Raw genomic sequence first — 113186 nt, 5'->3', positions numbered from 1 at the left:
GGAATACCGCTACAATTTTTGTCTTCTACGTTTTTCATATCCGTCTGCACTCAATGCCAAGGCAGTTGGTCCAACGCTCCTGACGCTCCACTTGATTAAATGTGGGATCAAGCGAATCGCCAAATTCAGCCCGTCTAATGTGCTCGAATCCCACTTGGCCGAGTTCTTTTTCAAGTGAAGGGTAATCCCACATCCAGCGGTGCCTCGAATTACCCAACAGTTCTTGCACAAATCCCTTGACTCCACGCGCGCGGGACAACTCACCCAGACCGGTATTCCGCATGAACTCGAGCGCAGCATCGGGCGAGGTGTTTGCGAAATATTGACTAATGTAGAAAGCAAGATCGGGCAGCACCAAACGAAAGATACCGCCTGGCTTCAAAAGTCTTCTTGTATTGATTAGCGCTTTGCGGAAATCATCCAAAGCAAGATGCTCCAGAACGTGAGAGCAATAGACCCCGCTACACGCTTCATCGCCCAAGGGCAAGCCTTTCACGATGTCTCCATACCGGACATTATCGGGAAACGGTGCTGGGTTCCTTTTAACCATGGCCGAAAGGTACTTTCCAAATACGGGAAGCCGCTCGATGCGAAGCGTTGGGGACGCATCGAAACTGACCCAGCCTTCCGGCGCATCCCAGCCGCACCCATACTGAATCCTGAATCCGTGCCTGTTTTCTCAAAAAACGCCGTAATGCCTTGATATAATTGAATAATTATCCGCTTTCCGTCTTCACCCAAGCGACCATGGCACGTTTTGACCTCAAACAATCGACGAAGCTGCAACTGACCTCGTATGCTGGTCTGGCCTTGATCGGACAATGCTGCCAAGCGGCGCAGGTGGAGACGGTGATCGACCCGAAGCTGCCGGTGTCGCAGGGCATGCGCACCTCGGACGTGGTCAAAGCCATGGTGGGCCTGTTGACGCTGGGGAAGAGCGACTTTGAGGCCATCGAGCCATTTCGGCGAGACTCGTTCTTCAAGGAAGCGCTGGGGCTGTCCAAGGTGCCGGGCAGCGTCTGGACACGGCAACGCCTCGACGCCAAGGCGGCCCAGCTCCGGGAATGGACCGATGAACTGTCGCTGCGCCTGCTCAGCCGCACCGATGCGCCCATCACCCCGCACGAGGGGTTCGTCTGCCTGGACCTCGACACTTTCGTCATGAACAACGACGGTAGCAAGAAGGAAGCGGTGGGCCGCACCTACCAGGGCGTCGACGGTTATACCCCGATTGCCGCCTACCTGGGCAACGAGGGCTGGAACATCGGGCTGGAGTTGCGCCCCGGCGTGCAACACTCGGCGCTGGAGACCGAGTACTTTCTGGAACGCATCTTCCCCCGCGCCGAGCGCTTGGTGGCCCCGGATCAGGCGGTGCGGGTGCGCGACGACAGTGGCTTCGACAGCGCCCGCCTGCTGTTCGCCAAGGCGGAGGAGAAGGCACGTTGGGCTGCCTTGGGACGATCGTTCGACTTTATCACCAAGTGGAATCCCCGCAAGCAGGACAAGGAGGCCTGGGTGGCTCGCGCCGAAGCGCACGATGCCTTTACCGAAACCCGCCCCGGCAAGCGGGTGGCGCTGCTGTCGGTGGCGGTGGAGCGGGCCTGGGGCAAGGCCCAGCGCGGCTTCCGGCTGATCGTCAGGGTCACCGAGCGCACCATCGACAAGCGCGGCCAGCACCTGTGGGTCCCGGACATCGAACTGGAAGGCTGGTGGACGAGCCTGGACCGGCCGGCCGACGAGGTGATCGGGTTGTATAAGCACCACGGCACCCACGAACAGTTCCACTCCGAGATCAAGAGCGATCTGGACCTGGAGCGCCTGCCCTCCGGCAAGTTCGACACCAACGATTGTCTGCTCCATCTGGCGGCCTTCGCCTACAACTGCCTGCGCCTTCTGGGGCAACTGGGGCTGACCGGCGAGATTGCACCGATCCGCCATCCGGCCAAACGCCGCCGGATCAAGACGGTGCTGCAGGAAATCATGTACCGGGCGGCGAAGTTCGTAGCCCATGCCCGAAAACTCGTGCTGGACTTCGGGCGTGGCGTGGCGGCGCATGTCGATGTCTTCATGCAACTTCAAACCCGGCTGCAAGCCGTCCTGTCCGGATGAAGACCTTCCGGCCGGAACCCCTCCTGAGCGCGCATTCCGGTAAGCCGGAAGGGCTGCTCCTGCACGGAGCTTGGAAAATGCCCTGAGTTCGGACACACACGGCGCCGATTTGGCCCAAACCCCACCCGAATGCTCCCTGGAACAGGAGGGGCGAGGGAAAAACCGAAAGGTCGATGAATCGAAAATCATGCCATCAGGCTATCGGAAATGGTGTGAGAAAATGGGAACACGGATTCAGGTGAATGTAAAGCCCGTTACCCATCTCTTTTCTCATCATAACTGTTCGACGATCCGCTCAAAATGACAAGATTATTACTGGAAGACCCATTTCCTCAAGCAATAAGCTGCACCTGGCATGGGCATCTTTCGCGCTGCGCCTGTAGTGAGATACATCTATATTTATGCCTAGTGAACGCTGTTTATCGCTTGCCAATAAACTGCCTTTTCAGGATGCTTATGGATGCGTTGTTCTATCTTGTTATGATTATTTGGCCAGTAAAACAAACACAGGTAAAAAATGGCAGATGCCAAGTTCATGTTAAGCATTCTCGGGTAAGTCATCACATATACAATGTAGCCTAGTATTATGCTCGCCACCATATAATTTCGCTTTTTTAAGGATTGATAAAAAGTGATGCCTATCATAAACAGAATGACCAGCAACAGCAGCATTCCGCCCTCCCCGGCAAGCCTCAGAAATCCGTTGTGAACCTCATTTAGTGTATCAATGCCCTGCCCGAATATCGGGTTTTCGGCAAAAATGCTTAATGCACGACTCCAACCATCCACCCTACCGGATAGGCCTGATTCTACACCACGATACGAATTATCCAACAGCAGCACATTACCTTTTATAAAAGCCCATGCCTGCAATACCGCATCTTGCTGTGTTGCCAGAGCTGCCCCGGTGCCAATGATAGCGGCGATTATGCGCAATAGGGTTGTTTTTTTCATTATCATATGTTTTATTGAAAAGAAAATATAAACCCCGATACAAACACAGGTGGCGAGCAGCGCACCACGGGATTGCACCAGAAAAAACAAGACCATCGCCACGCCAATCAGCAAAACCTTTGCTTTATTACTATGTAGCGCCAAAGTGCACGCAGTGAAGGCAAAACCCAATTCCCCCCACCAATTCGGGTGTATATCAAAAGGAGCCGCACGGCTGGTCCAACCACCTTCTTGCAGTGCCACCCCTATCGCCAGCACAATCAAGGGAACCAAAAAGATAGCCAAATAGCGCATCAATGTTTCAGGAGATAAATTGGTCACCGCCCATTGAATTGCAAACAGCATTCCGACGATACCAACAATATGAGCCAAAACAAAATCCAAACCGATTGATCCACCGGCATAATTATCTATATTAACAATCAGACTTAACAACAAGCCAATTGATAACACCACTAAAAAAGTTATATTTCTCCTGTCGACGCGTTTATATCCTTTCGTAAATAAACTTAATCCAGGCAGGAGCAACACTATCGCCTGCACAACCAGCAAAGCAATTGGATTATCCCCGCCACCCATGATCGCGAAGACGTAAGCAGTGGACGCCAAGCCAGCGGAAAAAGCAATATTATACAGTGGAAATAGTTTCATGTCCGACACTTACTTTGCACACATGATTCAATGTTGTGTTTTCTTTTCCGAAATGAGAAAGGGCCGATCGCGGTAGCCGCCAGTCCAATCCGGCGATGTACCTGGATGACGAGAACGACATTCCAAAGAACCAGGCTCACGCTAGTAGCTAAGGCAGCACCGGCAATATCCCACATAGAAATGAAGAGAAAATTCAGCACGACGTTTGCCACAATGCCTACGATCATGCCTATCATTGTGTCTCGCTCATGCCCCGTCATGTTGAGTAGGTCACTTACCGAACCTGTCGCTGCATTGATGACCTGCGCACCCGAAAGAATGGCCAGCGCAATAGCACCGCGACCGAATGTTGCGCCAAAAACTGACGTCATGATAGATTCACCCCAAAAAATCATGACCAATGCCAAGGGGAATGCCACGGCTACTGCCGCGCGTGCGCCTAGCGTAGCGATGCGCTGTAAACGGATCATCTCGCCCGAGGCAAAAAGGCGTGCGATGCTGGGCTGGATCGCCATATTCACGATCACCAGCGAGAAGGCAACCAGCTCAGCCGCGCGGGCGGCTACCTGATAGATTCCGGCCGATTCGCTGCTATGCAGTGCGGCCAGCATCAACACATCCGTTTGCATCATGACGATGTTGATGCAGGCGACGAGCAGCAGCGGCAGTGTGGATTGCATCCAGCGACGTGGTTCATATTGCGGCGCTGCATGCCGCAGGGGGGCTGGGATGCGCCGCATCAATAGCAGAGCGCCGGCGAGAAATGCTACTCCGGTAGCAATGACTCGCGATGAGATGGCCACTTCCGGCGACAGCACGCCATCTCCGTTCACCAAACACCATCCCCCGACCAGCCCCAGGAATAACCCGGGCATGATCACACTTTCGGGCAATTGGCCCAAGATGACGTGATGCAGGCCGCGCAGGGCGGCCGATCGCATCGCGCCCAAGGCGGTCAGGGGAACAAGAATCAGTGCCAGACTGAAGCTTGCGAGCTTGTCTGGGCTGAGATTAGTTGAAAGTAGCCAGATCATCCCCTCTGCAAGCGCTACCGTCAACAGCGACGCCCACAACACCACTTGGTTACCGCGAGTCAGCAAGCCACGCATCAGGCCCCATTGTTCATGAACCCGGTAACTTGCCAGCAGCCGGATTATTAGTACGGGCAACCCCAGGCCGGTTGGCACCGCAAGCAGAAGAACCAGCGCCATGGCGGTGACATAAACCCCGTAGTTTTCCGCGCCCATCCAACGTGCCAGCAGCACGCTGGTGAGCAACATGAGCAGCTTTGACGACAAAGCCAACGCCAAGCTGCCAACGGCGGTAGTCATTAATTGGCGGCGCAAAGAGACTCGGGCACCTAGAAAAGAATGTAGATGCGCTGTCAGCATCTTGAACTGGTCCCTTCCAAATATGTGGCCGTGAACTTCCGCAGGCTTTCGTATGGAAAGCCGTGTGCTTATTAGACACGTAGCAACCCGAAGGTCCGCCTCTAAACAATTGCCCTAGCAGGTAGGTTTTCAACTGCTTGCTCTGCCCGCCGCCACAGTGACACACACGGAATCTTGCTGCGATCGCAGCGGTGCGCATACTTGCGCGCGATTTCGGTGACTTCCTCCATCAAGCCATCATTTAGCGTGATGGGATTCAAGCCAAGGCTCAGGAAGCGATCGTTCTGGACGTGCAGATCGTTTTCATCCGCCTCGTTGCGCGGGTTAGGGAGGTAGTTGATTTTGACGCCGGTGCGATCCGCAATCATCTTGGCCAACTCACGCACGCGATGGGTCTCGGTCATCTGGTTGAAAATCTGCACGCGCTCGCCGGACCTGGGCGGATTCTCCAGTGCGATCTGGATACAGCGCACAGTGTCCTGGATGTGAATGAAGGCGCGGGTTTGTCCCCCAGTGCCATGCACGGTGAGCGGATAGTCGACGGCAGCTTGCATGAGAAAGCGGTTCAGCACGGTACCGTAGTCGCCATCATAGTCAAATCGGTTGATGAGCCGTTCGTCAAGCTTAGTCTGCTCGGTCTGCGTGCCCCAGACGATACCCTGATGTAGATCAGTAATGCGCACATGATCGTTCTTATTGTAGAAGAAGAACAGGAGCTGGTCCTGGGTTTTGGTCATGTGGTAGACGCTGCCTGGATTGGCCGGGTAGAGGATTTCGTTCTCAACATGATCCCCATTGTCGGTTTCCACCTTGACCCGCAGATAACCTTCAGGAATCTTCATTCCCGCCGTGCCATAACCGTAGACACCCATGGTCCCGAGATGGGCGATGTGAATGTCCAGCCCGCTTTCGACCACAGCAGCCAGCAAGTTGTTGGTGGCGTTGAGGTTGTTGCTGACCGTGTAGCGCTTGTGCCAGCTCGACTTCATCGAATACGGCGCAGCTCGCTGCTCGGCAAAGTGTACGATGGCCTGGGGCCGCCATTCCTTGAGCAAGTCCAGCAAGCGCTGGTAGTTAACCGCCACGTCGAAATTGTGAAATGCGATGGTTTTTCCGGAGACATCTTTCCAAACCTGCAAGCGCTCGCCCATGGGGCGTATCGGGGTCAGGGAATCGCATTCCAGCTCAATGTCGATTTTGCGGCGCGAAAGGTTATCTACGATAGCTACCTCGTGACCGAGAGCAGACAGGTGCAGACTGGTAGGCCAGCCGCAGAAACCGTCGCCGCCAAGTACTAAAACTTTCATGGTTGCCTCCTTGAATTGTCAAATCAAAACGGATTGGCATGGGAATGATATCGGAAACACCTAGTCCAAACTATGGCGCAGGTATCGATATTACGACGAATCATATACCGGAATCCGTGTTCCGCCTAGCTTGAGCGGGTTTATCGCGCCACCGGGCGCTTTTTTTGAACCGCGCTGCGCTGATTGGCGCGTTAGCCCTCGTCCGGGACGTAACAGACAGACATACAGCCAGTCGTCCTCGAGCCTCACCCGCCAGATGATGTCGTCTTCCCGTTCGCGCAGGTCGTCGGTGACATAGCTGCCACTCACCTTCTCCAGGCTGCCGTAGTCGATCTGCGACACCCAGTCTTCATGCACAAAGCCGCGCAGCAGGTCTTCCACGATTGGTGCGTGGGAAAAGATGTGCTTGTACGATCCGTCATGCATGGTCATGCCGGCGGGTCCGGTTCGGCAATGGGACGAGGCAGTTCACCGATGACGGCCCGCTTTTCAGGTCTCGAATACCGCGGGGAGGCTTTCCGCGTCCAGCAGATGTTCGGCCCAGGCTTCCAGTTGTTCGGGCGGCGCCTGCCGGATGCGCTGTTCGACCCACTCCGGCAAAGGCCCGAAGCGGCGGGTCAATTGCCGGCGCAACAGCGTGATTTCGCCTTGGGCTATTCCCTGCTGAAACCCTTGCTGCAGTCCCTGCTGAAGTCCTTCCCGCTTCCACTTTTCGGTTCATTCGACAACGCGTTCGGCGAGCATGGTATCGATCTCCTGTGATCGGAATTGGCTCTCGTCCCAGGTCTTCGCCCGGCGAGGAACTTCGCGGGGGAGCCGCTCCCACAGTCAACCCCCCGGAGCGGGAACGGCCATGCCGCGATTTGCTTCCGAAAATTCCGGAGATTTTGACCTCCGGTCGATTCATTCGGGCGAACCTTGCAGGGCTTTGCCCAGACCCAGCGTTTCGGCCTGTCGTTCTATCCTGGCGACCACATCCATCAGCATTCGGGTCTTGCCATCAGCCGCCCTTAGCGCTTCAAGGAATAGCTCAGCATCCACCATGCATTCATGTACCAGCAGGTTCCTGAGTTTTCTCGCGCCAATGAATGCTTCGGCACTGTCCAGCCAGCCGATTTTCTCTGCATAAGCCAGTACATCGAGTAAAGATTTTGGCGATTCACCCAGCAATGCTGCGAAACGGGGAATGAGTTTTTCCCCTATGTGGTCCTGCAGCCGGCCAAATCTGCTGACGAAGGCATCGATCTTTTCCGCCAAATCTTCGCGCTCGGTAAGCGATTGCACCCATTGCAGATCGATCGCTTGGGCAAACAAGGTGCGATGGGTGTAGGCAAGGTGCGCTGCTTCCCTTTTTGCCAGTTCCAAGGCAAGCCGGGCTTTTTCCACGTGCTCCGGCAGGAATTTCAAACTCACAGAATGACCCCGGTGCGTCGCGCAATCTCGAAAATGGGAGCTTCCTCCGTGCGGGCGTCTTTCAATACGATATCCAGCTTACGGTCGCCCAAGGCCATGATCAAGGCGCCGTGCAGGCGGCAGAGCGCCTCGGCTCGGTTGGGAAGCACCGCGTCAGTTTCTATCAGCAGGTCGATATCGCCTCCCCGCTGGCTGTCATCGGCGCGCGAACCGAACAGCCATATTCGGTTCGGCACGCCAAGCACGCGATTTACCGTCGTTTTGGTGGTTTGGATTTGTACGGGGGTTAGTCGCATGTGATGTATTCACTCGACCGAGGAACCCAGTACGTCTTCCAAACTGCCGGCTTCCAGCAGCCGGTCCGCCCAGGCTTCGCACTGGTCGGTGCTGGCCTGGGCCAGCCGGGCCTCCGCCCACGCCGGCAGGGGGCCGAAGCGGCGGGTCAGTTGCCGGCGCAATAGCGCGATTTCGCCTTGGGTTCGGCCTTCCTGAATTCCTTCCTGACGTCCTTCCTGACGTCCTTGCTGAAGTCCTTCCCGCTTCCACTTTTCGGTCCATTCGACAACGCGTTCGGCGAGCATGGTATCGATCTCCTGTAATTCGGTTGCTTCGGGAATGCTTTCAGCCGGCACGAGCCGTTTGAGGACCACTCGGTTGATCCAGACGACTAACGCCCGCCGCAGGCTATCATAACGGGGCTCCCTCAGCCGTTGGGTCAGCCGGCCGATGATTTGGCGCATGGCTTCGGGTTCCGGGCTGGCTTCCAGCCGGATGATCTCGGCCAGCGTGTTGTCCGCTTCCGCCAATTCGGGTTCGCTCACCCGCCCTTCGTCCAGCAGGAAGTAGCGCTGACTGGGGCGCCAGGCGCTGAGGCCCGCCGGCTCGATCAGTTCCGCCACTTCGCAGGCGGCCCGCCAGGGGCTTTCGCCGTTGTATATCACGACGGGAAAGGTCGGGGGCAGTCTGTTCGGCGCCACGATCTGGCCGCTTTTGACCAGGTCTTGATACAGTAGGCCGGTATACACCAGGATGCGTAGCGCCATCCAGGGGTCACTGCGGCTTTGGAATTCGATGAGCAGGTAGATATACAGCCAGTCGTCCTCGAGCCTCACCCGCCAGATGATGTCGTCTTCCCGTTCGCGCAGGTCGTCGGTGACATAGCTGCCACTCACCTTCTCCAGGCTGCCGTAGTCGATCTGCGACACCCAGTCTTCATGCACGAAGCCGCGCAGCAGGTCTTCCACGATTGGTGCGTGGGAAAAGATGTGCTTGTACGATCCGTCATGCATGGTCATGCCGGCGGGTCCGATTCGGCAATGGGACGGGGCAGTTCACCGATGACGGCCCGCTTTTCAGGTCTCGAATACTGCGGGGAGGCTTTCCGCGTCCAGCAGATGTTCGGCCCAGGCTTCCAGTTGTTCGGGCGGCGCCTGCCGGATGCGCTGTTCGACCCACTCCGGCAAAGGCCCGAAGCGGCGGATGAGTAACCTGCGCAATACCAGCGCTTCCCCCATTTGGCGCCCTTCCTGACGTCCTTCCTGACGTCCTTCGGCGAGAACTTCCTGGTAAAAGCGGGTTTGCTTGAGATCGATGTCGGTAATGCCCAGCATGGCTTGTATCTCCTCGCGGCTGCTGCGCGGTAGTTTGTAGATCAGTACGGTTTCGATGAAGTTGAGCAGTTCCAGGTCCTGGATTGGCCGCTGGATCATGCCGGCGGCACGGGCCAGTGCGACGTCGGTGTCGTCGATGATCAGCCGCAACAAATCCCAACCCGGGGTTTCGCTATCTTGCCCACTGAGGACGCTGAGGTCTACTCGCTGCACTTCCGGCAAACTCAGTAGATTGGCGTAACCGCGTGGAATGCGCTCGGTGCCGGCGCTGGGATACAAGACCAGAGCACGCCATTCGCGGGGATGCGCCAGCCGTTGCAGGTAGAGGAAGATTTCGGCAAACAGGCGGCGATACAGCGTGTCGTCGGGCTGAAACTGGGCTTCGATGAAAACATAAGGGTCGTCGTTGTCTTCGATCGGCGCCAGCACACCATCAAGCCGGAAAGCGGCCTGCTTGAGCTCTTCGGACCGGAAGCGGTAATGCTCCGCCCGGCCAGGGTCGAGGCCGGCCAAGTCAAGGGCCAGAGCCGGCCATTGACGAAAGAGTTCATGAAACAGGGTATCGGTCTTCACAACCGTTCGTCGACCCGATGTGCCGGAAACAGGTGTTTGACATCGTACAGCACGGCGATGGGACGGCTGTGGCGCGGATGGCGGCGGCGACCTGCTGGCGGAACTCGTCATGGGCGACGGTCAGGACGATGGCATCGTACTGTCCGGCTCGGGATTGTTCAAGGATGTCGATACCGGCCTGCTTGAGGTCGAAACCAATGATGGAGAAATGCTTGCCGAATTGCACGGCGACCGGCAAACCGACGTAGCCTAGACCGATGATAGCAATGCGGATGTTGTGAGGATTCATTGGACGGCTCAGACGCACGCGAAACGGATGGGAAGTTCTTGGATGGGATGGTGATTCCGCAATCTTCCAGAGGAGGCCGGTGCTTCGTTCACGACTCAGTGGGCTGGCTCAGCGGGAGAAGCAGCCGCTGACAGAGTTGGAAGTCTGTTGGCTGGAATAGTCGACAGCATTGGCGCCTCGCATCATGTTCAACACTTGAACGGTAAGCATAGCTGGCCGAAATGGGATGGCAAGGGTGCTTCGGAAACATTTCTCGGGTGGTTGAGTTGCCGGGGAAATGTGAGTTTCGCGGCTGAGCCGCTTCTACGAGGTTTGCGGCAATGGGAGGCTTTGGGCTTGCCGGGAATACGGCATGGTTTGGAGGGGTACGCCGGTCTTTCTGGCAATCGGTGAGGGCTCTTGGGTGACCGCGAGCAGGTCATCCAGCGGTAACAAGCGGGTCTTTGCGCGGGTCTACCAGGATCGCCTCCCACCCCGACGTCAGCGTCGTTTGCAGGCGCGGGTCGAGTGCGACCGGTCGTTGAACTTGCTGAGCGTGAAGATGAGGCGTCGTCACCGCATCGCGAAGCCCCGTGCGCGGGCATCGTTGCCCGCATAGCGGCCGAAATGGGCCGGATTGCCGGTCACATACAGGTCGATATCTCCAGTGCGCCGGCTTTCGTCGGTACGCGCGCAGGAGAGATCAAGCCGCGCACGGCTATGCATTTTCCGACTTACGATTCTCTCGCCTGGCTCCGGCGGGCGGCAAGGTTGCGCTCGATCAAATCAGGTGGGCGATTTTCAGGAGCACGCCGATGATCAGGCTCGACTGCAGCAGTCCCACGCCCACCACCCAACGCACCAAGTCAGAACGGGTCTTTTCGATCTTGACCTCGATCTGCCGGATATCCTTCTGCAACCGGCTTTCGACTTCGCGGATTTCCAACCGGACCTGCTCGATCTCTTTCCGCAGTTTGCCTTCGACTTCACGGATTTCCAACCGGACTTGCTCGATCTCTTTCCGCAGTTTGCCTTCCACTTCGTGGATTTCCAACCGGACTTGCTCGATCTCTTTCCGCAGTTTGCCTTCGACTTCGTGGATAGCAAGCCGCGCCTGCTCCGTCTCTTTCTGCAATCGCAGTTCGGTTTCCTTGACCTCCAGCCGGATTTTTTCGATCTCCTTCTGCAGGCGCAGCTCAGTTTCCTGCAGCTGGGGCGCAGTGGCCACATCTTTGATTTGAGGGTAGCGATCTTCGAGCTGCTCCAGTGCCTCCGCAATGGCTCGCGCCCGCGATTTTTCATCGGGCGCTTCCGTGAGCTGCTCGTATAACCTTAACGCGACACTCATGACGTCAGTCCGGAAATTCCTGGGAAAACCCTATCTTGACCTAAGATATCGGATTCAACGGTCATCAGCCACGTGACGAAGTAGCCATTGTCGAAGACTGACCGGTCTCGGCCAGGAACGCCTTGTAGGTTTGTTCGAGCCCTTCGCGCAAGGGAATTTGGGCCTGCCATCCGCAGGCGGCCAGCCGTTGGACATTCAGCAGTTTGCGCGGCGTGCCGTCGGGCTTGGTGGTGTCGAACATGATGTCTCCCGAAAAACCAGTGATTTCACCGATGAGTTCGGCCAGTTCCCGGATGGTGATGTCTTCACCGGTACCGACGTTGAGATGGCTTTGCATGGGTTCCGTACAACCGTCATAGACCGCCTTGTCGAGACCCATGATATGAAGACAGGCCTCGGCCAGGTCATCCACATGGAGGAACTCCCGCCGGGGGGTGCCGCTGCCCCAGATCACGACGTTAGGTGCACCGCTGACTTTGGCTTCGTGAAAACGCCGCAGGAGTGCCGGGATCACATGGCTGTTTTCCGGGTGGTAATTGTCGCCGGGGCCGTAGAGGTTGGTCGGCATGGCACTGCGATAGTCGGTGCCGTACTGGCGGTTGTAGGACTCGCAGAGCTTGATGCCGGCAATCTTGGCGATGGCGTAGGGCTCGTTGGTAGGCTCCAGCGTGCCGGTGAGCAATGCATCCTCACCCATCGGTTGCGGCGCAAACTTGGGGTAAATGCAACTGGAACCCAGAAACAGCAGCTTTTGCACGCCCGCGCGCCAAGCCTCGTGAATGAGGTTGGCCTCGATCATCAGGTTCTGGTAGAGGAACTCAGCGGGATAGGTGTTGTTGGCATGAATGCCGCCGACTTTGGCGGCGGCGACATACACCTGGTCCGGCTTTTCAGCCTGGAAAAAAGCGCGGACGGCGGCCTGGTCTGTGAGATCCAACTCGGAGCGGGTGCGGGTCAGGATGTCGGTGTGGCCACGCCGCTGCAACAAACGGACGATGGCGCTGCCGACCATACCGCGGTGGCCGGCGACGTAGATGCGGGCTTTGGCTTCCATGACAGTGCACTTACTCGTGGTAGTCGTAGGCGGTGAAACCGGCCATTTTCACCAGCGCATCGCGCTTCGCCGCTGTGTAATCGCTCTGCACCATTTCCTTGACCAGCTCCCGCAGGCTGGTCTTGGGTGTCCAGCCGAGTTTCTCGCGCGCCTTGCTGGCATCACCGAGCAGAGTCTCAACTTCGGTCGGGCGGAAATAGCGGGGATCGACCCGGACGATGACGTCGCCGGTTTTCACCTTGGCGTCCTTGTTGGATACGGCCACGACTCTGCCTGTTTCGTGTTCGCCCTCCCCTTCCCAAGTCAGGCTGAGTCCCAGTTCTTCCGCTGCAAGTTCGACGAACTGGCGGACGCTGTATTGGACACCGGTCGCGATAACGAAGTCGTCCGGTCGCTCCTGCTGGAGCATCAGCCACTGCATTTCGACGTAGTCGCGGGCGTGGCCCCAGTCGCGCAATGCCGACAGATTGCCGAGATAGAGGCAGTCTTGCAGTCCCAGAGCGATGCGAGCCATGGCGCGGGTGATCTTGCGGGTGACGAAAGTTTCGCCGCGCACGGGGCTCTCATGGTTGAAGAGGATGCCGTTGCAGGCATAGATGCCATACGCCTCCCGGTAATTGACCGTGATCCAATAGGCGTAAAGCTTGGCGACCGCGTAGGGGCTGCGTGGATAGAACGGCGTGGTTTCCTTCTGTGGAATTTCCTGCACGAGGCCGTAGAGTTCCGACGTGGATGCCTGGTAGTAGCGGGTTTTCTTTTCCATCCCCAGAATCCGGATGGCCTCCAGGATACGCAGAGCACCGATGCCGTCCGCATTCGCCGTGTATTCCGGCTCCTCGAAACTGACCGCGACGTGGGATTGAGCGGCCAGGTTATAGATTTCGTCCGGCTGAACCTTCTGGATGATGCGGACCAGGCTGGTTGAATCGGTCAGGTCGCCGTGATGCAGGATGAAGCGGCGATCCTTCACGTGCGGATCCTGGTAGAGATGATCGATGCGATCGGTGTTGAAGAGCGACGTCCGGCGCTTGATGCCGTGGACTTCGTAGCCTTTGTCGAGAAGGAATTCGGAAAGGTAGGCGCCGTCCTGGCCGGTGACGCCGGTGATGAGAGCGATTTTTCGTGTCATGGACCGATTATCCGGGTTTAGAAGGAGTTGTTATGGCGTGGTTGCGATTGAATCTTCGGAAGTCGACAGTTCGCTGTGCAGTGCTGCAATCTCGGCGCGCAGCGCTTCGTATTCCGCTTCCTTGCGGGCCAGATAGGCGCGGGTGAGGCGCAGTTTCTGCTCGATGCCTTGCGGGGTCAGCAGGTAAAGATAGCCCAGCTTGTTGTTGCTGCGGCGGAAGTTATCGGCCTTGATAAAGCCTTTTTCCAGCAGCGCCTTGAGGAGATAGTTGGTTTTTCCCAGGCTGATGCCGAGCCGCTCGGCGAGCGCCCGTTGGCTGATGCCCGGAGCATCCTCCAGACTCTTGAGTATCCGTAGTTGGGCTTGTTCATGAGGGGTCATGGGTCCGGCGTCAGCTCCGTTCAGACATTGAACGGAGCTTAGCAGCGAAATCGATGACGTCAATGTCGGAACTTGACGGCCACGGCCGGCGACCGGTTTTGACGAGGCTGACGGCGCCGCTCGGCGGGTAGCCGGAATTTCCGGCTCTCAAGGGTACATCCCGCGCCATACGGCCGGATTCATCGTCCAGTCCAGCCTGATTTCCGAGGCTTCAATCTGCCAGTCTGCCTGCGTCTTTTCCGCCGCGAGCCGGCGCAGCCGGTCCTGGGCTGCTTGATCGCCGACATAGACGCAATCGCATCGCTCGTTGTCGGCATAGAGATAGGTCACGGTGTCTTTGACCCGGTGGGAGACCAATTGGCGCTGGGGAATCGCATCCAGATTGGCCTGTTCCCGAGGCGATTGGGCGTAAAAAATCTTGAACCCGGCGGCCGCGAGCAGCTCTTCCACCGTGTCGACTTTTTCACTCGATGCCGCACATCCGAGCAAGGCTGCCAGCAGCGGCGACAGTGACAGCCACCCTAAGTCTGGGATACGCATATCAGGTCCACAACTCTGCAAGCGAAAAAGTCATGGCATCGAAAGGCGCCAGACAGATCGGGTCGTCGTCCTTATACGCGCCGAGCAGCAGCCATGAGCCGTCGCGCAGTGCGAATCCTTCGAGGGTACGCACCTGCGGATCGACCAGCCAGGCATGGGCCACGCCGCGGCGGGCGTACAGCGGCAGCTCGATGGCCCGGTCTTTTTTGACCGTATGGGGCGAGAGGATTCCGCAGTCCCAGTCCGGCACGACTTCGAAACGGTGATCCTCGGGCACCGCGGGTATGCGTTCACGGCGCCAGCCGGCAAGGTCGGGCACGACGACCTCGACGTCGCGGACGAAGTGCAGTTCGGGTTCCGGCAAAATCCACCAGCCGCCGGGGACACCCCGGCCTTTGCCGAACGCCCCTCCCAGTTCAAGGGAAAGACCGATTTCGGCGAGAGCATACGGCCCGGCCGGCCGCGGCCGGGTATATAGGGTTCGCCGTCGACGATCTCGCCGACCAGATTGTCGGGCAGCGCCATCAGACGCTCATAAGGCGTCGGTACGGCAACGGCTTGTGCTGGTCCCATGGCTGTCGTTCCCCCGATCGAAGGCAGCGCACAGTGTGCCGGCTTCGCCCCGGCGACGCAATGCGACCGGGTTCAAAAGGGCTAGTGCTGGAACGCATTGCCCGTTTCTTCCCGCGCCCCCCCGCGACCCCGGTATCTTCAACTGGCCGGCCCTGGAGAAACCGGTCGTGGGCGACATCGTTCCGGATTCCCTCTGTGCACCAAGCCGGTCGACGGCTCGTGTGCCGGCCATGACCTGTAATAGCCGCCGCCAGCCACAAGCCATTGCGCAGGATCGCCGGCCCAGGCAGCGTCACCGAAACCTTCCAGCCGCTGACCGACCCCGAACTGGAGATCGCCGCCCTGGGGAATCCCTGCTACGACGTCGATCGCTCCTTGGCGTCGACTTCGTCGCCTCGCCCCGCCATGCCGATGTGCTGAGGTGACAGGGCCGGTTTCCCGCCACATGCAGGCGGCAGTGCTGGCGACCGGGGAAGCGCCGCCGGAACCGACATGGGTTCTCGCGATGGGAAGCTGCGCCGCCGATGGGAGCAAATTCGGTGGGAACTATGCGACTTGTGGCGCGGTGGGCGATGTGCTGCGAGTGGACGCCGTGATTCCCGGCTGCTCGCCGACACCGACCGATCCGGTCCGCAGCCTCCCGGGACCGCTCTGGCGATAGTCAGGGAGGGTCAACGCCGCGTTTGCGAGGACTCGGCGCATGCGTAATCGGTCGCTGTCGAAGCCAAGCACCAGGCCCGATCCCGCCGTTGCTGCAGCAGGCTGAGTTGACGGTTGAGGAGAGGCCGGACGGTCTCATTGTAATGCGTCGGTACCAGCCAGATGTCCGGCGCCTCGCGCTCCGCGAAGCTGAACAACTCGTCGGTGAATGCCGCACCCACGCTCTCCACTCCGGAAAAATCGAGTTCGATCCAGTTGCCGGCCTTGTGCCGCAGACTGGCGATCACCGACTGCGCTTGACGGACCGAATCGAGCGCATGGGTCCTGGGACCGGCATAAGCCAAGAGATGGATCGTGGCTGTTTGGTTGCAGGAGGGTTCGGTCGCGTTCATGGCATCGGTGAAGGACGGTCGGTGGTTCCGGATGAGCAGGAAACACGGTTCGTGCCAGTTCAGTACCAAGCGAAGCCATTGATTGACAGGAAGACGGTTAGAATGTCTCCGCGTGGATGGGGGAAATCCACCCACGCCACCGGGGGATTGCGGCCAAATACCGGAATACCCCCGCCTCGGGCTCTTGTCTGTAAAGCCGCCATCAAGGAACATTCCGGTCGGATCTTCCTGCCCATTGCCCAAGAAGGAGAAGCATGGTCGAGAACGACCGAACCATTCGTGGCCTGCTGTTCGACCTGGACGGCGTGCTTTATGTGGACTCGCAACCCATCCCCGGCGCCGTGGAGGCCGTCGCGAAGATCAAGGCCGGCGGCTGGATCTGCCGCTTCGTCACCAACACCAGTACGTTATCCTTGGCGACCCTGGAACGGAAGATCAGGGCGCTGGGTTTTCCGGTGGAACGCAGCGAGATCATCAGCGCCCCTCAGGCCGTCTTGCGCCATCTGCGGGCTACGGGCCTTAACGCCCACCTGCTGCTGGAGGATGACGTGAAAGCCGATTTCGCCGGGATCCCCCAGGCATCGATGGAGGATGCCGAGGCCCTGGTGCTGGGCGACACCGCCGCGGTCTGGACCCATGACTGCCTCGATCGGATGTTCAACGCCATCATGCGGGGAGCCCAGCTCATCGCCGTGCACAAGAACCGCTTCTGGCAAACCGGACAGGGCCTGCGCATGGACATCGGCGGGCTGGTGGCCGCGCTCGAATACTGCGCAGGTGTCCGGGCCTGGGTCATGGGCAAACCCTCGGCGGATTTTTTCGCCGTCGCCCTCCGGGACATGGGGCTGCCGCCCGAACAGGCCGCCATCGTCGGAGACGACCTCGAGGCGGACATCGGCGGAGGACAAGCCGCCGGACTTCGTGGCATCCTGGTCCGAACCGGCAAATTCCGGCCTTCCCAACTGGAAACCGGCTCCGTGCAGCCCGACCGGATCATCGAATCCATTGCCGACCTGCCAGGCCTTCTCATCGATACTCCATTTCCATGAGCCGACGAAGGCAGACAAAATCGACACATGACCTCGGGCCGAGCTATCACGGCCATGTCATGGTTCATCGTCGCGACCTGGCTGGCAGGGCAACCGAATAAATCTCAAAGAATCCGTTCTACCGGCGACCATTCTCGGCTTGGCCGCCTATAAGATCCAGCCGCCTCTTGCGCAAGAAGGCCTTGGCTTTCCTCGGTGATTCCGGCAGACGGCTATCGCGAACAGCGGCTCCGGCACTATTGACTGGCGCCGCCCGGCGGTGCGGGTCTCGAGCTGGCGGGGGATCGGCTCCGGCGAACACTTCGTGCCCGAGGTCGCGCGGGTGATGGAATAGACGCGGCCTTACGCGATGTGCTCGAAAAGAGCTTGGACGTCTGGCTCAACGCCGCGTATAGCGGTGCTTCACCCCGGCGGGAAAATACTCCGGATCGCCGAAAGGCCGCAGCACCACAAGGGGAGTCTGCCGCGCGTGCGGCGTGTAATGGGCGAATTCGCTGTTGAGGCGCAGCAGTTCCGTCCGCACCGAGTCGGCGATTTTCGCCGCCTTGGCCTCGTCTGCCTCCACGCCCGGCAAAAGCTCCACCGTCAGCCGCAGCTCGCGGTCGCCCCCCGCCCCTTCCGGCGCTTCCAACACGAACTTGCCGCTGACCCAGTTGACGATGCCGGGCTGCTCTAGCCCCACCGTCACGTTCTCCGGATAGATGTTGGCGCCGTAGTAGGAAACGGTGAAATCGGCCCGCCCGAACAGGTAGAGGAAAGGCAAGGGCCGTTCGCCCCAGGCCGGATCGAATCCGTATTCGGCGAGATCGTGCGCATCCCAGTCGCGGAGGAAGTCCCGCATCTCGGCATAGCCGACCAGCCCGCCCCGGTCGGCGATGTGATAGCGGATCAGGGGCACGCCGTTGTCGCCGGTCACCACCAGCGTACCGTCGTGCAGTTCGAAATAACGGCTCAAGGGATCGTACTGCACCAGCGTCGGCAACCTGGATTCGCCGAACAGTTCGCGGGCCGCCTGGGGATGGGCGGCGAAAAAACGGCGGATGGCGATGCTCAAGGGCGTTTCGTTGCCCAGGACGCCGCCGTCGGCCGTGCCGTAAAGCGAGGCGGTGTCGTAACAGGGGGATTCGGACCCGATCCGGGCGCAGACCAGCGAACGCCATTCCTCGCTGAACACCTCGCCGGCGAACACCAGCTTCACTGCATGGCGATCCCAGAGAATCCCCGCGGCCGCGCCGCTATCGATCACGTCTTTCACGAACGGCGGGTAACCCAACAGCACCATCTGCTCGAAATACGGCGCCAGCTCTCCGATCACCCGGAAGATTTCATCGGGGCGGTTGCCGGGCGTCGCCACCGTAATCGGATACCCTTTACGGGCGAGATGCCACAGGCAAGAGGTGGTGTAAATGCCGCCGACCCAGTTCCCCAGGGCGAAACACACGACCGCCAGAGTACTGCGGGCGTGGGCCTGGAAGGCATCACGGAACACCTGTTCGAAGCGCAAGGCGATGTCGAGCTCATGGTGTAAAGCCCTCGGCCAGAAGGTCGGCTTGCCGGTGGAACCGGAAGACACCGCGATCCTGTCGCAGGCCGCCAGGCGGCCGCCCCAGCAGCGCTCGGGCAGAGGATAGGCCTGCATGTAGGAGGGCTTGTCGGTGAGCGGCAGGTGGACGAAATCGACGAGGGTCCGCACACTGTCCGGACGAATCCCGTGCGCAGCCAGAAAAGTACGGTAGGCAGGCACTTCCGCCGCCGCCCGCTGGAACAGCGAGAGAGCGGCGGCACCGGGGTCGCAGGCTAGGCGCTCGGCCAGCAGATCCTCCAGCGAGCGATCCAGAAACCGCGTCGGCTGATCGGCGAAAAGGGGAGAGGTCATGGGCGGGTATCCGGGTGGAAATTGCTGATGATAGAGCCATTGCGAAATGGGCGATAATCCGAGGTTACGACACGGCTTGCAAGGTATCCCATGGCAATCACCCGCTCCGCTCTCGAACGGTTTCTGGCGGCGCTGCTCAATCCCGGCGCATTCGCCGATTACGGCCCGAATGGCCTACAGATCGAAGGACGCGAGGAAATCCGGCGGATCGCCTTCGCGGTGTCCGCGACGGCCCATTCCGCCGCTGTAGCCGCCGAATGGCAGGCCGATGCGCTGATCGTGCACCACGGCCTGTTCTGGAAATTCCACGGCGCCCGGCCGCTGGTGGGACCGTTCGCGCGGCGGGTGTTTCCGCTGGTGCGCCAAGCCATCAATCTGTTCGCATATCACTTGCCGCTCGATGCCCACCCGGAAATCGGCAATGCGGCGGTGCTGGGACAGAGGATCGGCCTAAGCGCACAGGCGCCGTTCGGGGACTATCAGGGCTGCCCCACCGGGGTCCGGGGCAGGCTGCAGGTGAGCCTGCCGGCTTCCGCCTTGCGCGAGCGGCTGGCGGAAATCCTGGAACATCCGGTGCTGCTGGCCACACCGGATGCGACGGCGCCGGTTTGCACGATCGGGATCATCACCGGCGGCGCCAACGGCGGCTGGGCCGAGGCGGCCAAGGCGGGCCTGGACGCTTACATCACCGGGGAAATGAGCGAACACGACTGGCACGAGGCGCAGGAAGCGGGGATACACATGTACGCCGGTGGCCACAATGCCACCGAACGGTTCGGCATTCAGGCCTTGATGGAACGGATCGGACGCGATCTGGAAGTCGAGTGCCGTTTCATCCCGAGTCCGAACCCGGCCTGAGTCCGTCATCCCAAACCGATCGTTTCCCGGTATTCGGGCACGCGGCAGTCCCAGCCCAGTTCGTGCTCGATCCGGAAACGGAGCGCATCGGCCGCCTCGGGCTCGCCATGGGTGACGAATGTCCTGATCGGCGGCTTGGGACACTGTCGAAGCCAGTCGAGCACTTCACCGTAGTCGGCATGGGCCGACAAGTTTTCGACCAGCCCCACTTCGGCCCGGATCGGAATGTATTCGCCATGGATCTTGACCGCCTCGACTCCGTCCAGAATCGCCGCGCCGCGCGTTCCCGGCGCCTGGAAGCCTGTGAACAGCACCGTATTGCGGTGATCCGGAGCGAAGGCCTTGAGATGGTGCAACACACGTCCGCCGGTCGCCATGCCGCTCGCCGAGATCAGGATCATCGGGGTCCGCCGGGCGCTCAGCGCCTTGGATTCCTCGGCGGTATTGACGTAATGCGCAATCCGGCACACCGCCTCGGCCTCCACGGACGAAAGGCGGTGTTCGGAGCGGTAGCGGCGAAACAGCTCGGTGGCGTCGACAGCCATCGGGCTGTCGAGGTAGACGGGAACCTCCGGCATCTTCCCGGTAGCCTTCAAACGGTGAATGCAGTACAACACGGTCTGGGCGCGGCCGACGGCGAACGCGGGGATCAGCACGACACCGCCGCGGCGAAAGGTCCGTCCGATGTAGTCGCCGAACGTTTCCACCGGGTCTTCCGTGGCGTGGCGGCGATTGCCGTAGGTGGATTCGACCACGAGGAAATCGGCCGCCGGGCAAGGCGCCGGGCTGCGCATGGTCGGATCATTCGGCCGCCCCAGGTCGCCCGAGAAAGCGAGGGTCGAGCGCCGGCCCCGGAGCACCACCGAAGCCGCCCCGAGGATATGGCCCGCCGGCTGGAAGCGGAACCGCAATTCGCCGCCCACCTGCACTTCGCGGCCGTAATCGACCGGCTCGAACAGATCGAGGCAACGTTCGGCATCTTCCCGCGTGTACAGCGGCAAGGCCGGATGATGGCGCGAAAAACCGCGCCGGTTGGCATACTCGGCTTCCTCCTCCTGCAGGTGGCCGCTGTCGGGCAGCAGGATCCGGCAGAGATCGAGGGTTGCGGGCGTACAATGGATGCGGCCGGCGAAACCGTTGCGCGCCAGCAGCGGGATATAGCCGCTGTGGTCGATGTGGGCATGGGTCAGGACCAGCGCATCGAGACTGTCCGGCGCCACCGGGAAAGGTTCACGATTGCGCAACCGGAGCTGCTTGAACCCCTGGAACAACCCGCAATCCACCAGGATGCGGCATTGTCCCTCGGTCACCAGATATCTGGAACCTGTGACCGTCCCGGTGGCGCCGAAGAACCCCAGCTCCATGGGAGATCAGGGTTTGGCCGCAGCTCCCTGGCTTCCGCCATGGTTCATGCCGCCTTGATGCTGCATCTGCATCATCATCTGATGGTGCGACTTCATGTGCTGCTTGATCATGTCGCGCTGCTGCTGCTTGAGCTTCTCCTTTTCGGCCGGGTCGGTCGCCGCCTGGATCTTGTCCATGATCTCGTGCATCTGCAGCATGTGATCCTGCATCATCTTGATGCGCTGATCCATCTGCTCCTCGCTCATCATGCCGCCGCCTCCCATCATACCGGGCCCCATGCCGCCCATTCCACCGGAGGCGTGGGGATTCGGGCTTGCACTCGGCTCCTCCGCGCAGACCGGGCCGGCGAATCCTGCAACCGCGACCCAGACCAGGATCAGTCTTTCAATCGGTTTACGCATCTTGCGACTCCTCAACATTGTTCTGGTGCGCTGGGGAATTCCAGCACGGCGGACGGTATCACCGAACCAGCCGCCTGACCAGCCCCCAGATAAGAGCCTTGAAGCCTTATCCCACCCACTGTTCGAATGCCGCCGAAAGGACCAGGCCGGAAGATTCCGGATGGCCGTCGGGGCACCATGGCAGCAGGGCCAGGCGCGGCTCCGGGAGAGATTCCTCCAGGGTGTCGAGATATTCGTCCAGATAAGCGAACCCCGGGTCGATCACATTGCCGATCCATCCGGCCGGACGTACACAGGAGCGGCCGATCGCCGCGGCGCTGAGCAGCGCCTGGTTGAGGCAGCCCAAACGCAGATCCACGACCAGCACCACCGGCCAGCGCAAGGCTTCGGCCAGATCGGATACCCGCGTGTCGGCATTCAACGGCACTTCCCATCCGCCGACACCTTCCACGATCACCCAGTCGGCCCGGGCCCCCAGTGCCTCGTTCCGGGCGATTATCACCTCGATGTCGACCGGCCGGTTCTCCCTCCGAGCCGCGATATGGGGCGACGTCGGGGCCTCGTAGGCGAAAGCGTTGACCTCGTCGTAGGAGAGCTCTACGTTCGCCGCCGCCAGCAAGAGTTCGGCGTCCTCTTGGCGCAGACCGCCATCCCTCCGCACGGCGCCGGTTGCCACCGGCTTCATGGCGGCGACCCGGAATCCCCGTCGGCGCAGTTCGCGTATCAGCGCCAGCGAAACCCGGGTCTTGCCGACCCCTGTGCCCGTCCCCGTGATGAAAAAACCTTGTGCCACGATGCACCCTCATTTTTCGACCAACGCGGTCAATACTTCGAAGCTGGCGGTCACGCCCGAAGCCATGCCCGGCAAACGCCCGTAGGCTTCACTCACCCGTTCCAGCGTGTGCCGGCCCAGCAGATGACGCGGCCGGTTCCGGGTCAGGTTGCGCGCTCCCAGCGCCTTCAGCTCTTTCATCAGCGCCAGAACCGAAGGATAGCCGCGCCGGAGAGTCATGGCGTCGAGCCGGATTTTCGCGAATCCCTGCGCCCGCAGACCTTGTTCCACCGAGCGGCGCGTCGCGAAAGCATTGACGTGGCTGTAGCCGTCGACGGCACGCCATGCCGTCCGCAATTCGCCCAGTGTGGGCTCGCCGAAGGTACTGAACACCAGCCTGCCGCCGGGACGAAGCACCCTGAAGCATTCGGAAAAGGCGAGGTCCAGCCGTTCGCACCATTGAAAAGCCATGTTGGAAAAAATCAGGTCGACCGATTCGTCTGCGAGTGGGAGGGCTTCCGCATCGCCCACGACGAGGCCCATGCCATCGGCGCCGGGCCGATGGGAACGCAGGAACCGGAGCATGCCTTCGGCGATGTCCAAGGCCAGACATTGGGCAGCGGGAAAAGCTGCGACCAGCAAGCCGGAGAAATGGCCAGTACCCGCGCCGAGATCGAGCATGCGGCCCGGTGGCGGCCCGAGATGGCAAATGCCGGCCAGCAGCGACTCGCCCACCTCTCGCTGCAATGCCGCGACGCCGTCGTAGCCGGTGGCCGCCGCACCGAACGAGACGCCGACCCAACGCTTTTCGGGCGTATCGGCAAACGGCCCGCTATCAGGGCGAGGCAATGAATTCATCGATCAGGCGGGCTGTGCATTCGCCGTGCGTCAGGAATGGAACATGGGGTGCATTGTCGAGGCGATGACTGACCAGGCCGGGCTTCAGCTTGACCAGTGCATCCCCCAGCTCGACCGGCACCAGCCGGTCGCGCCGGCCCAGCAGCGCCTGCACCGGCTGGGAAAGCCCACGCAATACCCCGCGCAGATCGGCGTGGCGTAATACTTCCAGCCCGGCCAGGAGCGCCGTCCGCTCCGGCGGCGGTCGGCCGGCCAAGTGGCTGTGGACGCTGCGCAACAGTTCCCGCTCGTTCGGCATACCCCACGCCTGCAGAGCCAGAAAGCGCCGGCAGGCATCCTCGTAGTCGGACAGAAAGCCATCGGCGAAGCGCGTCAGTGTGGCGGCTTCCATTCCCGGCCAGCCGGGCTCGGCGACGAAGCGAGGCGTGCCGCACAGCAAGGTGAGCGAGGCCACGGCCTCCGGCGCCGTGCGGGCGGCCTCCAGCGCCACCATGGCGCCGAGCGACCAACCGACCCAGTGCGCCGGCTGGGGCACGACCTCCAGAACGGCCGCCGCTACGGTTTCGAGCGACCAGTCGGCCAACATCGGGCTGTTGCCGTGTCCCGGCAGATCGATCCGCGTGACCCGATAACGGTCGGTCAGCCACGGCACGAAACCGGACCAGATGCCGCCATGCATGCCCCAGCCGTGGATCAGGACCACCTCTAGCCCGCGCCCCGAAGTCTCGACGAACAACCCCATTCAAGCCTCCTGAGGAGCGGCTTCGGCCAGGGCTTCGAGCAGGCCGTCGATCTGCTCGTCGGAGTGCGCCGCGGACAGAGTGATTCGCAGCCGGGCGGTGCCTGCCGGCACCGTCGGCGGACGGATGGCGCTCACCAGAAAGCCCCGCTCGCCCAGCCGACGGCTGGCTTCGAGGGCATCGGCATTGGCACCGATCACGAGGGGCTGGATCGGACCGGGCAGGTCGCCGAGTTCGAACCCCAGGCTCGCGGCACCGGCACGAAAACGCCGTACATTGCAATGCAGCCGCGCGCGCCGCTCAGGCTCCTCACGCACGACACGCAAACTGACCCGGGTCGCCTCGGCGACCGCAGGCGGCAGCGCTGTGGTGTAGACATAGGTACGAGCACGCTGGATCAGATAGTCGATCAGGGCCTCCGAACCCGCCACGAAGGCTCCGAACGTGCCCAGCGCCTTGCCCAGGGTGCCGACCAGAACAGGGACCTCGGTCGCGTCCAGGCCGAAATGCTCCGGGGTTCCGCGCCCTTCGGCGCCCAGGACAGCCAGGCCGTGGGCATCGTCGACCATCAGCCACGCCCCGCCGTCCCGGGCAACACGCGCCAACTCTGGCAAGGGCGCCAGATCCCCATCCATGCTGAATACACCATCGGTGACGACCAGCCGGGTTTCGGCACGGGACTCGACCAGAGCGGCTTCGAGAGCGCGGGCATCGGCATGGCGGTAGCGCTGGAAGCGGGCGCCGGACAAAAGGCCGCCGTCCAGCAGCGAGGCATGGTTCAGCCGGTCCTCGAACACCGTATCGCCGCGCCCGACCAAGGCGGAAACGACACCGAGATTGGCCATGTAGCCGGTGGAGAACAGCAAAGCCCGCGGACGTCCGGTAAATTCGGCCAGTTCCTCTTCCAGTGCATGGTGCGCCGCCGTGTGGCCGCAGACCAGATGGGAAGCGCCGGATCCGACGCCCCAGCGGTCGACGCCGCGCCGGAAGGCCTCCCGTACTGCGGGGTGGCTCGCCAGCCCCAGATAATCGTTGCTGCAGAAATTGACCCTGGGGCGGCCGTCGATGACGACCCGGACGTCCTGGGGACTTTCGACGATACACCGCCGCCGGTAGGCATCGCGCGCCTTGATCACCTGCAAGGCCGAGGCCGGATCGAACGCCATGGAACTCAGCAGCCTGGGCCCGCCATGCGCAGCCCCAATCGCGCGAACAACTGCCGATCGCGCCGAGCCTGGGGATTCTCCGTCGTCAGCAGCTTGTCGCCGTAAAAAATCGAATTGGCCCCGGCCAGAAAACACAGGGCCTGCATCTCGTCGCTCATATCCGAACGGCCGGCCGACAGCCGCACCCGCGACGCCGGCATCATGATCCGAGCCACGGCGACGGTGCGGACGAAGTCGAACGGATCGAGTGCCGCCGTATCGGCCAGCGGCGTGCCCTCCACCTTCACCAGCAGATTGATCGGCACGCTTTCCGGGTGCCGTGGCAGATTGGCGAGCCCCATCAGCAGGCCGGCACGGTCGGCGGCGGATTCACCCATGCCGACGATGCCGCCGCAGCACACATGCATGCCGGCGTCGCGCACCCGCTGCAAGGTATCCAGCCGGTCCTGGTAGGTCCGGGTGGTGATGATCTCGCCGTAATAGCTTTCCGAGGTGTCCAGGTTGTGGTTGTAGTAATCCAGCCCCGCTTCCTTGAGCCGCCGGGTCTGTTCATCGGTCAACATCCCCGCGGTGACACAGGTTTCCATTCCCAGCGCCTTGACGCCTTCGACCATCGCCGCGATGGCTTCCACATCGCCATCGCGCGGACTGCGCCAAGCAGCGCCCATGCAGAACCGTGTGGCGCCTTCTTCCTTGGCCCGGCGCGCGGCGTCCAGCACCTCTGCCAGCGGCATCAGCGATTCGCGCTTGACGCCGGTCTCGTAATGCGCGCTCTGGGGGCAATAGGCACAGTCTTCCGAACAGGCGCCGGTCTTGATGCTGAGCAGGCTGCTGACCTGGATTTCGTTGGGATCGAAATGGCGGCGATGCACGGTCTGTGCCCGGTACAAAAGCTCGTTGAACGGCAGCGCGAACAAGGCTTCGATCTCGCCGTGGGTCCAATCGTGGCGCAGCACAGGCTCGCCCTCCCGCTCCTGGTTCATCATTACCGCAACTTCCGCATGCATTACACTCGATCTCCAATGGATGACCCGGATACCAGCTCGTTGCGACGGTTGGCGCCCTCACCTGCGCATCTCCCGGAGGGAGAGGGGATTCCGCCCCCTTCTCCCTCTGGGAAGAAGGGACGGCGATGAGGGAAAGCCCAACCAAAATTCGGGTACGGCCGGGTTAGAAAGTCATAACACGAACACGCCGACAGCCTCTGTCAACGCGCAAACATGAAAACTGTAAACGGCTGGCTGAATATTATACAGAACTGGATCTATCCGCCCACTTGCCTGTTGTGCGGAGCTTCCGGAGAACGGGGACTGGATCTGTGCGGGGCATGCGAACGCGACCTTCCACGGACCGGCACCGCGTGCCTGCGCTGCGGCGAAACCCTGCCGGACGGCGCCCCCAGCCCCTGCGGCCGCTGCCTGCAACAGCCGCCGCCGTTCGACAGTTGCCGCGCGGCGTTCCGCTACGAAGAGCCCATCCGGCATCTGATACACGGACTCAAGTTCGGCCGTCGCCACGCCTGCGCCCGCACGCTGGGAGAACTGGCCGCCGCCCACTTCCGGACACATGCCGAACTGCCCGAACTCATCGTTCCGGTTCCGCTGCACCCTTCCCGCTACCGCGAGCGCGGCTTCAACCAGTCGCTGGAAATCGCCCGGCACGTGAGCCGGAACTTGAACATCCCGCTAGAACTGCATGTCTGCACCCGCAGCCGCAATACCCGGCAGCAATCCGCTCTGTCTGCGAAAGATCGGGCGAAAAATATCCGTGGTGCATTCAAGCTGGAACATAGAATCGGCACACGCCATATCGCCATTTTCGACGACGTAGTCACCACAGGAGCAACTGTCGGGGAACTATCTCGGACATTACAGCAGGATGGGGTAAAACAAGTAAGCATTTGGACCATAGCGAGAGCGTAATAATACCCTCGCCACAGTCAACATTAAGGAACCTCTGCAAAACCGCAGGATCAGGTTCAAATCGATTTATAAGTGATTGATCGCATTGATTCTGAACTTGTTAAGCTATGGGCAGAATCCGGTTTTGCAGAGGTTCCTTAAGTAAATAAACACTACTTTTGTAGCACCATTAGATTGCCACCAGCCCAGACGAACTTCCAGCCATTGGCGCCCCATGATGTCAATAAATTCTGAACTTCAGACTGACTACCATTACTAAGTTTAAGAACGGTGTATTGGTATGTCGGGCTGACGGCATTGGATGTTGGCGCCATCAAAAAAAATAAGCTCAGCGCAAAAAGCACAAGCGACGCCTGAATTGAGATTTTCTTGAATGAATTGCGATTCACAATTTCCTCCATTATTAATTAGGAAAGGTTTTCCAGCCCCCCAACTCATCAGCAGATTGAGCAACAGCATCTGTCAGTAACGAAAGTTATTCGAGATCCTAGAGGGATAAAACGAAATAAGCATCTGAGAAAGATGCAAAATTAGAGTAGTCATATTGAATCTCCGCGTCAAGGCCCGAACTACAACGTAAGCTAGAGGCGCGCCATAATTTCCCTATTTATGGTGGACTGCTGGGGTCCACCGCCGCCGGCTGGGCATCCGGCTCGCCTTTGTAGAGATTCGTCAGCTTGCGACGGAATTCGTTGCTGATTGAAGTAATGTCACCTTTCTTCTCCACGACCCGCGGAGTGATCAAGACCACCAACTCTGTCCGCTCAGGCGTGATCTCAGTAGACCCAAACATCCAACCTATCATCGGGAGTTGGTTTAGGTATGGCAAACCAGTCTGGGTCTCCGTGCGCTTATCGGAGATCAGGCCACCTAAAGCCAGCGTCTCGCCGTTAGGCACGGCTACCATGCTCTGGATTTCCCGATTGGCGAACTGAAATGTCGTCTGCGTAGGCGACACATTAATCGGCGACGGCGTCGATATCGCCTGAAATATTTCCAGCGAGACCAGCCCGCCGGAGTTGACTCTCGGCCGGATTTGCAAGGTGACGCCCGACTGCTGCTGCTGGTACTGGCTGAACTGCTGAAGACCAACCGTAGCACTGGCCGTCGTACCCGTTAGCACCGGTACCTGATCTCCGACATTGATCTTCGCCTGTTGATTATTCAGAACCATAAGCGAAGGTGAGGAAATTACGTTAACCAGATGTTCCTTCGCCAACAGGTTAAGCAGGACCTTGACATTACCGCCGTTGGCGATTAATGCATAGCTAAATCCCCCGCTAGCGGATGCGGCCCCATTGATGAAATCCTTCACCAGGCTGGCAAGCGGGCTGCCCAGTGCCTCCGTGCTGGTGCCACTACTGATCAACCACTTCAATCCGTACTGGAGATCGTTTTTCAGGCTGACCTCGACGATGGTCGCGTCTATGAGCACTTGGAGCGGCAAGACATCCAAGGCCTTGATCACCGCTTCGATTTCCTTCCAGTCCTGAGGCTTGGCAATGACGATCAACGCATTATTCGAAGGATCGGCAACGACGCGCGCATTGTTGCCGAGCTGGGTCATGGTGGATCCCTGACCGCCCGCGCCTCCTCGTGCGCCACCGAAGCTGCCTCCGGCGGTACCCAAGCCGCCACCGCCCCCACCCAAACCACCGCTGCCGAAGCGGCCGAGTCCGCCGCTGGTGCCGGAGGACCCCAAGCCGCCGCTGCTTCCGGCCACACTGGAACCGCTGCCCAGACTGCTGCCCGTGCCGCCGAGCGAGCCTCCCGCGCCAGCAAGCGAACTGCCCGTCCCTCCGTAGCCGGACGAGGAGCCGCCAAAACCACCTGCAGTTGTAGAAGCCGAGCCGAAGGCACTCGATATGCCACTGCCGACGTCCATGCCGGTCAGCCCAGGCGCCAGCGACGGCCCCTGCCTTCCCGCGCCGCCTCCGAAGATCCCGCCCAGCGTACGGGCGAGTTCGCCTGCGTCCACATGCTGGCAGCGATAGACATGAACATTCCCGGTGCGCGTGGTGTTGTAGCGGTCGAGCCGCTCGATCCAGTCCTGCACTTCCTGCAGCAGATGCATCTCCGGTGCGACCGCGAGGATGGCGTTGAGGCGTTCGATCGGCAGGATACGCAACACATTGCCCATGGCGCCCTTGCCGCCGAGCCCCAGGACCTTGGTCAGTTCGTCGGCGATGGTCGGCACGTCGGCGTTCTTGACCGGGTATATCGCCACGGACATGCCCCGCATGTAGTCGACGTCGAAAATCTGCACCGCCTCCATGACGCCGCCCAGCTCTTCCGCCGTACCGGCGACCATGACCAGGTTGCGGGTTTCGTCCATCCGCAGGACGGACTTGGGCGGCATGATGGGCTCCAGCACTTTCTGCATTTCCGCTGCGCTGATGTAACGCAATGGGATGATCCGCAACTGGTAACCCGGTTCCATCATTCCCAGACCGACACCGGGGCCGGAAGCACTGATCGCAGCCTGGGCGTCGGGTTCGATCTTGTACATCCCGCCGTCGCGGATCAACGCCGCCCCGTTCATGCGCAGCAACGCTTCCAGCGTCGGGATCATCTCGTCCTCGGTCAGGGGGCGGGTGGTCTGCAGACTCACCTTGCCGGTGACCTTGGGGCTCAGCACGTAGTTCACTTTGAGCGTATCGCCGAGGATGACTTTGGTGACCTCCGACAGGTCGGCGTCGTCGAAGTTGAGGGTGTATTTGCCCTCCTTCCGGGGTGAAGTCCGGCCCGCCCGCTTCCCAGCAGCAGTACCGCCGGCGGGCATGCCGGAACCGGAGTAACCGCCCGCCGGGGACGGCGGATTGACCACCGAACCCTTCCGCGGGTAGTACTCCGGCTTCTTGAGCATATCGGTCTGCGCTTCCGCCAGCGGCGAAGGCGCAGGCTCGGAAGACACCTTCTCGATCTTCAGGCTGTCCGGCGAAACGGGTTTCTTGTAATAGTCTGGCAGCAGCGACTCGCAGCCGCTCAGACCGAGGGCAGCCGATGTGGAGACGACGACGATTCTTTGAATGAACTTAGGCATGCACTGTCGACTGCAATTCGTTGAACGGCTTACTCATCGCTTTGATCCTCTGTATCCTCGGCACCGTCGCTTTCGGTATCTTCATCGGGCTCGCCCACTTCGCCTTCTTCTTCATCCAATGTCTCGGCATCCGACGATTGGGCGCCGGCCGGCGGCTTCTTTCCGGGCTTGGCTTCCTGGGGCGGCTGCGGCGCCCCGCCCGCCGCGGTTTTCGGCTTGGCCTTCAGGAGCAACAGCTCCTTGATCTCCCCATCCTGCTGCAGGATGACGCGATCGGTCTTCAGCTCCTTGAGAACCCAGCCACTGACGATGCCGCCCTCCTTGACACGCTTGTACTTGCCCTTGGGATCGACCAGCAGGGCGGTTTTGCCGGCCGGCGAAAAAATCAGCCCCATCAGCTTGAGGTCCAGCGGCGTGTGGGCGACCGGCGGTGGCGGTTCTTCCACGACTTCCGGCGGCGGCCGGCGCCCTTCCACGAACAGAGGGCGCTCCACCAGCTCTTCGAACTCGCCAAGATCCGGAAATTCGAATGGCGCGAGCTCCGGTTCGTCCGCCCCGGCTTTGTCCGCGACCTTCGGCACCTCCGGAATGCGGTATATGCGATCCATGCTGTACCACTCCACCACCAAAAGCAGCCCCAGCCCCGCGCAGACCGATGCGAGCAGCAGCGACAGCCTGAGCTCGGAGCTGAGCTTGCCGATATCCCATTTCATGTTCAGGGCGCTTTCTGCGACATGTACCCGACCGCATCGAAATCGATGCTCAGCTTGTCCTGCGCGGCCGTCTGCTTCTGGCCGGGCCGGGGCGGAACGCGGATCGGGCGGAGGTTGAGGTTTTCCACGAACAGCACCGGCTGCTCCGACTCGATCTCGTACAGCACCTGCCGCAGCACTTCGGTGCTGCCGTTCAGACGGACTTTCACTGCGATGCGGGTGAACTGGTCTTCCTTGCGCTCTGGGATCACCTGGGTGCTGATCAGCTCGCCTCCCGCCGAGGTGACGGTATCTTTGATGCGCGACTGCAGATCCGCGGCGGCCAGAGCGGGCGTGGCCTGGGAAAACAGGTTCTTCGCCTGTTCGCCCTCGTTGCGGATTTCCTGCAGGCGGCCTTCCCAGTACAATTTTTGCGCCGCCACCGTCTGAAAGCGCTTCATCCGGAACAGCAGACTCTCGATCGACTCGTCGTAGCCGGAGGACAAGGCCCGCAGCGGCGCCATGATCAAGCCGTACAGAACCAGGACAGCCAGTGCCAGCAAACCCAGGGCCGCGGCCCTGGACTTACTGACCTGGATTTTCAGATTGAGCAGGCGCTTCAGAAGACCTCCCATTGACCGCATCCGACGCAATCTGGAACCGCTCCAGACCATTCGAGACATCCTTGGTGACCGGCGACACGAAACTGGTGTTTTTGAACTCCTCCGAGGCTTCCATCCGGGCGATCAGGCTGGACGCCGACGGCGACTGCCCCTGGACGACGAGATGCCCCTCCTTGTACTGGAGACCGTTGAGCCAGGTGTCGTCCGGCATGACTTTGCTCAGTTCGTTGAGCACGTCCAGTACGATCGGGTCCTTGCGCTTCTTCTGGGCCAAATATCCCATCTCGTGGGCCAGCTGCTCGACCTCCTGCCGCAGCGCCTCCACTTCCTTGGCCGCCTTGCCCGCTTTGCGCACCTCGGTCTCGAGCTGCTGGACCCACTGACTCTTTTTCCAGACCGGCACGATCAGAAGCGCCAGAATCAATGCCACCGCCAGCCCGGCCAAACCGAAGTTGAGCCAGCGGTTCCACCGGCTTTTTTTCCCGGTGAACCGTTCCGGCAACAACTGGTGCGAGCGCTTGAAGGGGTCGTCGCTCACGTCCACGTAGTCCGGCCGCCAGCCGGCTGCGATCATGGATTCGAGCATCAGATCCAGACGTTCCCTCGGCACCACAGCGAGACTCACCCGTATCTGTCCCGTCGCCTTGAGCCGTTCGATCACCCGTGCGCAGAAATAGACCTGGTCGGGCTTGAACGGCGTGAGACGGTCGAGTTCGAAAGCGATGACCTGCGACAGGTTTTCTTCCGTCGCCAGCGGCAGTTTGACCACGCGCGTCATGCATTGATCGGGCAGAAGCCGGAAAACCGTCCGAATTTCGGCCAATTCGGGCTCTGCTTCCAACAGCCGGCGCCAGGCTTCGCGGCCGGCGTCGTCCAGCGTGAAGGAGCCGAGCGGACGCGCCCCGTTGGCGGTGCGGTGAACCGCTTCGAGCATTTCACCCCGCCAGGTCAGGAAGATCCAGGAGGTCCGCCCTCCCAACAGGCGCCGAATGCGGTCCGGCACCAGAAAAGCCAGTTCACCGGCCCACCATCGCAGGAAAGCCTGAACATCCAGATCGATTGGTTTGCTGAAATCTACCATCGTGTTGAAAAGTCGGTGTCCCTACCCATCGCTACGGTCACGTCATCAATATCCGGCCCTGGGAGGGAAACCCCCGGAAGGTTCATGTAAACGGGGAATTTTCCAATTTAATATGGAAAACGGCAAATTCTGGGCATTCTGCTGGCGTTTCAGCACTGCCTCCACGGCAGCTCTTTCGCCGTCGGGAAGCACTGCTTCGACCGACACGCCGTAGGCGGTATCACCGCCGGTCGTCAGCCTGATCGGACTGTTGGCGCGGTTGGCAGGGATCGGCGGCGGGGCATTGCCGATGGCGACGGAACGCTGCGCGAGGTATTCGGCTACTGCGGCTTCATCGCCTTTGAACACGATGCGTAACATCTCAGGTCCGGCCTTGGCCGGATTGATGCCGTCGCGCCCCGTGTATACCGTGATCAGCGGCTCGATGCGTTGATAAACCGAAGGCGTCAGGCCGAGCACTTCCATCAGTTCTTCGGTCACCTGGAATGGCCTGTTGCGCGGCCCCGTTTTCCCTATCGCTTCATAGTCGCCGCGCTCGGCGCCGCTGGGTCGTTTGAGATCGTCGGGATCACGCCAGTCCACGATGGCGTCCGACAGGCGCTGAGCCAGATCCTCGTCTCCCGTGACCTGCAGGAACAGTTCCCGCAGCGCGGCGTCCGACGCGGAGTTCATGTCCAGTTTGCCCTCCTCGTCCAGGATACGGATCAGCAGGCGGCCGGTACCCAACGAAACCGGATAAGGGGTTCCGTCGGTTTTCCAGCGCTTGGCGGGGTCTCTTTCGACCAGCATCGGCATGGCGTAATAGATGCCGCCTTCGGCCAGGGCGCGCGCCTGGGCAGTCCCACGGACACTGCTGACCAATTCTGATTCGCGGCGCAAGGTGAGGGAGAAACTTCCAGCCATGATCGTCATGAGCGTCAGCATCCATAGAACCAGCACGAGCGCCATGCCTTTCTGGCCGCAGACCTGGGCTGTCACCGTCCCCGGCCCCGTTTTCGAAACCGGCAAAAAAGCGGAGTGGCCGGCGGCAAGGGGGTGCATAAGGGGGGGAGCCGGCCACTCCGTCAAGGGAGAGAGATGAAGACGCATGAACAAGCTACCTTCATGTGGCTGGGAACCTTCAGCCACGGACAAGAGTTAACCATGGTTTTGTATCTGGAGTGTGTTTGTGTGGTAGCGGATTGGTAGCCCGGCCGTGTTCACCGCGCCACGTCGAGGCGCGGAGCCACCATCAGCGGCGGCCAGGGGTCCTCGCCTTCCGGCTGGATCACCAGGCGGACCATCCGCGGCATCACCAGTTCCTGCCATTCCTCGACCCAGACCAGCTCGCCGTTCAGTTCGTTCTGTCTCAGATAGGACAGGCGGAACTGCGCCACTCCTTCCAGGACGAGGACGTCGTCGATGGGCGCGACCGGGTCCTGGGGATTGTTGGTCAAAGGCATTACGGAAACCCGGAGGTCCGTGCCTTCCTCACTCTGCGCCAGATACAGCCGGAACCGATGGAGACCGCCCCGTACGTAGGCCGGCAAGGTGGACACGAAACTCAGGGTCTGCGGACCGCCGCGAAACGCCAGAACCATCCGGTTCGCTTCGCCGGGTTCGCGGATCGGCAACGCCATGGCCAGACGGGCGCGAAGAAACTCCTGAACCACCAGCGCGCGGCTGGCCCGCTCCACCGACACCTCGCCCTTTTCCCATGACGCGGCCGCCAGCCGCAGACTCGCCGTGAGGATCAGTGACATCACTGCCAGCAGGCTGGTCGCGATCAGCACTTCGATGAGGGTAAAACCGCGGGAATCCATGGTTACAGGCGCGGTCCGAAAAGACCGCCCGGCCGGCGGCCGGGACCGCCGGCGTTCTCGTTGAACAGCCGGAGGGTGCTCAAAGTGATCTCCCTGGGCTCCTCGCCCTCTCCCCACACGACGCTGGCATCCACGGCGAACAGCTTGAGGCCGGCCAACGGCGAGCCGGTGGGCGGCGCATTGTCGGGTCCCATCGGCGGCTCGAGTACCGGCAGAGGCAGGGGCGCGATCCGCAGAATCCAGCGGAACTCCTCGCCGAAACGGCCTTCGGTCACGCCGGGCGCCAGCGGCGTTTCCACGCCGACGTCATCGAGCACCGACTCCGCGGCGATCACGGCGCGGGAATATTCCTCGGCAATCCGGGCCGAACGGGTCGCACCGCCGAAAACCCGCATCAGCACGCCCAGCGCGATGGCCATGATGGAAAACGCCACCAGCATCTCGAGCAGCGAAAAGCCGGTCTGCGTCCGGACTTGAACGCAAGACAAGGCGAAGCGCCTCTTCGTCCCCCTCTCCCGCGAGCGGGGACGATCATGGCCGGCAGCTATGCTCATGCGGTACTTCCCGGTACCGCACTCTTCGGGCTTAAAGCGCGCAAATCGGTTTTTCTGCCAATTCGTCATCCGTCAGGACAGGCGGTCGCCATGATCGTTAGGATTCGTCCGATTCTTCCTCACTGGACGAAATCCTGCCGGTGAGCCAATTGACATCGATCAGCCGTTTCCGGCCGGCGGCAAACAGGGTCACCCGCCCACCCGTCGAAGATCCGTCCGGGAAAAAGACGATGCTGCCGACCCCTTCGCCCTCGACTTCGCCGGATGCGGTGAACAGCTTCAGGCCCACCCCGGAGGGCAGGCCGAATACCTTGGGGCGAGTGCTGACACGGTAGCGGTGTCCCGGCACGTCGAGCGTGAACCGCACCTCCTGGCGCCGGCTCAGGGCCTGGCCGCGGGCGAACCTCAGCCCCGATGCCACGTCGCGGGCGGCTGCGCCGAGCTGTGCGGCCTCGATGGCAGGCATGACATTGGGAACCGCGACCGCCATGAGGATTGCGCCGATGCCCAGCACCAGCAGCATCTCCAGCAAGGTGAAACCACGACCGCGCATCCCCGGCCACACCCTACTCCCAACCAAGGATATCGGCATCCTCGCCTTCGCCGCCCTCGGCATTGTCCTGACCGAGCGACCACAGGTCATACTTGCCATGCTGTCCCGGCGAGACGTAATGGAACGGGTTGTTCCAGGGATCCAGCGGAACCTTCTTCTTGCGCAGATAAGGTCCATTCCAGACCCGCGCCGTGCTGGGCTGTTCGATCAGGGCGTTCAGCCCTTCGTCGGTGGTGGGATATCGCCCTACATCCAGCTTGTACATATCCAGCGACGAAGCCAGTTCTTCGATCTGAAGACGGGCGGTCTTGGACTTGGACTCGCCCAGATGTTTCATGACCTGGGGACCGATCAGCCCGGCGAGCAGACCGATGATGGCCAGCACGACCAACAGCTCGATCAGGGTGAAACCGCTGCGGCTACGAAGGAAACGTCGATGCTTCATGGGAAAACCTCGATCAGGGAAAAGGGGTTGGGGGAATCAGAAGGCCAGATCGTTGACACTGACGATCGCCATCAGAATGGAAACGATGATGCCGCCGATCATGATGCCAAGGCCCACGATCAGCACCGGCTCCAGCAACGCGAGAATGCGCTGGACCGTGATCTTGATCTCCTTGTCGTAAGTGACCGCGACCCGTTCCAGCATCTCGGTCAGATGCCCGGACTCCTCACCGAGCTTGATCATCTGCAGCGCCAGCGTGGGAAAAACCCCGGCATCGGTCAGGGGGCCGGAAAGAGCACCCCCTTCCTTCAGATTATCCATGGCGATATCGACCCGCTCGGCTACCGCCCGGTTCCCCAGTGTTTCCTTGACGATCGAAAGACCACCGAGGAGAGGCACGCCGTTTCCGAGCAGGGTTGCCAGCGTCCGGGCGAAATTGGCCACCTCGACCTTCCGCACCAGATCGCCGAACAACGGCCAGCCGAGGAAGCGTCGGTCCCACACCAGTCGGCGCGAGGGCTCGGCGAGTTCGTAACGCCCCCACGCCACCAGCACCAGCACCGCGCCGAAGAGCGCCCACCAGTAATTCTTGAGCAGCTCGGCGATCCCGACCACGAGCTGGGTCGGCAGCGGTAATTCCTTGCCCGCGGTTTCGAACATCTCCTCGAACTGAGGGACCACGAAGGTGAGCAGCAGCAACAGCGAGCCGACGGACATGGTCAACAGGATCGCCGGGTAGATCATCGCGGTCGACACCGTGTCCCGCAGCTCCTTGGAGCGCTCGAGATAGTCGGTCAGCCGCTCCAGCACGTCCTCGAGCGCACCGCCGGCCTCGCCGGCGCGGATCAGATTCAGGTAGAAGCGCGAGAAGACGCCTTCCTGCCGCTCCAGTGCCGCCGAGAGCTGCGAACCACCTTTCACCAGTTCGATCACGCGTCCGATCATGCTGTTGAGCGCGACATCCTCCCGCGTCAGATCTTCCAGCACGAACAGCGCCCGGTCCAGGGGCAGGCCGGCCTGCAGCAGCGTCAGAAGTTCCCGCGTGAAGATAACGATCTGCTTCTGGGAAATCCGTTTGCGGCGCCGCGACAGACTGAGCCAAGCGAACGGCCGCGCGCCGGCAGGAGTCACCCGGATCGGGATCAATCCTTCACCTTGGAGCGACCGGACCAGGCTCATCTCATCGGGCGCTTCCCGCTCCGATTCCACCGATTCGCCGTCACGGTTCACAGCCTTGTAAAAAAAGAGCGGCACGTAAGTTACCTTGGCCTCAAAGCAATGGGGAAGAGCGGCGTCATCGCCGCCTTCAGGAATCCGAGGTGACGCGCAGGATCTCTTCGACGGTGGTAAGCCCCATCAGTGCCTTGCGAACACCATCGTCATACATGGTATGCATGCCCTCGCGCAAAGCGACCTCCTCGATCTGCCGTGCCTGGGCATGACTCATCACCAGGCGGCGCACCTCGTCAGACATGACCAGGAACTCGAGGATCGCAAGCCGCCCACGGAATCCGGTGCCACCGCATTGGTCGCAGCCGACCGGCCGGTACAGCATGATCTCGCCATCACGCTGGAACCGCCGCAGTCCCATTTCCTCCGCGACCTCTTCCAGCGCCGGATGCGGTTCCCGGCAATGCGGGCACAGCCGCCGCACCAGACGCTGGCCGAGAATGCCGTTCACGGTGGAAGTGATGAGATAGTCTTCCAGCCCCATGTCCAGCAGACGGGTCACACCGCCGGCGGCATCGTTGGTATGCAGGGTGGACAGCACCATGTGGCCGGTCAGCGCCGATTGCACGGCGATACGGGCCGTTTCCAGATCGCGCATTTCGCCGATCATGATCACGTCCGGATCTTGGCGCATGATGGAGCGCAGCGCACTGGCGAAAGTCAGGCCGATCTGGGGTTTGACTTGGATCTGGTTGACACCTTCCAACTGGTATTCCACCGGGTCTTCGACCGTAATGATCTTGCGCGAAGGCGTGTTGATCTTATGCAGCGCGGTGTACAAAGTAGTGCTCTTGCCGCTGCCGGTGGGTCCCGTGATCAGGATGATACCGTGGGGCAACTCCAGAATTTCGAGGAAACGCCGCAGCACCGAACCATCGAATCCCAGCGTGCCGAAGTCGAAGGTGATGCTTTCCTTGTGGAGAAGCCGGATCACCACGCTTTCGCCGTACATCGTAGGCACGGTGGACACGCGGAGGTCCAGCTCCTTCCCCTGCACCTGGAGCTTGATCCGGCCGTCCTGCGGTAGACGCCGCTCGGCGATGTTGAGCTTGGCCATGATCTTGATGCGCGAGATCACCGCGGCGGTGGAGCGTACCGGCGGCGCTTCCACGTCGCGCAACACACCATCGATGCGGAACCGCACCTTGAGCGTTTGTTCGAAAGGCTCGACATGAATGTCCGAGGCCCGCGACTCCACCGCGCGCTGCATGATTAGGTTCACCATGCGGATCACCGGTGCTTCGCTGGCAAGGTCCTTCAGGTGCTCCACGTCGGCTTCGTCGGCATCCTCGTCACCGCCCAGGTTTTCGACGATCTGGCCCATCACCGAACGGCCGGAGCCGATCTGCTGCTCCAGCGCCCGGTCGATCTCCGAGGCCAGACCGACCACCGGCTGGATCGGCTGGCCACAGGCCAGTCCAAGGGCATGGATCAGCTCGCTATCGAAAGGATCCTCCACCGCGACGACGAAGCCGCCATCCCCGGCCGCGACGCCGACGGCATGACGGTCCTTGAGGAACCGGGCCGCGACGCTTTCCGGCAAGGGCGACACGTCGGGATAATCGGAGGGACCGACCAGGGGAAGACCGCTGGCCTCGGCCAGGGTCTCGGCCACGTCACGCTCCGAGACCACACCGAGTTTGACCAGCAAGGCAGGAAGGCGCATGTCGTCCGCCTGTGCCGCGAGGCGCTTCGCCCTTGCCAGATCCATTTCGCGGACCTTGCCGCGGCGAACCAGGGCTGCGGCGAACCGGGTGTAGCCATCCTGGTCCTCCATCAACTGGGCGGACATGAACGGCTCCGCCTCCGTCTTTCTCGATACTGCCTCGGTCATCGCTTGGGATTATGAAAGATGGTCAATGCACGCCGCCGGGTCCCGGCGCGGAAAAAGGATTATGCTTACAGATCACGAGATGATTTTTGATGATGGCCTGCCGTGCACGTCCTTGCGTGCCGTTTCCATTTTCCGGCTCGAAAGCAAGTACCTTTCCACGAGCGTCCGCCCCTGTCAAGCCGCATCGTTCATGGTCGGGAAAATCGAGAGCACATGAAACCGTGCCCGCAAGCATCGACATGGACCTCGCGGCTGCCGTCGGCTATCTTTTGTGCTTCCGCTACGTTTCGAGAAGTTTATGAATCCCTATTGGAGTGCGCTGGTCCGGGACCTCAAGCCCTATATACCCGGCGAACAGCCCAAGTTGAGCGATCTGGTCAAGCTGAACACCAACGAGAATCCGTATCCGCCTTCGCCCAAAGTGTTGGACGCCATCCGCGGCGAACTCGGCGCATCCCTCCGGCTTTATCCCGATCCGAATTGCGAACTCCTCAAACAGGCCATCGCGCGATACCAGGGCGTCGGCACGAACCAGGTGTTCGTCGGCAACGGCTCGGACGAAGTCCTGGCGCATGCGTTTCAGGCCCTGTTGAAACACCCACTGCCCATCCTGTTCCCCGACATCACGTACAGCTTTTACCCCGTCTATTGCGGGCTGTATGCCATCGCCTACGAGACCGTACCACTGACCGAAAGCTTCGAGATCCGGATCGAGGACTATCTGAGGCCCAACGGTGGCATCGTCTTTCCCAATCCCAACGCGCCTACGGGGCGTGTGCTGCCCCTCGCGGACATCGAAACGCTGCTGTCCCGGAACCGCAGCTCGGTCGTGATCGTGGACGAGGCGTATATCGATTTCGGCGGCGAATCGGCGGCGGCTCTGGTCAACCGCTTTCCCCATCTGCTGGTGATACAGACCCTGTCGAAATCCCGGTCGCTGGCCGGCCTGCGCGTCGGCTTCGCGTTAGGCAATCCGGAATTGATCGAGGCGCTGGAGCGGGTGAAGGGCAGTTTCAATTCCTATCCGCTCGATCGCCTGGCGATCGTAGGCGGAATCGCGGCCTTCGACGACCGTGACCACTTCGAATGGTCCCGGCAAGCCATCATGTGGACCCGACAATGGCTCAGCCAGGGACTCGCCGATCTGGGCTTCGAAGTGCTGCCGTCAGCGGCCAATTTCCTGTTCGTCCGCCACCCAGGGCACGACGGCGGAGAACTCGCTGCGGCCCTGCGTGAAAGGCACATCATCGTCCGCCACTTCAAACTGCCGAGGATCGAACAATTCCTCCGCATCACCGTAGGAACGGAAGAGGAATGCCAGATCCTGCTGGACGCTTTGAGCGACCTGGTGGCGGGGAAAGCAGCCGCTTAGGCGACATGCTGCTTGTCGGCCTGGGCGAGGAGGCGGTTCCAGGCCAGCGTCAACACGAGCAGAGCGGTTGCCGCGGCGGCGAAATATTGGCCCACCTTGACGAAGTCCGTCTGCACCATGCCGGCGCCTATCAGGGTCGCCGCGATGCCCTGGGGAAGAAAACCCAGGCCGGTACCTATCCAGAAATCGCGATGGCCGATCGCGCTGATGCCCAGCAGAATGTCATTGTAGAGCCCCGCGACTGGAATTTGCCGGATCAGAACGACCGACCACCAGCCTTTCCGGCCCTGAACCCGGGCAGCAAGGGTTTGCAGTTTGGGATAGCGCCGCAGCACGAGTTCACGAGCCGACCAGCGAGCGAACAGGAAGGTGCCATACGCGCCGAGCACGGTACCCAGCTCACTCCAGAGCGATCCCCAGGCCACACCGAATAGCAGCCCCCCCAAAACGCAGAAGAGCAGGCGGGGAAAACCGATGGCCGTCAGGAGCGCGGAAACCAGGATGAAGACCAACGGCGCCAAGAGTCCGATGCCATCAAACCAGACGCGTGCTTCCCCGAGGTGGGCCAGCCAGACTTCGAGTGGTGCCGCCAGAAGCAAAGGCACCGCTCCCACGAGCACCAGCAGCGTGATACCGGCGACCCGAAGCCGTACGGATGGGCTTTTTGCTTTATCCATATGTCCAAGTGTTTGTTTAACGACGGTTAGTTTCCAGGAAAACCCACTGAAAAGATAGTCCTGGCGCCCTCTCCCACCGATCACCCAACCCTCTCCGTGCCCTCGCCAGGTGTTGCTTGACATGCCTGGCCCGGTTTATTCCATATACTTATAAATGTATAACAAAAAAGTCCTGCCCAATATATGGCTCGTCCTATAGACTGCAGGACTTTTACTGGGAAAGGTTATGACTACTGCATACGCAATGTCTGGACTGCTGGTGGGGTTTCTGGTCGGTTTGACCGGTGTCGGCGGCGGCTCACTGATGACCCCGCTGCTACTGCAGGACTTTTACTGGGAAAGGTTATGACTACTGCATACGCAATGTCTGGACTGCTGGTGGGGTTTCTGGTCGGTTTGACCGGTGTCGGCGGCGGCTCACTGATGACCCCGCTGCTGGTGTTCATGTTCGGGTTTGCTCCCAAGACGGCCGTGGGCACGGATCTGTTGTTTGCGGCGATCACTAAAGGCGGCGGGGTCCTCGTTCATCACCGTTCCCACCGGTCGGTCGAATGGAAAATCGTGTTGCAACTGGCGCTGGGCAGCATCCCTGCGGCCTTGGTCGTCGTCTATCTGCTGGAAACCGCGTTCAAGAAAGACGAGGCGGTGTCCGCGATCATCACCACTACCCTCGGCATCGCCCTGATCTTTACCGGCTTGTCTTTATTGTTGCGCAAACGGTTGGCGCAAAAATCAGCGGTTCAGCGTCTGACCCATACGGAGCGTTTCGGACGCTGGCAAGGCGCACTTACGGTGCTGGTCGGCCTCATTCTGGGCGTGCTGGTCACCCTATCCTCGGTCGGCGCCGGTGCTCTGGGCACCGTCGCACTGCTGTTCCTGTACCCGCGCATGGCGACGGTCCGGGTCGTGGGAACCGACCTGGCGCACGCAATCCCGCTGACCGCCGTCGCGGGCCTGGGCCACCTGCACATGGGCAACGTGGATTTCACCCTTCTTGGCAGCCTCCTGCTGGGCTCGCTCCCCGGTATCTATCTGGGTAGCCAGCTGAGCGCCAAGATCCCGGAATGGCTGCTGCGGCCCGCGCTTGCCTCGCTCCTCCTGCTGATCGGCTGCAAGTTCGTGCTCTGAGCCCCGCCCCCCTTGAGTACCACCGGCGCGGCCTTAGAATATGCGCCGCCCCGGCGCAGGGCCTGATGCCTCGCCGCTTTCCTCAACAACGATCCTGCAGGACGATTCGATCCCATGAGTCTGAGCCGCCGCCATTTCCTTCAACTTGCCGTCGCGGTAAATGCGCTTTCACTGTTCAGAGCCGGCACGGTTGATGCCGAACCTGAAATCGGACTGAAATTCGCCCCCCCCTCCCCGTTCTCGTTCGAGATGCTCAAGGCGCTGGCGCGCGAACGGGCCAGCCGGGAATACACACCGCCTCCCCAGCCTGATCCAGCGATCGTCAGCCAGATCGACTACGATGCCCATGGCAAACTGCAGTACCGCAAGGAAGCCGCACTCTGGGCCGAAAGCGGCGGCAGCTACCCGATCTCCTTCCAGCACGTGGGCATGTTCTTCCCCAAGACGGTGATCATGAACGTCGTCGAGAAAGGCATGGCGCGAGAAATTCTTTACGATCCTCATCTCTTCACCATGGGGCCGGAGCACGTGGCCAAGGATCTCCCGGCCAGCCCTTCGGCCTTCGCCGGCTTCTGGGTACACGAGAGCCGCAAGGGTTCCGACTGGAAGAAACGGGAACCCTGGGTCACTTTCCTGGGGGCATCGTACTTTCGCGCCATCGGCGAATTGGGCCAGGTCGGCCTGTCGGCGCGAGGCATCGCGCTCAATCCCGGCACTTCCAACCCGGAAGAATTTCCGGATTTCGTTTCGTTCTGGTTCGAACCTGCTGCGAAGACCGGTGATCCCGTGACGGTTTACGCCCTGCTCGATGGCCCCAGCCTCACCGGCGCCTACCGCTTCTTACTGAAACGGACCCGCGGGGTGGTCATGGAGATCGAAGCTGCGCTGTTCCTGCGCAGGGACATCGAGCGTTTGGGGATCGCGCCCCTGACCTCCATGTACTGGTTCTCCGAAACCGCCAAGCCCACCGCGGTGGACTGGCGGCCGGAAGTGCACGATTCCGACGGGCTGGCGCTGTGGACCGGCGTCGGTGAACACATCTGGCGGCCGCTCAACAACCCGCCCCGCGTCATGGTATCGAGCTTTGCCGACAAGTCACCGAAAGGCTTCGGACTCGGCCAGCGCGACCGGGTGCTCGACCATTACCAGGACGGCGTGCGCTATCACCTGCGCCCCTCGGCCTGGGTGGAGCCGCTCGGTGACTGGGGCGAGGGCGCGGTGCAGCTCACCGAGATCCCCACCGACGATGAGATCCACGACAACATCGTGGCGATGTGGGTGCCGAAGGAGCCCGCCGCCGCGGGCAAAACCTACGACCTGCGCTACCGCATCCATTGGCTGGCGGACGAGCCTTTTCCCAGTCCCCTGGCGCGCTGTGTGGCGACCCGGCTCGGCAACGGCGGTCAGCCCGGCAAACCGCGCCCTAAGGGCGTGCGCAAATTCATGGTCGAGTTCCTCGGCAAACCGCTGGCGAAGCTTCCTTACGGCGAGAAACCGGAGCCCGTCATCACGGCCTCTCGCGGCGAGCTGTCGCGAATCGAAATCGAAGCCGTGCCGGACGACGTTCCGGGCCATTGGCGCACCCATTTCGACTTGGCGGTGACAGGGCCGGAGCCGGTCGAAATCCGCTGCTATCTGCGCCACAAGGATGAGGTGATGTCTGAAACCTGGCTGTACCAGTACCACCCGTTCTGAGCCAGTACCCTTCAGGGCCAGCGCACGATGCGGCGGAACGTGAGGTTGATGCGTTCGCCGCAAGGCCTGGCGGTCCTGGGTACGCAATGCCTCCAATGGGACTGCAGTTCCCCACCCATCAGGAGCAGGTCGCCATCCCGCAACGGCACATCCAGGGTCCGACCAGTACCGCGATGGCGAATCCGGAACAGGCGTTCCGCTCCCAGACTCAAGGAGGCGATGAATGGGCGTTCGCCGAGTTCGGCCTCGTCGTCGGCGTGCCAGCCCATCGAATCCCGACCGTTGCGGTAACGATTGCAAAGGACGGCGTTGAAGACATGGCCGCTGAAGTCCTCGATGCGGGCCCGCAAATCGGCCAGCACCTCGTGCCAGGGCAAGGGTTCGTGCGACACCCCGGAATATCGATAGGTCGCGCCGGGGTCGCCGTACCAGCACACGAGGCGCGGCACCGCCACTTGTCGTCCGAACAGTGCGATTTCCTCGCTCTGCCAAGCCAGTTCGCCGAGCAGGCGGGCACCGAGGACCGCCCGCTCATCCGCCGTGAGGAATCCCTCCGCCAGATCGAGCTCGCCATCTTCGGCGATCAGCCGCACGGTGGTGGACAGTGTGCCCTCTCGACCATCTTCGAACAGGAACCGCTGAATGGACCGGGCCGTCCTCAGGCCGGTCGTCCCTAATCCTCCAGTTCGGCTTTCAACACCTTCCCGTCTGCGCTGTACACGATCTCGCGCTCCACGCCTTGGTCCTTGAATTCGATTTCGTAGACGGTCTGGCCATGTTTCACTTTCTTCTCGTACTCGATGTCGGTCGCAGCCGGATAAACCGCTTTGAAGGCATTCAGCACCGCTTTCGGCACCTGCTCCTCGGTCAGGTTTTCACCGGCCGTGACGCCGGCCGACAGTGCCAGCGCACTGGCCAAGACAAGGACATTTGCAATCTTGAGCTTCATGATGCGACTCCCGGAAAAATCCTCTCGTTAGGAACCCGTTCGACCGGCCGGACACCTGCAGAGTTCCGGCCAAGCGGCCGCGTCCATCAATTTTTGGAACCGCCCGCCTCCGGATCGTCGATGTCACAGACCGATTCCAACCACATGGCATTGATGATGCCGAATGCACAGGCGAAACCCACCCCGAGTATCCATGCGAAATACCACATCTCACACCTCCCCGATCATCGTGTCGGACCGTCAATAAAGCGTATGGTCGCCCTTGGCGATGTCCGCCGCCGTGACCTTTCCCCAGATCACCCGATAGGCCCATCGGGTATAGAGCAATACGATGGGCAGAAACACCAGCGTGATGGCCAGCGACCATTGCAGATTCAGATGACTTGCGCTGGCGTCCCAGATCGTCAGGCTGCTGCGGGGATCGGTGGTCGAGATCAGCATGAAAGGGAACAGGCCGAAGCCCACCGTCCAGAGCAGCCCCCCCATGCCCACCGCGCTGGCGGCGAAAGCCGCGGTGGAACGGCCGCCGCCTGCGAGCGCCGCCGCTGCGGATACCCCCAGCACCGCCAGGGCCGGAGCGACGAACATGCGCGGATGCGTCTGGAAATTCGCCAGCCAGCTTCCGGAAAAATCGACCGTTTTCGCCATCGGATTGGACGGCGCATTGGGACCGGCCATTGTCAGGATTTCCGGACGCGGAATGCCAAGGATAACCCAGGCGGCGGCGAGCACCATCAGCACGACCAGGATCACACCGCCGATCACGGCGACGCGCCGGGCGCGCTGCTCGATCGGCCCTTCGGTCCGACAGCTCAGATAGACCGCGCCATGAAACACGCAGGCCAACAGACCGATCACCCCGCAGAGCAGAGGGAATGGCATCAGCAGACCGAAGAAGCTGCCGTCATAAAACGTGCGCAGACTCCCGTCGAGATGGAAGGGCAGGCCGACCAGCAGGTTGCCCACCAGAACGCCCATCAGGATCGGTGGCACCGCACCGCCGATGAACAACCCCCAGTCCCAAGCATTGCGCCACTGAGGAGATTCCAGCTTACTACGGTAATCGAAACCAACCGGCCGAAAAAACAGGGTGTACAGTACCAATAGCATCGCGATGTAGAGCCCCGAGAACAGCGTCGCGTACACCGCCGGCCATACGGCGAAAATGGCGCCGCCAAGCAGGATCAGCCAGACTTGGTTGCCGTCCCAGGTCGGGCCGATGGTGTTGATCACCACCCGCCGCTCGACGTCGTTGCGCCCGATGAAGGGCAGCAAGGCACCGATGCCGAAGTCGAATCCGACGGTGAGGACGAATCCCGTCGCCACCGCTCCCGTGATCGCCCACCAGATCACCCGCATGGTTTCATAGTCGAACATGTGGACCTCCCGCTGCTTGTCAAGCTGCTGAATTGGAGAGCGCCGCTGCCGGCCGCTCGAAATGATATCGCCCCGTGTGCAGACTGCTGGGGCCGAGCTTGATGTATTTGACCATCAGGTAAAGCTCGATCACCAGGAGCGTCGTGTAGAAGAAAGCGAAACCCGCGATGCTGAACCACAGCTCCCCGGTACTGAGCGAGGACGTGCTCAGATGCGTGGGAAGCACGCCAGAAATGGTCCAGGGCTGGCGGCCATATTCGGCGACGAACCACCCGGTTTCCGCCGCGATCCAGGGCAAGGGAATGGACCAGACTGCCAACTTCAGCAGCCAGCGCTTACGGTCGGCCACCCGCACCGCGCAGTAATAGAAGGCCATCACGAAGATGAACAGCATGGTGAAACCACAGGCGACCATCACGCGGAAAGTCCAGAACAAGGGCGCCACCTTTGGAATGGTATCGGTGGCCGCCTTCTGTACCAGATCTTCGCCCGCCCCGGCGATACGGTCCGTGTACTTCGCGAGCAACAGGGCAAATCCCAGGTCCGCCTTGTGCTCTTCGAAATCGGCCTTCACCGCCGCGCTGGTATCACCCCCTCTCATCCGCTCCAGCGCCCCGTAGGCGATCTGGCCGCTGCGGATGTGAGCCATGCTGGCCTCCCGCAGTTCCTTCAGCCCTTTGACCTCTTCATCTATAGAGCGCGTGGCGATGAGGCCAAGCACGTACGGTATCCTGAGCGCATAGCGGGTTTCCTCCCTGTCCTGGTCGGGAAATCCAACGACCGTGAACGCCGCCGGCGGCTTCTCGGTTTCCCACGCCCCCTCGATCGCCGCCAGCTTCACCTTCTGCACTTCGCCATCGGTGTAGCCGCTCTCATCGCCCAGCACGATGACGGAGAGCACCGAAGCCAGACCGAAGGCTGCCGCGATCGAGAACGAGCGGCGGGCGAAGCCTATGTCCCTCCCGTTCAGCAGATACCAGGAGGAGATGCCGAGGACGAACATCGCCCCTGTGACATAGCCGGCCGCGACCGTATGCACGAACTTGACCTGGGCCACGGGATTGAAGAACACCTCGGCGAAACTGGTCAGTTCCATGCGCAGAGTTTCGTAGTTGAATTCCGTGCCCACCGGATGCTGCATCCAGGCATTGGCGATCAAAATCCACAATGCCGAAGTGTTGGTGCCCAGCGCCAGCAGCCAGGTGACCGCCAGATGCTGCACCCGGCTCATGCGGTCCCAGCCGAAGAAAAACAGACCGACAAAGGTCGATTCGAGGAAGAACGACACCAGGCCTTCGCTGGCCAGGATGGGGCCGAAGATATCACCGACGTAGTGCGAGTAATAGGACCAGTTGGTGCCGAACTGGAACTCCAGGGTGATGCCGGTCGTCACTCCCATGGCGAAGTTGATGCCGAACAGCTTCCCCCAGAAGCGGGTCATGTCCTTGTACACCTCCTTGCCGGTCATCACATAAACCGATTCCATGATGGCCAGCAGGAAAGCCAGCCCCAAGGTCAACGGCACGAACAAAAAATGGTAGAGCGCGGTCAGGCCGAACTGCAGCCTGGACAGGTTGACGATATCTTCACCGATCATGGCTTGAGCGCCTCCTGGTTGGCAGAGGAAAGGGGACTGGAGCCGGGCAGAATCGCCGGACGCGGAGGGTCCCGAGCATCCGGATGTGAACGGAAGAACAGCGCCCACAGCCCCGACAGCACGATCATCTTGAACAGCAACGCCAGCGTGAGTTCCCGCGCCAGCGGAGAACGCCGGCCCGCTGCCGCCAGTCGCCGAAACGCTGTCGCGCCCGCTTGCTGGGCGGCTGCCGAGACAGGGCGAAAGCCGTCGTTTGGCTTCATGGGATCCCTCGCGTTCCTCCGGAATCAGGCCGCTGACCGCGACCGGCAGGCGCGAATGCGCCAATCGTAAACCTTTTCGCGATTTTCACCACACGGGCGGCATGCCATTTAGACATCGGCCAGGTCCATTAGCTAGAGTGCAGCACGGTCGGCGCCGAAGTAGCGCGCATGGAGCCATCCGCGCAGCCGCGACAGCACCATCACCGCCAGCACAGCCGCAGCGCCGCGGAAAAAATCCGGGTGCGCCGCCACCAGCCCGCCGATCGCATCCAGCCTTTCCGGCGTAAGCTCGCGATACAGCAGGAACACCGCGACCATTGCGACGAATCCGCCGAACGTTCGACGCAAGACGGTTCCGCCCAGGTGCCCGGCCAGCCATCCGCCCACCAGGCTCCCGGCTACCGCCGCGCCCGCAATCGGCCCAACGAGTTCGTAGCGGATTTGGACGTGACCGGCATAGCCCAGCAAAGCCGCCAGCGAATTCATGGCGACCACCAGCAGCGAGGTCGCCACGGCCGCATGCATAGGCAAGCGGCCAAGCAAATTGAGCGCTGGCACGATCATGAAGCCGCCACCCGCACCGACCAGGCCAGTCAAGGCGCCGACCATTCCGCCATCGAACAGGACGGCAAAGAGCGGCAGCCTCAATGGGCACAGCGGTGCCCGGCCCGAAGGAACGTCGGCGCCGCCGCGGCGCCCTCGGAGCATCGCCACCGAGGTTGCCAGCATGACCAGACCGAACAGGATCAGCAGGATGCCCCCCGGCAGCACTGCCGCGGCACGCCCGCCGCCGTAGGCACCTGCCATTCCCGCCAGGCCGAATACCGCCCCCATCTTCCAACACACCCGACTGCCCCGGATGTGGCCGAGCAACGCCGTCAGGCTGGTGACACCGACGACGACCAGCGACGTCGTGATCGCCTGTTTCGGAGCAAAGCCGGCGACATAGACCAGCATCGGCACCATCAGCACCGATCCGCCGCCTCCCAGCAGTCCCAGGAGGAGACCGATCCCCAGAGCCAATACCAGCGCCAAGTTCATCGTTTGGATCAACCGTGAGACGCCGCCGGCAGCCGCCCACAAGCCCGGTTGGCGGGCAGCGCACGATCGAGGTATTTCGGATAATCCAGCTCCAGAGCGCTCATGAGGGCTATGAATTCTTCCCGGCTCCTGCCTCCGCCCAGACGCGGGTTCCGGGCCCTCTCGCGGCCGATGGTGCTCACCGTGTTGCCGTGGTAATCGTGCCCCGGATAGACCAGCGTGTCGGGCGGCAGGGAAAAAAGCTGGCGCTGGATGCTGTCGTAGAGCTGCCCGGGGTCGCCCTGCTGGAAATCGGTGCGGCCGCAGCCATCGATGAACAGGGCATCGCCGGTGAACACCCGGTCGCTCATGACGTAGCTCACGCAGCCGGCGGTATGGCCCGGCGTGTGCCGCACCTCGAATTCCAGATCACCCACCTGTAGTGGCACACCGTCGGTCACCAACAGGTCGGCACAGCCCGCGCCGGCATCCTTGTGCACCACGCTCTTACTGTTCAGACGCTCCCGCAGAAGCGAAGCTCCGGTGACATGATCGGCATGCACATGAGTTTCCAAAGTGTAGACCAGCCTGAGCCCCAATCCACGCAGCAACTCTTCGTAATGTGCCACCTCGGTATCCACCGGATCGATCAGCACCGCGCGGCGGGTGCGTTCACATCCCAGCAGATAGGTGTAAGTCGAAGTATCGGTCTCGAACAGTTGTCTGAAAATCATCCGGTCCTCCTTCAAAAGCCCCATGTCACGCAAAGTAATAAATTCAAGAACCGTGCCATTAGGGCGGTCCCAGGATTTATGGCAATTCCCGATCCCAAGGGTAGAAAAAAGTTATGCCGCTACCATCCATCATTCCGGGTGGAAACCCTAAAATTCTGTGTCCAGAGCCTGCCCTGGACTCGATCCAGCGGGTGGCGATTCGACATTCTTTTCATTGCGCTTGGTCAAACCAACGACGTCGCGTCGCCAGACCGTGTTTCATTTTATGATCCACTCATGAAACACGTGCTACGATACGTGAAACGCCATGAAACATCGAAGCGACACCCTCTCCGGCCCCCCTGTGGACGCACGCTGCCTGCTCGATGCCCTGGCCGGACTCGAATGCACCGGCGCCCTCTACCTCCTGGACAAGGAGGAGCGGGTGAGCTACTGGAGCTCAGGCGCCGAACAGCTGACGGGCCATACGGGCGAATTTGCGACCGGCGAATCCATCGCCCGGCTGCTTCCCGGCTATAGTTCTCCTGCCGCAGACGCGGGCGGAAGCGAGGACGAAATCCGGATCCAGCGGGCCGATGGCTCGGCGCTGCTGGTTCGGCGCCGGTTTCAGCCCCTCCGGGACTGGGAGGGGGGTGGCCGGGGTCGGCTGGAAGTGCTTACCGCGATCGAAACCATCGGCACCCCCCTGGCGGAAGCCGATGTCGAGATCTTACACGGACTGCTCACGCGCGAACCGGCGATGAAACAAGTGTTCCGCCTCGTCCGCAATGTCGCGGAAACCGAGGCCACGGTGTTGATCCGCGGCGAGTCGGGCACGGGGAAGGAGTTGATCGCCCGCGCCGTGCATGCCGAAAGCCACCGTGTGAAGGGGCCGTTTCTCGCGGTCAACTGTGCCGCTTTGGCGCCCTCTCTCCTGGAAAGCGAGCTGTTCGGGCATGTCCGTGGCGCCTTCACCGGGGCAGTGCGCAGCCATGCCGGATTGTTCCAGCGCGCCGACGGCGGCACCCTGTTCCTGGATGAGGTCGCCGAACTGCCGCTGGAACTGCAGGCCAAGCTGCTGCGCGTGCTTCAAGAGCGAAGCTTCGTCCCCGTCGGCGGCGACCGCATGCTCAGCGCGGATGTGCGGATCGTCGCGGCGACCCATCGCTCGCTGCGGGATGCGGTACGCGAAGGCCGCTTCCGGGAGGACCTGATGTACCGTCTGCGGGTAGTCCCCCTCTTCCTGCCGCCCTTACGCGAACGCCGCCGTGACATCGGTCTGCTGCTGTGGCATTTCATCGAACGGCACAATGCCCGCGGTCTGCGCCGCATCGTCCGCATCGACCCGGACGCCATGCGCCGGCTGCTCGACCATCTCTGGCCGGGCAACGTGCGTGAATTGCAGAACGTGGTGGAATACGCCTTCGCCGTGGGGCGGGGAGATGTGTTGGAACTCGACGATCTGCCACCCGAGTTCGGCGAGGTGCAAACCGGGCCGCGAGCAGCCCCGGAAACCGTGCCCGATGAGGCCGAGCGCATCCGCGTAGCGCTGCGGCAATCCGGCGGACGCATCGATCAGGCTGCCCGAATGCTGCAGATGAGCCGGGCGACGCTGTGGCGCAAACGAAAGAAACTGGGCGTGTGACGGGAAGAGGGGCATCCCTGCCCCGGATTCCGGGCTCCCTATTGAATGTCCCACAGGCCCATCATGCCCATGTCCTCGTGCTCGAGGATATGACAGTGGAACACCGTCGTCCCTGCGTAATCCTTCACCGGCACCAGCAGTCTGACACTTCCCATGGCTGGCACGATGACGGTGTCCTTCCAGGCTGGCGTCGTGGTGTACAACGAATTGTAGGCCGAATCACCGCCGCTGATGGAAATCACTTGAGCGGGATTGACGTGCTGATGGAAGGGGTGGTCCATCATGCTATGGTTATAGATTTCCCAGACCTCGTAGGTTTCGCGTCCCGAGGTGATGGTGTAAGCCTCGGTGTCCGAAAAGGCGATGCCGTTGATAGTGGCCGAACCGCTGCCCATCATGCCCATGCTCAGGGTGATCTGCCGCGTGACCGCATTGACCGGCACACTCAGCCGGACTGCGCTGGAATCGACCGTCGCCGGCAGGCTTTGATTCAGGGAGGAACCGGTGACGTTCACGGTCATCAGGGTGATCTGCTGGTTGGCCGACTGGCCCGCCCCGCGGTTGTAAGGCAAGGACTGCAACTTGTAGTAACCCTTGGTGCTCGAAGCCTTCACCAGGACATCCACCCGCTCACCCGGCGACAGCAATACAGTGCTCTGCGCATAGGGCTTGTCGAGCAGACCGCCGTCCGTGCCCACCACCTGCAGCGAATGGCTGGCGAGGCTGAGCTTGTAAAACCGAGCGTTGCTGGCATTGACGATCTTCCAGCGCTGCACCTGGCCCGGCCGCATCGCCAGCACGGGGTTGACCTGGCCATTCACCAACATCGTGTCGCCCTCCTTGCCGTTCATGAAGTCCGCCGACGTGTGGGCTTCCGGCGCGCCGCCATTGAGGGTGATGTCCTTCAGGACCAGGATGTGCGTTTCGTAGCCCGAGAGTACCGTCCCTTCGTCTGCCACCTCGAGCGCCCCCGCCTGCCCTGCCCAGACCTGCTCCGCGACATTGCCGTGCACATGCGGGTGATAGAAGTTGAGGTTTCCGCCCCGGTGAAGCGAAAGATCGTACTCATAGTCAAAGGTCTCGCCGGACAGGAAATGCAGCAGGACGTTGTCGGCGTTGCCGGCGGGCGAGACGTGCAGCCCGTGAGTGTGCAGATTGGTCATGTCACGCGGCATCCCCATGTCATTGACGCCGGTATAGGGCAACGAATTCTTGAAATGGACTTTCAGGATGTCGCCTTTCTTCACCTTGATGGTCGGTCCGGGAAAGTAGCCGTTGTAGGTCTGCAGGTTCGCTATCGTCCCGTTGATGTTGACGGGCGCGATTTTCGCTTCCAGATCGACTTCGACGACACCGGCCGTCGTGGACAGATTGGGCAGCGTCGCCGGATCGGTGAACGCCGCTCCGCGGGGCGGATCGATCACGGTAGTCGACGTGCAGCCCATCATGCAGCCGCCGCCCATCATGGCGGCGCCGGGAGAGGCATAGACGGCGGCGGCCATCATCACGGCTGCCAGAGCAATATTTCGGGTTTTTATTGTCTTAGTCATTTTTTTGTATTTGATTGGATTTGACATTACCGGACAAGGCGGCCAGAACCCGGAATGCAGGGATCGAACCACCCGCTGATGACACCCAGGCGATCAGATGAATCAATGACTTCCAGCTCTCCACCGTATTCTTGCCCGACGGCCGCGCGTGATTTCCCTCAAGCCGTAAGGTGAATTGCCTCACCCGGAAACCGCGGCCGGCGAAGCGGATTTGCGGAAGATCGATGTCACGGTTCGCGCTATAATTTGCTGTTTTCGTCCTGTAACCGCGCGGTTCATCCCATCATGTCAAGCTCAAACGTCAAGAAAGTCGCACTGGCCTACTCCGGCGGCCTCGACACCTCGGTCATTTTGAAGTGGCTGCAAGAAACCTATGGCTGTGAAGTCGTGACCTTCACAGCCGATCTCGGTCAGGGCGAGGAAGTCGAGCCAGCCCGCGCCAAGGCCCAAGCCATGGGCGTCCGGGAAATCTATATCGACGATTTGCGCGAGGAGTTCGCCCGCGACTTCGTCTTCCCCATGTTCCGCGCCAATGCCATCTATGAAGGCGAATATCTGCTGGGCACCTCCATCGCCCGCCCGCTGATTGCCAAGCGCCTGATCGAGATCGCCAACGAAACCGGCGCCGATGCCATCGCTCACGGCGCCACCGGCAAAGGCAACGACCAGGTGCGCTTCGAACTGGGCGCCTATGCCTTGCGGCCCGATATCCGCGTCATCGCTCCCTGGCGCGAATGGGATCTGACCTCGCGCGAAACCCTGCTGGCCTATGCCGAAAGCCGCGGCATTCCGATCGAAATGAAGCGCGGCAACGCCTCGCCCTATTCCATGGATGCCAATCTGCTGCACATCTCCTACGAAGGCGGCATCCTGGAAGATCCGTGGGCCGAGCCGGAGGAGACCATGTGGCGCTGGTCCGTCTCGCCCGAAAACGCTCCGGACCAGCCGACCTACGTCGAGCTGGCCTACGAACACGGTGACATCGTCGCCATCGATGGCGAACGGATGACAGCCGCGGCGGTTCTGTCCCGCCTGAACCAGTTGGGCGGCGCCAACGGCATCGGCCGTCTGGACATCGTGGAAAACCGTTACGTTGGCATGAAATCGCGCGGCTGCTACGAGACCCCCGGCGGCACCATCATGCTCAAGGCGCACCGCGCCATCGAGTCCATCACCCTGGACCGCGAAGTCGCCCATCTCAAGGACGAGCTGATGCCACGCTATGCCAGCCTGATCTACAACGGCTATTGGTGGAGCCCGGAACGCCGGATGCTGCAGCAGATGATTGACGCCTCTCAGGCACCGGTGAACGGCGAGGTACGGCTGAAACTGTACAAAGGCAGCGTCAGCGTCGTCGGCCGCAAGTCGGAATCCAACAGCCTGTTCGACATGAACATCGCCACCTTCGAGGATGACCGCGGTGCCTACGACCAGAAAGACGCGGAAGGTTTCATCAAGCTCAACGCCCTACGCCTGCGGATCGCCGGCCGCAAGGGCGCGAGCTTCGTATAATCAGTAAGACGCCGCTCCCGGCGTGTCCGGCGCGCCGGGAAGCACAGCGTCGCGGCTGCGACGACATGCCGCCCTCGCCAAATCCCGTGGATATGATATATTCAAGAATAATTATCATTTGCGGGGTTTGCCCATGGATTCCAACCTGAACCTGAACAGCCTCAAAGAGGGTGAATCGGCAATCATTCGCTCCATTAGCGCAGAAGGTGCCCTCTACCATCGCCTGGTCGGCCTTGGCTTCCGGATCGGCAAGCCTATCGCCGTCGTCCGCCACGGCCGCTTCAAAGGCCCCCTCCAGGTCAGAATCGGAAATACCGACATCATCATGCGGCGCAGCGACGCCGAAAGAATCCGGGTCATCGCCCAAACAGCCTGATGAAAAGAATCGCCCTGGTCGGCATGCCGAATACCGGCAAATCCACGTTCTTCAATCGCTTGACCGGGGCGTCGGCCCGGGTCGGCAACTGGCCCGGCATCACCGTCGACCTGCTGAGCGCCAGGATCATCCTCGGCGGCACGGTCGCCCAGGTGGTGGACCTGCCCGGTATCTATAGTTTTCACGGTTTCTCCGAAGACGAGAAGGTGGTCCGGGATTTCCTCGAAAACAACCCGGTCGACCTGGTCGCCATCGTGCTCAACGCCACCCAGATCGACCGCCAGCTTCCGTTCGCACTCCAGGTCGTCCGCATCGGGCTGCCCACCGTCCTGCTGCTCAACATGGCCGACGAGGCACGCCATTTAGGGATCAGCATCGATGCCCGGCGGATGGCCGAAATGCTGCGTATCCCGGTGATCCTTCTCAGCGCGAAATACGGCAGTGGTTTCCAGAGCGTGACCCAGACCCTTGCACGCGCCCTCGCCTCAGACGCAAGCCGCGCTCGTGGAGACGTGACACAGACTTTCTGCGAGGAACATCAGATCGAAACGACGGCGGCGGACGTCATGCATGCCGCGGTCCGCGTACCCAAACAGCTGCCGGAAAACGCCACGGCGCGCATCGATCGCCTCCTCCTGCATCCCTGGGCAGGACTTCCACTGTTCTTCCTGTTCATGTTCCTGCTGTTCCAGTTCATCTTCACACTGGGAAAGCCGATGCAGGACGGGGTGGCCTGGGCCTTGACCGAACTTCGTACCCTCTGGCTCGAACCCCTGCTGTCCGGCCTCCCCGTCTTCGCCAGCGGGCTCCTTCTGGACGGCATCTACAGCGGCGTCGGTACCGTGGCGGCCTTCGTACCCATCATCATCCTATTTTTCCTGGTGATGACTCTGGTGGAGGACAGCGGTTACCTGTCACGCGTGGCCTTTCTGATGGACGCCCTGATGGCCCGGTTGGGACTGGACGGACGCAGCTTCGTCATGCTGCTCATGGGATTCGGCTGCAACGTCCCGGCGCTGATGGGGACGCGGGTGATGCGCTCACGTGATCTGCGCTTGCTCACCATGCTGGTGATCCCATTTTCGCTCTGTTCGGCGCGATTGCAGGTGTTTCTGTTCATCACGGCGGCCTTGTTCACCGTCGAAATGGCGCCCGCGGTATTGTTCAGTCTTTATCTCTTGAGCTTCACGACGGCACTGCTGACTGCGGTGGCGTTCAAGAAGCGTTTCGTAAGCAATGAACCCTTCGTTATCGAGCTGCCCCCCTATCGACTACCGACTTGGCGCCAGATCCTCCTGCGCGGTTGGCATGAAGTCCGGCATTTTTTGCGGCGTGCGTCCAAGTTCATCACAGCCGGTGTGGTCGCGGTTTGGCTGCTCACCCATCTCCCGACCGATGTCCCGGCTGGCGGGGTGGACACGCTGGCGGGCCATATCGCTGCCTGGCTGGCGCCGGTGCTCTCCCCCATCGGTATCGATGCCCAGTTGAGCCTCGCCCTGATCTTCGGCTTCGTGGCCAAGGAAATCGTGGTCGGCTCGCTTGCCGCCATCTATGGGCTGGAGGGCGACGCCTTGATGGGCTTGATGGCGCAGAAGCTCGACTGGGTCCAGGCCTACAGCTTCATGCTGTTCACCCTGATCTACCTGCCATGTCTGTCGACCGTGGCTACGCTACGCAGCGAGTCGAAAAGCCGCGCCTTCATGCTCGGCTCCATCCTCTGGTCGCTGCTGCTGGCCTGGCTCGCAAGCTTCGTGTTCTACCAGGGTGCTCGCCTACTGGGCTTCTGATGAAGCACCCGGGAGAAAAAAAGCCCGCTCGGAGCGGGCTTTTTTTGTGGAAGACCGACGGTCAATGGATGCCGTATTTCTGCATCCGATAGAGCAGCGTATCGCGTGAAATGCCGAGCAGACGGGCGGAGCGGCTGCGGTTGCCGTTGGTCCGGTTCAATGCCTGGCGGATCAGATCCATTTCCACCTGTTCCAACTCGATTCCCATGTCGGGCAAGGCGAACAAACCCTTGGCGGTGGACGCTCGATAGGTGATTTCGAGAGGCAGATTGCTTTCTTCGATCACCCGCCCCGCCAGCAGAATCGAGAGGCGCTCGCAGACGTTGCGCAGTTCCCGGACGTTGCCCGGCCAGCCGTAATTGCACAGGCGGTTCAGTGCCGCCTTGCTGAAAGTCGCGGGCGCCAAGCCATGTTCGCGTGCGAACCGGTCCATGTAATGCTGGAGCAGCAGGACGATGTCACCCATCCGTTCCCGCAATGGCGGGATCTCCAGGGGAACCACGTTCAGCCGGTAATAGAGATCCTTGCGGAACTCGCCGCGCTCGATCTTCGCGTGAAGATTGGCATTGGTGGCGGCGATGATGCGCACGTCCACATTATAGGTCTGGGTATCGCCCACCGGCTGGATTTCGCCGGTTTCCAGGAAGCGCAGAAGCTTCGCCTGCAAAGGCAGGGACAACGAGTCCACTTCGTCCAGGAACAGCGTACCGCCGTCGGCGGCAGGCAGGCGACCGGTCTGGTTGCTGACCGCGCCGGTAAAGGAACCCCGCCGGTGGCCGAAAAGCTCGGATTCGGCGATTGCTTCGGGAAGGGCCGCGCAGTTCAGCGTGACGAACGGCTTGTCAGCTCGGGGACTGTGCCTTTGAAGGGCGTTGGCCAGAACCTCCTTCCCGGTTCCTGTTTCGCCGACGATGAGGACGGTGACATCGGTCGCCGCGACCAGTTTCGCGCTTCTCGTAAGCGCCTCGAAGCTCGGTGATTGTCCAATCAGCGTATCAAACATATCCTCACCCAACTTTCTTAATACTCGAGGTGGTGCAGCACCAGCGGATTGAGACCCGGGAAAGCGGCCATCACTGCCAGTACGATGAGGGTGATCCCGGCGATCTGACGGAATTTCTGCATCCGCGATAACCGCACCAGCAGGCTGGTCATTATACCGACGCCGACCACCGCCGGCAAAGTTCCGATGCCGAACGACAGCATGGTAAACGTGCTCCGGACCACATCCCCCGTGGTAGCCGCCAATGCCAGTGCCGTATAGACCAGCCCGCACGGCAGCCAACCCCAGATCATTCCGAAGAAGAAAGCCTGGGGCAGGGTTTCCACCGGAATGAGACGGCGTCCATACGGCTCGAGCCGTTTCCAGAACAGGGCTCCGCCTTTTTCGATATAGGCGAAACGGGGAAACCATCCCCCGATGTGCAGCCCTGCCCCCAACATCACCAGCGCCGAAAGGATCTGTAAAACCCGGTGTCCGTGCCCTTCGCCCAGAGGAATGGACAGGACATGCTCCAGGAGGCCGGCGATTAGACCACCGATCGCATAACTGGTGATCCTTCCCATGTTGTAGCTCAAAACGAACGGCATCAGCAAACCCTTGTTGTCACGGATCTCCCGCCGCAGGCTCAAGGTCAGCGATCCGATGATGGAGCCGCACATGCTCAGGCAGTGCAGGGCGCTGAACAGTCCCATCAAGAGAGCGACCAGATAGGACGTGCTAAAAGCTTGTTCGATAGGGTGCATGGGAGCGAAACGATACCAGAAATGCCGGGGGGCCGACAGGCTGAAACGCCCCGGCCACCGAGTTCAGCCTGCCGCGAACACTTCGCGGATCTGCGCCTGTACTCGCTGGGCCGCCTCGCGGGGATCGGGCGCATCGCGGATCGGCCGCCCCACCACGATGTAATCGGCACCGTTGCGGAAGGCCTGATCGACCGTCACGACACGCTTCTGGTCGTCCTCAGGACGGTTCTCGACCGGCCGGATACCGGGCGATACGACCATCAGCTTGGGGTCGAGCTCGCCCCGCAACAGCGCGACTTCGAGGCCGGACGACACCACGCCGTCACAACCCAGCGCCAGGGCGCGCCGGGCGCGGGACAGGACCAGTTCCTGAACATCGCACTGGAATCCGAGATCGCGCAGATCCCCCTGATCCAGGCTGGTCAGGACCGTCACCGCCAGGATGCCAAGTTCGCCCTTGTTGCGGGCCGCCGCCTCCATGATCGCGTCGTTGCCGTGCACGGTAGCAAAATCGACCCCGCGCCGGCTCAGCGCCTTCACTGCGCGTCCGACGGTCTCCGGCACGTCGAAGAACTTGAGGTCGACGAACACTTTTTTGTCTCGGGCCTTGAGCCAGTCGATCAAACCGAAACAGTCGCCGGACATGAACAGCTCCAGCCCCACCTTGTAGAAGCTCACGGCATCGCCGAGGCGTTCCACCAAGGTCTTGGCTTCGGAAATGTCAGGCAGATCCAGCGCCATGATCAGGCGATCGGCCATGGGAATGGGCTTGTTCGAAAGGAAATTCGGCATGTCTTTCGTTGAGGCAGTCAAGAAAAACGGCGCTTTTCGCGCCGTCGCGGGGAATTATGGAGCCAACGGCCCGCTTTGCCTAGGACCTAGCGCCCTCGATCAGGGCAAATATCGATAGAATGACGACTTTTCGGTTTTCGGACGGCATCTCATGACGGGCGTACTGGCGCAAATGAGCGTCCTGATTCTGAGTGGGGTAGTCCTGCGCCGGCTTCGACCTTTCGGCATCGACCCCGAGCGCCTGCGCCGAACTATCACCGGTCTCGTATTCAATGCCTTGCTTCCCGCGCTCGTCTTGTCCGCGCTGTGGGGCGGCGGCGCACATCCTCAGGGCTGGAAGATATCGCTGTTCGGAGTGGCGATCGTCCTGTTCGGCCTCGCCGCGACGCTGTGCCTCGACCGGGCCTTGCACCTGGACCGGCGGCAACTGGGGGCAGCCATGCTCGGCATTGCCTTCTCCAACGTCACTTTTCTGGGGCTGCCAGTGCTGGAACGGCTCTTCGGCCCGGAGCTGGCACGCCCCATCGTCATCCAGATCGATCTGTTCTCCACGGCCCCCCTGGTCTTCACGCTGGGCGTGTACATCGCCTCCCGCTACGGAGGAGCGCCAGCGAATCTTTCCGCGGCGCTCCGCGCACTGATAGTCAATCCCCCGCTTTGGGCGGCGTTCGCGGCTCTCCTGCTCGGCGGGCACGGTATTCCCCGGCCGGCCGTGCTCGAAACTCCCCTGGAAACCGCAGCCTCGTCCGTCGCACCTCTGATGCTGCTGGCCTTGGGGCTGGGTCTTCGGTGGAACGCGTGGCGCAAGGAAAACACTCGGCTGGTGGCACTGGCATCGGGACTGAAGCTGATCGCCTTGCCCTTGTTTGGTCTGAGTCTGACCCATGGCCTCGAAATTTCCGGAGACACCCGCGCCGCGCTGGTGCTCGAAGCGGGTATGCCCAGCATGCTGCTGGGGATTGTCTACTGCGACCGTTACCGTCTGGATACGGGGCTGTACGCGATGCTCGCGACGACGACCACCGTGCTTGCCCTTGCCTCGCTGCCCGCTTGGCACCTGGTGCTCGGAACCATCGCCGGGGAGCCGACATGACGTCGCCCCGGACCGAAATCCTTTCCCAGGGCGATGAGCTGGTAACGGGCCAGATCGCCGACACCAATGCCGCCTGGCTGTCGGAGCGGCTGACCGGGCTGGGATTCCCGGTCACGCGGCACACCGCCGTGGGGGACGAACTCGATGCCCTGGTCAAGGTTCTCCAGGAAATCGCAGCACGCGCCGAGCTTTGCATCTGCACCGGCGGCCTGGGTCCCACCTGCGACGACCTGACGGCGGAGGCGGCGGCCCAAGCCTTCGCCCGCCCCCTGAAGGAAGACCCGGAAGCCCTGCGGCAGATCCGGGCTTGGTTCGCCGGGCGGACCTATCCGATGGCCGAGACGAACCGCAAACAGGCCCTCCTGCCGGAAGGCTCACGGCGGCTGGACAACCTTCATGGCACTGCGCCCGGTTTTGCAGTGGACCATGGCGGCTGTCGGTTTTTCTTTCTGCCCGGCGTTCCCCATGAAATGGAATTCATGTTCGAACGTATCGTGAAGACAGACATCCAACCGAATTTCCCCGCCCGCCCGGCACAAAGGGTGACCCTGCGGGTGCTCGGCGTCAGCGAATCCACTCTGCAGCAGCGGCTCGACCGCATCGCCTTGCCGCCAGGAACCAAACTGGGCTTTCGCACCGTACCTCCGGAAAACCATGTCAAGCTGCTGTTTCCGGCGTCCTTCCCGCTCCAGGACCGCGATTTCCTGATTGAGGAAATACAGGGCGCCATTGGCCCCGATGTCTTCAGCATCGACACGCCGGAACGACGAGGCGGCAGTTTGGTCGAAGGTGTCGACCGCCTGATGCGCCTGACGGAGGCCAGCCTAGCGACCCTGGAAACCGTAAGCCGGGGTCATCTGGCACAATTGTGCGGCGCGTTTTCCTGGTGGATTTACGGAGTGGTCGTCCCCGATGGTCGGATCGTTGTGGAGCACCTCGAACCGTCGCCCGACAAGGGCCCATCCGAAGATCCGCAGGATGCGGCAGCGATCGCTGACTACCTGCGGCGGCGACAGGGTACGTCCCACGCCCTCGCCTGCATGACGTCGGCCCGGGATCCGGCGGAACTCGTCATCGCGGTTGCCACAGCGGGAGCAACCGCGACGATGCGACGCCACCTGGATGGAACCCCTGCCTATCAGCGCGCCCTGAGTGCAGAGCTGGCCCTCGATTTTTTACGCCGGACGCTGTCGCCCCCTCCGCCATGAACGCCACGTGATTGCTAAGAATGTCCGACGATGCTACTGTTTTATCACACAAAGAGGCGGGTGTAGTTCAATGGTAGAACTTCTGCTTCCCAAGCAGACAGCGTGGGTTCGATTCCCATCACCCGCTCCATGTCAACTCCTCTAAAGACAGCGGCCAGTTCGGCAGGCACCCGGAGCGGTTCGGGGGCACAACCCGGCCAGCCTCACAGCCCCGGAACGTTTGCCGGTATCCCCACTCTAATTTTTTTGTATCAGCCATCCTTATTCCCGTAGCGCCTTTTTTTATTTCGAGAACACTGGGAGGCTGCCAGCAAAACAACAGCGGAGACTTTCAATGCGACACATGCTCACCACCGCCGCGGCTTCCGCATTATGCGGCTACCTCGGCGCAGCGGGAGCCGAAGCCATGGACTTCGATCCGATTCCCGCGTCGGCCTACGCAGAAGCCACGACCGACAAAACGATCCTCGATGCCGTACCCTGGCTCATTCCGGACGGTTATACCCAGCGGATCGTCTCGGACGAAACCGATCTGAACATCTACCAGCTCAACGATCGCCCGGCCTTTATCGTCACGAACGAAACCGGCCCGCTGGCAGGCCGCTACCTGTACCGCACCCATGAAACCTATCCAGGCAAGGACGCCCATCGGGACGGGAGAACCGGCGGTGCGCTTTCGGTGGTCGACATGGAAACCGGTGCCACCCGGCTGCTGGCGACCCGCGCCGACTGGGAGGTGCTGGACGGATTGGCCTGGACGCCCTGGGGTTCCCTGCTGTTCGCCGAGGAAACCGACGAGCCGCAATATCCCGATCCGGATTATCCCGATGCCAAACGGGGTCTCGTTTACGAGCTGAAGCTGAACAAGGACGACCCCACCGTGGCCCAGTCGGTAACGGCCCTACCCGCGCTGGGAGCTGTCCGCCACGAAGCGGTCGAGTTCGACCACAAAGGCAATGTCTATCTGTCCAGCTCGAACCGGGACAGTTACATCTATAAGTTCGTGCCGAAAAAGCGCGGCAACCTGAGCAAAGGCAAACTCTATGCGCTGCGCGTCAAGAACGGTGGCCAGACCGGCAGCGCGAAATGGGTTCCGCTCAACATGAACCAGGCCCGGATCGATGCGCACGAGGCGGCGCGCGCCGCCAATGCGACACCCTACTGCAATCCGGAGGACATCGAACTGATCGGCCAGAAATTGTACGTGGCGGTGAAGTGCGAACCCCGGATCGACGGCGTCGACGGTCCCGGCGTAATCCTATCCGTCACGCTGGGCAACAAGCCCAAGGCCACCTATTTCGTCGAGGTCGGTAAGAACGTTCCTGCCCAAAATGCGGCGACCGGAATCACCGGTTTCTTTCGCCCGGAAACTCTCGCTGAGGGACCCGATGGGAAACTTTGGATCACGGAGGACACTCAGCCGAGCGACATCTGGGTGGCTGATACCCATACGGAAGCCGACGGCCTGAGCAGCGGCGTGAAGCTTTTCGCCTCCCTGAAGGATGCCGAAGCGGTGGGTACGGGCATCTATTTCGGCGCCGATGCCGGCACCTTGTACGTCAACGTCCACGACTCGGCCACCGGCAACGACAAGACCATGGCGATCACCGGACAGCATAGCCATTGAGGGGAGCGTCTCCCCGTCACTGAAAAGAAGCGGTCTTCCAGACCGCTTCTTTTTTGTCTAGCGCGTCAAGGGCTGGAAAAAGACGTCCCCGAGGTATCGGGGAGGAAATAACAAAAAAGCGCGATGAGCAGGTACACGCTCAGCAGCTGCACGCCCTTGAACCAGTTCGACCTGCCGTCCCCCACCAGCATGGATAGTAACAGAACGGGGAGCATGATGATCATGATACCGGCATTACCCACCATCAGGTTCAACGGCTGGGGCGCCATGAAGTAACTCGCCAGCACGAGCACCGGGGCCACGAACAGCGCGATCTGCACACTGCTGCCGACGGCGATGCCCATGGTGAGATCCAGCTTGTTCCTGCGCGCCACCGCTACCGCCGCCACACTTTCCGGAGCGCCACCGATCAAAGCGAGAATGATCACGCCGATGAACGCCTTCGACATACCGAGACTGGCCGCTGTTTCCTCGATCGAGCCGACCAGTATTTCGCTCATCATCGCGAGTACGGCCGAGGAGATTGCCAGATGCGCCACGGCCAACCTGACGTCCGGGCGGCCCGCCTCGACAGCGGCATCCGAGGCGGCTTCTTCCGACGCGAAATAGTCGGGGTGAGTCTTCAACATGAAGACCAAAAGTAAAGCATAGGTCGCCAGCAACACCAGCGCGACGCAGACATTGAGCCCGTCCTCCCGGTCGATCATCTCCGGGGGTATGAAATTGTCAAATACGCTGGGCACCACGATGCTGATGGCCGCGACCATCAACACCGCCCGCTGGATCCGGGCACCATGCCGATTGAACTTCTGGACATGGAACCGCAAGCCTCCCAGCAGAAATGCCAGCCCGAGCACGAACAAGAGATTGCCGAGGATGACGCCCACGATCGAAGCCTTGACGACTTCGATCAATCCTGCGCGCAAAGCCATCAGCGAAATGATCAACTCCGGAGCATTGCCGAAAGTGGCGTTGAGCAAACCGCCGACCGTCGGCCCCGTGCGATGGGATATCCGTTCGGTGGCATCGACCATCGCTGCGGCCAACGGAATGATGGCAAGAGCGGCGGTAGCGAACCGGAACCCCGCCGGCACCGAGGTCCAATGCTCGAAAATGACGGCCAGAGGGACGAAAACCAGAAGAAACTTCATGAAATGAACGACATGTCCCTATCTGGCGAAAGCTTGGCAGCGAGGCCCGGGCCGGAGCGATCAGTGGCCTTTCTCTTTCAGAAAACCGTAGGCATTGACCAGCAAGGTCGACACCGGACCCAGCATATGACCTTGTCTGGCCTGATGAACCGCAAATCCGACAAACGTCAGAAACATCGCGGATTGGAAATCGATCACCCCCCCGGTCGCCCGGCGAATCCGCCGGTTGATGACCTTGAAGCCCGCCACGGTCGCTTCCGCGATGGTGGGAGGAGCAACCGATGCCGCCGGCGCGGTGACGGCGAACAAGTTGCGATCGACGGCATGGCGGGCGATCGCCTGCCAGGCCTCGCCCAGAGTATGGACCACCAGCAGACCGCCGGTAGCGGAACGGACTTCCACCGATACGACTTGCGGGTGCGTGGCCAAACCGCTCGCCAATTGCCGCAACACTGCCTCGTCACCGCGTTTTTCGGGGATGCGCAAGCGCAGCCTGCCAGGCAGGCAATGAACGACCTCCGCCCTCAGCATCAATCGGCCGCCTCAGCCCCTTTGGCCTCCGCCGCGGCCTCGGCCGCCGCTGCCCCGGCAGCGGCACCGGCCGCGAGTTCGGCCTTGACTTCCGCGACGATGTCTTCGAGGTTCTCGGCGGCTTCAGCCAGGATTTCGCGGCTCTTTTCCGAAAACAGAATGGCGGCTTTGACGGTCGATCGCGCCATGGGCCGCGCAGCCCGCGCTGCGGCGGGGAGCGCCAAACCGGCCAGGGCCACGACGCCAGCACCGATCGCGACGCCCTTGACGATGTCGTTGTTCAGAACCTCGTTGACGGGCGGCAATTGGTCGAAAAACTCTTTGATCTGGGGCATGGCAAATTCCTCAGGCAGCCAATGCAGTATACCGGACGGAGGCTTTTCCGGGCCGGCGTTTCAACTTCTTGTATTCAGCTTCGATGAGCGATCTTGAGTATTTTCGCTCTAATCGACGAATAGTAAAGTGGCTGCGCGCGGTATCCTGAAAGTGTTGAATGAACACGTTGTTGATAAATGCGCCCCCCAAGGCGCCGACAACGGGAATGAGTTTAGCTGCGGCCCGTTCCGAAAGCACCACGCCGAAACGTTCGGAAATACGGCCGATCAGATTGACCAGCGCCGGCGCGCTTCTGCGATCCAAGCCGCGGCGCGCGATATGCCGGGCCGCGCTGGATAGCGGCGCTTCCAGCGCAAGACGGAGGCCGTAATAGCCCGTATCGGCCGCATCATCGTCGCTGGAACGCCCCCCCATCGCGAAGACCTCAAGACAGGCGAGCTGGCCCTCGAGCGATTCCACGTCTTCTCCTTCCTGCCGCGCGATGTCGGCGATCGCCCGAAGCATGACGACCGTCGTCAGCGGCATTTCCAGCAGCAGCGCCGGCCCGCCGAAGAAGCCGCCGACTGCGCCGGACACCACGCCCAGCATCCGGTAACGGCGATCGGCCAGCGGCCGGGCCGAGCCGTTCAAGCTGCTGATCGCCGCGTCGAGTGCCCTGGCAACGGCAGCTTCGACGCCGCGATGCAGCGCCGCGTACCACGAATGCGGCAGCAGCTTCACGGCCATTTCGATGGGAGTCCCGACCATGCTGGACAGTCTCGCCGCGAAGCTGGGATATTCAAGGTGATCGAACGCCCTCTGCAAGGCCCGGCGGTCCTCCGGAGTCAGAGCGAAAGGGAGCACGCGCTTTGATTTATCTGAACGCATATCGGCTGTTGAAGTAGGAAAGACGCGGATCGATGGCATATCCGCACGAATGCATTATTTACTTAAGTTATCAGTTGGCTGTGACGATTTCGTGACGCCGCTGCGAGATTGGCCAATACCTTTCCGCCGGGGAAACTGCGCGATCCGTCGTGCGGTCTGGACTATACTTTGCCGGCTTCTTTGCCCGGCAGGGCCGACAGGAAAACGAGCCGCCGTGCGACGGCCTTGCAAAAAATACTCTTCGACGCAATGAAAACATCCGTTTCTTCCCTTCGGCGTTGCGGGCTCCTGGGGCTGGCGGCCACCAGCCTTTCCGGATGCCTAGCGCCAGTGGCACTCGACCATGCCGTCCTGGCCTACAACGAAGCCGCTACCGACATCGTCGACAAACAGATCCTGTTGAACATCGCCCGTGCCGCCCGCCATCAGCCGATTCATTTCACCGTCCTGTCCAGCATCGCGGCGACTTATAACTTCACGTTCAATGCAGGCGCCACACCGGCCCTGACAGGTAACTCGGGCGGGCTGATGATGCCGGTTTTCGGTGGCTCCATTGCCGAAAATCCGACCGTGAGCATCGTCCCCGTCGAGGGCGAAGCTTTCACCAAGCGCATGCTGGCCCCGCTGCAGGAAAACAAGCTGACCTTGTTGCTGCGCCAGGGTATGGATGTGGACATGGCCCTGCGCCTCATGGCCCAGGAATTCAGGACGTTCCACGAAGGCGAAGAAGTCGCCTACGCCAACAAGCCATCCGACCGGTCAGGTTATTCATTCTTCCGGCGCCTGGTCCTGCATCTGTCCTCTATCCAGGACCGCAACCGGCTGTACGTGGAACCGCTGTTCTTCACCCAGTCTTGGAAGCTTCCGGCCTCGGCGATGACACCGGAAGGATTCACGGCGCTGGAGAAAGATTATGAGATCCGCTTCGATCCGGCCGCGAACCGTTACATCCTGTCGAAAAAGGTCGCCGGACGCCTGATGATTACGAACTACGATCCCGACAACCTAACCGAGGAGGAGCGTATCCGCCTGAACCAGGAGGCCGAAAACAGCCCACCCAACGAAATCGCAGTGGACATCCGCGAACACTATCCCGGCGGAGAATTCCCGGTCCACGGTACATTCCGGCTGCGCAGCTTTCATAGCATCCTCGACTTCATCGGCAGATCCATTGCGGAAGAACCGGAGTACGACGTTCCCCCGGACCCCAGAACCCCCCCCGTGCGGGAGAACCCCGTATCAACCGTTGGCATCATGGAGACGGAGTCACTCCCGTCAGATGCCGGACTCACCGTGGAATTCGACGGCCGCTACTACTCATTGCGTCCTGAAGCCGGCCACCAATGGAATCTGGAAGCCTTCCGCCTCCTGTACCAGCTCTACCAGATGACGGTAATCGATCTGCCGACCTTCGGAACCCCTAGCATCACCATCGCAAAATGAAAAACGCCGGGTCGCCCCGGCGTTTTTTGTGGATCGAGCCTAACGCCGCTCACTTGAAAGCCGGCATGCCTCCCAGATAGCCGACCGCCGCCTTGGACTTGTCGATCAGCGGTTCGAGCTGTCCTTTGAGAGCCGGGTCGATGTTGGATGAATAATCGCCGGCATGCTGATAGTTGCTCATGATGTAGGCATAGCCGCCCAAGGAGTCGATCGCCTGGAGCCCGGTACTTTCCGCACCCGCCGGCAGGGAGAGGATGCGGGACAATTTGCCGGTATCGACGTTGTAGGCCCATAGGAAATTGTTGATATGGAGCGTGCTGCTGTCCTCGCCGATGAACAGGGTGCGCATTTTCTCCGAATACTTCAGATTGTCCGGATTGGCGATCCTGTCGACTGCGGCAGTGTTGCCCGCAGCATCCTTGGCGATGTCCTGTCCCAGCACCAGGGCCTTCATGTGAGTCCCCACGTATTTGCTGTCTATCCTTTGGCCCTCGGTGTCCAGCTTAAAGGAACCGAGATCCATCTGGTAGACCGCGCCGGCCAGCAATTTGGGAATACGGATGTGGTTGGCCGGATCCTTCGGCTTGTCCTCCATGCCACTGCTCAGCCGCGTCATCGCCAGATAGACTTTCCGGTCGCGGGCGTTGGCCGTCACACCTTCGAATTTCTCGAATTCCGAGGTGGCCCCGAGGTAGGCGGCGTAGCGGCGCGTCTCCAGGAATGCCGCCGCCGTTTCCATACCGGGCTTGAGCTTCAGGTTTTCGACCTGCCCTTTGTTATGGCCGGCGATGATCTGCCTGAAACCTGCCGGAGGCGCTTCATAGGAACCGTCGGCCAGCTTGCTCACCGGTGCGGTTTCGAAGATGTCGGCAAAGGTCACGCCGCTCGCCACCAGTGCGTCCAGCTCGGCGTCGCTGGCATGGCCCAGGCGGACCCATGCCAGATCGGCTTCACCGCCATTTTCGGCGCTGGTTTGAATCCATTTCGCAGCATATAGCGTTCCCGCCGACAGATCACGCTTCCGGTCCGCCACGAACATCGTCAGCACGTTGTAGGTACCGTCGTCGCCCTGGAACACTGTGCGTTCATCCGGCAGCACCTGAACCAGTTCGCGGGAAATCCGGCCCAGGGTTCGATGCCGGACGACCCGGGTTTGACCGTTTTTTCCGACCCTGACCTCAGGCACGATGCCGTAGTTGTAGACGTTGGCCACCTTGGTCCCTGCGAGGTAACGCTCCATCGCTTCGAGACCAATGGATCCGCTCGCACAGGAGCCTTCGACCTGGCAACGGCCATCCGGTTCGTATTCCTCGCTGCCGAGATGGGTGTTCCAGGGCGAGAGAGAGCCCGCACAGGGAATCCACAAGCCATCGATGGCCGACATGTCGATGTTTTTGAGGCTGGTCGCCGCGAGCCTCCCGGTTTTTCCGTCTTGCGCGATGCTCGCCAAACTCATGGTCATCGGCTGCTTGCCGTACTGGTCGGCTCCGGCGGTATCCAGCCAGTCGTATTCGAAGTGAGTGACCAGAAAAAGCTTGTCGCCGCCCCTGGCCGGGATGCGGATCAAACTGTTTGCGTCCGGCGTTTCGGCGATCATCGGATTGCCGTTCGAATCCAGCAACGGTGTTCCGGTTACGTCGTAGATCGCGCCTGCAGTCACGCCGCCGATAGTGTCGGTGTTATAGAAAAGCGTGTTGTAATTGAGATCGTAGACCCGACTCCCGCCGCTCTTGAATGTGACCTTCACCTTGGCGGTAGTGTAGGCGGCGGCCCGTTCCTCCGCGGTTTCGGGCGCAGCCATCCCGATGAATTCCACCGACTTCACTGGAATCGTGCCTTTGACGGCGGCCATGACGGGAGATGCCGCCGCACCCGCCAGCGCCATGCCAACCGCCGTGGCCAGAAATCTTTTTTTTTTCAGCATCTTCGAGCTCCTCGAAATGAGAGATTTTTGTAACGGACGGTTCGTACCACCATCCGGGCGAGGACGCGATGCTATTGGTATGAAGTTAAAGAAGAATGACAGGCCTGCTCGGAAATTTCCTATGGACGCCGAAAAGCGACTGTGGTATCCGTCCTCCTGTCGGGCATCCATGAGTGCAGTGCGTCCGACGACACTAAAGCCTTACTACCCATGAGAGGAGGGAAGCACAATGAACGTTCTGAACAGAGGCATCATCAGGGGGCTGCTGACCGCGGCATTCGTCGCGATACTCGGCCTAAACGCAGCGCAGGCTGCGGAAAATCACAAGGCCGAGGCGTTGAAGCATGCCGAAGCGGCAGTCGCTGCTGGCAATGCGGCGGGCGTAGCGGAACATGCGGAGGCCGCGAAGACCCATGCCGCCGCCGCAAATGCGGAAAAGAAAAGTCCCCATTACGACGCTGCGATCACGAGCCTGAACAGCGCCATCGAGCACGGGAAAATGGGCCATGCCGATATCGCCAAGAAATCGGCCGAGGAAGCCGTCACCCACCTGAAAGCCGCGCCCTGAAACGGAAGTTGGGTTTAGGGATGAACCCCGATAATGGGGCGGGCCGATGCTTATCGGCCCGCCTTTCCCGTCATCATCCCATATCGAAAAACTACGCTTACCCCCACCGGAAAGCCAGGGGACGCCTCCAATCTTGAGTTAGCGTTCAAGGCGTACTATGAATACATTGGAATGCAGCGATATATCCTTGAGCTTGCACTTCATTTCCGCTCGGCAAGAGCGTGCAGAATATACGAGACGGAACTGGCCCTCGAGTACGCCGAGAGGGATTCCTGTGTCGCTTTCCCGTCCCCGCGGTCCGAAGATGCGGAACCTGTCAATGCGGGTCCGGCCCGGCCTTACAACGATCGGACGATTGCCTCCCATGCAGGCCCATATCCCATCGTAGCCGGATTCCTCTCCTTCTCTGCCCCCAACCAATTCCACTGCGTAGATCGGTGTCGTACTCTTAGAATAACAGCGCTCCAGATAGAATGGCACCTTGGAATGATTCTCCAATCGGGCAACGATGGTAAAGGCGTAGGTACGCTGGTTTCCGCTCCCTTTTTGGTACTCGGCTATATATTGGGTATGATCAGTACGAATCACCTGGTTTACCGGGCCTACGACATCTTGCGGGAAGTGTGATGCGTCTACATGAGGACCATAGACATAAAGGATGATAAAAACAGCGAATCTAGGCATAAATGTCACATCCCGGACGATCATGCAGACAAAAGGCGTTATCCGTTACTCCATGCCCGAGAGCTGTTGAAGGATAACCGTTCAGTCCACTGGGCGCGCGGGCGTCCCGCCCGCTGAAAAAGCGTCCAGGATGGCCGCGTTCCCAACAAAAAAGTGGGGCTGTCTGAACGGATACGTTGAAGGCGTATTTCGCGCCATCGCGCAATATTGACGTATGAGGGTCCGCCCCATGAGAGGATCGCCCTCCATAAGCAAGCCCGCACGACTCCGTGCGGGGCGGGCCGAGATTGCCCGCAGTCAAGAGCCCATCCGGGTGTTGCGCGCCGGTACAACATCACCGAGGCCACCCTCCAGAAGTGGAAATCGCGCAACTTAAATTCAACGACCGGTCACACACGGCGCAGCGACTGCAAACGACGCTGACGCCGGCCCAAGAGGCGATCGTGGTGTACCTCGCAAAACCCTCTTGTGTTGCCGCTGGATGACCTGCCCGCGGTCACTTGCGAGTTTCAGCTTCGCTGCTCTTCGAGTCTGCCCCCGACGGTGTCCCGTTCCGGGCTGGACCGCTGCCTGCGCCGCCACAGCGTCGATCGTCGCCGTGACCTGCTGCCGCCTACGAAGAAGGCGCCGCACAAGGCTTTCAAGGCCTATGCGCCGGGCTTTGTCCATGTAGACGGCAAGTACCTGCCGCAGATGGCCGAAAGCCCCGTCGACGCCACCTGTTCGTCGCCCCTTCGATTTCGCTCAGGGGGCAAGCATCGACCGTGCCACCCGCTGGGTGTTCAACGCGACCAAGCCGAACAAGACCGCCATCTCGGCGCGAGCGTTTCTCAATGCCCTGGGCATTACGGCTGCCGGATGGCAACTTTCAACTCGTCGACACCCCGAAGCCGCCCCAACCCTCGCGGGTACTCAATCGAAGAACAGCCCCGCCAGCGGCGACGAGGCCGAAGCGAACCGGCGCCGCGGCATCCGCCCCGCCAGGAAGGCTTCGCGCCCGGCTTCGATCGCCTTCTTCATCGCGGAGGCCATCAGCACCGGATTTTTCGCCTCGGCAATGGCTGTGTTCATGAGCACGCCATCGCAGCCGAGTTCCATCGCCACCGCGGCGTCGGAGGCTGTACCCACGCCGGCGTCGACCAGTACCGGAACCTTTGCGTTTTCCACGATGGTCAGGATGTTGTAAGGATTGCGTATCCCGAGCCCCGACCCGATGGGGGCGGCCAAGGGCATCACCGCGACGCAGCCGATGTCTTCCAGACGTTTGGCGATGATCGGATCGTCGTTGGTGTACACCATGACATCGAATCCATCGCGCACCAGGATCTCCGCCGCTTCCAGCGTCGCGGTCACGTCCGGGAACAGGGTCGTCGGGTCGCCCAGCACCTCGAGCTTGACCAGCCGATGCCCGCCGAGCAGCTCACGCGCCAGGCGGCAGGTACGCACGGCGTCATCGACGGTATAGCAGCCAGCGGTGTTGGGCAGCAGGGTGTAGCGGTCGGGCGGGATCACGTCCAGCAGATTGGGCTGGCCCGGATCCTGGCCGATGTTGGTGCGGCGGATCGCCACCGTGACGATCTCCGCACCGGACATTTCGACCGCAGCCCCCGTCACCGCCAGGTCCTTGTACTTCCCGGTACCGACCAGCAGGCGTGAAGTGTAAGCCTTCCCGGCGATCACCAGCGGGTCCCCCTGTCCGCCACCGATGGCATGGACGATTTCCACCCGGTCGTCCGACTCGAGAACCCGGGAACCATAGCTGCCGTGCGGCACGATTTCGAGATTCAGCTCGACCGCCACACGCTTGCCAGCAAGATCCAGGGCGGCGATCAAATCCTCCAGAGTCGCCCCAGGCGGCACCGTGCGCTCTTGGCCGTTGACGAAAATACGCATTGCGTTCAAGCCCCCTGCACACTCCGAATACCCGCCGTGTGACCACGCCGGCTCTCCACCGCGGCGGCGAGCCGCTCTAGCACAGCCACGCTGTCGTCCCAGCCAATGCAGGCATCGGTGATGCTGACACCGTATTCGGGCGCCGTGCCCTTGTGGAGCTTTTGGTTGCCCGGCTTGAGGTGACTTTCCACCATCAAACCGATGATCCGGCGGTCGCCGCCGGCGATCTGTTCGGCCACATCCTCAGCCACCCGCAGCTGCTTCTGGTAATCCTTCATGCTGTTGGCATGGCTGCAATCGACCATGATAGTGGCCGGCAGATCGGCGGCTTCCAGCGCCCTGGCCGCCGCTTCGACACTCGCCGCATCGTAATTGGGCCTGGAACCGCCGCGGAGGATGATGTGACAATCGGCATTGCCGGTCGTGGAGAAGATCGCCGAATGGCCGGCCTTGGTCAGCGACAGGAAATGGTGGGGCCGCCGCGCCGCGCCTATGGCGTCGACGGCGACCTTGATCGTGCCGTCCGTTGCATTCTTGAAACCGACCGGGCACGACAGCCCCGAAGCCAGCTCGCGGTGCGACTGGCTCTCGGTAGTACGGGCGCCGATGGCACCCCAGGCAATCAGGTCGGAAACATACTGCGGAGTGATGAGATCGAGGTACTCGGTGGCCGCGGGAACGCCCATCTCATTCAAATCGAGCAACAGTTTGCGTGCAAGGCGCAAGCCTTTGTTGATGTTGAAACTCTCGTCCAGATCGGGATCGTTGATCAGCCCCTTCCAGCCGACGGTCGTCCGCGGCTTCTCGAAATAGACCCGCATCACGATTTCCAGATGTTGCGCCAGTTTCTGCCGCAACGGCAGCAGCCGCTCACCGTAGTCGAGTGCTGCCTTGGTGTCATGGATCGAACAAGGGCCGATCACCACTAACAGGCGATCGTCCTCGTTGGAAAGGATTCCATGGATTGCACGACGGGCGGTCAATGTCGTGAGGGCGGCACAATCCGTGATCGGGAATTCTTCATGAACCTGGACGGGCGGAATGACTTCCTTGATCTCGCAGATGCGAAGATCGTCGGTGTTGTACCTGCTGGGCATGGCCGCAAATCTCTCTGATCGAAAACTCGAAGCCCCTGCGGCCGGGCCTCATCATTAGCGCAGACGCCGGGAAAGCTTATTATTCTAGCTCGGCAAAGCGTTCGGAGATAGTCGCAGACGAGCGTGAGCGAAGCCAATGGGGATTCCGTTCATGCCCGGACATCGTGAGGGCGTGGAAAAGGTCAGACTGCATGATGCCGGAGCACCAGGCCCATCGCCTGGTAGATCACGTATTCCGCCAGATTCTCTGCGTGGCAGGCGACCCGCTCCAGGGCCTTGAGGACCAGGACCAGGTTCACCGCACGATTGGCACCACCGGCGTCGGAACCACCGTTGTCCATCAAATCGCCGAGGGTCTGGTGGAACCTCTCGGAAACTTCGTGTTGGCTTGCAATGAACTGTTGGGCTTCTTCTGCTTCCCACGAATCGACGATGCGCAAGGCGCTCTCGAAGCGCCTGACCACAAGATCGGCAAGCAGGAGGACCTGGTTGCGCGACGCTTCGCTGGGATACTCGTCTGGATCGGCATACAGCCTCTCCACACAGGAGGCGATCTTCACCGCCTCATCACCGACGCGCTCCAGATCCGTAATGGCTTTCGACAGCGCCATCACCAGGCGAAGATCGCTGCCCTTAGGACAACGGCGGGCGAACAGCGTAACGACCTCGGTGTCGGCTTCGACTTCGAGGTCATCGACCCGGTCATCCCCTTCTATGACCTTTGCCGCCACGCTCACGTCGGCCGTTCTCAGAGAGCGCACGGCCTCCTTGACCTGGGTCAGCACCAAGGTGCCCATTTCCAGTACCTTGTAATGCAATTCCCGCAACTCACCGTCGTAGCGGCGGATACTATGACCTTCCGTAACCTGATTCATTGAGCGCAATCTCCGCAGTTAGCCGAATCGACCGGTGATGTAGTCTTCCGTGAGGGGGTGGCGCGGGTTGGTGAAAACCTGCGCAGTGCCCCCGACCTCGATCAGCCGGCCGAGATGGAAGTAGGCCGTACGCTGTGAGACGCGGGCCGCCTGCTGCATGGAATGGGTCACGATGGCGATGGTGTAAAGCTCGCGCAATTCGTCGATGAGCTGTTCGATCTTGGCCGTGGCGATTGGATCGAGCGCCGAGCAGGGCTCGTCCATCAGGATCACCTCGGGACTGACCGCGATGGTCCGGGCAATGCACAGGCGCTGCTGCTGTCCGCCCGATAAACTGGTGCCAGGCATGGCCAGATCATCCTTCACCTCGTCCCACAAGCCAGCCCGCCGCAGCGACAACTCCACGATTTCCTCCAACTCGGCCTTGGTGTTTGCCAGACCGTGGATCTTGGGACCGTAGGCGACGTTTTCATAGATGCTCTTCGGAAACGGGTTGGGCTTCTGGAACACCATGCCCACCTTTGCCCGCAATGGCACCACATCCAGCCCGCCGTCGTAGATATCCTGCCCATCGAGATGGATCGACCCGGTCACCCGGCAGCCCACGATGGTGTCGTTCATGCGGTTGAGGCAACGCAGAAACGTTGACTTACCGCATCCAGAAGGACCGATAAGAGCGATGACCTCGTTGTGACCGATATCCAGGCTGACGTTCTGAATCGCATGTTTTTCGCCGTAATAGACGTTGACGTCCCGGCATATGATCCTGGGGTTCGGGGAGCTGATTTCTCCGATCGTCCGGGTGAACTCCCTCTGATGGGCGACGATCAAAGCCTCCTTTTCCGGGCTTCTCATTTTCACGCTCTCTCTGCTTTGAACCGTTTGACTTTCTGCGACTGTATCCATCTGCTCCCTTAAGCTTTTCGTAGTTTAACCGGCAGGCCCCGAGGGCGGATCACCAGCGCCGCTCGAAGCGTTTGCGCAGATAGACCGCGGTACCGTTCATGAGGATCAGGAATGCGAGCAGAACGAGAATGGCCGCGGAAGTACGCTCGACGAATCCCCGCTCCGGACTGTCCGCCCACAGGTAGATCTGGACGGGCAACACGGTCGCCGGATCGAAAATGCCGTGCGGAATGTCGACGATGAAAGCCACCATGCCGATCATCAGCAATGGCGCACTCTCGCCCAAAGCACGCGACATGCCGATGATGGCGCCAGTCAGCATTCCCGGCATGGCCAGGGGTACGACGTGGTGGAACACGGTCTGCATTGGCGAGGCCCCTACCCCCATGGCGGCCTCCCGTATCGAGGGCGGTACCGCCTTCAGGGCCGACCGGGCCGCAATGATGATGACGGGCAAGGTCATGAGCGTAAGCACCAGCCCGCCGATCAGCGGTGAGGAACGCGGCACACCGAAAAAATTGATGAACACTGCCAAGCCGAGCAGGCCGAAAACGATCGACGGCACTGCCGCGAGGTTGTTGATGTTGACCTCGATGAAATCGACCCAGTGATTGCGCGGTGCGAACTCTTCGAGGTAGATGGCCGCCGCCACGCCGATGGGGAGAGACAGCACCAGGGTGACCAGGACGGTGTAGAACGAGCCCATCAAGGCCCCTCCTATGCCGGCCTGCTCCGGATCGCGCGAATCACCGGCCGTGAAGAACTTCACGTTGAATTGCCGCTTCAGACGACCTTCGGCCTTAAGTCGGTCGACCCATGCCAGCTCCCGGTCCTTCATACGCCGTCCGGCTTCGTCAGCGTTGCGGTCGATATAACCCTTTTCCAGCATGTCCACCTCCGCTCCGGCTGCCACCCAGATCCGGGCCGAGCCGCCCATAAGTTCGGGGTGGGCGAGTAACTCGTCACGGACCGCATAGGGAGCGCCCGCGCTGATCATGCGATGCAAAGCGCGCTTGTCCTGACGATCGGTGACTTCCGGAAATAGCTCGCCCAGAGCCCGCTTCAGCAGTGCGCCATAATCGGCCGAAGCAAGCGCTTCCTGCGAACGCCTGCCGTCGGGATCGATCACCGCCGGGTCGAAACTGATGTCAAGAGCCACGTAGGTCTGCGAGAACGCCCGGTAACCCTGGCCGAAAATACTGACGAGCAGGATGACCAGCATCAGAATGCCTGCACCGATGGAGACGAGGCCATAGAGGCGAAAACGCCTTTCGGCGGCATGCCGCCGCCGGAGGGAGGCTTTGACAACGTCAGCGGTGCGCCGTGAAAGAACGTGCGTGGCTTCGCTATTCATATTGTTCCCGATATTTCCGGACGATGTGCATGGCAATGATGTTGAGAGAGAGCGTCGCCAGGAACAGCACCAGGCCGAGGGCGAAAGCCGCCAGCGTCTTCGGACTGTCGAATTCCTGGTCGCCCACCAGCAGGGTGACGATCTGGGTGGTGACGGTGGTGACCGCCTGCAGGGGATTGCCGGTCAGATTCGCTGCGAGCCCTGCCGCCATGACGACGATCATGGTTTCACCGATTGCCCTGGAGACCGCGAGGAGGATTCCGCCGATGATGCCGGGCAGGGCTGCCGGGACGACGACATTGCGGATCGTTTCCGATTGGGTGGCGCCGAGGGCATAAGCGCCATCGCGGAGCGACTGCGGCACCGCATTGATGAAATCGTCGGAAAGCGATGACACGAACGGAATGATCATGACTCCCATGACCAGCCCTGCGGCCAGAGCGCTCTCCGAAGATGCCTCGAGCCCAAGGGACTGCGCCACATCCCGGACGAAAGGCGCGACCGTCAGAGCGGCGAAGAAGCCATAGACCACGGTGGGTACGCCCGCCAGAATTTCGAGCAAAGGCTTGCCGATCGCGCGGACCCGCGGAGTGGCATATTCCGCCAGATAGATGGCCGACAACAAGCCGATGGGAACGGCAACCGCCATGGCGATCGCCGAAATCAGCAATGTGCCGGTGAACAGCGGCACCGCGCCGAATGCGCCGGAAGAACCGACCTGGTCTGCACGGATCGCCATCTGGGGACTCCAGTCGGTCCCGAACAGGAACTCGGTGATCGGAACCAATCGGAAAAACCGTATCGACTCGAACAACACGGAAAGCACGATGCCGACGGTGGTGAAGATCGCCACCAGCGAGCAGGCGATCAAAAAAAGCATCAACGCCCCTTCCACCTTGTTCCGCGCCCGCAACTCCGGCTGGATGCGCTGCCCTGCGACCACGCCGCCGACCACGGCGACGGACAACGCGACCGCAGCCAACAAAGCGTCACTCAAAGAGCGCAGGCGGAGGTATTCGCTGGCGGCCACATGTATCGCCGGATTGGTAGCGGACGTTTCTTTTCCGCCCGCGACGTTGCGGATATCGTTGATGATGAGGCCCAGTTGCTCGGGAGGCTGGTTACGGAACTCGTCCGGCAGGCTCCAAATGACGAGGTAGTCGATGACCGGCCCCTCGAACATCAGCCAGCAGACCAGTAGTATCAAAGCGGGCACTCCACACCACAGCGCAACAAAAAATCCGTAGTACCCGGGAAGGGAATGGAGGTTGCGGATTCTGCCCGAGGCGACCTGCAAGGAGCGACGGTGGCCTAAACGGTGGGCACCGAGGCACAACAGCACAAGGACGAAAAACAGTGTTGATTTGGTCATCGATAACTTCTGGCCACAAACATCGGACCGCCTGGCAAATTAGGGACGCAGCGGAACATCGGAAATCAATAAGAACGTGACCTGGAACCCCCGCCATGCTCTATGGGATTCGAGCCGGGGCGAACACCATGCCTACCTTCAAAAAAATTCTGGCATCACGCCACCGCCCGCCGAATCCGGTAAGTATACGGGCGGGCGCAAACAGGCCACATCCGGAAAGAAGCAGAGACTGAACCGAAAATCTTTTTTAACCGGAAAACATTACAAGGGTATTTCATCGCGAAATCCACTTACTGCCTCCTCCGCCACATCAACGCGCTAAAAGCGGTTGGCGACGGTTTTCGCCAATGCCACACGCTCCGGCACCTCCTGCGGGATTTCACGCAACCCCTCCAGATAGCGTAGCCGCGGCAAGAGTCCCGTCCGGGTTGCGAGCTGGATACTGAGACCGGGCCGCGCGTTCAGCTCCAGCATCAAAGGCCCGAGGTCGCGATCCAGCACGATGTCCACCCCGATGTACCCCATGCCGACCATGTCGTTGCAGCGGGCCGCCATGGTCAGGATGTCGTCCCAGTGGGGCACGCATATGCCCGCGAGCTCGCCGCCCGTGTCGGGATGCTCTTCGATCCGCCGTTCGCGCCAGATACCATTGTAGGTCCGCCCCGTGATCATATCGACTCCCACGCCGACCGCACCTTGATGCAGATTGGCTTTTCCGTCAGAAAGGCGGGTCGGGGCACGTATCATTGCCATCACCGGCACGCCGCGAAACACGACGATCCTGATGTCAGGGACACCGAGATAGCTCACATCGGTGAAGAGCGGATCGAAATTGACCCGGTATTCGATGAGTGCGCAGTCTGGAATGCCTCCCAAGCTATACATGCCGCTGAGAATGTTCGAAATGTGATGGCCCAGATCCTCCTCGGTCAGAATCAGACCGCTGGTTCTGCGATAACGGCCGTCGCTGCGTGATTCGACCACCAGGATGCCTTCTCCCCCGCTGCCGTGCGCAGGTTTGACGACGAATTCGCCATAGGGAGCGAGCAACCGGGGGAGATCTTCAATCTGGTGTTCGATTTCCACCACCGCATAAAGCCTGGGCACCGGAATGCCAAGCTCGAGCGCGAGCGCTTTGGTCCGGCGTTTGTCGTCGACGAGCTGGTAGAGGGGGCGGGGATTGTAAGGCAGCACAAAGTCGGCGTTCCGCTCGTTCATCCCCAGGATGCCGAGCCTGCGAAGACGCCGCCAAGGAAACATCCGGTCTTTCCAGCCCCCCGATTTCATCCCTTGAGCGCTCCGCGGAAACGCCACAGTTCCAACAAACGATACCCCGTATAACGCCCCAGGAGCAGGGTGAGCGCCAGGACCACCAGCAGCAGTTCCGGAAAAACGAAAACGAGGTGTCCCAGATAATCGCTGCTCATACTCAGATAGCCGAGGATCGCAACGGCCAGGCTGCCAAGCCCTTGTTTCAGCGCCTCGACCGGCCCGAACTCCTCCCAGACCATGGACATCCGCTCGATGGTCATCGCCATGATCACCATCGGAAACAAAGCGACGGATACCCCGCGGTCCAGGCCGAGCTTGTAGGTCATGACGCTCACTGTTGCCATGAGCAGGATCACGATGATGAGGACCGCGGCAAGCCTTGGAACCAGAAGGAGTTTCAACGATTCCAGGTAGAACCGCAGCAATAGCCCCAGGGCGACCAGGAGGCAGAACATCGCGACCCCCCAAAGCAACTGGGTTTCCCGGAAAGCCGCCGCAATCAGGATCGGCATGAAGGTTCCGAAAGTCTGTAACCCCACGACGTTGCGCAAGAATACGATGAGGAACGCACCGATCGGCACCAATAGCAACACTCGATAGACATTCTGAGTCTTGACCGGCAGACTGAACAATGAAAATTCCATCACCCTGGACCCCATCTTCCGCGCGCGCTGCTCGGCGATCTGAGTCATTTCCTGCGAATGCCGGCGTACCGAGTATTCGACCCGGCCGTTCTTCCCTCCCGTAATCTCGAGCAGGGGCTCGCTGCCGACCGTCCACACGATCGCATCCCCCGGCAGCCCAGTCTCGCCAGTCGAAGGATTCAAGTCCACCCAGGACTCGCCGTCAAACACCTCGATCCAGGGAGTCAGCGACCCGCGGCTGGCGTTATCCTTCAAGGTCGCCAAGTACAGCGGGCGGGCGGACACATCGGCCTCGCGCAGGATGGCTACGATCCGGCGCGCCCAATCGTCCGGACCGGTGATGTCCTGGCGCAAGAGACTCACATTGCTGTCGGCATCAGCGGCGTTGAGACGCTGCAGCAGGGCCTGGGCGAACGTCACGTCGTCTGCCGATTTGCTTCGGACCTCATTGAGGAGACCGCGGGCGGCCGCCTGTAACGGTTCAGGCAGCCTCTGCGGCTCAACCGGCACGTCCACTCCTGCCGGCGGGGATGCGGCCTCGGCAGCCGGATCCTTGGCGAGGTGGATGCGGTAATAAAGGACCTGCCAGCCGTGAGTTTCGCGTATGGCCCAGCGCGCCTGCCTGCGCAGGCCATTGTCATCGGTCGTCAAACCGTAGTCGCTGGCGACGAAGTTTTCGTCGAGGACGGTGTAACCTCGTGGCGCTCGCGGAATGGCGAACTGAACCTTGACGGCGGTATCCCGCCGGGCCTTGAACTCGATACGCGCCTCAACCGTCCATACTTCGGCCTGTTCGGTCGGCAGCAGCGGCAGTCCCAAGATCTTCACTTTGTAATAACACAGCCCCAAACCCACCGCGGTCAACACAGCGGCGAGTAGGCGAACGTGAAGCTTGCTCATGCCGGATGGAACTCCGTCATCTGCCCTCAGCGGCTTCCATTCGTGGGCGAAGGGGCTGGAGTGACGCCCCCCTTGCCCCGCTGGTTGCAAGGGTCGCCTTCCGCCTTGAAAATGAACGTTTCTCCCGCATCGACCACTGCGACATCACTCAGAAAACTGCGGCCGAGCAACAGGGGATAGTTGAAATTGCTGCGATCCACCAGGGTGAATTCGGTCTCGTATTCCCGCCCGTTCTTACATAATGTCAAGGTGACCACCTCGCGCTTCGATGCCCCTTTGTGGCGCTCCTTGATGTAAACGGTACGCTCCAGGGGCCTTTCGACGACAACGGTTTTATCGTCATCCTCGCTTTCCAGGGTGAATCGGACCCATTCCCGTCCGTCCCGGTTGAATCGGTGGATATTGTTCGAGTGCAGCGCTGAAGTCTTTGCACCGGTATCCAGCTTGGCCGTCAGGCGGAGATTCCACGGCAGCAGAAACACCGACTCCAACCAGCCCATGACGACCTTGTCTTTCGGTTTCGGCGCGTCGCCGGCATGGGCAACGGCACTGACCAGTCCCAACAAGAAGGCGATCCCAGTACGATGAAGTTTCATGACCCATACCCGATCCAGTAACACAAAGCGGATTCGAAGTCTTAAATGGTATGTTCTGCCTCCCAGGCAATCGACGAAAAACGGCCCACCGGTTTCCCCAGTGAGCCGTCGTCCGAGTTGGCGGAAGTACCGGTCAGTCGTCCTGAACGACCGACAGCCCGCGAGCCTGGCTCGAGTAGTAAGCGGCCAGGTCGTGAATGTCTTCTTTGGAAAGCGCACCGGCCAGACCGTTCATGATGGCATTCTTGCGATTGCCGCTCTTGTAATCTTCGAGTGCTTTCATCAGGTAGCTTTCATACTGACCGGCGAGGCGAGGGTTGGGACTCTCGCCGTTGCCGTCCTCCCCGTGGCAGCCACCGCAGCCGCTGGTTTCCGCCTTCTTCTTGCCGTTGGCTACGTTGCCGGTCACGGCGTTCTTGACGTTGATGGCCCGAAAACCTGCGACATAAGCGGCGATGTCCCGCAGGTCTTTGTCGGAAAGCGAAACCGCATTGCCTTCCATGCTTCCGTGCTGCCGCGCTCCCGAGGCGTAGGCCTTGAGCGAGGACACCACGTAATCCTCGTGCTGCCCTGCCAGCTTGGGCACCTGATAGGTGGGATAGGTATTGGAGTAACCTTCGATGCCATGACACCCGGCACAGGTGTAGAACTTTTCCTTTCCCGACATGCGGTCTCCCTCCGCCGATACCGCCCCGCTGCCGACCATTCCGGCTAGTCCGGCGACCGCAACCTTCCACAGAATATGGTATTTCATGATGCTGAATACTCCCCAGTGACTAATCGATCCGAACGCCGGGCAACTCCCGGCCACGCGCCAGACACGCGCCCCGGCAAGTCGGCGTATGGTACCGGTTTCCGGGAATTTGACAACCGCGGCAACCGGGAGGATGCGTCTGCTTCCTCCCGGCCTCAGCCGATTCGGTCAGAGGCTGAACGCTTGTTTCAGCGCCTCTTCCACCTCTGCCGTATCAATGGTCTGGGTTTCGGCCTCCGTCACTTCACCGAGCTTCGCCCTTTCTTTACGCTCTGCATGGTAGGCCAGACCGGTTCCCGCGGGGATCAGACGTCCCACGATGACGTTCTCCTTCAGGCCCTGCAAACGGTCGGTGGATCCCCGGATCGCCGCCTCCGTCAGCACGCGCGTGGTTTCCTGGAACGATGCCGCAGAAATGAACGACTCGGTGCTCAAGGATGCCTTGGTGATGCCCAGCAGCACTGGTTCATAACACGCAGGTACCTTCCCCTCCGCCTCCAGACGGTCGTTCTCTTCCAAGAGCCGTGACCGGTCCACCTGCTCACCCCGCAGGAAGCTGGAATCGCCGGGGTCGGTGATTTCCACTTTGCGCAGCATCTGGCGGATGATCACCTCGATGTGCTTGTCGTTGATCTTCACGCCCTGCAGCCGATAAACGTCCTGGATTTCCTTGACCAGGTATGAAGCCAGCTCGGCGGTGCCGCGCAGGCGCAGGATGTCGTGCGGCGTCAGCTCACCCTCGGCGATGGTTTCGCCCTGTTCCACGTGCTCGCCCTCGAATACCGTGATATTGCGCCATTTCGGCACCATCACCTCGTGCTGCTCGCCACTCGCATCGGTGATGATGAGGCGGCGCTTGCCCTTGGTTTCCTTGCCGAACGAAACCGTGCCGGTCGCCTCGGCCAGGATGGCGGGATCCTTGGTCTTGCGCGCTTCGAACAGATCCGCGACACGCGGCAGACCACCGGTGATGTCGCGCGTCTTGCTGGACTCCTGAGGAATTCTCGCGAGCACGTCACCGACTTCGACCAGGTCGCCGTCACGGATGCCGATGATCGCTCCGGCCGGCAGGAAGTACTGCGCGGTGATTTCGGTCGAAGGGATGAAGATGTCGTTGCCCTCCTCGTCCACCAGCTTGACCAGCGGCCGCAACTCCTTGCCCGCGCCGCCACGCTGCTTGGGATCGATGACCACCATCGAGCTCAAGCCGGTCATTTCGTCGGACTGTTCACGCACGGTCACGCCCTCGACGAAATCGATGAGCTTGGCGCGGCCTCGGACTTCAGAGATGACCGGATGGGTATGCGGATCCCAGTTCACCACGATCTGGCCGGCCTTGACGGCGCCACCTTCCCGCACCGACAGGACCGCTCCATAGGGAATCTTGTAGCGCTCGCGCTCGCGGCCGTGTTCGTCGATCACGCTGATTTCGCCGGAACGCGAAACCGCGACCAGTGCATTGTCCCGGTTGACCACGGTCTTGAGGTTGGTCAGCCGGATCTGACCGCTCGACTTCACCTCAACGTTGCTGATCGCCGCCGACCGCGAGGCCGCGCCGCCGATGTGGAAGGTACGCATGGTGAGCTGCGTGCCCGGCTCGCCGATCGACTGCGCCGCGATCACCCCGATCGCTTCACCAATGTTGACCTTGTGCCCCCGCCCGAGGTCACGCCCGTAACAGGATGCGCAGACCCCGTAACGGGTCTTACAGGTGATGACGGAACGTACTCGGACGTTGTCGACACCGTGTTGCTCAAGCAGCTGCACGGCCCGTTCGTCCAACATCGAACCGGCTTCGAGCAGCGCTTCTCCGCTTGCGGGATCGATCGCATGCTCGGCCAGCACCCGCCCCAGCACCCGCTCCGCCAGCGGCTCGACCACGTCTCCGCCTTCGATCAAGGGAGCCATTTGCAGGCCATCCGTCGTCCCACAGTCATCTTCGGTAATTACCAGATCCTGAGCGACGTCTACCAGGCGGCGGGTCAAGTATCCGGAGTTGGCCGTCTTGAGCGCGGTGTCGGCGAGACCCTTCCGCGCGCCGTGGGTCGAAATGAAGTACTGCAATACCGTCAAGCCTTCCCGGAAATTCGCAGTGATCGGCGTCTCGATGATCGACCCGTCCGGCTTGGCCATCAGGCCACGCATGCCGGCCAGCTGGCGGATCTGCGCCGCCGAACCACGGGCACCGGAATCGGCCATCATGAAGATCGAGTTGAATGACTTCTGCGTGATGATCTCGCCGTTTTCGCCGACGACCTCGTCGACGCCGAGTCCCTCCATCATCACTTTGGCCACCTGGTCGTTGGCATGCGACCAGATGTCGACGACTTTGTTATAGCGTTCGCCGTCGGTCACGAGACCCGAGGCGAACTGGTTCTGGATTTCCTTCACCTCGCGTTCCGCGGCCTGGATGATCTCGTTCTTGCGGGCGGGAATCTCCATGTCTTCGACGCCGAACGACACACCCGCCCTCGTCGCGTGGGAAAAGCCGAGATACATCAGTTGATCGGCGAAAATGACGCTGGCCTTGATGCCCAGGGTACGATAGGCGTGGTTGATCAGGCGGGAAATGGCCTTCTTGGTCATGTCGACGTTGACCATCTCGAACGGTATGCCTTCCGGAACGATGTTCCAGATCAGCGCGCGCCCCACGGTGGTCTGGACCCGCTTCGTCGTCTCGGTGCGCTCCCCACCCTCGCCCAGCACGACTTCCCGCAAACGGACCGTCACCTTGGCATGCAAGTCGACGGCACCATTGAGGAACGCCCGCTCGGCCTCGTCAACGCTCGCAAAAATCATGCCCTCGCCTTTAGCGAAAGATCGCTCCCGACTCATGTAATATAGACCCATGACGACGTCCTGGGTCGGATTGATGATGGGTTCCCCGTTGGCCGGCGACAGGATGTTGTTGGTCGCCATCATCAAGGAACGGGCTTCGAGCTGCGCCTCCAGCGAAAGCGGCACGTGCACGGCCATCTGGTCGCCGTCGAAGTCAGCGTTGAATGCGGTGCACACCAGGGGGTGCAGCTGGATCGCCTTGCCTTCGATCAGAGTCGGTTCGAACGCCTGGATACCGAGCCGGTGCAGAGTCGGCGCACGGTTGAGCATGACCGGATGTTCGCGGATCACTTCGTCCAGGATGTCCCAGACCTCGGGCGCCTCCCGCTCCACCATTTTCTTGGCCGCCTTGATGGTGGTGGCGAGGCCGCGGAACTGCAACTTGCTGAAGATGAATGGCTTGAACAGCTCCAGCGCCATCTTCTTGGGAAGGCCGCACTGGTGCAGGCGCAAGGTCGGGCCCACCACAATCACGGAGCGGCCGGAGTAGTCCACGCGCTTGCCCAGGAGGTTCTGGCGGAAACGCCCTTGCTTGCCCTTGATCATGTCGGCCAAAGACTTCAGCGGTCGCTTGTTCGAACCGGTGATCGCGCGGCCGCGGCGGCCGTTGTCCAGCAACGCATCGACCGATTCCTGCAGCATGCGCTTCTCGTTGCGCACGATGATGTCGGGCGCGTTGAGATCGAGCAGCCGTTTGAGACGGTTGTTACGGTTGATGACGCGGCGGTACAAGTCGTTGAGATCGCTGGTGGCGAAGCGGCCGCCGTCCAGCGGCACCAGCGGACGCAGGTCCGGCGGCAGCACCGGCAGCACGGTGAGGATCATCCACTCCGGCCGGTTGTTGGAGGCCAGCATCGATTCGATCGCCTTCAACCGCTTGGTGTACTTCTTGATCTTGGTCTCGGAGTTGGTGCCGTTGATTTCCTCCCGCAACTGCGCGACCTCGGCGTGGAGATCCATGGTGCGCAGCAGTTCGCGGATGGCTTCGGCACCCATCTTGGCGGTGAACTCATCGTCGTATTGTTCGACCAGCTTCTGATATTCCTCTTCGCCGAGCAGCTGTCCCCGGCTGAGCGGCGTCATGCCCGGATCGATCACGACATAGGATTCGAAATAGAGTACCCGTTCGATTTCGCGCAACTGCATGTCGAGCAGCAGCGCAATACGCGACGGCAGTGACTTGAGGAACCAGATATGGGCAACGGGACTGGCCAGCTCGATGTGCCCCATGCGTTCACGCCGCACCTTGGAAAGGGTGACTTCCACGCCGCATTTTTCGCAGATCACGCCCCGGTGCTTGAGGCGTTTATACTTGCCGCACAAGCATTCGTAGTCGCTCACCGGTCCGAAGATCTTGGCGCAGAACAGACCGTCACGCTCCGGTTTGAAAGTCCGGTAGTTGATGGTCTCGGGCTTTTTCACCTCGCCGTAGGACCAGGAACGGATCATGTCGGGCGATGCCAGGCTGATGCGGATCGCATCGAACTCTTCGCTTTGCGTCTGGCGCTTCAGAAAATTGATCAAATCTTTCACGTAAATCTCCCAGTCATCAATTCGGAAGGCAGCCGCGAACGGCTGCCTGCTGCGCGGAGCGGCGATCAGTCCTGCTCGAGCTCGATGTTGATTCCGAGCGAACGGATCTCTTTGATCAAGACGTTGAACGACTCGGGCATGGCGGCCTCCATGCGGTGATCACCGTCGACGATGTTCTTGTACATCTTGGTCCTGCCATTCACGTCGTCAGATTTCACCGTCAGCATCTCCTGCAGGGTATAGGCGGCACCGTAGGCTTCCAGTGCCCACACTTCCATTTCGCCGAAACGCTGTCCACCGAACTGTGCCTTGCCACCCAGCGGCTGCTGGGTCACCAGACTGTACGGACCGGTGGAACGCGCGTGCATCTTGTCGTCGACCAGATGATTGAGTTTAAGCATGTACATGTAACCGACGGTCACCGGACGGTCGAACACCTCGCCGGTGCGCCCGTCGAACAAAGTCGCCTGACCGCTTTCGGGAAGATCGGCCAGCCGCAGCATGGCCTTGATGTCTTCCTCGGTGGCTCCGTCGAACACGGGGGTTGCCATCGGCACACCGTCCTGCAGATTACCAGCGAGCTCCAGCACCTCGGCATCGCTCAGACTGGCGATGTCCTCCTGACGGCCACTCACGTTGTACACCTGGGTGAGAAAAGACCTGATCTCTTCGATCTTGGCCTTGGCCTCCAGCATCCGCCCGATCTTCAGGCCCACACCCTTGGCCGCCCAGCCGAGATGGGTCTCGAGCACCTGGCCTACGTTCATGCGCGAAGGCACGCCCAGCGGATTCAGCACGATGTCAACAGGCGTACCGTCAGCCGAATACGGCATGTCTTCCACCGGTACGATGCGGGAAATCACACCTTTGTTCCCGTGGCGGCCGGCCATCTTGTCACCCGGCTGAATGCGACGCTTGACCGCCAGGTACACCTTCACCATCTTGAGCACGCCTGGAGCGAGATCGTCGCCCATGGTGATCTTGCGGCGCTTCTCCTCGAGCCGCTTGGCGATCTCCTCGCGCTGCTGAGCAATCTGCTCGGCAATCGCTTCGATCTGAAGATTGATGTCTTCGTCCTGCAGCCGGATTTCCAGCCACTGGGCAGGCTTGATCGAATCCAGGTATTCCCGGGTGATGGTGGCGCCGCGCTTCAAACCGGCCGGTCCCATGTCGGCGACCTTGCCCAGAACCATCTGTTCGGCACGCTGGTAGAAGTCCTTCTCGATGATACGGAGCTGATCGTTCAGGTCCTTGCGAACCCTTTCGATCTCGGCTTCCTCGATCTGGCGGGCGCGCTCATCCTTTTTCACACCGTCGCGGGTGAAGACCTGCACGTCAATGACCGTGCCGTCCATGCCGGACGGTACGCGCAGCGACGTGTCCTTCACGTCCGATGCCTTCTCACCGAAGATCGCCCGCAGCAGTTTTTCTTCGGGCGTGAGCTGGGTTTCGCCCTTGGGCGTCACCTTACCCACCAGGATGTCGCCAGCCTTGACCTCGGCGCCGATGTAGACGATACCCGACTCGTCCAGCTTGGCCAGCGCGGCCTCCCCGACGTTCGGAATGTCGGCAGTGATTTCCTCGGGCCCCAGCTTGGTGTCGCGCGCGACGCAGGTCTTTTCCTCGATATGGATCGTGGTGAAACGGTCGTCCTGCACCACTCGCTCCGAAATCAGAATCGAGTCTTCGAAGTTGTAGCCGTTCCAGGGCATGAATGCGACCAGCAGATTCTGGCCCAGCGCCAGTTCGCCCATGTCGGTCGAGGGACCATCCGCCAGCACGTCGTTGCGGGCCACCACGTCTCCCGGCTTCACCAAAGGCTTCTGGTTGATGCAGGTGTTCTGGTTGGAACGGGTGTATTTGGTCAGGTTGTAGATGTCCACGCCCGGTACACCCGCCTCGGTCTCCTCGTCGTTCACCCGGACCACGATGCGGCTGGCGTCCACGAATTCGACCGTTCCACCCCGCTTGGCAACGACCGCCACGCCGGAATCGCGGGCGACGATACGTTCCATGCCGGTGCCGACCAAAGGCTTTTCCGTACGCAGCGTCGGAACGGCCTGCCGCTGCATGTTCGAGCCCATCAAGGCGCGGTTGGCGTCATCGTGTTCGAGGAAGGGGATCAACGAAGCCGCGACCGACACGATCTGTTTCGACGACACGTCCATGTAGTTGATGTTTTCCCGCGACGCCAAGGTGAATTCATCCTTGTGGCGGCACGAAACCAGTTCATCCTTGAGCATACCGTTTTCGTCGACCGAGGCGCTGGCCTGGGCGATGTAGTACTGGCCCTCCTCAATGGCCGATAAATACTCGATCTCGTCGGTCACGCGGCCGTCGATCACCTTTCGGTAGGGAGTCTCCAGAAAACCGTATTCGTTGGTACGCGCATAGACGGCGAGCGAGTTGATCAGGCCGATATTCGGACCTTCGGGCGTTTCGATCGGACAGACCCGGCCGTAGTGCGTGGTATGCACGTCACGCACCTCGAAGCCAGCGCGCTCACGCGCCAGCCCCCCCGGTCCCAGAGCCGACACGCGGCGCTTGTGAGTGACCTCCGACAGCGGATTGTTCTGATCCATGAACTGCGAGAGCTGGCTCGAACCGAAGAACTCTTTGATGGAAGCTGCCACCGGCTTGGCGTTGATGATTTCCTGTGGCATCAGGCCGTCGGCATCGGGTAGCGACAGACGCTCCTTCACCGCCCGTTCGACCCGGACCAGACCGAGCCGGAACTGGTTCTCCACCATCTCACCCACGGACCGGACGCGGCGGTTGCCCAGGTGGTCGATATCATCGACGGTACCCCCGCCGTTGCGGATGTTGATCAGCTCCTTCAGCACCGCGATGATGTCATCGTTTTCCAGCACACCAGGGCCGGTCGGATCGGTCCGTCCCAAGCGCCGGTTGAATTTCATCCGACCGACGGCGGACAGATCGTAGCGTTCGGCCGAGAAAAACAGATTCTCGAACAGAGTCTGAGCGGCTTCCTTGGTCGGCGGTTCGCCCGGGCGCATCATGCGGTAGATTTCCACCAGGGCATCGAGCTGAGTCTCGGTCAGGTCGATGCGCATGGTGTTGGAAATGTATGGGCCGCGGTCGAGATCGTTCACGTAGAGGGTACGGATCTCAGGGATGCCTGCGGCGACGAGGCGCGCATAGACGTCCTCTGTAATCTCCTGATTCACCTTGGCAATGAGCTCACCCGTCGAGGTATCCACGACATTGTGCGCAAGCACCTTGCCATACAGGTAGTCCTTGGGAACATCGAGAAGAGTCACATTCTCTTTTTGCAGCATCCGGATGTGACGCGCTGTGATCCGGTGATCCTTCTCGACCACGATCTGATCGCCAAGCCGGATATCGAAGCTGGCGATATCGCCGCGCAGCCGCTCGGGAATCAATTCCAACTGTATGCCGCTGGGCGTGAGCAGGAAACGGTTGGTATCGAAAAACTCAGCAATGATCTGTTCGTTGTCATAACCCAGGGCACGCAGCAGCACCGTGGCAGGCAGCTTGCGACGCCGGTCGATACGGACGTAAACGCAGTCCTTGTGGTCGAACTCGAAATCCAGCCAGGAGCCGCGGTAGGGAATGATTCTGGCATTGAACAGCAGCTTTCCGGAAGAATGGGTCTTACCCCGGTCATGGTCGAAAAACACGCCGGGCGACCGGTGCAGCTGGGAAACGATCACCCGCTCCGTGCCGTTGATGACGAAAGTACCGTTATCGGTCATGAGCGGAATTTCGCCCATGTAGATCTCCTGCTCCTTGATGTCCTTGACGACCTTGGCACTCACCGGCGCATCCTTGTCATAGACAACCAGACGGACGAGCACGCGGAGCGGGGCTGCATAGGTGGTTCCACGCTGCTGGCATTCCTTGACGTCGAACACCGGATCACCCAAGCGATAGCTCACATATTCGAGCACGATGTTGCCGGAATGGCTCTTGATCGGGAAAACCGACTTCAACGCCGCGTGCAAGCCTTCGTCGCTCCTGGCGGCGGGCTGCTTGTCGAGTTGCAAAAACCGCCGGTACGAGTCAACCTGTGTCGCCAGAAGATAGGGGACCTCCAGCACGTCCTGGCGCTTTCCGAAACTCTTGCGAATTCGTTTTTTCTCGGTAAACGAGTAAGCCATGTTGGTTCCTGACCTGAGTTTGGTTTGCTTGAAATATCGTGAGCCTGAAGCCTCCGGGAGGCTGCGCCGGCAGTATCGGGGATATGCCTTGGCTCGTTATCGGATTGCCACGTGTGATACGGAGGACGGCATGGACGGATGTTCGGAGTCCACAAGGTAACCGATTCCGTAACAATCCGCAAACGCCGAAAGGCCGGCAGCGCAACGCTGCCAGCCTGAATCGAAGCTCTTTCCTAAAAGGAGCGGGTGCGCAACGTTTCGTTACTTGACGTCAACGGCCGCGCCGGCTTCTTCCAGCTTCTTCTTGATCTCCTCTGCCTCGGCCTTGGAAATGCCTTCCTTGACGGTGGAGGGGACACCCTCGACCAAGTCTTTTGCTTCCTTCAGCCCCAGGCCGGTGATCTCGCGAATCGCCTTGATCACGTTGACCTTGTTGGCACCGAAGCTGGTCATGACGACGTCAAACTCGGTCTTTTCTTCGACCGCGGGTGCCGCGGCGCCCGCCGCAACCGGCGCCACGGCGACTGCCGCCGCCGCAGACACACCGAACTTCTCTTCCATGGCCGAAATGAGATCCACGATCTCCATGACGGTCATGTTGGAAATAGTCTCAAGGATATCTTCTTTGGAAACTGCCATTGTCATTTCTCCGAAATTTCTTTCTGCCGGACCTACGGGTTACGCGGCCTGCTTCTGATCCCGAACCGCCGCCACGGTACGCACGAGCTTCGCGTGCGGCTCCGCCAGGGTACGGACGAACTTTTCGATCGGCGCCTTCATCGTGCCCATCAGCATGCTGATCGCCTGCTCGCGGTTCGGCAGTGAAGCCAAACGCTCGAGCTCGGAAGGACCATATTGTTTGCCGCCGACCGCCACCAACTTCACGACGAGCTTGTCGTTGGTCTTGGCGAACGCGCTGACTATGCGGGCCGCGGAGCCCGGATCCTCAAGGGAGAACGCGAGAATCAAGGGTCCAACCAGGCCGTCCTGCATGCACTCGAAACTCGTGCCTTCGACGGCCTTGCGCGCCAAGGTATTCTTGACGACACGCAGGTAAACCCCGGATTCACGCGCCTGCTTGCGGAGTTGCGTCAGAGCGGAGACGCTCAGCCCCCGGTATTCCGCCGCAACTGCAGAGTGCGCTCGGGCGGCAACGGCTGCAACCTCGGCGACGACCGCTTTCTTGTCATCGAGTCTCAGTGCCACTCGTTACCTCCAGAAAAACTGAATAGTTTTGGGAAACCATTCAGAGCCATGCCACCCCGACCGAAGCCGGGGGCTCTCATAACGGCTCCTTTCGCCGAAACTCGGCTTCAGTCACCGTCTGCGCAGGCTGGACAGATTAAGTGCTCAAGGCACGCCTGCGGTCTTTGACGATCACCGGAAACCCGGCAACCCAAAGTCAGATAATTTGTTGCTGGATTATGCGGCCAGCGTGTTCTGGTCAACTGTCAAGCCCGGCCCCATGGTCGAAGATACGGTGATCTTCTTAACATACACGCCCTTCGAAGAGCTCGGCTTGAGTTTCTTCAGATCCGCCAGCAAAGCCTCCAGGTTTTCCTTCAGCGCCGATGGCTCGAAGCTGATCTTGCCGATCGTGCAATGAATGATGCCCTTCTTGTCGGTACGGTAGCGGACCTGACCGGCCTTCGCATTCTTGACCGCCGTAGCAACGTCCGGAGTGACGGTACCGGTCTTGGGGTTGGGCATCAGGCCGCGCGGACCGAGGATCTGGCCCAACTGGCCGACGACGCGCATGGCATCCGGCGCCGCGATGACGACGTCGAAATTGAGCTCGCCAGCCTTCACCTGGGCGCCCAGATCGTCCATGCCGACGATATCCGCCCCTGCTGCCAAGGCGGCCTCGGCATTCGCACCCTGAGCGAAAACCGCCACCCGAACCGATTTACCGGTTCCATGGGGGAGTACGGTCGCACCGCGGACAGCCTGATCGGATTTACGCGGATCCACGCCGAGATTCACGGCAACGTCCACCGACTCGACGAACTTGACGGAACTGACCGATTTCAGCACCTCGAACGCCTCATCGATCGGATACACTTTGCCAGACTGAACCTTGTCCTTGATCGACTTGAGCCGCTTGGTCAAACGAGCCATCACACCCCCTCCACAATCAAACCCATGCTGGCCGCGCTGCCGGCAATCGTGCGTAGGGCTGCGTCCATGTCCGCCGCCGTCAAATCCGGCATCTTCATCTTGGCGATTTCTTCCAACTGGGCCCTTGTGACCGTCCCGACCTTATCGGTGTTCGGTTTGGAACTTCCGGACTTCAACCCGAGCGCCTTCTTCAGCAGCACAGAAGCCGGTGGTGTCTTGGTGATGAAAGTAAAACTGCGGTCCGCATACACCGTGATGACCACTGGAAGCGGCAAGCCCTTCTCGACGTTCTGGGTCTGGGCATTGAATGCCTTGCAGAATTCCATGATGTTGACGCCGCGCTGGCCGAGTGCTGGACCGACCGGCGGGCTCGGATTGGCCTCGCCGGCCTTGACTTGAAGCTTGATGTAACCGGTTATTTTCTTTGCCATTCTTGACTCCTATGGGTACGAACGCCTGTCACGGCTCCCCGAAAATAAAAAGGGCTCGCAGCGCCTGCCACGGCCCCGTCTATCAAAAAATGCCTGGCTTAGCCTTTTTCGACCTGCCCGAATTCGAGCTCTACAGGCGTGGATCGTCCAAAAATCAGGACGGACACTCTGAGCTTGCTCTTTTCGTAATTGACTTCCTCGACGACACCATTGAAGTCCTTGAACGGGCCGTCGATGACGCGGACAACTTCGCCGACCTCGTAAAGCACCTTGTGCTTGGGTTTCTTGACCCCTTCCTCCACGCGGGCCAAGATCGCTTCCGCTTCTGCATCACTGATCGGCGCGGGATGGTCTGGCGTCCCCCCGACGAAACCCAGTACGCGCGGAACGTCGCGCACCAGATGCCAGGTATCGTCGTTCAACTCCATCTGGACCAGGACATACCCCGGAAAGAATTTCCGCTCGCCTTTGCGCTGCTGGCCCTGCCGCATCTCTAGCACCTCTTCGGTTGGCACCAGGATCTTGCCGAAATAACGCTCCAGCCCGGCCCGGGCTATCCGCTCCTCCAGAGAGCGCTTGACGCGGTTTTCAAAATTAGAGTATGCCTGGATCACGTACCAGCGTAGCGCCACGATCGCCCCCTTGCTATCCGGTGATCGAGGTGATTGCCCAAAACAGGAGCATATCGAGCAGCCAGAGAAAAATTCCGACGAAAAACACCAGCGCGACCACCATCAAAGTAGCCTGAGCCGCCTCCTGCCTCGTCGGCCAAACCACTTTTCGGACCTCGATGCGCGACTCGCGGAAAAACTCGAGCAGCGCGCGCCCCTTGGCCGTCGCCGAAATCAAAGCGGCCGCGGCAATGCCCGATCCGACGACTCCCAGCGTACGATAGACGATGGAATAATCGACGAAATAATAGTATGCGACGATGCCTGCGACTAGAAATACCAGCGCAAGAACGAGCTTGACGGTATCCAGACCGGAAGCACCGGACTCCGAAGTAGTTTGAGTAGACATGCGCCGGATCGTTATGAAAACAACAGAGGGCGCCCCTTAGACAGGCGCCCGCATCATGTAGTGGCAGGCCAGGAGGGGCTCGAACCCCCAACCTGCGGTTTTGGAGACCGCTGCTCTACCAATTGAGCTACTGACCTAGATTTCCGGGAGTGGGCAGCCTACAAGGCATGCCCGCCCCTTATTCGATGATCTTGGAGACAACGCCGGCGCCGACGGTACGACCGCCTTCGCGCACGGCAAACCGCAAGCCTTCGTCCATCGCAATCGGCGCGATCAGTTTCACTTCGATCTTGACGTTGTCACCCGGCATGACCATCTCGACCCCTTCCGGCAGCGTCACCGCACCGGTGACGTCGGTGGTCCGGAAATAAAACTGCGGCCGGTAGCCGTTGAAGAACGGTGTGTGACGACCGCCTTCTTCCTTGGACAGAACGTAGATCTCCGCTTCGAAGTGCGTGTGCGGGGTGATGCTGCCGGGCTTGGCCAGTACCTGCCCGCGCTCGACGTCTTCCCGCTTGGTGCCGCGCAGCAGCACGCCGATGTTGTCGCCGGCCTGCCCTTGATCCAGCAGCTTCCGAAACATTTCCACGCCGGTGCAGGTGGTCTTGGTCGTCGGCCGGATGCCGACGATTTCGATTTCTTCGCCCACTTTGATGATGCCGCGCTCGACGCGTCCAGTCACCACCGTGCCGCGCCCGGATATCGAGAACACGTCTTCGATCGGCATGAGGAACGGCCGGTCGATCGCCCGCTCGGGCTCGGGAATGTAGTCGTCCAACGCCTGCACCAGCGCTTCGACCGCCGGAACGCCGATTTCGCTGGTGTCGCCTTCCAGCGCCTTCAGCGCCGACCCTTTGATGATCGGAATGTCGTCGCCCGGGAAGTCGTACTTGGAGAGCAGTTCGCGCACTTCCATCTCAACCAGCTCGAGCAGCTCCGGGTCGTCCACCATGTCGGCCTTGTTCAGGAACACGACGATATACGGCACCCCCACCTGACGCGCCAGCAGGATGTGCTCGCGGGTCTGCGGCATCGGCCCGTCAGCCGCGGACACCACCAGGATGGCACCGTCCATTTGGGCCGCGCCGGTGATCATGTTCTTGACGTAGTCGGCGTGTCCGGGACAGTCGACGTGGGCGTAGTGACGCTTGGCCGATTCGTATTCCACGTGGGCGGTGGCAATGGTGATCCCGCGCGCACGCTCTTCCGGCGCCGCGTCAATCTGGTCGTAGGCTTTGAATTCCCCTCCGAACTTCGCCGCCATGCACTTGGTCAGGGCCGCCGTCAGCGTCGTCTTCCCATGATCCACGTGACCTATCGTTCCCACATTCACATGCGGTTTCGTGCGCGTAAATTTCTCTTTGGACATCCGCCAACACCCCTGATTCGGCTACTTATCAATCAAATAACGGTTTACAGATATATGATGGAGCCCATAACCGGACTTGAACCGGTGACCTCTTCCTTACCAAGGAAGTGCTCTACCGACTGAGCTATATGGGCAATTCGATCTTCAGCACGCTATCACAACACTGGAGCGGGTGATGGGAATCGAACCCACACCATCAGCTTGGAAGGCTGAGGTTCTACCATTGAACTACACCCGCATACCACAAAATCCAAATGGTGGAGGGGGAAGGATTCGAACCTTCGAAGGCTGAGCCGTCAGATTTACAGTCTGATCCCTTTGACCGCTCGGGAACCCCTCCAAAGCAGAAAGCGTACATTCTTTCAGAGTCTAATGTTCATGTCAAGCAAATACGCCTTTTCTGCTCGACGAGACCCCCTCAAACGTGGAGGCGGTTCATCGTCTGTTCAATATGACCGGCCAGCAATTCGGGCAGACAATCCAGGGCTTTGTCGATCGCTCCGGAAATGGCTTGGCGGTCGCTGACGGACGGCGCGGCCAGCACGTAATCCGCCACCGCCATGGAGCCGGCCGGCCGGCCGATCCCGATCCGCAGCCGCAGAAATCCGCCGCTTCCCAGGTGCGCCATGATGTCACGGAGACCGTTGTGCCCGCCATGACCACCATCCCGTTTGATGCGAACGATTCCCGGCCCGAAGTCGAGTTCGTCGTGAACCACCAGGATCTGCTCGGGTGCGAGCTTGTAAAACTTGGCCATTGCCGCCACCGCGAGCCCGCTCCGGTTCATGAATGTCGATGGGGCCAGAAGATGGACGGGCTCGGTCAACTTGATCGTTCCGACTCGACCATGAAAGCGGGACTCTTCCCGCAATGCGCAGCCGTGCGCGGCTGCCAGCCTATCGATGAACCAGAACCCGGCATTGTGCCGGGTTCTGTCGTAGGCAGGTCCCGGGTTGCCGAGACCGACGATCAGCCTGACCATATGCCCCGACCGGTCAATCGGCTGCGCTTTCACCACCTTCTGCAGTACGCGGCGCATGCACGGACGCGACCGGAAGGTCATGGCCGGCACCTTGCCCAAGCGCGTGGATTTCGACGCCTGAGGGAAGCTTCAAATCCGACAAATGCACGATATCCCCGATGTCTACCTGCGCGAGATCGACCTCGATATACTCGGGCAGATCCTGGGGGAAGCAGTCGACTTCCACATCCACCATACTATGGGAAACCACGCCACCTTTCTTGACCCCTACCGAAGACTCCTGGTTGATGAAGTGAAGCGGCACATGAACGCGGATCTTCTCCACCGCGCTGACACGCTGAAAATCCAGGTGCATCACGATCGCTTTGGCCGGATGGCGCTGCACGGCTTTCAAAATGGCGCTTTCTTCTCGACCATTGAAACGGATCGTCAGCACATGCGAGTAAGTGGCCTCGTTTTCCAGGTTTTTGACGACCTTGTGATGATCCAGCAACAGCGACACCGGCTCACCGCCGCCTCCGTAAAGCACCGCGGGAACCTTACCCGCATGGCGCAGGCGACGGGACGCGCCTTTGCCCAATTGATCGCGCAATTCGGCTTCGAATACGAAACTGCCTACCATCTCTTTCTCCAAAATACTCTTAGCAGATATTGAAAAACGAGGACCGCGATCAATCCACGTACAGTGAACTGACCGATTCCCCCATGGCGATCCGGCGGATCGTTTCCGCCAGCATTTCGGCAATGGTCAATTGCCGGATTCTATTACAGGCCCGCGCACGCTCCTGCAGGGGAATCGTGTCGGTCACCACCAGTTCGTCCAGCATCGATGCCTCGATGTTGTCGACGGCCGGACCGGAAAGTACCGGATGGGTACAGTACGCCACCACCCTTTCGGCGCCATGTTCCTTCAGGGCACCGGCAGCCTTGCACAAGGTGCCCGCGGTGTCCACGAGGTCATCGACCATGACGCAGGTCCGCCCCCGGACATCGCCGATGATGTTCATGACCTTCGCCTCGTTCGCGCGCGGACGGCGCTTGTCAATGATGGCAAGGTCGGCGTCGTCGAGCCGCTTGGCCAAAGCCCGGGCCCGGACCACGCCACCGACATCGGGCGAGACCACAATGAGATCGGGATATTTCTGTCGCCAGACGTCTCCGAGCAGGATCGGCGAGGCATAGACATTATCCACAGGGACGTCGAAAAACCCCTGAATCTGATCGGCATGCAGGTCGACAGTGAGAACCCGGTCGGCACCGGCGGCACAAATCATCTTGGCCACCAGCTTGGCGGTAATCGGCACCCGAGCCGAACGGATGCGACGGTCCTGCCGGGCATAGCCGAAATACGGGATGACCGCGGTGATGACCGATGCGGACGATCTCCGCAAAGCGTCGATCATGACGAGAAGCTCCATGAGATTCTCGTTGATGGGCTGCGAAGTGGGCTGGATGACGAACACCTCGCGTCCGCGCACGTGCTCCTCGATCTCGACCGCGATCTCGCCGTCACTGAACCGCCCTACCGTCGCCATGCCCAGACGCATGTTGAGCTTACGCACAACGCCTTCAGCAAGGGGGAGATTTGCATTACCCGAAAACACCATGAAGGAGGTGTCGGTCATCGTGCACTCCAGATATCGACGCAGACAGGGAGTTGGCTGGGGCGCCAGGATTCGAACCTGGGAATGCCGGGATCAAAACCCGGTGCCTTACCGCTTGGCTACGCCCCAAAAATGCGAAAAAAACCTATCGTTCGTTCAGCGCCTCATACAGAGGCGACAGGTTGCGGCCAGGCGTCACAAGGACGACCCAGTCGCGGGACAAATCGTCGCATGCGGTCCTGGCTTCGTCCTCACTGCCGTGGACCGAATAAACGCAGGCGCCCGTGCCCGTCAGCCGAACATCCCTGGAATACTTCTCCAACTCACGCATCGCTTCGCCCACTACCGGGTATCGACGCACGACGGCATCCAGGCAATGATTGTCATGGGATCCCGCAAGGAAGTCGGTTATTGTGATCGGGTCGTTATCTCTTGTCAAATCGGGGGCACTGAATATCTCGGCGGTCGAGACATGGCACGGTGGCACGACGATGACGTACCAGGGCTCGGGCAGTTCCACGATCTGCAGCCTTTCGCCCACCCCTTCCGCCCAGGCGCTCCGGCCGAAAACGAAAATCGGTACATCCGCCCCCAGCCGCAAACCGAGATTCATCAGCGTGTACCGATCCAGACCCAGCTCCCACAAGTGGTTCAGCGCGACCAGCGTGGTCGCTGCATCCGAGCTTCCGCCTCCCAGGCCACCCCCCAAGGGCAGGTTTTTCTCCAAGATGATGTCTGCCCCGGCGGCTACGCCCGCGTATTCCTTGAGCAGGCGGGCGGCACGGACGATCAGGTTCTGTTCCTCCGGCACCCCCGCCAGCGAAGTCTGCAATCGGATTTCGCCGGAAGCATCGGAGCGGAATTCTAGCCAGTCGCACACATCCACGAACTGGAACACCGTCTGCAAATCATGGTATCCGTCGGGGCGGCGACCGGTGATACGAAGGGTGAGATTGAGCTTGGCCGGTGCCGGCAAGCGCAGAGAAAACGGCTTCATGCTGGAGGATTCCCGACAGTCCACTCGTCCGCAAACAGTTTCAGCTTGAGCGAACGCCCCTGGATCAGCACTTTCTGTGGCAAGGTGAAGCGGTCCCAGCTGCGATAACGCTCGTAATCGAGCGACCATTCCGCCTGCCTGAGGTGCTTCAGGCGCCCGTCCGGATAGAATTCCATCTCTTCACCCGCATCCCCGGGTGCTACAACCCCCAGGACCCAGTAACGCAGCCTCTGCAGCGGAATGGAAAAGCCCAGTTTTTCTTTCAGCAGCCCTTCGGGATCGCGGGAAATCCTCTCGTTCCCATGGCCTTCGTTGACCAGAATCAAGTCCTCCTGGAGAACGATGGAAACCGTTCCCTGATTCAAAGGACCGGAAATCCACAGCCGATCCTGACGGCCGTCGTGATCCCAGGACAAACTGGCCTGCCAGGCGTCGTCCGCAGTCTGCACCGCAACACGACCTTCCAGCCGCCAGCGTTCGAGGCTGGCCAATCGGGCCGCGTCCGGCATGCCTGGCCGGACCGGCGCTGGGGCACAACCCTGCATAGCGGCTGCCGCCGACAAGACCGTCAGGGACACCGCCGCAAGCCGGATCCAATCACGCATCACGGCGCCAGCAGATCCGGATAGCGCGCCTTGATCCGCTGCATATCCTCGTGCTCGGGCGCCTTCTTCCATGCCTCCCGCAGAATTTTCCTGGCTTCCTGGCGTCGCCCAGACTCCACCAGCACCTCACCCAGGTGCGATGCGATCTCCGGATCCTGGACCTTTTCATAAGCTCGGCGCAGGTACTCAGCGGCTTCGGCATAGTTGCGCAGCCGGTACAGGAGCCAGCCATAACTGTCGAGTATCGCCGGGTCATCGGGCCTGAGCCGGATCGCCCGGTCGAGATAGCCCTTGGCTTCGTCCAACCGCTCGCCCCGCTCGACGAGCGTATAGCCCAGGGCATTCAGCGCATTGGGATCATCGGGGCTCTTTTCCAGCACTTGACGCAAATCCGCCTCCAGCACGTCGAACCGGCCGAGGTTTTCCGCCACCAGAGCCCTGGCATAGAGCAGATCGCTCTGCCCTGGGATTTCACCGAGCGCCTCGGTCAACAGATTGAAGGCGTCTTCATAGTCCCTGTTCTTGGAAAGCAGCTCGGCCTCCAGAAGATACAGACGAACCGACTCGTTCGGAAAACGCCTCCGGACGTCGGCGAGACGGGTTCGCGCCTCCGTCAGCCGGCCCAGACTGATCAGGGCAGTGATGCCGTTCACCCGGGCATCGAACTCGGTCGGACCGGTCGTGACGCGGTCGAACCAGCCCAGAGCTTCACTCAGCCTACCCTTGCGGGCATCGATCAGCCCCAGATAAAAGTAGGCTTGAACCCGCCACTTTTCGGACATGGCCAGCGCCATGAACTCGCGGCGGGCCGCATCGAGCCGGCCCAGATCGATGAGCGCCAGTCCAAGTCCGAACCGGGCGTCCTGATTCCCGGGTTCCTTGGCTACGATACGCGCCAATTCGCGCCGCGCGCCTTCGATGTCACCGGACTTGATGAGCAGCTGCGAGTAGATCAGGCGAAGCCTGGCGTTGTCCGGATCCCGTTTGAGTGAGCGCTGAATCATGTCCCCAGCAGCCGCAGAATCCCCCATCTGTGCCATGACCTGCGCCTGTAGCACCCGGGCCCGGCTCCAGTCCGGGTGCAGCTTCAGGGCCTCCTCGGCCTCATTCAAGGCCCGCTGGAATTCGCCCTGGTTGGCGGCGAGAAGGGCGGCTGCGAAATGAAGCTCCGCCATACCTGGGGACGCCCGCAACAAGGCGTTCATGAATTCCGCCGCGTCCTGTTTGGGCACCTCGCTGTCGAGCACCTTCACCAATTCGATGAGCGTATTTTCCAGTTCGGCGTCCGGCAGTGTCAGCAATACTTTCATCTGCGCCACGGCCTCCTCGCGCCTTCCCACCTTCAGGTAGAGCAAGGCTGCCATGCGGCGGGCCCCTGCGTTGCGGGGTTCGGCCTGCAGCCAGAGCGACACCCCTTCGATCGCTTCGGGATATTTTTTTACGAACAAGGCAATCTGCGTCGCCCGTTCCGCAAGACGCGCGTCGCGTGACAAGCGGGCGGCCTGGAGATAATGCTCGAGCGCAACCTCGTAGCGGCCGCGCTGGCCGGCCAACTCTCCGGCCAGCACCAGGTAAACCAGCTGAGCTTTGGGCGTCAGCGGCTCGACCGCGGAACGGATCTCGGTCTCGTCACTCCAGAATGCTTCATCCGCAAATTTGGCCCTTTGGCCCACGCACCCGAATGCCAGGGCAATCAACAGCAAACCTGGCACAGTACCTGTAGCACTGGGCCAGAACTTTCGTATCCGAATTTTAGGCACTATCGTCCCGCGAATTGCGCGTAGGAATTCAAAGGCTTGAGAGAGGAGCAACCGGACGGGCTGAAGCTTTCCCTGCATCCCGCCTGCGCCGACATTCTGGGATATTTTGAGGAGAACGAGGGATTGCCTATATTGCTTGCGACCCGGGCCAGAACCGATTTTTCCGTGCGGAATTGTACCCTTTCCCGTTGAACCGGCAAGACTTGTGCTTAAGCGAAATTGGATTAGGATCGCGTTTTCATTAAAATCGTCGTCCGTTTCAGCCACCTGCCCGCCATGGCGATCCTGACTTTAGGCGTCAATCACACCACCGCACCGGTTTCGATCAGGGAACGTTTGGCATTCCCCGCAGAGCACCTGCAATCCGCGCTGCGGAACCTGATCGGCCTGCCGCAGGTGGGGGAGGCGGCGATCCTGTCGACCTGCAACCGCACCGAGGTGTATTGCGAACTCGACGGGCGCGACCAGCGGCCCATCGTCGACTGGATGCGCGATCAGCGGCAGTTCGACGGTCAGGACATCTCCCAATATCTTTACTCCCACTTCGACGCCGGCACGATCCGGCATATGTTCCGCGTCGCCTGCGGGCTGGACTCGATGATCCTGGGGGAGCCGCAGATCCTCGGCCAGATGAAGACCGCCTACCAGGCGGCACGCGACGCCGGTACCGCAGGGAAGATTCTGACCAAGCTGTTCCATCGCACCTTCGCCGCGGCCAAGAAGGTCCGGACCGACACGGCGATCGGCTGCAGCCCCGTCTCGGTCGCATTCGCCGCCATCCGGCTGGCCCAGCGCATTTTCGACGATCTCGGCGATCTGACCGCCATCCTCATCGGCGCCGGTGAGACCATCGAGCTGACCGCGCGGCACTTGAGCGAGAACCGGATCGGGCACATGATCATCGCCAACCGGACCTTCGACCGGGCCCATACCCTGGCCAATCAGTTCGGCGCTTTCGCCATCTCTCTGGAAGAGCTGCCCAAACATCTGGCCAAGGCGGACATCATCGTCACCTCCACCGGCAGTCCCCTGCCCATCCTCGGCAAAGGCAGCTTCGAGAGCGCGCTGCGAAGCCGCCGCCACAAGCCGATGTTCATCGTGGACCTGGCGGTGCCGCGGGATATCGAGCCCGAGGTCGAGCAGCTCCAGGATGTCTATCTTTACACCGTCGACGATCTGCGGCACACCGTCGAGGAAAACCTCAAGACCCGTCAGGAAGCCGCTCTGCAAGCCGAAGAAATCATCGACCTGGAAGTCGAACATTTCCTGGCCTGGCTCAGGGCTCAGGCGGCTACCGAAACGATCCGCGACGTCCGGAGCCAAGCCGAACGGCACCGCGACGTGGCTTTGCAACGGGCGCTGCGGCAGCTGCGCCGCGGCAAGAGCGCCGAAGACACCCTGCGTTGGCTGGCGGATACCCTCACCAACAAGATCATTCACGCGCCCAGTTCGCAGATCTGGCAGGCGGGCGTGAACGAACGCGCCGACATCGTCGCCGCGGCGCGCGAACTTTTTCAACTCAAAGACCCCGATACGTGAATCCTTCCGTTCAGCAGAAACTCGAAAACCTATCCCATCGCTTCGAAGAAATCACCGGCCTCCTGGCCACCCCGGAAGTCCAGAACGATCAAAACCGGTTCAAGGCCCTGAGCCGGGAATACGCCCAGCTTGAACCCTGTGTCGCCTGTTTCCGGCGCTACCGGGAAACGCTGGAGGGCCTGGATTATGCGCAAGCATTGCTGCAGGATCAGGATCCCGAAGTCCGCAGTCTGGCGCGGGAGGAACTCGAAGCCGGACGCAAGCGCTGCGACGCCCTGGAGCAGGAGCTGCAAATCCTGCTGCTGCCGCGCGACCCCAACGACGAGCGTAACGTGTTCCTCGAAATCCGGGCCGGCACCGGCGGTGCGGAAGCGGCGATCTTCGCCGGCGACCTACAGCGCATGTACAGCCGCTACGCCGAACGGCAGGGCTGGAGAGCCGAGATAGTCAGCGAAAGCGAGGGTGAGCACGGCGGCTACAAGGAGGTCGTGATGCGCATCAGCGGCCAGAATGTCTATTCCCGGCTCAAGTTCGAAGCCGGTACCCACCGCGTCCAGCGGGTGCCCGCCACTGAAGCTCAGGGCCGCATCCATACGTCGGCTTGCACCGTGGCGGTTCTCCCGGAATTCGATGATGTCGAGATCGACATTAACCCTTCCGATCTGCGCGTTGACACCTTCCGTGCCTCGGGGGCTGGCGGTCAGCACGTCAACCGGACCGATTCGGCCATACGCATCACCCACATCCCGACCGGCACCGTCGTGGAGTGCCAGGATGAGCGCTCCCAGCACAAGAACCGGGCGCGCGCCATGTCGCTGTTGCAGGCCCGCATTCTGGCCGCCGCCCAGGAAAAGCAAAATTCCGAGATCGCCGCATCGAGGAAACTGCAAGTAGGCAGCGGCGACCGCTCCGAACGCATCCGGACCTATAACTTCCCGCAGGGCCGGCTGACCGACCATCGTATCAATCTCACGCTCTACCGGCTGGAGGCCATCATGGACGGCGACCTCGACCCGGTCATCGATCCCCTGCTGCAGGAGCATCAGGCCGACATGCTGGCCAGTCTGGCCGGAAGCTGAAGACGTGCCCGCCAACCTTTGGGAAGCGCTGGAGGCCGCCAGCCGCGAACTCAGCTCCGTCAGCGAAACGGCCCGCCTCGATGCCGAAGTGCTGCTGGCCCATGTAATCGGGAAAAACCGCGCCTATCTCAGGGCCTGGCCCGAACGTCTGCTGCAAGGCGACGAAGAACAGCGCTTTCTGGCATCCATCGCAGCGCGCGCCCGTGGTGTCCCTGTCGCCTATCTGACGGGAGTACGAGAATTCTGGTCCAGATCCTTCAAGGTCTGCCCCGATGTGCTGATTCCGCGCCCGGAAACCGAACTGCTAGTGGAACTTGCGGTCGAGGCAGCCTCCCGCAGAAACCGCCCCCGCATCCTTGATCTGGGTACCGGCAGCGGCGTCATCGCCGTGACGTTGGCTCTCGAATGTCCGGACGCCGAAGTCTGGGCGGTGGATGTTAGCGAATCCGCTCTCGCAATGGCCCGCCATAATGCCGCCGCCCTCGGTGCCGAAACTGTCCGGTTCCTGCGGGGCACCTGGTTTGCCCCGCTGCCGGCAGGCATCCGCTTCGACCTGATCGTCAGCAACCCTCCTTATGTTAGCCCAACCGACCCGCACCTCCTGCGCGGCGATCTCCGCTACGAACCTAGACAGGCCCTGGTATCAGCGAAGGATGGACTGCATGACATCGCCCTGATCGCCGAAAACGCCGGCCCATATCTGCTGCCCGATGGCAGAGTGATGATAGAGCACGGCTTCGACCAGGCCGACGCTGTCGCCACGGTCCTCGGCGAGCTGGGCTACCGCGACGTCCGTCATCATCGCGATCTGCATGGCCATGAGCGTGTCACCGCGGCGACATGGCCAACCGAGGGCTGAAAACCCCGCCTAGAGCGGCATCGACAGGTGGCAGAAAAAGGTCTTGAGATACTCGGTCTCGGGAATCGCGGGATGGACCGGATGATCCGGCCCCTGGCAACCCTGACCCAGGATCACCAGATGCCGATCGAGATGCCGGCTGCAGGTGCGCAGGATATCGTGCAAGGTGGATCGCGGCAGATTGTATGAGCAGGAGGCTGACACCAGAACCCCCCCGGGATTCAGCACTTGCATGGCCGCCTGGTTGAGGCGGTGGTATGCCTCCACGCCCGCCTTGACGTCTTTCTTACGCTTGATGAGGGCGGGCGGATCCACCACGATCAAATCGTAGCGATGGCGTTTGTGCCGAAGCTGCTTCAGGAACTCGAAAACATCTTGCCGGATGAAGCCCATGCGATCGCCCACACCGTTGAGCCTGGCGTTTTCCGCGGCGAGCGCAAGCGCCGATTCGGAGCTGTCCACACAATCCACGGATTCTGCCCCTCCCAGGGCCGCCTGGACACCCCAGCCTCCGGTATAGCAGAACAGATCGAGTACACGCTGACATTTCGATAACTGCGCCACCACGGCACGGTTCTGGCGATGGTCGAAGAACCACCCCGTCTTCTGCCCTCCCACGGGATCGACCAGGAACTTCGCGCCGTTCTCTTCGATCGGCACCAGCCCCTCGAGCGGCGCACCCAGCACCCGCACGTAATTCTCAAGCTTTTCGAACTGGCGCAGACTCGAAGTATTTTTCAGCACCAGGGTACGGGGTGAAAGCAGCTTGTCGAGCACCTCCATCACTGGGTCCTGCAGCCGCTCCGCGCCGAGCGTGCTGGCCTGCAACACCAGCACGTCGCCCAGACGGTCGATCACCAAGCCGGGGAGGCCGTCGCTTTCACCATACACCAGACGGTAATAAGGCTTGGCGAAAAGCATTTCGCGCAGATGCAGGGCCCGGCTCAGGCGCTTTAACAGAAAGGCATGGTCGATCGCCACGCGGTGGTCGCGACTCAAAAGCCGCGCGCAGATCAGCGATTCCGGGTTGACGTAAGCCAAGCCCAGCGGCTGTTGGCGGGAATCCTCCACCACCACGTATTCACCGGGAACGAACCGTTTGAGTGGAGTCTTTTCGCCATCCACTTCGTTGCTGAAGACCCACAGGTGCCCCGCCCGCAAACGACGCTCCTCGTTCTTCTTCAGCCGCAATACCGACAATTCAGACATACAGTCGCCAACCCAAGCACCATTGGCGCTTGAATAAAGAAAAGGCGGTTCCCGAAGGGGACACGCCTGGAACAGGGTCAGATCAATTCGAAGGTGAAACCGCTGATGTCCCGGGCGGGCTTCGCCAGTTCCAGGCGGACTTCCAGAGACTTCCCGACCGGCATCATGGACATACCGGTTCCCTTCGGCAGGTATTCCGCCGGCGAAAACACCCTACCCGCCGCCGGCTTCCCCTGCCGGTCGACCACACGCAGGACGATCGAAGGAAACACCTGGGCCGCCGTGGACTGGTTGGCCATGACCAGCCGGAATTCGTAGCCGCCGGTGGCCGGCACCGGCCGTAGGGTCCGCTCAACGATCTGGATGGATTCGACGTCGCTGTAGGGCGGTAGCTGGCATCCTACGGCATTGCACAGCATCACCAGCCATGGCCGCAGAGCCTCATCCTGGGCAAATCGAGTGCTGCCGAAATAGGCCACCTGGCCGAGCAGAGCGATCGCCAGGGCGATGCTGCCGACACCCCAGGCCAGCCGGAGGAAAAACCCCGGGCGGGGGGACTGATCATATCCTCTCGTCCCTCCCCGGAACCAGCGTCCCGCCCCGGCCTTCGGCGGCTGCGAATACGGATCGGGAACACTCTCCTCCAGTCCCGGGAGGGCATTGAAAACACGACCGCAGTGGTCGCATAACATGACACCCCGCCCTTCCCGTAGCTGGCGCACCGAGATTCCGTAAGCCGTACCACAGGAGGGGCAGCGGGTAAACACCTTTAAGTCCGTCTGACCCCAGCGAGCCGGACCCAGCCCTCACTGAGCACGGCGGGTTCCATTTCGAAGCCTTTTCGCGCATACACAGAGGCCACAGCGTCCGCCTGCTCCGCCAGAATGCCTGAGAGTACAATCCGGCCGTCCGGCCGCAACCGCGACCGCAAGGCATCGGCCAGTTCCATCAAGGGATTGGCCAGTATGTTCGCCAATACGATGTCGCTCTCGCCGTCCACCAGATCCCAGGGCAAGGCCACCTCGATTCGGTCCCCGACGCGGTTCTGCCGGGCGTTTTCCACGGTGGCCGCCAGCGCCTGCGGATCGATGTCGACGGCATGGACGCGGGCGGCCCCGAGTAACGCCGCGGCAACGCCCAGGATGCCGGAGCCACAGCCATAATCCAACACCGATGCACCGTGCAAATCCGCCGCATCCAGCCATTCCAGGCACAACGCGGTGGTCGGGTGGGTCCCGGTGCCGAACGCCAGCCCCGGATCCAGCCGCATGACCACTGCATCGGTTTCCTCGACCGTGAAACCGGTTGGGCAGACCCACAACCGGCTGCCGAAACGCATGGGGTGGAAATGTTCGAGCCAGGCCCGCTCCCAGACCTGGTCGGCCAGCGTTTCCTCGCTCCAGTCCCTAAGCCTTTCCTCGCCGAATTGCCCACCGAGCGCCGAGCGGATTGCTGCCAAGTCGCCATCCTTCTCAAACAGACCCACCACTCGGGTTTGCGTCCACACCGGAGTCGTACCGAGCGGAGGCTCGAACAACGCTTGATCCCCGGCGTCCAGGAAACTGACGGACAAGGCGCCGGCATCCATCAGCGCATCCGACACATCTTCGGCCAGTTCCTCGTCGACGGTCACCATCAACTGCTGCCACATGACTTTAGTGCTTGAGCCCCAGCTTCTGCTCTAGGTAATGGATGTTCTGCCCGCCCGCCTCGAAAGCACTGTCGTTGACGATATCGAGCAACAGCGGAATATTGCATTTGATTCCGCCGATCACCATCTCGTTCAAGGCCGTACGCATCCGGGCGATCGCTCCGGCGCGAGTTTCACCATGGGCAATCAGCTTGCCGATCATGGAATCGTAATACGGCGGAACACGATAGCCGTTGTAGATGTGGGTCTCGACACGGATACCCGGCCCGCCCGGCATATGGAACTGCTCGATCAGCCCCGGCGATGGCATGAAATTGACGGGATCCTCTGCATTGATCCGGCATTCGATGGCATGCCCGCGCATTTCCACTTCGGCCTGACGGATCGAAAGCGGCTCGCCGGCGGCGATCCGCAGCTGTTCCTTGACGATGTCGAAGCCGGTGACCATTTCGGTCACGGGGTGCTCGACCTGGACCCGGGTGTTCATTTCGATGAAATAGAACTGGCCATCCTGGTAGAGGAATTCGAACGTGCCGGCGCCGAGATAACCGATCTCTCTGCATGCCTGCACGCAACGCATGCCCATCTCATCCCGCTGTGCCTGGGTGATGCCGGGTGCCGGCGCTTCTTCCACGACCTTCTGGTGACGGCGCTGGGTGGAGCAGTCACGCTCCCCCAGATGAACCACGTTGCCGTGTGAATCCGCGATCACCTGAAACTCGATGTGGCGCGGATTCTCCAGAAACTTCTCCATGTATACCATGTCGTTCCCAAACGCGGCGCCGGCCTCGCTCCGGGTCAGTTCAATGGAAGCGGCAAGACTGGCCTCGCTGTGCACGACCCGCATGCCGCGCCCGCCACCGCCACCGGCAGCCTTGATGATGATGGGAAAACCGATCCGTCTGGCGATTACCAGATTCTCTTGCTCGTTCTCTCCCAGAGGGCCGTCCGAGCCCGGCAGAGTGGGGATCCCGGCCTTTTTCATCGCTTCGATGGCCGCGACTTTGTCTCCCATCATGCGGATGGTTTCCGGCCTCGGTCCGATGAAGATGAATCCGCTCTGAATCACCTTTTCGGCGAAATCGGCGTTTTCCGATAAAAAGCCATAGCCGGGATGGATCGCCAGAGCATCGGTGACCTCGGCGGCACTGATGATCGCCGGAACATTCAGATAACTGTCACGCGAGGCCGCCGGTCCGATGCAGACCGACTCGTCGGCCAGGCGCACGTGCTTCAGATCGCGGTCCGCTTCGGAATGTACGGCGACGGCCTTGATCCCAAGCTCGCGGCAAGCACGGAGGATGCGCAAAGCGATTTCACCGCGATTGGCGATGACGACTTTACCTAGCATAGTGAGTACCTTGGAGACTGTTGAGCCGAAACGGGCCGAAGGCTATTCGATCACGAACAGCGGCTGGTTGTACTCCACGGGCTGACCGTTCTCCACCAGAATCTTGGTCACTATGCCGGCCTTGTCGGCTTCGATCTGATTGAGGATTTTCATCGCTTCGATGATGCAGAGCGTGTCGCCGACTTCGACCCGCTGCCCCACTTCCACGAACGCCTTGGAACCGGGAGAGGGTGCCCGGTAGAACGTGCCCACCATGGGGGATCGCACCTCGTGGCCGGTAGTTTCCTTGGCCGCTTCGGTGGGTGGCGGTGCCGGCTGCCCGGTGGGAACCTGGGATACCGCCGCTGGCATCGTCCCCGCCGCCAAGGCGGCGGGGACCGCGAGGCTGGAGGTGTAACGACTGATCCGGACGGACTCTTCCCCTTCGCGAATTTCGATCTCCGCGATATCCGATCCCTCGATGATATCGATCAGTTTTTTTATTTTTCTAATATCCATCTATAACGACCTATATGTCATTTGCAGGGCGGCCTGGAGCGCCAGTTCGTAGCCCACGGGGCCCAATCCGCAGATGACCCCCTTGGCAATATCGGAAAGATAGGAATGACGGCGGAACGGCTCGCGCGCATGCACGTTCGAAATGTGTACTTCAATGAAAGGCACGGCGGTGGCCAGCAGCGCATCGCGCAAAGCGACGCTGGTATGGGTGAACGCACCGGGATTGATGATGATCATGTCGACCGCGTCGCGGAACGCCTGGTGAATGCGTTCGATCAAAGCATGTTCGGCATTGCTCTGAAAGAAATCGATCGGCATGCCCGCCGCCCTGGCCTGTGCCTCCAGGCGCGATTCGATATCCGAAAGCGTGTCGCTGCCATAGATGCCGGGCTCACGCACCCCCAACAGATTGAGGTTAGGCCCGTTCAGCACCAAGATACCCGCCATTGCGCGTGCCAGCTCTTAAATATCGATGAAATCGCCCAAACAGGCGGCGGTATTCTGCCGAAATGACAGTATCTTGTCCACAAATGCAGCAACAGGCCGGTTGGCGGCATCATCGGGGCGACATGAGCCGCGGCCCGATGGCGGCCAGAAAGCCGTTCTTCGTCTGGGGCCCCAGGAAAGTCGCGAGCACCCGCCCGCGGCCGTCGAAAGCCACGCTGAAGGGCAAGCCTCCGCCGGCATTCCCGAGGTGCGCCGCCAACGTATCGCCACCGTGCTCACCGACCAGGATACGATAGCCCACCGGCAGCTGCCGCAAAAACGCCGCAACCGCCTCACGGTCCTCCAGCGCCAGACCGACGACCTTGAGCCCGCGCGGCCCGAATTCCGCATGGAGGTCGTCCAGCACCGGCATTTCCTCCCGGCACGGTTCGCACCAGCTTGCCCAGAAATTCAGCAGCAGCACTTCGGAACGCTCATCGGACAGACGCACGGGGTGGCCGGAAAGGTCGGGAAACACCGATTCCGGCCCCTGCCAGTCGGGCGCTGCAACCGACAGCCAACGCTGCGCCAGCGCCCCCGCCAGAAGGGCCAACACAGCGACCAGAACCAGCACGAACCTATCGGACACCGTCGAACAGCCGCTCGAGGTGATGGACGAACTTTTCCGACTCGGTAAAGCCCACCAGCCGGAAAGGTTTCCGCTCGCTCCGGTCGGGACCGAAAAACAGCGTCGCCGGCGGACCGACCAGACCGAAGCGCCGTAGCAATGCCTGGTCCTCATCGCCGTTTTCGGTGATGTCGGCCTTGAGCAGCACCATCTCTTTCAGCTTCGCCTTGACCGCAGGATCGCTGAAGGTGTGACGCTCCATCTCCTTGCACGACACACACCAATCGGCGTAGAAATCGAGCATCGCCCAGCGTCCGGCAGAAGCGGCCTCATCCAGACGAGCCTCCAGTTCCGCCAGGCTCGCCACCCTCAAGAAAGGCGGGGGACCGGCATCGGCGACGGCAGCCGGGGGAGCGGCCACCCCCCGCAAAGGTTGTAATGGATCGCGGCTGCCAGCCGCCACTCCAAGCAGCATGAACACGCCGTAGACGGCCATCGCCACACCCAGTCCTTTCCATAGCTTGCGCCAGCCCGAAGCCCCCGCGGGCAGGGCATCGAGCGCCCCCATGTATACGGCCGGCACGATGAGCAGCAGCGCCCACATCAGCATGGCGAGGGACAGGGGGACGATCCGCTCCAGCATCGATACCGCCACAGCCAGCATGGCCACGCCGAACACCGACTTGACTGCATTCATCCACATGCCGGCCTTGGGCAGCAGTTTGCCCGCCGAGGTGCCGATTGCCAGCAGCGGCAGTCCCATGCCCAGGCCAAGGGAAAACAGGGCGACCCCACCCAGCAGCGCATCGCCGCTCCGGCCGATGTAGATCAGCGCCCCCGCCAGCGGTGCCGCCACGCAAGGCCCCACGAGGCCGGCCGACAGCAGTCCCATCACGGCCGCGCCAGCCAGACTGCCCGCCTGTTGCCGCGAACTGAGCGCCGCGATCCGCGACTGCAGGGCGATCGGGAGCTGAAGCTGGTAGAAGCCGAACATGGATAGCGCCAGCACCACGAACAGGCCGCTGAAAGCTCCGATCGCCCATGGGTTCTGCAATGTGGCCTGGAGGTTAGCACCGAACAGGGCGGCCAGAACTCCGAAGCCGGTGTAAGCCAAGGCATGGGCGAGCACATAGGCCAGCGACAGCGAAAACGCCCGGCGCGTGGTGATGGCATGACCGTGGCCGACGATGACGCCGGAAAGAATCGGGATCATCGGGAAAATGCAGGGGGTGAAGGCGAGCAGGACGCCGAAACCGAGGAAACTCAGCATGTTGAGCCAGAGCGAACCGCGCCAGAGCCCGTCGGCAATGCGGTCCTGCTCGGTGATGACGGTCGCTCCGGCCACCGCCGAGACACTTTTTCCTTCCGCAGCGGCCGGCAGGGCGAGCTCGACCGTCTTCGCCATCGGCGGGTAGCAGACGCCCCGCTCGGCGCACCCTTGGAAGCCGGCCTCCAGGGTGAGGGTGCGAGGACCGCTGTCGGTCCTGACCAAGGGAATGTCAACGGCGACCTCGCCATGGAAGATTTCCACCGCGCCGAACTCTTCGTCGATCTTCGGCTCCCCGCGCGGGAACGCATAGCCCCCCAGAGCGACGCCCTCGGAATCGCGCAAGACAATGCGGAATTTTTCGCGGTAGAGGTAATAACCGGGCGCGATCTGCCAACTCAGCCGGAGGACGTCGCCGGTCGGCGCCTCGGCGAAAAAGCGGAACGCTTGATCCGCCGGCAGCAAGTCCCCGTTCGCCGGCCCACTGCCGATACCCCGGAGCGCACCGGCCAGCCGCGTGAACGCCCCACCACCGCCGATCGCAGCGGTTGTCACCCCGATCCGCCGCTGGTACGGTGGGAAGCAGACACCGGCATCGGCACAGCCCTGCACCGTCACCTCCAGTTCCAGCGACTCCGGCAGTGCGGATTCCGCAACGAGAGGTAGCTGGACCTCGACATGTCCCCGGTAAGTTTCGACTTCGCCGAAAAATGCGTCCTGCTTCTTGTAGCCTGCCGGAAAGACCGGCTCGCCGAGGCGGACACCTGGG

At 61.1% G+C, this 113186-nt stretch carries 111 protein-coding genes, 6 tRNA genes and 1 pseudogene (1 of these 118 cut by a window edge); 25 read left to right on the top strand and 93 right to left on the bottom strand.

Annotated elements, in window-relative coordinates; all coding sequences use genetic code 11:
- Positions 1–34 precede the first annotated feature (34 nt).
- Positions 35–496 carry a methyltransferase domain-containing protein gene (locus N4J17_RS11150; RefSeq protein ID WP_198323589.1) on the bottom strand — a complete coding sequence of 154 codons (462 nt, stop codon included), beginning with the start codon at positions 494–496 and terminating at the stop codon, positions 35–37.
- Positions 497–747: 251 nt separating this feature from the next.
- Here N4J17_RS11150 and N4J17_RS11145 point away from each other — a divergent pair, with 251 nt between their 5' ends.
- Positions 748–2109 carry an IS1380 family transposase gene (locus N4J17_RS11145; RefSeq protein WP_198323588.1) on the top strand — a complete coding sequence of 454 codons (1362 nt, stop codon included), beginning with the start codon at positions 748–750 and terminating at the stop codon, positions 2107–2109.
- A gap of 405 nt (positions 2110–2514) precedes the next feature.
- Here N4J17_RS11145 and N4J17_RS11140 read toward each other — a convergent pair whose 3' ends face one another.
- From N4J17_RS11140 to N4J17_RS11125, 4 genes are all read right to left on the bottom strand, one after another.
- Entirely contained in the window at positions 2515–3714 is a 1200-nt protein-coding gene (locus N4J17_RS11140; RefSeq protein WP_198323587.1) for an O-antigen ligase family protein, read from the bottom strand.
- Positions 3711–5105 carry a flippase gene (locus tag N4J17_RS11135; RefSeq protein ID WP_198323586.1) on the bottom strand — a complete coding sequence of 465 codons (1395 nt, stop codon included), beginning with the start codon at positions 5103–5105 and terminating at the stop codon, positions 3711–3713. Before N4J17_RS11135 ends, N4J17_RS11140 begins: the two co-directional genes overlap by 4 nt.
- 101 nt (positions 5106–5206) lie before the next feature.
- Positions 5207–6412 (bottom strand): NAD-dependent epimerase/dehydratase family protein, encoded by a 1206-nt coding sequence (locus N4J17_RS11130; protein WP_198323585.1) that lies wholly within the window; start codon positions 6410–6412, stop codon positions 5207–5209.
- Between the two features lie 90 nt (positions 6413–6502).
- On the bottom strand, positions 6503–6844 hold the full coding sequence (locus tag N4J17_RS11125; protein ID WP_198323584.1) for an Rpn family recombination-promoting nuclease/putative transposase: 342 nt from the start codon (positions 6842–6844) through the stop codon (positions 6503–6505).
- Between the two features lie 42 nt (positions 6845–6886).
- Here N4J17_RS11125 and N4J17_RS11120 point away from each other — a divergent pair, with 42 nt between their 5' ends.
- On the top strand, positions 6887–7174 hold the full coding sequence (locus tag N4J17_RS11120) for a hypothetical protein (RefSeq protein ID WP_232470601.1): 288 nt from the start codon (positions 6887–6889) through the stop codon (positions 7172–7174).
- A 141-nt stretch (positions 7175–7315) separates the two neighbouring features.
- Here the strand turns inward: N4J17_RS11120 and N4J17_RS11115 are convergent, their stop codons facing one another.
- The 12 genes from N4J17_RS11115 to N4J17_RS11060 form a co-directional block, all read right to left on the bottom strand.
- On the bottom strand, positions 7316–7825 hold the full coding sequence (locus N4J17_RS11115; protein WP_198323581.1) for a hypothetical protein: 510 nt from the start codon (positions 7823–7825) through the stop codon (positions 7316–7318).
- Positions 7822–8061 carry a nucleotidyltransferase domain-containing protein gene (locus N4J17_RS11110; RefSeq protein ID WP_198323580.1) on the bottom strand — a complete coding sequence of 80 codons (240 nt, stop codon included), beginning with the start codon at positions 8059–8061 and terminating at the stop codon, positions 7822–7824. Before N4J17_RS11110 ends, N4J17_RS11115 begins: the two co-directional genes overlap by 4 nt.
- A gap of 69 nt (positions 8062–8130) precedes the next feature.
- On the bottom strand, positions 8131–9120 hold the full coding sequence (locus N4J17_RS11105; protein ID WP_232470600.1) for an Rpn family recombination-promoting nuclease/putative transposase: 990 nt from the start codon (positions 9118–9120) through the stop codon (positions 8131–8133).
- A 57-nt stretch (positions 9121–9177) separates the two neighbouring features.
- Complete coding sequence (locus N4J17_RS11100) at positions 9178–10008, bottom strand: DUF2887 domain-containing protein (RefSeq protein WP_198323578.1); 831 nt, start codon at positions 10006–10008, stop codon at positions 9178–9180.
- Positions 9983–10297, bottom strand: a complete 315-nt coding sequence (locus tag N4J17_RS11095; RefSeq protein WP_198323577.1) for a hypothetical protein — start codon at positions 10295–10297, stop codon at positions 9983–9985. Before N4J17_RS11095 ends, N4J17_RS11100 begins: the two co-directional genes overlap by 26 nt.
- Positions 10298–10849: 552 nt before the next feature.
- The gene (locus N4J17_RS11090) at positions 10850–11002 is read right to left on the bottom strand and encodes a hypothetical protein (RefSeq protein WP_198323576.1); all 153 of its coding nucleotides are present in this window, start codon (positions 11000–11002) and stop codon (positions 10850–10852) included.
- A gap of 55 nt (positions 11003–11057) precedes the next feature.
- Positions 11058–11624 (bottom strand): coiled-coil domain-containing protein, encoded by a 567-nt coding sequence (locus N4J17_RS11085; protein WP_198323575.1) that lies wholly within the window; start codon positions 11622–11624, stop codon positions 11058–11060.
- Positions 11625–11688: 64 nt separating this feature from the next.
- The gene (gene fcl, locus N4J17_RS11080) at positions 11689–12678 is read right to left on the bottom strand and encodes a GDP-L-fucose synthase (protein ID WP_198323574.1); all 990 of its coding nucleotides are present in this window, start codon (positions 12676–12678) and stop codon (positions 11689–11691) included.
- A gap of 10 nt (positions 12679–12688) precedes the next feature.
- Entirely contained in the window at positions 12689–13807 is a 1119-nt protein-coding gene (gmd, locus tag N4J17_RS11075; RefSeq protein ID WP_198323573.1) for a GDP-mannose 4,6-dehydratase, read from the bottom strand.
- A 30-nt stretch (positions 13808–13837) separates the two neighbouring features.
- Positions 13838–14188, bottom strand: coding sequence for a MarR family EPS-associated transcriptional regulator (locus N4J17_RS11070; RefSeq protein WP_198323572.1), 351 nt, complete (start codon positions 14186–14188; stop codon positions 13838–13840).
- A 147-nt stretch (positions 14189–14335) separates the two neighbouring features.
- The gene (locus tag N4J17_RS11065) at positions 14336–14728 is read right to left on the bottom strand and encodes a hypothetical protein (RefSeq protein ID WP_198323571.1); all 393 of its coding nucleotides are present in this window, start codon (positions 14726–14728) and stop codon (positions 14336–14338) included.
- Between the two features lies 1 nt (position 14729).
- Positions 14730–15092: a Uma2 family endonuclease gene (locus N4J17_RS11060; RefSeq protein ID WP_338457599.1), complete on the bottom strand. Its 363-nt coding sequence runs from the start codon at positions 15090–15092 to the stop codon at positions 14730–14732.
- Positions 15093–15565: 473 nt separating this feature from the next.
- Here N4J17_RS11060 and N4J17_RS11055 point away from each other — a divergent pair, with 473 nt between their 5' ends.
- Both N4J17_RS11055 and N4J17_RS11050 read left to right on the top strand, forming a co-directional pair.
- Positions 15566–15721 carry a hypothetical protein gene (locus tag N4J17_RS11055; RefSeq protein ID WP_232470598.1) on the top strand — a complete coding sequence of 52 codons (156 nt, stop codon included), beginning with the start codon at positions 15566–15568 and terminating at the stop codon, positions 15719–15721.
- Between the two features lies 1 nt (position 15722).
- The gene (locus N4J17_RS11050; RefSeq protein WP_277458408.1) at positions 15723–15962 is read left to right on the top strand and encodes a hypothetical protein; all 240 of its coding nucleotides are present in this window, start codon (positions 15723–15725) and stop codon (positions 15960–15962) included.
- Positions 15963–15972: 10 nt separating this feature from the next.
- Here the strand turns inward: N4J17_RS11050 and N4J17_RS11045 are convergent, their stop codons facing one another.
- Entirely contained in the window at positions 15973–16353 is a 381-nt protein-coding gene (locus tag N4J17_RS11045; protein WP_198323570.1) for an STAS-like domain-containing protein, read from the bottom strand.
- Positions 16354–16607: 254 nt separating this feature from the next.
- Here N4J17_RS11045 and N4J17_RS11040 point away from each other — a divergent pair, with 254 nt between their 5' ends.
- The gene (locus N4J17_RS11040) at positions 16608–17402 is read left to right on the top strand and encodes a TIGR01458 family HAD-type hydrolase (protein ID WP_198323569.1); all 795 of its coding nucleotides are present in this window, start codon (positions 16608–16610) and stop codon (positions 17400–17402) included.
- A 379-nt stretch (positions 17403–17781) separates the two neighbouring features.
- On the opposite strand, the gene N4J17_RS11035 is transcribed toward N4J17_RS11040, so the two are convergent.
- Entirely contained in the window at positions 17782–19278 is a 1497-nt protein-coding gene (locus tag N4J17_RS11035; RefSeq protein ID WP_198323568.1) for a phenylacetate--CoA ligase family protein, read from the bottom strand.
- A gap of 90 nt (positions 19279–19368) precedes the next feature.
- Here N4J17_RS11035 and N4J17_RS11030 point away from each other — a divergent pair, with 90 nt between their 5' ends.
- A complete protein-coding gene (locus tag N4J17_RS11030; protein ID WP_198323567.1) occupies positions 19369–20136 on the top strand; it encodes a Nif3-like dinuclear metal center hexameric protein in 768 nt (255 codons plus the stop codon).
- A 5-nt stretch (positions 20137–20141) separates the two neighbouring features.
- Here the strand turns inward: N4J17_RS11030 and N4J17_RS11025 are convergent, their stop codons facing one another.
- The 7 genes from N4J17_RS11025 to bioB form a co-directional block, all read right to left on the bottom strand.
- Positions 20142–21500, bottom strand: a complete 1359-nt coding sequence (locus N4J17_RS11025; protein WP_198323566.1) for an MBL fold metallo-hydrolase RNA specificity domain-containing protein — start codon at positions 21498–21500, stop codon at positions 20142–20144.
- 6 nt (positions 21501–21506) lie between these two features.
- On the bottom strand, positions 21507–21902 hold the full coding sequence (locus N4J17_RS11020) for a hypothetical protein (protein WP_198323565.1): 396 nt from the start codon (positions 21900–21902) through the stop codon (positions 21507–21509).
- 106 nt (positions 21903–22008) lie between these two features.
- Complete coding sequence (bioD, locus tag N4J17_RS11015; protein ID WP_198323564.1) at positions 22009–22695, bottom strand: dethiobiotin synthase; 687 nt, start codon at positions 22693–22695, stop codon at positions 22009–22011.
- A 9-nt stretch (positions 22696–22704) separates the two neighbouring features.
- Positions 22705–23532 (bottom strand): malonyl-ACP O-methyltransferase BioC, encoded by an 828-nt coding sequence (bioC, locus tag N4J17_RS11010; protein WP_198323563.1) that lies wholly within the window; start codon positions 23530–23532, stop codon positions 22705–22707.
- The gene (gene bioH / locus N4J17_RS11005) at positions 23510–24274 is read right to left on the bottom strand and encodes a pimeloyl-ACP methyl ester esterase BioH (RefSeq protein ID WP_198323562.1); all 765 of its coding nucleotides are present in this window, start codon (positions 24272–24274) and stop codon (positions 23510–23512) included. The genes bioC and bioH overlap by 23 nt, the downstream gene beginning before the upstream one ends.
- The gene (gene bioF, locus N4J17_RS11000) at positions 24275–25438 is read right to left on the bottom strand and encodes an 8-amino-7-oxononanoate synthase (RefSeq protein ID WP_198323561.1); all 1164 of its coding nucleotides are present in this window, start codon (positions 25436–25438) and stop codon (positions 24275–24277) included.
- 5 nt (positions 25439–25443) lie between these two features.
- Positions 25444–26424 (bottom strand): biotin synthase BioB, encoded by a 981-nt coding sequence (gene bioB, locus N4J17_RS10995; protein ID WP_232470597.1) that lies wholly within the window; start codon positions 26422–26424, stop codon positions 25444–25446.
- 234 nt (positions 26425–26658) lie between these two features.
- On the opposite strand from bioB, the gene N4J17_RS10990 reads away from it, so the two are divergent.
- On the top strand, positions 26659–27360 hold the full coding sequence (locus N4J17_RS10990) for a ComF family protein (protein WP_198323559.1): 702 nt from the start codon (positions 26659–26661) through the stop codon (positions 27358–27360).
- 607 nt (positions 27361–27967) lie between these two features.
- On the opposite strand, the gene gspD is transcribed toward N4J17_RS10990, so the two are convergent.
- From gspD to gspE, 11 genes are all read right to left on the bottom strand, one after another.
- The gene (gene gspD, locus N4J17_RS10985) at positions 27968–30274 is read right to left on the bottom strand and encodes a type II secretion system secretin GspD (RefSeq protein ID WP_277458409.1); all 2307 of its coding nucleotides are present in this window, start codon (positions 30272–30274) and stop codon (positions 27968–27970) included.
- 158 nt (positions 30275–30432) lie between these two features.
- Positions 30433–31116 carry a hypothetical protein gene (locus tag N4J17_RS10980; RefSeq protein ID WP_198323557.1) on the bottom strand — a complete coding sequence of 228 codons (684 nt, stop codon included), beginning with the start codon at positions 31114–31116 and terminating at the stop codon, positions 30433–30435.
- A 2-nt stretch (positions 31117–31118) separates the two neighbouring features.
- Positions 31119–31730, bottom strand: coding sequence for a type II secretion system protein GspM (gene gspM, locus N4J17_RS10975; protein ID WP_198323556.1), 612 nt, complete (start codon positions 31728–31730; stop codon positions 31119–31121).
- Positions 31681–32799 carry a PilN domain-containing protein gene (locus N4J17_RS10970; RefSeq protein ID WP_198323555.1) on the bottom strand — a complete coding sequence of 373 codons (1119 nt, stop codon included), beginning with the start codon at positions 32797–32799 and terminating at the stop codon, positions 31681–31683. Before N4J17_RS10970 ends, gspM begins: the two co-directional genes overlap by 50 nt.
- A gap of 45 nt (positions 32800–32844) precedes the next feature.
- Positions 32845–33777, bottom strand: a complete 933-nt coding sequence (locus N4J17_RS10965; protein ID WP_249385422.1) for a general secretion pathway protein GspK — start codon at positions 33775–33777, stop codon at positions 32845–32847.
- Positions 33778–33998: 221 nt separating this feature from the next.
- On the bottom strand, positions 33999–34601 hold the full coding sequence (locus N4J17_RS10960; protein ID WP_198323554.1) for a prepilin-type N-terminal cleavage/methylation domain-containing protein: 603 nt from the start codon (positions 34599–34601) through the stop codon (positions 33999–34001).
- Between the two features lie 2 nt (positions 34602–34603).
- On the bottom strand, positions 34604–35155 hold the full coding sequence (locus tag N4J17_RS10955; protein ID WP_198323553.1) for a type IV pilus modification PilV family protein: 552 nt from the start codon (positions 35153–35155) through the stop codon (positions 34604–34606).
- Positions 35156–35252: 97 nt separating this feature from the next.
- On the bottom strand, positions 35253–35708 hold the full coding sequence (locus N4J17_RS10950) for a GspH/FimT family pseudopilin (protein ID WP_198323552.1): 456 nt from the start codon (positions 35706–35708) through the stop codon (positions 35253–35255).
- Between the two features lie 13 nt (positions 35709–35721).
- On the bottom strand, positions 35722–36153 hold the full coding sequence (gene gspG, locus N4J17_RS10945; RefSeq protein WP_198323551.1) for a type II secretion system major pseudopilin GspG: 432 nt from the start codon (positions 36151–36153) through the stop codon (positions 35722–35724).
- A gap of 36 nt (positions 36154–36189) precedes the next feature.
- Positions 36190–37407 carry a type II secretion system F family protein gene (locus N4J17_RS10940; RefSeq protein WP_198323550.1) on the bottom strand — a complete coding sequence of 406 codons (1218 nt, stop codon included), beginning with the start codon at positions 37405–37407 and terminating at the stop codon, positions 36190–36192.
- 52 nt (positions 37408–37459) lie between these two features.
- Complete coding sequence (gene gspE / locus N4J17_RS10935; RefSeq protein WP_370525910.1) at positions 37460–39175, bottom strand: type II secretion system ATPase GspE; 1716 nt, start codon at positions 39173–39175, stop codon at positions 37460–37462.
- Positions 39176–39515: 340 nt separating this feature from the next.
- On the opposite strand from gspE, the gene hisC reads away from it, so the two are divergent.
- Positions 39516–40589 carry a histidinol-phosphate transaminase gene (gene hisC, locus N4J17_RS10930; RefSeq protein WP_198323548.1) on the top strand — a complete coding sequence of 358 codons (1074 nt, stop codon included), beginning with the start codon at positions 39516–39518 and terminating at the stop codon, positions 40587–40589.
- Here the strand turns inward: hisC and N4J17_RS10925 are convergent.
- Entirely contained in the window at positions 40586–41266 is a 681-nt protein-coding gene (locus N4J17_RS10925) for a TVP38/TMEM64 family protein (RefSeq protein WP_198323547.1), read from the bottom strand. The genes hisC and N4J17_RS10925 overlap by 4 nt on opposite strands.
- A 226-nt stretch (positions 41267–41492) precedes the next feature.
- Here N4J17_RS10925 and N4J17_RS10920 point away from each other — a divergent pair, with 226 nt between their 5' ends.
- The 3 genes from N4J17_RS10920 (at position 41493) to N4J17_RS10910 (ending at position 44089) form a co-directional block, all read left to right on the top strand.
- Positions 41493–41615, top strand: a complete 123-nt coding sequence (locus tag N4J17_RS10920) for a hypothetical protein (protein WP_277458410.1) — start codon at positions 41493–41495, stop codon at positions 41613–41615.
- Positions 41612–42394 carry a sulfite exporter TauE/SafE family protein gene (locus tag N4J17_RS10915; protein ID WP_198323546.1) on the top strand — a complete coding sequence of 261 codons (783 nt, stop codon included), beginning with the start codon at positions 41612–41614 and terminating at the stop codon, positions 42392–42394. The genes N4J17_RS10920 and N4J17_RS10915 overlap by 4 nt, the downstream gene beginning before the upstream one ends.
- A gap of 114 nt (positions 42395–42508) precedes the next feature.
- Positions 42509–44089 (top strand): glucan biosynthesis protein, encoded by a 1581-nt coding sequence (locus N4J17_RS10910; RefSeq protein ID WP_198323545.1) that lies wholly within the window; start codon positions 42509–42511, stop codon positions 44087–44089.
- A gap of 11 nt (positions 44090–44100) precedes the next feature.
- On the opposite strand, the gene N4J17_RS10905 is transcribed toward N4J17_RS10910, so the two are convergent.
- The 8 genes from N4J17_RS10905 to N4J17_RS10870 form a co-directional block, all read right to left on the bottom strand.
- Positions 44101–44682: an alpha-ketoglutarate-dependent dioxygenase AlkB family protein gene (locus tag N4J17_RS10905; RefSeq protein WP_198323544.1), complete on the bottom strand. Its 582-nt coding sequence runs from the start codon at positions 44680–44682 to the stop codon at positions 44101–44103.
- An 80-nt stretch (positions 44683–44762) separates the two neighbouring features.
- A complete protein-coding gene (locus N4J17_RS10900) occupies positions 44763–45038 on the bottom strand; it encodes a PepSY domain-containing protein (RefSeq protein WP_198323543.1) in 276 nt (91 codons plus the stop codon).
- A gap of 86 nt (positions 45039–45124) precedes the next feature.
- Positions 45125–45247: a cytochrome bd-I oxidase subunit CydX gene (cydX, locus tag N4J17_RS10895; RefSeq protein ID WP_198323542.1), complete on the bottom strand. Its 123-nt coding sequence runs from the start codon at positions 45245–45247 to the stop codon at positions 45125–45127.
- 31 nt (positions 45248–45278) lie between these two features.
- The gene (gene cydB / locus N4J17_RS10890) at positions 45279–46415 is read right to left on the bottom strand and encodes a cytochrome d ubiquinol oxidase subunit II (protein WP_198323541.1); all 1137 of its coding nucleotides are present in this window, start codon (positions 46413–46415) and stop codon (positions 45279–45281) included.
- Between the two features lie 19 nt (positions 46416–46434).
- Entirely contained in the window at positions 46435–48012 is a 1578-nt protein-coding gene (locus tag N4J17_RS10885) for a cytochrome ubiquinol oxidase subunit I (RefSeq protein WP_198323540.1), read from the bottom strand.
- A complete protein-coding gene (gene cydP, locus N4J17_RS10880; RefSeq protein WP_198323539.1) occupies positions 48009–48275 on the bottom strand; it encodes a cytochrome oxidase putative small subunit CydP in 267 nt (88 codons plus the stop codon). Before cydP ends, N4J17_RS10885 begins: the two co-directional genes overlap by 4 nt.
- 132 nt (positions 48276–48407) lie before the next feature.
- Complete coding sequence (locus N4J17_RS10875; RefSeq protein ID WP_198323538.1) at positions 48408–49316, bottom strand: sulfite exporter TauE/SafE family protein; 909 nt, start codon at positions 49314–49316, stop codon at positions 48408–48410.
- 8 nt (positions 49317–49324) lie between these two features.
- Positions 49325–50029 (bottom strand): MBL fold metallo-hydrolase, encoded by a 705-nt coding sequence (locus N4J17_RS10870; protein WP_198323537.1) that lies wholly within the window; start codon positions 50027–50029, stop codon positions 49325–49327.
- A 307-nt stretch (positions 50030–50336) separates the two neighbouring features.
- On the opposite strand from N4J17_RS10870, the gene N4J17_RS10865 reads away from it, so the two are divergent.
- Positions 50337–51653: a sigma-54 interaction domain-containing protein gene (locus N4J17_RS10865; protein WP_232470595.1), complete on the top strand. Its 1317-nt coding sequence runs from the start codon at positions 50337–50339 to the stop codon at positions 51651–51653.
- 38 nt (positions 51654–51691) lie between these two features.
- On the opposite strand, the gene N4J17_RS10860 is transcribed toward N4J17_RS10865, so the two are convergent.
- Entirely contained in the window at positions 51692–53203 is a 1512-nt protein-coding gene (locus N4J17_RS10860; protein WP_232470594.1) for a multicopper oxidase family protein, read from the bottom strand.
- A 285-nt stretch (positions 53204–53488) separates the two neighbouring features.
- Between N4J17_RS10860 and N4J17_RS10855 the strand changes: the two genes are divergently transcribed.
- The 3 genes from N4J17_RS10855 (at position 53489) to feoB (ending at position 56878) form a co-directional block, all read left to right on the top strand.
- Positions 53489–54715 carry an argininosuccinate synthase gene (locus N4J17_RS10855; RefSeq protein ID WP_198323536.1) on the top strand — a complete coding sequence of 409 codons (1227 nt, stop codon included), beginning with the start codon at positions 53489–53491 and terminating at the stop codon, positions 54713–54715.
- 133 nt (positions 54716–54848) lie between these two features.
- Positions 54849–55091, top strand: coding sequence for a FeoA family protein (locus N4J17_RS10850; protein ID WP_198323535.1), 243 nt, complete (start codon positions 54849–54851; stop codon positions 55089–55091).
- Complete coding sequence (gene feoB / locus N4J17_RS10845) at positions 55091–56878, top strand: ferrous iron transport protein B (protein ID WP_198323534.1); 1788 nt, start codon at positions 55091–55093, stop codon at positions 56876–56878. Before N4J17_RS10850 ends, feoB begins: the two co-directional genes overlap by 1 nt.
- A gap of 61 nt (positions 56879–56939) precedes the next feature.
- On the opposite strand, the gene N4J17_RS10840 is transcribed toward feoB, so the two are convergent.
- From N4J17_RS10840 to pyrF, 3 genes are all read right to left on the bottom strand, one after another.
- Entirely contained in the window at positions 56940–57881 is a 942-nt protein-coding gene (locus tag N4J17_RS10840) for a sigma-54 interaction domain-containing protein (RefSeq protein ID WP_198323533.1), read from the bottom strand.
- A gap of 17 nt (positions 57882–57898) precedes the next feature.
- Positions 57899–58624 carry a sulfite exporter TauE/SafE family protein gene (locus tag N4J17_RS10835; RefSeq protein ID WP_232470593.1) on the bottom strand — a complete coding sequence of 242 codons (726 nt, stop codon included), beginning with the start codon at positions 58622–58624 and terminating at the stop codon, positions 57899–57901.
- Between the two features lie 63 nt (positions 58625–58687).
- The gene (gene pyrF, locus N4J17_RS10830; RefSeq protein ID WP_198323532.1) at positions 58688–59416 is read right to left on the bottom strand and encodes an orotidine-5'-phosphate decarboxylase; all 729 of its coding nucleotides are present in this window, start codon (positions 59414–59416) and stop codon (positions 58688–58690) included.
- A gap of 151 nt (positions 59417–59567) precedes the next feature.
- Between pyrF and N4J17_RS10825 the strand changes: the two genes are divergently transcribed.
- The 4 genes from N4J17_RS10825 (at position 59568) to N4J17_RS10810 (ending at position 63344) form a co-directional block, all read left to right on the top strand.
- Positions 59568–60509 carry an AEC family transporter gene (locus tag N4J17_RS10825; protein WP_198323531.1) on the top strand — a complete coding sequence of 314 codons (942 nt, stop codon included), beginning with the start codon at positions 59568–59570 and terminating at the stop codon, positions 60507–60509.
- Positions 60506–61717 carry a competence/damage-inducible protein A gene (locus N4J17_RS10820; protein ID WP_198323530.1) on the top strand — a complete coding sequence of 404 codons (1212 nt, stop codon included), beginning with the start codon at positions 60506–60508 and terminating at the stop codon, positions 61715–61717. The genes N4J17_RS10825 and N4J17_RS10820 overlap by 4 nt, the downstream gene beginning before the upstream one ends.
- Positions 61718–61773: 56 nt before the next feature.
- Positions 61774–61847 (top strand) — tRNA-Gly (locus N4J17_RS10815).
- Positions 61848–62051: 204 nt separating this feature from the next.
- On the top strand, positions 62052–63344 hold the full coding sequence (locus N4J17_RS10810) for an alkaline phosphatase PhoX (protein ID WP_232470592.1): 1293 nt from the start codon (positions 62052–62054) through the stop codon (positions 63342–63344).
- A gap of 65 nt (positions 63345–63409) precedes the next feature.
- Here the strand turns inward: N4J17_RS10810 and cax are convergent, their stop codons facing one another.
- Genes cax through N4J17_RS10790 form a run of 4 tightly spaced genes read right to left on the bottom strand, consistent with a single transcriptional unit; the run spans position 63410 to position 66088 of the window.
- Positions 63410–64495, bottom strand: coding sequence for a calcium/proton exchanger (gene cax / locus N4J17_RS10805; protein ID WP_198323529.1), 1086 nt, complete (start codon positions 64493–64495; stop codon positions 63410–63412).
- Between the two features lie 60 nt (positions 64496–64555).
- A complete protein-coding gene (locus N4J17_RS10800) occupies positions 64556–65026 on the bottom strand; it encodes an HMA2 domain-containing protein (protein WP_198323528.1) in 471 nt (156 codons plus the stop codon).
- Positions 65026–65361 (bottom strand): DUF5132 domain-containing protein, encoded by a 336-nt coding sequence (locus N4J17_RS10795; RefSeq protein ID WP_198323527.1) that lies wholly within the window; start codon positions 65359–65361, stop codon positions 65026–65028. Before N4J17_RS10795 ends, N4J17_RS10800 begins: the two co-directional genes overlap by 1 nt.
- 10 nt (positions 65362–65371) lie before the next feature.
- Positions 65372–66088 carry an EcsC family protein gene (locus N4J17_RS10790; RefSeq protein WP_232470591.1) on the bottom strand — a complete coding sequence of 239 codons (717 nt, stop codon included), beginning with the start codon at positions 66086–66088 and terminating at the stop codon, positions 65372–65374.
- Positions 66089–66559: 471 nt separating this feature from the next.
- Between N4J17_RS10790 and N4J17_RS10785 the strand changes: the two genes are divergently transcribed.
- A complete protein-coding gene (locus N4J17_RS10785; protein ID WP_277458412.1) occupies positions 66560–67672 on the top strand; it encodes a hypothetical protein in 1113 nt (370 codons plus the stop codon).
- A 49-nt stretch (positions 67673–67721) separates the two neighbouring features.
- Here the strand turns inward: N4J17_RS10785 and N4J17_RS10780 are convergent, their stop codons facing one another.
- Positions 67722–69596, bottom strand: coding sequence for a PhoX family protein (locus N4J17_RS10780; protein ID WP_232470590.1), 1875 nt, complete (start codon positions 69594–69596; stop codon positions 67722–67724).
- A 229-nt stretch (positions 69597–69825) separates the two neighbouring features.
- Between N4J17_RS10780 and smbP the strand changes: the two genes are divergently transcribed.
- On the top strand, positions 69826–70164 hold the full coding sequence (smbP, locus tag N4J17_RS10775; RefSeq protein WP_198323525.1) for a small metal-binding protein SmbP: 339 nt from the start codon (positions 69826–69828) through the stop codon (positions 70162–70164).
- A 921-nt stretch (positions 70165–71085) separates the two neighbouring features.
- Positions 71086–71689 (top strand): annotated as a pseudogene (locus tag N4J17_RS10770) (IS481 family transposase); the annotation flags it as partial.
- Between the two features lie 71 nt (positions 71690–71760).
- On the opposite strand, the gene thiS reads toward N4J17_RS10770, so the two are convergent.
- The 30 genes from thiS to N4J17_RS10620 all read right to left on the bottom strand — a co-directional run bounded on the left by thiS (position 71761) and on the right by N4J17_RS10620 (position 101862).
- Complete coding sequence (gene thiS, locus N4J17_RS10765) at positions 71761–72741, bottom strand: sulfur carrier protein ThiS (protein WP_198323591.1); 981 nt, start codon at positions 72739–72741, stop codon at positions 71761–71763.
- Between the two features lie 5 nt (positions 72742–72746).
- Positions 72747–73838 (bottom strand): 3-deoxy-7-phosphoheptulonate synthase AroG, encoded by a 1092-nt coding sequence (gene aroG, locus N4J17_RS10760; RefSeq protein WP_198323523.1) that lies wholly within the window; start codon positions 73836–73838, stop codon positions 72747–72749.
- Positions 73839–74020: 182 nt separating this feature from the next.
- The gene (gene phoU, locus N4J17_RS10755; RefSeq protein WP_198323522.1) at positions 74021–74713 is read right to left on the bottom strand and encodes a phosphate signaling complex protein PhoU; all 693 of its coding nucleotides are present in this window, start codon (positions 74711–74713) and stop codon (positions 74021–74023) included.
- An 18-nt stretch (positions 74714–74731) separates the two neighbouring features.
- Positions 74732–75568 (bottom strand): phosphate ABC transporter ATP-binding protein PstB, encoded by an 837-nt coding sequence (gene pstB / locus N4J17_RS10750; RefSeq protein WP_232470604.1) that lies wholly within the window; start codon positions 75566–75568, stop codon positions 74732–74734.
- A gap of 100 nt (positions 75569–75668) precedes the next feature.
- Complete coding sequence (gene pstA / locus N4J17_RS10745; protein ID WP_198323521.1) at positions 75669–76973, bottom strand: phosphate ABC transporter permease PstA; 1305 nt, start codon at positions 76971–76973, stop codon at positions 75669–75671.
- Positions 76966–78345, bottom strand: coding sequence for a phosphate ABC transporter permease subunit PstC (gene pstC, locus N4J17_RS10740; RefSeq protein ID WP_198323520.1), 1380 nt, complete (start codon positions 78343–78345; stop codon positions 76966–76968). Before pstC ends, pstA begins: the two co-directional genes overlap by 8 nt.
- 318 nt (positions 78346–78663) lie before the next feature.
- On the bottom strand, positions 78664–79632 hold the full coding sequence (locus N4J17_RS10735) for an alpha-L-glutamate ligase-like protein (RefSeq protein ID WP_198323519.1): 969 nt from the start codon (positions 79630–79632) through the stop codon (positions 78664–78666).
- Positions 79629–81161, bottom strand: a complete 1533-nt coding sequence (locus tag N4J17_RS10730; RefSeq protein WP_198323518.1) for an inactive transglutaminase family protein — start codon at positions 81159–81161, stop codon at positions 79629–79631. Before N4J17_RS10730 ends, N4J17_RS10735 begins: the two co-directional genes overlap by 4 nt.
- Positions 81162–81187: 26 nt before the next feature.
- The gene (locus tag N4J17_RS10725) at positions 81188–81757 is read right to left on the bottom strand and encodes an ATP-dependent zinc protease family protein (RefSeq protein WP_198323517.1); all 570 of its coding nucleotides are present in this window, start codon (positions 81755–81757) and stop codon (positions 81188–81190) included.
- Between the two features lie 133 nt (positions 81758–81890).
- On the bottom strand, positions 81891–82511 hold the full coding sequence (locus N4J17_RS10720) for a c-type cytochrome (RefSeq protein ID WP_198323516.1): 621 nt from the start codon (positions 82509–82511) through the stop codon (positions 81891–81893).
- A gap of 168 nt (positions 82512–82679) precedes the next feature.
- The gene (gene rpoC / locus N4J17_RS10715) at positions 82680–86870 is read right to left on the bottom strand and encodes a DNA-directed RNA polymerase subunit beta' (RefSeq protein ID WP_277458414.1); all 4191 of its coding nucleotides are present in this window, start codon (positions 86868–86870) and stop codon (positions 82680–82682) included.
- 77 nt (positions 86871–86947) lie between these two features.
- Positions 86948–91024 (bottom strand): DNA-directed RNA polymerase subunit beta, encoded by a 4077-nt coding sequence (rpoB, locus tag N4J17_RS10710; RefSeq protein ID WP_198323514.1) that lies wholly within the window; start codon positions 91022–91024, stop codon positions 86948–86950.
- Positions 91025–91285: 261 nt separating this feature from the next.
- Positions 91286–91663: a 50S ribosomal protein L7/L12 gene (gene rplL / locus N4J17_RS10705; protein ID WP_198323513.1), complete on the bottom strand. Its 378-nt coding sequence runs from the start codon at positions 91661–91663 to the stop codon at positions 91286–91288.
- A 39-nt stretch (positions 91664–91702) separates the two neighbouring features.
- Positions 91703–92230 carry a 50S ribosomal protein L10 gene (gene rplJ, locus N4J17_RS10700; protein WP_198323512.1) on the bottom strand — a complete coding sequence of 176 codons (528 nt, stop codon included), beginning with the start codon at positions 92228–92230 and terminating at the stop codon, positions 91703–91705.
- A 216-nt stretch (positions 92231–92446) separates the two neighbouring features.
- Entirely contained in the window at positions 92447–93142 is a 696-nt protein-coding gene (rplA, locus tag N4J17_RS10695; protein WP_198323511.1) for a 50S ribosomal protein L1, read from the bottom strand.
- Positions 93142–93573, bottom strand: a complete 432-nt coding sequence (rplK, locus tag N4J17_RS10690; RefSeq protein WP_198323510.1) for a 50S ribosomal protein L11 — start codon at positions 93571–93573, stop codon at positions 93142–93144. Before rplK ends, rplA begins: the two co-directional genes overlap by 1 nt.
- Positions 93574–93671: 98 nt before the next feature.
- Complete coding sequence (gene nusG / locus N4J17_RS10685; protein ID WP_198323509.1) at positions 93672–94205, bottom strand: transcription termination/antitermination protein NusG; 534 nt, start codon at positions 94203–94205, stop codon at positions 93672–93674.
- Between the two features lie 13 nt (positions 94206–94218).
- On the bottom strand, positions 94219–94593 hold the full coding sequence (secE, locus tag N4J17_RS10680; protein WP_198323508.1) for a preprotein translocase subunit SecE: 375 nt from the start codon (positions 94591–94593) through the stop codon (positions 94219–94221).
- A 61-nt stretch (positions 94594–94654) separates the two neighbouring features.
- Positions 94655–94730, bottom strand: a tRNA-Trp gene (locus N4J17_RS10675).
- A gap of 41 nt (positions 94731–94771) precedes the next feature.
- Positions 94772–95962, bottom strand: coding sequence for an elongation factor Tu (gene tuf / locus N4J17_RS10670; RefSeq protein WP_338457598.1), 1191 nt, complete (start codon positions 95960–95962; stop codon positions 94772–94774).
- Positions 95963–96020: 58 nt separating this feature from the next.
- Positions 96021–96096: transfer RNA gene (locus tag N4J17_RS10665), tRNA-Thr, on the bottom strand.
- A 30-nt stretch (positions 96097–96126) separates the two neighbouring features.
- Positions 96127–96200, bottom strand: a tRNA-Gly gene (locus N4J17_RS10660).
- Between the two features lie 17 nt (positions 96201–96217).
- Positions 96218–96302: transfer RNA gene (locus N4J17_RS10655), tRNA-Tyr, on the bottom strand.
- Positions 96303–96380: 78 nt separating this feature from the next.
- Positions 96381–96944 carry an aminoacyl-tRNA hydrolase gene (gene pth, locus N4J17_RS10650; RefSeq protein WP_198323339.1) on the bottom strand — a complete coding sequence of 188 codons (564 nt, stop codon included), beginning with the start codon at positions 96942–96944 and terminating at the stop codon, positions 96381–96383.
- A 13-nt stretch (positions 96945–96957) separates the two neighbouring features.
- A complete protein-coding gene (locus N4J17_RS10645) occupies positions 96958–97566 on the bottom strand; it encodes a 50S ribosomal protein L25/general stress protein Ctc (RefSeq protein WP_198323338.1) in 609 nt (202 codons plus the stop codon).
- A 49-nt stretch (positions 97567–97615) separates the two neighbouring features.
- Positions 97616–98569, bottom strand: coding sequence for a ribose-phosphate diphosphokinase (locus N4J17_RS10640; protein ID WP_198323333.1), 954 nt, complete (start codon positions 98567–98569; stop codon positions 97616–97618).
- Between the two features lie 33 nt (positions 98570–98602).
- Positions 98603–98677 (bottom strand) — tRNA-Gln (locus tag N4J17_RS10635).
- Positions 98678–98693: 16 nt separating this feature from the next.
- Positions 98694–99545, bottom strand: a complete 852-nt coding sequence (gene ispE, locus N4J17_RS10630) for a 4-(cytidine 5'-diphospho)-2-C-methyl-D-erythritol kinase (protein ID WP_232470535.1) — start codon at positions 99543–99545, stop codon at positions 98694–98696.
- Positions 99542–100150: a lipoprotein insertase outer membrane protein LolB gene (lolB, locus tag N4J17_RS10625; protein WP_198323331.1), complete on the bottom strand. Its 609-nt coding sequence runs from the start codon at positions 100148–100150 to the stop codon at positions 99542–99544. The genes ispE and lolB overlap by 4 nt, the downstream gene beginning before the upstream one ends.
- The gene (locus N4J17_RS10620; protein ID WP_277458305.1) at positions 100150–101862 is read right to left on the bottom strand and encodes a tetratricopeptide repeat protein; all 1713 of its coding nucleotides are present in this window, start codon (positions 101860–101862) and stop codon (positions 100150–100152) included. The genes lolB and N4J17_RS10620 overlap by 1 nt, the downstream gene beginning before the upstream one ends.
- A gap of 324 nt (positions 101863–102186) precedes the next feature.
- On the opposite strand from N4J17_RS10620, the gene hemA reads away from it, so the two are divergent.
- From hemA to prmC, 3 genes are read left to right on the top strand one after another with little or no spacing between them, the layout of a single operon-like run.
- On the top strand, positions 102187–103449 hold the full coding sequence (gene hemA, locus N4J17_RS10615) for a glutamyl-tRNA reductase (RefSeq protein WP_198323329.1): 1263 nt from the start codon (positions 102187–102189) through the stop codon (positions 103447–103449).
- The gene (prfA, locus tag N4J17_RS10610) at positions 103446–104528 is read left to right on the top strand and encodes a peptide chain release factor 1 (protein ID WP_198323328.1); all 1083 of its coding nucleotides are present in this window, start codon (positions 103446–103448) and stop codon (positions 104526–104528) included. Before hemA ends, prfA begins: the two co-directional genes overlap by 4 nt.
- A 4-nt stretch (positions 104529–104532) precedes the next feature.
- Positions 104533–105387, top strand: a complete 855-nt coding sequence (gene prmC, locus N4J17_RS10605) for a peptide chain release factor N(5)-glutamine methyltransferase (protein WP_198323327.1) — start codon at positions 104533–104535, stop codon at positions 105385–105387.
- A gap of 9 nt (positions 105388–105396) precedes the next feature.
- Here the strand turns inward: prmC and N4J17_RS10600 are convergent, their stop codons facing one another.
- The 8 genes from N4J17_RS10600 to dsbD all read right to left on the bottom strand — a co-directional run.
- Positions 105397–106596: a class I SAM-dependent rRNA methyltransferase gene (locus N4J17_RS10600; RefSeq protein ID WP_198323326.1), complete on the bottom strand. Its 1200-nt coding sequence runs from the start codon at positions 106594–106596 to the stop codon at positions 105397–105399.
- 77 nt (positions 106597–106673) lie between these two features.
- On the bottom strand, positions 106674–107318 hold the full coding sequence (locus N4J17_RS10595) for a DUF3426 domain-containing protein (RefSeq protein WP_338457597.1): 645 nt from the start codon (positions 107316–107318) through the stop codon (positions 106674–106676).
- Between the two features lie 47 nt (positions 107319–107365).
- Positions 107366–108247: a 50S ribosomal protein L11 methyltransferase gene (gene prmA, locus N4J17_RS10590; RefSeq protein ID WP_198323324.1), complete on the bottom strand. Its 882-nt coding sequence runs from the start codon at positions 108245–108247 to the stop codon at positions 107366–107368.
- A gap of 4 nt (positions 108248–108251) precedes the next feature.
- Complete coding sequence (gene accC / locus N4J17_RS10585) at positions 108252–109598, bottom strand: acetyl-CoA carboxylase biotin carboxylase subunit (protein WP_198323323.1); 1347 nt, start codon at positions 109596–109598, stop codon at positions 108252–108254.
- Between the two features lie 42 nt (positions 109599–109640).
- A complete protein-coding gene (accB, locus tag N4J17_RS10580) occupies positions 109641–110096 on the bottom strand; it encodes an acetyl-CoA carboxylase biotin carboxyl carrier protein (protein WP_198323322.1) in 456 nt (151 codons plus the stop codon).
- Positions 110097–110543 carry a type II 3-dehydroquinate dehydratase gene (gene aroQ, locus N4J17_RS10575; RefSeq protein WP_198323321.1) on the bottom strand — a complete coding sequence of 149 codons (447 nt, stop codon included), beginning with the start codon at positions 110541–110543 and terminating at the stop codon, positions 110097–110099.
- Positions 110544–110652: 109 nt separating this feature from the next.
- Positions 110653–111171 carry a TlpA disulfide reductase family protein gene (locus N4J17_RS10570; protein ID WP_198323320.1) on the bottom strand — a complete coding sequence of 173 codons (519 nt, stop codon included), beginning with the start codon at positions 111169–111171 and terminating at the stop codon, positions 110653–110655.
- Positions 111161–113186: the 3' portion of a protein-disulfide reductase DsbD gene (gene dsbD, locus N4J17_RS10565; RefSeq protein ID WP_232470534.1), read on the bottom strand. The gene runs 212 nt beyond the window's last position; 2026 of the gene's 2238 nt are visible here — the last part of the coding sequence; the start codon falls outside the window, past its right edge; its stop codon occupies positions 111161–111163. Before dsbD ends, N4J17_RS10570 begins: the two co-directional genes overlap by 11 nt.

Source organism: Methylococcus capsulatus (genome assembly GCF_036864975.1).
In the GTDB taxonomy this organism is placed as follows: domain Bacteria; phylum Pseudomonadota; class Gammaproteobacteria; order Methylococcales; family Methylococcaceae; genus Methylococcus.
Note: the sequence above shows the minus strand (reverse complement) of the source record. Positions and strands in the feature narration are given on the sequence as shown.

Bases quoted from the DNA above. Each gene is read 5' to 3' on its own strand.
- N4J17_RS10780 (WP_232470590.1), bottom strand. From the start codon at position 69,596: ATGCTGAAAAAAAAAAGATTTCTGGCCACGGCGGTTGGCATGGCGCTG.
- lolB (WP_198323331.1), bottom strand. From the start codon at position 100,150: ATGCGTGATTGGATCCGGCTTGCGGCGGTGTCCCTGACGGTCTTGTCG.
- N4J17_RS10645 (WP_198323338.1), bottom strand. From the start codon at position 97,566: ATGGTAGGCAGTTTCGTATTCGAAGCCGAATTGCGCGATCAATTGGGC.
- N4J17_RS11145 (WP_198323588.1), top strand. From the start codon at position 748: ATGGCACGTTTTGACCTCAAACAATCGACGAAGCTGCAACTGACCTCG.
- N4J17_RS10970 (WP_198323555.1), bottom strand. From the start codon at position 32,799: ATGGTAGATTTCAGCAAACCAATCGATCTGGATGTTCAGGCTTTCCTG.
- N4J17_RS11045 (WP_198323570.1), bottom strand. From the start codon at position 16,353: ATGAACGCGACCGAACCCTCCTGCAACCAAACAGCCACGATCCATCTC.
- N4J17_RS11140 (WP_198323587.1), bottom strand. From the start codon at position 3,714: ATGAAACTATTTCCACTGTATAATATTGCTTTTTCCGCTGGCTTGGCG.
- bioB (WP_232470597.1), bottom strand. From the start codon at position 26,424: ATGATGAACCAGGAGCGGGAGGGCGAGCCTGTGCTGCGCCACGATTGG.
- cydP (WP_198323539.1), bottom strand. From the start codon at position 48,275: ATGAAGCCAAACGACGGCTTTCGCCCTGTCTCGGCAGCCGCCCAGCAA.
- fcl (WP_198323574.1), bottom strand. From the start codon at position 12,678: ATGGAAGCCAAAGCCCGCATCTACGTCGCCGGCCACCGCGGTATGGTC.
- N4J17_RS11040 (WP_198323569.1), top strand. From the start codon at position 16,608: ATGGTCGAGAACGACCGAACCATTCGTGGCCTGCTGTTCGACCTGGAC.
- N4J17_RS10810 (WP_232470592.1), top strand. From the start codon at position 62,052: ATGCGACACATGCTCACCACCGCCGCGGCTTCCGCATTATGCGGCTAC.
- N4J17_RS10865 (WP_232470595.1), top strand. From the start codon at position 50,337: ATGAAACATCGAAGCGACACCCTCTCCGGCCCCCCTGTGGACGCACGC.
- pstB (WP_232470604.1), bottom strand. From the start codon at position 75,568: ATGAGAAGCCCGGAAAAGGAGGCTTTGATCGTCGCCCATCAGAGGGAG.
- N4J17_RS10850 (WP_198323535.1), top strand. From the start codon at position 54,849: ATGGATTCCAACCTGAACCTGAACAGCCTCAAAGAGGGTGAATCGGCA.
- N4J17_RS10640 (WP_198323333.1), bottom strand. From the start codon at position 98,569: ATGACCGACACCTCCTTCATGGTGTTTTCGGGTAATGCAAATCTCCCC.
- N4J17_RS11125 (WP_198323584.1), bottom strand. From the start codon at position 6,844: ATGACCATGCATGACGGATCGTACAAGCACATCTTTTCCCACGCACCA.
- N4J17_RS11120 (WP_232470601.1), top strand. From the start codon at position 6,887: ATGACGGCCCGCTTTTCAGGTCTCGAATACCGCGGGGAGGCTTTCCGC.
- N4J17_RS10795 (WP_198323527.1), bottom strand. From the start codon at position 65,361: ATGCCCCAGATCAAAGAGTTTTTCGACCAATTGCCGCCCGTCAACGAG.
- N4J17_RS10910 (WP_198323545.1), top strand. From the start codon at position 42,509: ATGAGTCTGAGCCGCCGCCATTTCCTTCAACTTGCCGTCGCGGTAAAT.
- phoU (WP_198323522.1), bottom strand. From the start codon at position 74,713: ATGAATCAGGTTACGGAAGGTCATAGTATCCGCCGCTACGACGGTGAG.
- hisC (WP_198323548.1), top strand. From the start codon at position 39,516: ATGAATCCCTATTGGAGTGCGCTGGTCCGGGACCTCAAGCCCTATATA.
- cax (WP_198323529.1), bottom strand. From the start codon at position 64,495: ATGAAGTTTCTTCTGGTTTTCGTCCCTCTGGCCGTCATTTTCGAGCAT.
- N4J17_RS10950 (WP_198323552.1), bottom strand. From the start codon at position 35,708: ATGCGCGGTCGTGGTTTCACCTTGCTGGAGATGCTGCTGGTGCTGGGC.
- N4J17_RS10800 (WP_198323528.1), bottom strand. From the start codon at position 65,026: ATGCTGAGGGCGGAGGTCGTTCATTGCCTGCCTGGCAGGCTGCGCTTG.
- aroQ (WP_198323321.1), bottom strand. From the start codon at position 110,543: ATGGCGGGTATCTTGGTGCTGAACGGGCCTAACCTCAATCTGTTGGGG.
- N4J17_RS10925 (WP_198323547.1), bottom strand. From the start codon at position 41,266: ATGGATAAAGCAAAAAGCCCATCCGTACGGCTTCGGGTCGCCGGTATC.
- cydX (WP_198323542.1), bottom strand. From the start codon at position 45,247: ATGTGGTATTTCGCATGGATACTCGGGGTGGGTTTCGCCTGTGCATTC.
- prmA (WP_198323324.1), bottom strand. From the start codon at position 108,247: ATGTGGCAGCAGTTGATGGTGACCGTCGACGAGGAACTGGCCGAAGAT.
- N4J17_RS10980 (WP_198323557.1), bottom strand. From the start codon at position 31,116: ATGAAATGGGATATCGGCAAGCTCAGCTCCGAGCTCAGGCTGTCGCTG.
- accB (WP_198323322.1), bottom strand. From the start codon at position 110,096: ATGGATATTAGAAAAATAAAAAAACTGATCGATATCATCGAGGGATCG.
- N4J17_RS10825 (WP_198323531.1), top strand. From the start codon at position 59,568: ATGACGGGCGTACTGGCGCAAATGAGCGTCCTGATTCTGAGTGGGGTA.
- ispE (WP_232470535.1), bottom strand. From the start codon at position 99,545: ATGAAGCCGTTTTCTCTGCGCTTGCCGGCACCGGCCAAGCTCAATCTC.
- N4J17_RS10900 (WP_198323543.1), bottom strand. From the start codon at position 45,038: ATGAAGCTCAAGATTGCAAATGTCCTTGTCTTGGCCAGTGCGCTGGCA.
- gspM (WP_198323556.1), bottom strand. From the start codon at position 31,730: ATGGGAGGTCTTCTGAAGCGCCTGCTCAATCTGAAAATCCAGGTCAGT.
- pth (WP_198323339.1), bottom strand. From the start codon at position 96,944: ATGGTCAGGCTGATCGTCGGTCTCGGCAACCCGGGACCTGCCTACGAC.
- cydB (WP_198323541.1), bottom strand. From the start codon at position 46,415: ATGTTCGACTATGAAACCATGCGGGTGATCTGGTGGGCGATCACGGGA.
- gspG (WP_198323551.1), bottom strand. From the start codon at position 36,153: ATGAAGCATCGACGTTTCCTTCGTAGCCGCAGCGGTTTCACCCTGATC.
- pyrF (WP_198323532.1), bottom strand. From the start codon at position 59,416: ATGCCGAATTTCCTTTCGAACAAGCCCATTCCCATGGCCGATCGCCTG.
- tuf (WP_338457598.1), bottom strand. From the start codon at position 95,962: ATGTCCAAAGAGAAATTTACGCGCACGAAACCGCATGTGAATGTGGGA.
- N4J17_RS11020 (WP_198323565.1), bottom strand. From the start codon at position 21,902: ATGCGTAAACCGATTGAAAGACTGATCCTGGTCTGGGTCGCGGTTGCA.
- N4J17_RS10990 (WP_198323559.1), top strand. From the start codon at position 26,659: ATGAAAACTGTAAACGGCTGGCTGAATATTATACAGAACTGGATCTAT.
- feoB (WP_198323534.1), top strand. From the start codon at position 55,091: ATGAAAAGAATCGCCCTGGTCGGCATGCCGAATACCGGCAAATCCACG.
- N4J17_RS10600 (WP_198323326.1), bottom strand. From the start codon at position 106,596: ATGTCTGAATTGTCGGTATTGCGGCTGAAGAAGAACGAGGAGCGTCGT.
- N4J17_RS11065 (WP_198323571.1), bottom strand. From the start codon at position 14,728: ATGCGTATCCCAGACTTAGGGTGGCTGTCACTGTCGCCGCTGCTGGCA.
- N4J17_RS11035 (WP_198323568.1), bottom strand. From the start codon at position 19,278: ATGACCTCTCCCCTTTTCGCCGATCAGCCGACGCGGTTTCTGGATCGC.
- secE (WP_198323508.1), bottom strand. From the start codon at position 94,593: ATGTCTACTCAAACTACTTCGGAGTCCGGTGCTTCCGGTCTGGATACC.
- rpoB (WP_198323514.1), bottom strand. From the start codon at position 91,024: ATGGCTTACTCGTTTACCGAGAAAAAACGAATTCGCAAGAGTTTCGGA.
- N4J17_RS10840 (WP_198323533.1), bottom strand. From the start codon at position 57,881: ATGTTTGATACGCTGATTGGACAATCACCGAGCTTCGAGGCGCTTACG.
- N4J17_RS10790 (WP_232470591.1), bottom strand. From the start codon at position 66,088: ATGGCCGTGAAGCTGCTGCCGCATTCGTGGTACGCGGCGCTGCATCGC.
- N4J17_RS11025 (WP_198323566.1), bottom strand. From the start codon at position 21,500: ATGGAGCTGGGGTTCTTCGGCGCCACCGGGACGGTCACAGGTTCCAGA.
- rplL (WP_198323513.1), bottom strand. From the start codon at position 91,663: ATGGCAGTTTCCAAAGAAGATATCCTTGAGACTATTTCCAACATGACC.
- gspE (WP_370525910.1), bottom strand. From the start codon at position 39,175: ATGTCCGCCCAGTTGATGGAGGACCAGGATGGCTACACCCGGTTCGCC.
- rplA (WP_198323511.1), bottom strand. From the start codon at position 93,142: ATGGCTCGTTTGACCAAGCGGCTCAAGTCGATCAAGGACAAGGTTCAG.
- N4J17_RS10915 (WP_198323546.1), top strand. From the start codon at position 41,612: ATGACTACTGCATACGCAATGTCTGGACTGCTGGTGGGGTTTCTGGTC.
- pstC (WP_198323520.1), bottom strand. From the start codon at position 78,345: ATGACCAAATCAACACTGTTTTTCGTCCTTGTGCTGTTGTGCCTCGGT.
- N4J17_RS10960 (WP_198323554.1), bottom strand. From the start codon at position 34,601: ATGGATTCCCGCGGTTTTACCCTCATCGAAGTGCTGATCGCGACCAGC.
- smbP (WP_198323525.1), top strand. From the start codon at position 69,826: ATGAACGTTCTGAACAGAGGCATCATCAGGGGGCTGCTGACCGCGGCA.
- N4J17_RS10860 (WP_232470594.1), bottom strand. From the start codon at position 53,203: ATGACTAAGACAATAAAAACCCGAAATATTGCTCTGGCAGCCGTGATG.
- gmd (WP_198323573.1), bottom strand. From the start codon at position 13,807: ATGACACGAAAAATCGCTCTCATCACCGGCGTCACCGGCCAGGACGGC.
- N4J17_RS11130 (WP_198323585.1), bottom strand. From the start codon at position 6,412: ATGAAAGTTTTAGTACTTGGCGGCGACGGTTTCTGCGGCTGGCCTACC.
- N4J17_RS10835 (WP_232470593.1), bottom strand. From the start codon at position 58,624: ATGCACCCTATCGAACAAGCTTTTAGCACGTCCTATCTGGTCGCTCTC.
- N4J17_RS10720 (WP_198323516.1), bottom strand. From the start codon at position 82,511: ATGAAATACCATATTCTGTGGAAGGTTGCGGTCGCCGGACTAGCCGGA.
- bioC (WP_198323563.1), bottom strand. From the start codon at position 23,532: ATGAATTCATTGCCTCGCCCTGATAGCGGGCCGTTTGCCGATACGCCC.
- N4J17_RS10820 (WP_198323530.1), top strand. From the start codon at position 60,506: ATGACGTCGCCCCGGACCGAAATCCTTTCCCAGGGCGATGAGCTGGTA.
- N4J17_RS10955 (WP_198323553.1), bottom strand. From the start codon at position 35,155: ATGAGCATAGCTGCCGGCCATGATCGTCCCCGCTCGCGGGAGAGGGGG.
- bioH (WP_198323562.1), bottom strand. From the start codon at position 24,274: ATGGGGTTGTTCGTCGAGACTTCGGGGCGCGGGCTAGAGGTGGTCCTG.
- N4J17_RS10855 (WP_198323536.1), top strand. From the start codon at position 53,489: ATGTCAAGCTCAAACGTCAAGAAAGTCGCACTGGCCTACTCCGGCGGC.
- N4J17_RS10870 (WP_198323537.1), bottom strand. From the start codon at position 50,029: ATGATTTTCAGACAACTGTTCGAGACCGATACTTCGACTTACACCTAT.
- N4J17_RS10735 (WP_198323519.1), bottom strand. From the start codon at position 79,632: ATGAAATCGGGGGGCTGGAAAGACCGGATGTTTCCTTGGCGGCGTCTT.
- N4J17_RS10920 (WP_277458410.1), top strand. From the start codon at position 41,493: ATGACTACTGCATACGCAATGTCTGGACTGCTGGTGGGGTTTCTGGTC.
- pstA (WP_198323521.1), bottom strand. From the start codon at position 76,973: ATGAATAGCGAAGCCACGCACGTTCTTTCACGGCGCACCGCTGACGTT.
- thiS (WP_198323591.1), bottom strand. From the start codon at position 72,741: ATGCGTATTTTCGTCAACGGCCAAGAGCGCACGGTGCCGCCTGGGGCG.
- N4J17_RS11095 (WP_198323577.1), bottom strand. From the start codon at position 10,297: ATGAATCCTCACAACATCCGCATTGCTATCATCGGTCTAGGCTACGTC.
- N4J17_RS11085 (WP_198323575.1), bottom strand. From the start codon at position 11,624: ATGAGTGTCGCGTTAAGGTTATACGAGCAGCTCACGGAAGCGCCCGAT.
- accC (WP_198323323.1), bottom strand. From the start codon at position 109,598: ATGCTAGGTAAAGTCGTCATCGCCAATCGCGGTGAAATCGCTTTGCGC.
- N4J17_RS11135 (WP_198323586.1), bottom strand. From the start codon at position 5,105: ATGCTGACAGCGCATCTACATTCTTTTCTAGGTGCCCGAGTCTCTTTG.
- N4J17_RS10730 (WP_198323518.1), bottom strand. From the start codon at position 81,161: ATGAGCAAGCTTCACGTTCGCCTACTCGCCGCTGTGTTGACCGCGGTG.
- bioF (WP_198323561.1), bottom strand. From the start codon at position 25,438: ATGGCGTTCGATCCGGCCTCGGCCTTGCAGGTGATCAAGGCGCGCGAT.
- N4J17_RS10885 (WP_198323540.1), bottom strand. From the start codon at position 48,012: ATGATCGGTGAAGATATCGTCAACCTGTCCAGGCTGCAGTTCGGCCTG.
- aroG (WP_198323523.1), bottom strand. From the start codon at position 73,838: ATGCCCAGCAGGTACAACACCGACGATCTTCGCATCTGCGAGATCAAG.
- hemA (WP_198323329.1), top strand. From the start codon at position 102,187: ATGGCGATCCTGACTTTAGGCGTCAATCACACCACCGCACCGGTTTCG.
- N4J17_RS11105 (WP_232470600.1), bottom strand. From the start codon at position 9,120: ATGACCATGCATGACGGATCGTACAAGCACATCTTTTCCCACGCACCA.
- rplK (WP_198323510.1), bottom strand. From the start codon at position 93,573: ATGGCAAAGAAAATAACCGGTTACATCAAGCTTCAAGTCAAGGCCGGC.
- N4J17_RS11090 (WP_198323576.1), bottom strand. From the start codon at position 11,002: ATGCATAGCCGTGCGCGGCTTGATCTCTCCTGCGCGCGTACCGACGAA.
- N4J17_RS10725 (WP_198323517.1), bottom strand. From the start codon at position 81,757: ATGAAACTTCATCGTACTGGGATCGCCTTCTTGTTGGGACTGGTCAGT.
- N4J17_RS11030 (WP_198323567.1), top strand. From the start codon at position 19,369: ATGGCAATCACCCGCTCCGCTCTCGAACGGTTTCTGGCGGCGCTGCTC.
- N4J17_RS10875 (WP_198323538.1), bottom strand. From the start codon at position 49,316: ATGAACTTGGCGCTGGTATTGGCTCTGGGGATCGGTCTCCTCCTGGGA.
- N4J17_RS11070 (WP_198323572.1), bottom strand. From the start codon at position 14,188: ATGACCCCTCATGAACAAGCCCAACTACGGATACTCAAGAGTCTGGAG.